This window comes from Pseudomonas sichuanensis (assembly GCF_003231305.1).
Taxonomy (GTDB): domain Bacteria; phylum Pseudomonadota; class Gammaproteobacteria; order Pseudomonadales; family Pseudomonadaceae; genus Aquipseudomonas; species Aquipseudomonas sichuanensis.
Window position 1 is genome coordinate 1 of the sequence record NZ_QKVM01000020.1, and the last position, 97,895, is coordinate 97,895.

A 97,895-nucleotide genomic window follows, 5' to 3' on the forward strand; every position below is an offset into this window, starting at 1 on the left:
GTACCTGATCTATAGGGGGCCGCGATGATCCCGCATACAGGCTGGCTACGGCGCCAGCTCGAATCGGCGCTGATCCTGCTCGCCGCCTGGATCATTGGCGGCCGCAACGTCACCAGGTCCGGGGTCGTCTCGCGCCGAGACAACAACGAGATGTTCGAGATGGACGGCGACCTACGCGCCATTGCCCGCCGAATCCGCAAGCAGTACAGCGAGTAACCCCTCCCCCTACAACTCAAGCCCGCCGCGCGCGGGCGAGGATGACCTATGTCCGATTTCCAGACGACATCCGAACCCGTGGCCAGGAAGCGCCACATCTGCTGCGAGTGCCGCGGGCACATCGAGCCAGGCCAGGCATACCAGCTCGTTGCTGGCTGCTGGGAAGGCGACATGAGCAGCTTCAAGACCTGCGCTGGATGCGTCCAGGCGCGCGACTGGGCGATCGTTCAGGCCGAGTGGGGAGGCGACGGCGAGCACCTCTACTACTTCGGGATGCTTGAAGAAGATCTATGCAACCTGGCGCCGGAGATGGACTTCGGTGACGGCCGCCGCTTCAAGACCTATCGATTCCAGGTGCAGATGCGCCGGCGCCGAGACCGGGCCCAACTGCAGAAAGCAGCCTGACCACAACCCTGCCGCCACCGGCGGCGTGGAGAACAACATGGCAAACGCCACCGCTGCAGTGCAGCCGAGCCTGCTGCCGAGAATCATCCGGGCCGGCGAAGCGCCCGGGTATCTCGGCATGTGCAAGGACGAATTCAAGAATACCGTCAGGCCGCATGTCCGTGAGTTCCCGATCGGGAAACAGGGCGTGGGCTTCGACCGACTCGAGCTTGATGCTTGGGTCGACGCCTACATCGAGGCCATGGCCGTTGAAAAGGCGAGCAATCAGGACAACAATCGACCCCGCAGCGTAAGCAAGGCCGGGGAATCCAAGGAGGCTCCATGGCCAAAAAGGCAATCACAGGGCTCCAGAAAATGCCCAGCGGCATCTGGAAAATCGACAAGGTCTACAGGGGAGAAAGAATTCAAGAAAGCACTGGAACTTGTGACCGGCAGGAGGCAGAGCAATACCTGATCCATCTGCTGGAGAAGATGCGGCAGCGCAAGGTGTACGGCGCTCGCGAAATCAAGACATTCGCCACAGCCGCGGCGAAGTACCTGGTCGAGAATAAGGAGCAGCCATCCATCAGGCTCACTGCGTTGTATTTGGAGCAAGTGGTCGAGTACATCGGCCACCTTCCATTGACGCACATTGATGACGAGGCGCTGGCCGCCTACGTGCGGGATCGGAAGGCTGATTCGGTGCTGCCGGATGGGAAGGTGAAGAAGGGAGTCAGCAATAGGACGGTCAACATCGCGATTGAGCGAGTGATTCGCGTCCTCCAGCTGGCTTGCCGGAAGTGGCGGGATGAAGAGCGCCGCCCCTGGCTCGACAGCGTGCCGCTGCTCACCAAGCTGGACGAGAAGAAGTCGAGTCGACAGCCCTACCCCATGTCCTGGGAAGAGCAGTCGATTCTGTTTGGGGAGTTGCCCGACCATCTGCAGCGAATGGCCCTGTTCAAGGTGAACACCGGCTGCCGCGAGCAAGAGGTCTGCAAGCTGAGGTGGGACTGGGAGATCTTTGTCCCGGAGCTGGATGCCAGCGTGTTTCTGATACCTGCCGAGTTTGGCGGCAGACACGAGAACTCCGGAGTCAAGAATCGGGAGGAGAGACTGGTCGTGCTGAACAGAGTGGCCAAGTCGATCATCGAGGGGCAGCGCGGCATCAGTCGTGAGTGGGTTTTCCCATACAACGGCACCGCGATGCATCGGATGAACGACTCGGCCTGGAAGAAAGCGCGAGTGCGTGCGGCAAAGCTCTGGCAGGAGCAACACTTGCGGCCGGCGCACCCAGGGTTCGCTTCCATCAGGGTTCACGACCTGAAGCATACATTCGGACGAAGACTGAAGGCGGCAGCTGTGAGCCTGGAAGACCGGAAGTCGCTACTTGGCCACAAGAGCGGAAGCGTGACCAGTCATTACTCCGGAGCGGAGATTGGTCAGATGATTGATGCGGCAAACAAGGTATCGGCCACAGACTCGCGCGGTCCGGTACTGACGATCTTGAAGAGGAGAATCGGATGAGGGAAAAGGCGAAGTCACTCGAAAAGTCACTATGCCTAGAAATGAAAAAGCCACCAGAAGGTGGCTAAGTCATTGGGATTATTGGTCGGGACGGAGTGATTCGAACACTCGACCCCTTGCACCCCATGCAAGTGCGCTACCGGGCTGCGCTACGCCCCGACATCATTCTCGATACCGCTGAGAACGTTGAAGAATTTAACCTAAGCTTTTGAATAATGGAAGCTTTTTTTCAAAAAACTTTCCGTTCGTCGCCAACCAGATCACTTCTTCAGCACCACCAACACATCCTCCAACTCGGCAATCATCTGCCGAATCAGCTGCTTGTACTGGCTGGATTCATCCTTGACCTCATCACTGGAGAGCCGCAACCGCGCCCCGCCAATGGTAAAGCCTTGGTCATACAGCAAAGCGCGGATCTGGCGGATCATCAGCACGTCTTGGCGCTGATAATACCGCCGGTTGCCACGGCGCTTCACCGGGTTGAGCTGCGGAAATTCCTGCTCCCAGTAGCGCAGCACGTGCGGTTTTACCGCACAGAGCTCGCTGACTTCACCAATGGTGAAGTAGCGTTTGCCCGGGATGGGGGGCAGCTCGTCGTTATGGCTTGGTTCCAGCATAGGCCTCTACCCGGGCTTTCAGCTTCTGCCCTGGACGAAAGGTGACGACGCGGCGCGCGGTGATCGGGATCTCTTCCCCGGTTTTGGGGTTGCGGCCCGGCCGCTGGCGTTTGTCGCGAAGGTCGAAGTTGCCGAAACCGGACAACTTGACCTGCTCGTTATCTTCAAGCGCATGCCGAATTTCTTCGAAAAACAGCTCGACCAGCTCCTTGGCCTCTCGCTTGTTGAGCCCCAGCTCCTCGTACAGCCTTTCGGCCATCTCAGCTTTCGTCAGAGCACCCATGCCGTTATTTCCTTAACGTGGTGTTCAACCTTTGTTCGAGCGAGGTGAGGATATTTTGCAGGGTTTCGTTCACCTCATCGTCGTTAAGAGTGCGCGATGGATGTTGCCAGGTCAAGCCGACGGCCAGGCTTTTTCTATCAGGATCAATGCCTTTACCCTGGTAGACGTCAAACAGCCTGAGGTCTGTGAGCCATTCGCCGGCATTGTCACGAATTACTTCAAGCACCGAACTGGAAGCCACGTCACGGCCTGCGATCAAGGCCAGGTCACGGCGGGTTTCCGGGAACTTGGACAGTTCGCTGAACTTCGGCAGGCGGCCTTCCACTACATCGCCGAGCACCAGCTCGAAAACGTAGACCGGACGGTCGAGGCCGAGGGTCTTGGCCAGCTCCGGGTGGATGGCGCCGAGGTAGCCGACTTCCTTGCCGTCGCGCTCGATGCGGGCGGTCTGGCCTGGGTGCAGGGCTGGATGCTTGCCGGCGACGAAGCTGAAGTCGCTCAGGGCGCCCGAGTAGCCCAGCAGGGCTTCCACGTCGGCTTTCACGTCGAAGAAGTCGATGCCGTCACGGCCGTTGGCCCAGCCTTCGGGCAGGCGGCTGCCGGTGACGACGCCGGCGATCATCGGCTGTTGCTTGAGGTCACCCAGCTGGCCGACGAAGCGCAGGCCGCTTTCGAACAGGCGCACGCGGTCTTGCTGGCGATTGAGGTTGTGCTGCATCGCCTTGACCAGGCCCGGCCACAACGAGGCGCGCATGGCGGCCATGTCGTTGGAGATCGGGTTGGCCAGCACCAGCGGCTCGACGCCTGGGGTGAACAGTTCGAACAGCTTCGGGTCGATGAAGCTGTAGGTGATGGCTTCCTGGTAGCCGCGGGCGACCAGCAGGCGACGCAGGTTCGGCAGCTCGCCGCGGGTCTCTGGCTTGCCCTGGGGCGCCAGGCGCGCCTGCGGGTAGCGGACCGGCAGGTTGTTGTAGCCGTACAGGCGGGCCAGTTCTTCGATCAGGTCGACTTCCAGGCTGATGTCGAAGCGGTGGCTTGGGACGGTGACGGTCCACTGCCCTGCCCCATTGGCGCTGGTTTTCAGCTCCAGGGCGTTGAGCAGTTGCTCGACCTGGGCGGCGTCCATCTGCAGGCCGAGCATCTGGGTGATGCGTTCGTCGCGCAGGGTGATCGGCGCGATGCTCGGCAGGTGCTGTTGGCTGACGGCTTCGACGATCGGGCCGGCTTCACCGCCGACGATCTCCAGCAGCAGCGCGGTGGCGCGCTCCATGGCTTCGCGGGCCAGTTGCGAATCCACGCCACGCTCGTAGCGGTGCGAGGCGTCGGTGTGCAGGCCGTAGGAACGGGCCTTGCCGGCGACGGAGATCGGCTCGAAGAAGGCGCTTTCCAGGAACAGGTCGCGGGTCTTCTCGGTGTTGACGCCGCTGTGCTCACCACCCATCACGCCGGCAATGGCCAGGGCGCGGGTGTGGTCGGCGATCACCAGGGTGTCGGCGCGCAGGGCAACTTCCTGGCCGTCCAGCAGGACCAGCTTCTCGCCCTCTTCGGCCATGCGCACGCGGATGCCGCCGTTGATTTCGGCGAGGTCGAAGGCGTGCATCGGCTGGCCGAGCTCGAGCATCACGTAGTTGGTGATGTCGACGGCGGCGTCGATGCTGCGCACGTCGCTGCGGCGCAGGCGCTCGACCATCCACAGCGGGGTCGGCTTGCTCAGGTCGACGTTACGGATGACACGGCCCAGGTAGCGTGGGCAGGCAGCCGGGGCGCTGACTTCCACCGAGCGCACTTCGTCGTGGGCAGCGGGCACAGCCGGTACTACCGGGCGGGTGACCGGGACGTCGTACAGGGCGCTGACGTCGCGGGCCAGGCCGGCCAGGGACAGGCAGTCGCCGCGGTTCGGGGTCAGGCCGATCTCGATGCTGGCGTCGTCGAGGTTCAGGTACTGGCGAATGTCCTGGCCTACCGGGGCGTCAGCGGCCAGTTCCAGCAGGCCGTCGTTCTCTTCGCTGATCTGCAGTTCGGCAGCCGAGCACAGCATGCCGAAGGACTCGACGCCGCGCAGCTTGGCTTTCTTGATCTTGAAGTCGCCCGGCAGCTCGGCACCGATCATGGCGAACGGGATCTTGATGCCTGGGCGGGCGTTGGGGGCGCCGCAGACCACCTGGAAGGTTTCTGCGCCGTTGCTTACCTGGCACACGCGCAGTTTGTCGGCGTCCGGGTGTTGTTCGGTGGCGAGGATCTCACCCACCACGATGCCGCTGAACTGGCCGGCAGCGGGGGTCACGCTGTCGACTTCGAGGCCGGCCATGGACAGGCGGGCGACCAGTTCGTCACGGGAGACTTGCGGGTTTACCCAACCGCGCAGCCACTGTTCACTGAATTTCATGCTGTTCTCCTAGAATTTGCGTCGATTGGGCCTAGCGGAATTGCGCCAGGAACCGCAGGTCGTTGTCGAAGAACAGACGCAAATCGTTGACGCCATAGCGCAGCATGGCCAGGCGCTCGGCGCCCATGCCGAAGGCGAAGCCCTGGAACTCTTCCGGGTCGATGCCGGACATGCGCAGCACGCTCGGGTGGACCATGCCGCAGCCCATCACTTCCAGCCAGCCGGTCTGCTTGCACACGCGGCAGCCTTTGCCGGAGCACATCACGCACTGGATATCCACTTCGGCGCTCGGCTCGGTGAAGGGGAAGAACGACGGGCGGAAGCGCACGGCCAGTTCTTTCTCGAAGAACACCCGCAGGAATTCTTCGATGGTGCCCTTGAGGTCGGCAAAGTTGATATCGCGGTCGATCAGCAGGCCTTCGACCTGGTGGAACATCGGCGAATGGGTGATATCCGAGTCGCAGCGGTAGACGCGGCCCGGGCAGACAATGCGGATCGGCGGCTGGCTCGATTCCATGGTACGCACCTGCACCGGCGAGGTGTGGGTACGCAGCAGCATGTTGGCATTGAAATAGAAGGTATCGTGCATCGCCCGGGCCGGGTGGTGGCCGGGGATGTTGAGCGCTTCGAAGTTGTGGTAGTCGTCTTCGACCTCGGGGCCTTCGGCGATGCCGTAGCCGATGTGGGTGAAGAACTGCTCGATGCGCTCGAGAGTACGGGTGATCGGGTGCAGCCCGCCGGTGGTCTGGCCACGGCCTGGCAGGGTGACGTCGATGCATTCGGCGGCCAGGCGAGCGTTGAGCTCGGCCTCTTCAAAGGCGGCCTTGCGTGCGTTGAGCACGTCGGTGACGCGTTCCTTGGCGTCGTTGATCAGCGCGCCAACCTTGGGGCGCTCTTCGGCTGGCAGGTTGCCCAGGGTCTTCATCACCTGGGTCAGCTCGCCTTTCTTGCCGAGGAATTGGACCCGGATCTGTTCCAGGGTTGTGATGTCTTCAGCGCGTTCCACGGCCTCAAGGGCTTGGGCAACCAGCGCGTCCAGGTTTTCCATGTACAGACTCCAGATACGAAAATAGGGGAAGAGCTTTTGAAGGCTCTTCCCCTATCGATGACGTTTTACACCCGACGGCGCAGGGCGCCGGCGGATGATTGTCGTGGGTACTTAGGCCAGAACGGCTTTAGCTTTCTCGACAATTGCAGCAAACGCCGCTTTTTCGTTCACTGCCAGGTCAGCCAGAACCTTGCGGTCGATTTCGATCGACGCTTTTTTCAGGCCAGCAATCAGACGGCTGTAAGACAGGCCGTTGGTGCGTGCACCGGCGTTGATACGAGCGATCCACAGAGCGCGGAACTGACGCTTCTTCTGGCGACGGTCGCGGTAGGCGTATTGGCCTGCCTTGATGACAGCCTGCTTGGCAACACGGAATACGCGCGAACGTGCACCGTAGTAGCCTTTAGCCAGTTTCAGAATTTTCTTGTGACGCTTACGAGCGATGACGCCACGCTTTACACGAGCCATGAGTAACTTCCTCTATCTTTGACCGAAATTAACGTACGCGCAGCATGCGCTCGACTTTTGCAACGTCAGACGGGTGCAGCAAGCTGGCACCGCGCAGTTGACGCTTACGCTTGGTCGACATTTTGGTCAGGATGTGGCTTTTGAAAGCGTGCTTGTGCTTGAAGCCGGAAGCGGTTTTCAGGAAACGCTTCGCAGCACCGCTCTTGGTTTTCATTTTTGGCATGTTGGAACTCCGCATTCGATAAAATTACACATAATCATCAGGCCTGCCGTGCCCGGGAGATTACTTCTTTTTCTTGGGGGCGATGACCATCATAAGCTGGCGTCCTTCCATCTTCGGATGCTGCTCAACGGTGCCGTATTCGGCGAGGTCAGCTTCAACCCGCTTCAACAGCTCCATGCCCAGCTCCTGGTGGGCCATCTCACGGCCACGGAATCTCAGAGAGATCTTGGCCTTGTCCCCATCGGTAAGGAAACGTACCAGGTTGCGTAGTTTTACCTGGTAATCCCCATCCTCCGTCCCTGGACGAAACTTGATTTCTTTAATCTGAATCTGCTTCTGGTTTTTCTTGGCTTCGTTGGCCTGCTTCTTCTTCTCGAAGAGGTGCTTGCCGTAGTCCATGACCTTGCAGACAGGCGGTACCGCGTCTGCAGAGATCTCTACCAGATCCAGCTTCGCTTCATCAGCAATACGAAGCGCTTCATCAATCGAGACGATGCCAACCTGCTCGCCATCAGCGCCAATTAACCGAACCTCGCGGGCCGAGATATTCTCGTTGATCGGGGCTTTCGGTACAGCACGCTTATCGTTTCTCATTTCACGCTTAATAGTCATTACTCCGATTCTTGGCGACCACGCCGGGAAACCGCCTGTTGCAGCAGCTCAGCGAACTGGGCGACGGGCATGGAGCCCAGGTCAGCGCCTTCGCGAGTACGCACTGCGACGGTTTGCGTTTCGACTTCACGATCCCCTATAACCAAAAGGTACGGGACCTTGAGCAAAGTATGCTCGCGGATTTTAAAGCCGATCTTCTCATTTCTCAAGTCCGACTTGGCACGGAAACCGCTACCGTTCAGAGATTTCTCGACCTCGAGGGCGAAATCGGCCTGTTTGTCGGTGATGTTCATGACCACGGCCTGGGTCGGCGCCAGCCATGCCGGGAACACGCCGGCGTAGTGCTCGATGAGCATGCCGATGAAGCGCTCGAACGAACCGAGGATGGCACGGTGCAGCATCACCGGGCGCACGCGGCTGTTGTCTTCGGCGATGTAGCTGGCGTCGAGGCGCTCAGGCAGGTTCGGGTCGTACTGCAGGGTGCCGCACTGCCAGTTACGGCCCAGGCAGTCGCGCAGGGTGAACTCGATCTTCGGGCCGTAGAACGCACCCTCGCCCGGCTGGTATTCCCACTCAAGGCCCGAGTCGTTCAGGGCTTCGGCCAGGGCGCCTTCGGCGCGGTCCCACAGCTCTTCGGAACCCACGCGCTTGGCCGGGCGAGTCGAGAGCTTCATGGCGACGTCGGTGAAACCGAAGTCCTTGTACACGTCGAGGGTCAGCTTGATGAAGTCGGCGGCTTCTTTCTTCACCTGTTCTTCGGTGCAGAAGATGTGCGCGTCGTCCTGCACGAAGCCACGCACGCGCATGATACCGTGCAGCGCGCCGGACGGCTCGTTGCGGTGGCAAGCGCCGAACTCGGCCAGGCGCAGCGGCAGGTCGCGGTACGACTTCAGGCCCTGGTTGAACACCTGCACGTGGCATGGGCAGTTCATCGGCTTGACCGCGTAGTCGCGGCTTTCAGAGGCCGTGGTGAACATGTTCTCGGCGTAGTTGGTCCAGTGGCCGGAACGCTCCCAGAGGATGCGGTCGACGACCTGCGGGGTCTTGATTTCCGAGTAGCCGTTTTCGCGCTGGACTTTACGCATGTACTGCTCGAGCACCTGGTAGATGGTCCAGCCGTTGGCGTGCCAGAACACCATGCCCGGCGCTTCTTCCTGCAGGTGGAACAGGTCGAGCTGCTTGCCGATCTTGCGGTGGTCGCGTTTTTCGGCTTCTTCGATGCGCTGGATGTAGGCCGCCAGCTGCTTCTTGTCGGCCCAGGCAGTGCCGTACACGCGCTGCAGCTGCTCGTTCTTGGCATCGCCGCGCCAGTAGGCGCCGCTCAGCTTGGTCAGCTTGAAGGCTTTGAGGAAGCGGGTATTCGGCACGTGCGGACCGCGGCACATGTCGACGTATTCTTCGTGGTAGTACAGGCCCATGGCCTGTTCATTCGGCATGTCTTCGACCAGGCGCAGCTTGTAGTCTTCGCCACGGCGGGTGAACACGTCGATGACTTCGGCACGCGGGGTCATCTTCTTGACCACGTCGTAATCGGTGTCGATCAGCTGCTGCATGCGCTTTTCGATCGCAGCGAGGTCGTCCGGGGTGAAAGGACGCTCGTAGGCGATGTCGTAATAGAAGCCTTCATCGATCACCGGGCCGATCACCATCTTGGCGGTCGGGTACAGCTGTTTCACTGCGTGGCCGATCAGGTGGGCGCACGAGTGACGGATGATCTCCAGTCCCTCTGCATCTTTGGGGGTGATGATCTGCAGGGTGGCGTCGTGGTCGATCTTGTCGCAGGCATCGACGAGCTTGCCGTCGACCTTGCCGGCCAGGGTGGCCTTGGCCAGGCCGGCGCCGATCGAGGCGGCGACTTCAGCTACGGATACCGGCTGGTCGAACGTGCGTTGACTGCCATCGGGAAGAGTAATAACGGGCATGGCGCCTCCTCTCCTAGTGGTGACCCCTACCAAAGGTCACGTGGGTTGGGATGAGCCAGTACAAGATCCGCCCTGCCTTTCCCGCGGGAAAGCCTGCCTCACAGTGGCAGAGACCTTTCGGCCGGTCAGGGGCGAACCAGAGTGACTGGAGGTATAAAAAGAAATGCGGCTGCCACAGGCATACCGCAAGGGAGGCATGCTAGCACGGGGCTAGAGGGGTCGGCAGAAATTTTTGGGATGAGTGCCTGCAAGGTGAACTTGTACGGAAAATTTCCTATCAGACCTTCTGAAGCAACCTACTCTTGATGAGACCTTAACCCAAGGAGTATCCGGTTATGCGACTTCCCTCCCTTCTGGCCGCCTGCGCCGTTAGCGCCCTGCTGCTGCCCTTGGCTGCCACTGCGGGTGACTTCCCGGCGGGCAAGGAGAAAAACTACATGGCCCAGTGCCAGGAAACCGCCAAGGCGCAAGGCGTCGACGCCACGACGGCGACCAGGCACTGCACCTGCGGCGCCCAGGCCATCAAAAAGAACTTTACCGACGAGGAGATCAAGGACCTCGACAGTTCGGACGGTGTCGACGCCAAGCTGATGCACCGTGCCCAGGCCGCCGTGCAGGCCGCCTGCAAGCCGAAATAGCCGCGTTTTATGCGACCTTGCCCCCTTAATTTGCGCTTTATCGACATAGTGCGAAGGTAATAGGCGCCTGATCCGCAGAATTAGACTATGATGTAGCCCGTGCCCCTGTAGCCTTGGCCGCATCGCACCTCGAAAAAAAATCATGTTTCTGGAGATTCATCCCATGTCCAATCGCCAAACCGGCACCGTCAAATGGTTCAATGATGAAAAAGGCTTCGGCTTCATCACCCCACAAGGCGGCGGCGACGACCTGTTCGTACACTTCAAGGCCATCGAAACCGACGGTTTCAAGAGCCTGAAAGAAGGTCAGACTGTTTCCTTCGTCGCCGAGCGCGGCCAGAAGGGCATGCAGGCTGCACAGGTTCGTCCGGAGTAATTCGGATAGCTGTAAAAAACCCGCCACTTGTGGCGGGTTTTTTATTGGGCACGAGAAAAGGCGTCATGGCCCTTGCAGGCCCTCATCGCGGGGCAAGCCCGCTCCCACGCTAACACGGGAGGGGGCTTGCCCCGCGATTGCCTTCAGCCGCAGTTGACGCGGGTGACCACACCTTTGTCATCGACATTCAGGTTCAGGCGCTCGGAGCGATACTCCAGGGTGATCATGTCGTGGGGCTTGAGGATGCGCGCCATCTGCGAGCCACTGGCCTTGCGCGCTTGCTCGAGCAGCTCCGCAGTAGCCGGCTTGCCGACGGTGAAATCGGCGCCACTGGCTTCGCAGCGGCCATCGTTGCTGGCCGGGGCGGCAGGGGCGGCGGAGCCACCCGAGGTGCCGCCGGTGCTGCAGCCTGCAAGAACGGTAGCCAGCAACAGGGTCGCCAGGGAAGCGCGGGTACGGAACATGAATCCTCCTAATCGATCGTGGGAACTGCCCAATACGACAGCCCCTAAAACTGATTGTTGCAAAACTGCAAGATTCTGCCTGAACCCGGCCGTAGACGCGAAGGGCAATCGTGACGGGATTTTGCACCGAACCGCTGGTTCACCCTGACGCCGCCTTTATGCCTAAGTCGCAGGGCCAAGGTGACAAAGGCATGATTTACTGCAAACAGTGGAGTGCGCAACGCCTCCCCCTCGAACGCCAGGACCCGGTATTCGACTCTTCAGCCCAGGCCCCAGCGAGAGCGCTTCATGAGCAACCACAGCATCGATGCCGACATCAAGGTCAAATGGGACGAAGGCCAGAGCGCCTATAGCCCGGGCTCGCCCGAAGAACTGGTACTGATCGCCATCGATCTGCTGGTGCGCGACCGCGGCGGTGAAGCGGCGCGCAGCTTCATCGAGCAGGTACTGGAACGCCACGCGCCCCAAGCTGCTATTTCAATCGAGCCAGGCGCGCGCTGAGCAGGTCGAAGAAGCCTTTTGCGTCGCCCTCCTCCACCCACGTGACATTGGCGGGCTGTTTGAGCACGCCGTACCAGTCGGCGATGGTCTGGCCAAAGGTCGGGCCCTCACGGCTGTCGACCACCATGTGGATGTCCCGCCCTTTGAACAGCTCGGGCTTGAGCAGGTAGGCGATCACGCTGGCATCGTGCACCGGGCCGCCAGGCATGCCGTAGGTGTCCATGTCGAACTTGATGTAGGCGTTGAGGATATCCACCACCAGCTTGCTGGCCTGGTTGTTCACCGCCGCCAGTTGCTTGAGGCGTGCTTCGCTGGTGAGCAGCTTGTGGGTGACGTCCAGCGGCAGGTAAGTGAGCTTGACGCCACTGGCCAGCACCACCTCGGCGGCGTGCGGGTCGGCATACAGGTTGAACTCGGCCGCCGGGGTGATATTGCCGCCATTGAAGTGAGCGCCGCCCATGACCACCACTTCCTTGATACCCCTGGCGATGTCCGGCTGCTGGATCAGCGCCAGGGCCAGGTTGGTCTGCGGGCCGAGCATGGCGACGGTGATGCTGTGGGGCTCGGCGGCGCCCAGGGTGTCTACCAGGTATTGCACGGCGTTGCCTTTGGCCAAGGGCTGTTTCGGTTCGTGCACCTGGATGCCGGTCAGCCCCTCTTCACCGTGCACATTGGCAGCATAGATCGGCGGGCGCACCAACGGCCGGCCTGCCCCGGCGTACACCGGAATATCTTCACGACCACCCCATTCACGGGCCAGGCGGGCGTTGCGCGAGGTCTTGTCCAGGCGCACGTTGCCGGCGACCGTGGTGATGGCGCGGATTTTCAGCTCATCAGGCGAAGCCATGGCCAGCAGCAGCGCGACCACGTCGTCGGCGCCGGGGTCGGTGTCGATGATCAGGTCGCGTGGGGCGGCCATGACGGTGGTGGTGGCTAGCGCGGACATGAGTACGGCTCCTTGCAACAGGCGTTTGAACATTGGGTTTCCTTTCTCCAATTGGTTGACCTTATCGCACCCTGTGGGAGCGGCGGTTCGCCGCTGCGATTTACCCGCGAATCAGGCGCCGCCGATGCATGGCACCGGCTTCGCCGGTGTTCGCGGGTAAATCCGCTCCCACAGAAATTGTGGATAGCTCGACAGCGGCATTACCACCAAGGATTTAGAAAGTAACGCCCGCCACCAAGGCAATATTGCTGTAAGGCTTGCACTCACCCGTGCGCACCACGGCCCGGGCCTGCTGGCATAAAACCTTGAATTCAGCGTGGGTCAGTAACTGGCGCGAGCCGATCACCCCTTCGCCACGCAAACGTTCAACCTCCACCAACGCCGGCGGCTCAGCCTGCAGGATTTCCTCGGCCAGCACATGCCGCTCCACCTGCATCTCGCTCAACACCACCCGCAGCACACTGGCGAAGTCGGGAATCCCCGGCGTCAGCGCCAGATCGATCAGCTCGACCCCAGGCGGCACCGGCAAGCCGGCATCACCGATCACCACGATGTCCCCATGGCCCAACCCGGCAACAACCCGTGACAGGGCGATGTTCAACAGCGGTGTCTTCTTCATGGCGCCAGCTCCTTCAAATAGGGAATCGAAGGCTGAGCCCCCACGCGGGTGACCGACAACGCCGCAGCACGCTGCCCGAAAACGATTGCGTCTTCGCGCGAAAGACCACGAGCCAGGCCGGCGGCGAAGCCACCGACAAAGGTGTCACCGGCCGCCGTGGTATCCACGGCGTTGACCGGTGCGACGGGGAAATGCCTGTCGCCCTGCCCGTCGACAAACAATGCACCCTGGGCACCCAGGGTGACGATCACCTTCCCTGCCCCCAGCTTTATCAACTGTTCGCCGGCACGGCGAGCACTGTCGAGGTCGGTCACCGCCACCCCGGTCAGCGCCTCGGCCTCGCTTTCGTTGGGGATCAGGTAGTCGATATGGGTGTACCACTCAGCCGGCAGCGGGCCGGTGGCCGGCGCCGGGTTGAGGATCACGGTCTTGCCGAGCTCGCGCCCGCGCGCCAGGGTCCAGGCCACAGTCGGGGCAGGCACTTCAAGCTGGCAAATGATCACCTCGGCCTGCTGCAGCAACGCGTCGAAGCGCTGCACCGACTCAGGGCTGAGCAAGCCATTGCCACCCGCAATGATGACGATGGCGTTCTGGCTGGCGGCATCCACCACGATCAGCGCCACGCCACTGGAAACCCCCGGGCAGATGCCGACGCCCTGGCAGTCGACACCTTCCACTTCCAGCGCCTTGCGCAGTTGCTGGCCGTAGGCATCGTCACCCACATTGCCGACCATCGCCACGCTGGCACCCAGCCGGGCCACGGCCACGGCCTGGTTGGCCCCCTTGCCGCCGGGCACGGTGAAAAAGCTGTCACCGGCCAGGGTTTCACCGCCCCGCGGCAAGCGCTGGGCGCGGGCCACCAAATCCATGTTGAGGCTGCCGACCACTACCACCTTGGCACTCATGGGCATTCCTTAACGGTAATCGTTGAACAGATCCGGGCGCGGCCCGGTGGATTCGCGCAGGACGATGCGCGGCGCGACGATGCGCTGCTCCACCGCCCCACAGCTCGGTGCGCCGATGCGCGACAGCAGCAGCGCCGCCGCGCTTTCGCCCAGTTCGCGGATCGACTGGCCGACGGTGGTCAGCGCCGGGTACACATAGCGGCTCAGCTCGATGTCGTCGAAACCGATCACCGACAGCTCGCCCGGCACGTTGATATTGCGTTCGGCGGCGGCGCGCAGCACGCCAAAGCCGATCATGTCGTTGCCGGCGAAGATCGCCGTCGGCCGCTGGCCATCGAGCAGGCGCGCCGCCGCGGCATGGCCCCCAGGGCTGGTGAAGTCGCTGTGCAACACATGGCCGGCGGCGACGCGCAACCCGGCCTCGGCCATGGCCCGACGGAAACCGGCCAGGCGCAGTTGACTGACGCCCGTGTCCACGGGGCCTGCGATGGTGGCGATGTCGCGATGGCCCAGCTCCAGCAAGTGGCGGGTAGCCAGGTAAGCGCCGTGCTCGTGATCGATCCGTACAAGGTCTGCCTCGACGCCGTCCAGCGCGCGGTCGACGATGACCATGGGCGTGCGCACGCAGGCCAGGCTGTCGAGCAGGTCGCGCTCCTCACCCACCGAGGCCACGATCAGGCCGTCGATGCGTTTTTCCAGCAGCACGCGCAGGTAGCTGCGCTGCTTCTGCGGATCGTCGTCGGAGTTGCACAGGATCACGCAGTAGCCGTTGCGCTCGCAGGCATCCTCGATGCCCCGGGCCAGCTCGGCGAAGTACGGGTTGACGCTGTTGGGCACCAGCAGGCCGATGGTGGCAGTGCTGCGGGCCTTCAGCGAGCGGGCCACGGCGCTGGGCACGTAGTCGAGCTGGGCGATCGCCGCCTCGACCTTAAGGCGCACGTGTTCGCTGACCGGACGGGTCTTGTTCAGTACATGGGACACGGTGGTGTAGGAAATACCCGCCAGTGCCGCGACATCTTTGATGGTGGCCATGTTTTATCGGTTCCGCCGGTTTGCACGCCGGCTACGGTAAGTGTCGAGCACCACGGCGATGACGATGACCGCCCCGGTGATGATGCGTTTGGTGGGCTCCGAAGCACCGATCTGCGCAAGCCCTGCGGCCAGCACCGAGATGATCAGCACCCCGAAGAACGTACTGATGACCGAGCCGCGCCCACCCATCAGGCTGGTGCCGCCGATCACCACGGCGGCGATCACCTGCAGCTCCAGGCCGGCCCCGGCGTTGGGGTCGGCGGCCTCCAGGCGGGAAATCTGGAACAGCGCGGCCAGGCCTGCGAGCACGCCCATCAGGGCGAACACCAGGATCTTGTAAGGGCGCGGGTCGATACCCGCCAGGCGCACGGCTTCTTCGTTGGTGCCTATGCCGATCAGGTAGCGGCCGAACACCGTGCGGGTCAGCACCAACTGGGCCAGCACGATCACCAGCAGGCCAATGATGAAGGCCGGCGAAATGCCGAAGGCGATGGGGTTGGAGAACCAGGCGAAGGCATCGCCGATGTAGGCGGTACGCGAGTCGGTGAACTGGTAGGCCAGGCCCCGGGCCATTTCCAGCACGCCCAGCGAGACGATGAACGACGGGATGCGCCAGGCCACGGTAATGCTGCCGGTGATGCTGCCGGCCAGCGCCGCCACGGCCGTGCCGAGCAAGGCGGCGGGCAGCACGCCCCAGCCCCAGCCGAGGATCGCCACGCTGACCGTGGAGGCGGCCAGCGCCAGCACCGAGCCCACCGACAGGTCGATGCCGCCGATGATCAGCACGAAGGTCATGCCCACCGCCAGCACCATCAGGTCGGGGATCTGGTTGGCCAGGGTGCTGAAAGTGGCATAGGAGAGAAAGTGGCTGCTGAGCGACGAGAACAGCACGATCATCGCCAGCAAGGCGCCGGCCAGGCCCAGGTAGGTGCCCAGGCCATAATAGTTGCCGCTGCGGCGGGCGGGCGCGGCGCCCGGGGTGTCGAGGGGAGTGGTTTTCATGCGTCCATCCTGGGAGCTGCGTCGTGCAGCAGGGCATCACGTTTCTGGTAGCCGGCAAAGGCGGCGGCGAGCAGCTGGTCCTGGCTCCAGCGGTCACGGTCGAAGGTGTCGATCAGACGCCCGGCAGACAGCACGGCAATGCGGTCGCAGATCAGCATCAGTTCGCGCAGGTCGCTGGACACCACCACCAGGGCCTTGCCCTGGCGAGCGAGCTCGGCGAGCAGGCCGTAGATGTCGAACTTGGCGCCCACGTCGATCCCACGGGTGGGCTCGTCGAACAGCAGCACCTGGCAGTCACGCTCGAGCCAACGGCCGATCACCACCTTCTGCTGGTTGCCACCGGACAACTCGCCCACCGCCTGCGCCGGGCCGGCGCTGCGAATGCGCATGGCGTTGATCTGCCGTTCGGCCAGGCTGTGCTCGGCGTCGCGATCGAGCACACCGGCACGGGACACGGCGCCCAGGTTGCCCAGGGCAATGTTGGCGCTGATCGACTGGGTCAGCAGCAAGCCTTCGCCCTTGCGGTCCTCGGTGATCAGGGCGATGCCGGCGGCCACGGCGGCCTTGGGCGAGTCGATGCTCACCGGCTGCGGCGGCAGGCCAAGGGCGATCTGCCCGCTGTCGGCGCGGTCGGCGCCGTAGATCAGGCGCAGCAGCTCGGTGCGCCCGGCACCGATCAGCCCGGAGATGCCGAAGATCTCCCCTGCCCTCACCTCGAACGACACCTCACGCACCTTGTCGCCACGGCTGAGCTTGTCGACCTTGAGCAACGGCGCGCCGATCTGGCGGCGGCCCAGGTCGATGTGCTCACCCAGCTCGCGGCCGACCATCAGGTTGACCAGCTCGTTGCTGCTGTAGCGCTGGATCGGCTCGGCGCATACCAGCTTGCCGTCGCGCAGCACGGCGATGCGCTGGGCTACGCGCTGCAGCTCTTCGAGGCGGTGCGAGATATAGACGATGGCCACACCACGCTGGCGCAGGCGCTCGATCTGGGTGAACAGCAGTTCCACCTCACGGTTGGTGAGCATGGCCGTGGGCTCGTCGAAGATCAGCACATGGCAATCGCCAATCAGGTTGCGGGCGATCTCGACCATCTGCTGATGGCCGATCCCCAGCTCGCCAACCGGGGTGTCCGGATCGATGGCCTCCAGACCTACCTGGGCCATGGCCGCCGTGGCCAACTGGCGCAGGCGCTTCTGGCTGATCCAGCCGAAGCGGCTGGGCAGGTTGTCGAGGAACAGGTTTTCGGCCACGGTCAGGGTCGGCAGCAGGTTGAGCTCCTGCATCACCATGCGCACCCCAAGGCGCTCGGCCTCGGCGCGGCTGCCGGGGTTGTAGGGCTGGCCGCGGTAGTGCATCTGCCCGGTGGTGGGGATCTCCAGGCCGCTGATCAGCTTGGACAAGGTCGACTTGCCCGCACCGTTTTCGCCGGTCAGCGCCAGCACCTCGCCGCCGCGCAGCTCGAGGGTGACGTCGCCGAGCACCGGCTGGGCGTAGGTCTTGCCCAGGCCGCTGACGGCCAGCATGGTTTCATTGGCCGGTACTGACATGGCCACCTCTCTTTATAGAACCAATCACAGCTTGTTGATTTTGCCTGCGTGGGAGCGGGCTTGCCCCGCGAACACCGGCGCCGCCGGTGCCATCCACTGCGGTGCGCCCATCGCGGGGCAAGCCCGCTCCCACGATCACTCAAGCATCAGGCCTCTCGCTCACGAACAGTCACTTCGTGATCAATTCCACCGGTGTCTGGATCACATTGTCGGCATCCACGGCAGGCTTCTCGCCCTTGAGCATCGTCAATGCCGCCTGGATGCCGAACACCGCCTGCTGGCTGGCGGCCTGGTCGAGGGTGGCGAGCACGCGGCCATCCTTGAGCATCGGCTTGATGGCCTTGATGTTGTCATAGCCGACCACCTGCACCTGGCCGGCCTTGCCCGCGGCGCGCACCGCCGAGACCGCGCCCAGCGCCATGCTGTCGTTGCCGGCCAGCAGCGCCTTGAGGTCGGGGTATTCGTTGAGCATCGAGGCGGCCACGGCGTTGCCTTTGTCGATCTCCCAATTGCCGGACTGCACCGAGACGATCTTCATCTGCGCGGCATCCATGGCGTCCTTGAAGCCGGCGGTGCGCTGCTGGGCGTTGGTGGTGGTCGGCACGCCTTCGATGATGCCGACCTGATCGCCGGCCTTGAGTTTCTCTTTCGCCAGGTAATCGCCGACCAGGCGCGCGCCCTTGCGGTTGTCGGGGCCGACGAAGGGCACGCTGATGCCCTTGGCCTTGAGCAGTTCGGGGTCGAGGCGGTTGTCGATGTTGATCACGACCACGCCTTTGTCCATGGCCTTCTTCACCGCCGCGACCAGCGCCTTGGAATCGGCCGGCGCGATCACCAGGGCCTTGGCGCCCGAGTTGACCATCTGCTCGACGATGCGGATCTGCTCGCCGGTATCGGTTTCATTCTTGATGCCGTTGGCGATCAGCTCGAAATCCTGGGGGTGGGCTTTCTGGTAGTCCTTGGCGCCGTCTTCCATGGTGCGGAAGAACTCGTTGGCCAAAGACTTCATCACCAGGGCGACCTTGGGCGCGTCCTCGGCATGGGCGGCAGACAGTGGCAGGGCGAACATCAACGAAGAGAGCACAGCGACGGCCAGCGGACGACCGGAGAACGGCAGCTTCATGGAAATGACTCCGAATTTTGTGTTTTTTATCGGATGCAAACGTTTGCGGTGACTCACTATGGAAACAGGTCCCGCGTTTGTCAAATCCAGTGCGTAGGCAAAGCGCCAGCACGCACGCCAGATTATCCGCAATTTATCCGAAAAACCGAACACTTTTCCTACGCTTGTTCGGGATGCCGAACGACGGCAACCCGCGCAGTCTCACGCATTCAGGTTACACATGATGAATATCAACGGCTTACAGATGAAAAGCGACGAACGGTAAGGCCTGGTACGGAATCTGCCTGGTTGTCGTGCGACACAGCGAACATCTCATTAGGAAGAGAGAAGCAGAACTATGATCAACATCGCACTCAAGGCCTTCACCCCGGCCACCCTGGCCCTGCTGCTGGCCCTGCCGACCACCGTTTCTGCCAAGGAAGCCGAGCAACAACAGAAGCTCGCCAACGTGGTGATCCTCGCCACCGGCGGCACCATCGCCGGTGCCGGTGCCAGCGCCGCCAACAGCGCCACCTACCAAGCCGCCAAGCTCGGCATCGACAAGCTGATCGCCGGCGTGCCGGAACTGGCCGACATCGCCAACGTGCGCGGCGAGCAGGTCATGCAGATCGCCTCCGAAAGCATCAGCAACGACGACCTGCTCAAGCTGGGCAAGCGTGTCGCCGAGCTGGCCGACAGCAAGGATGTCGACGGCATCGTCATCACTCACGGCACCGACACCCTGGAAGAGACCGCCTACTTCCTCAACCTGGTGGAGAAGACCGACAAGCCGATCGTGGTGGTCGGCTCCATGCGCCCGGGCACCGCCATGTCCGCCGACGGCATGCTCAACCTGTACAACGCCGTGGCCGTGGCCAGCGACAAGCAGAACCGTGGCAAGGGCGTGCTGGTGACCATGAACGACGAGATCCAGTCCGGCCGCGATGTGAGCAAGTCGGTCAACATCAAGACCGAAGCCTTCAAGAGCGCCTGGGGCCCGATGGGCATGGTAGTGGAAGGCAAGTCCTACTGGTTCCGCCTGCCGGCCAAGCGCCACACGGTCAACTCCGAGTTCGACATCAAGACCATCAGCAGCCTGCCTGCCGTGGACATCGCCTACGGCTACGGCAACGTCACCGACACCGCCTACAAGGCCCTGGCCCAGGGCGGCGCCAAGGCGATCATCCACGCCGGTACCGGCAACGGTTCGGTGTCGTCGCGCGTCGTCCCTGCCCTGCAGGAACTGCGCAAGAACGGCGTGCAGATCATTCGTTCGTCCCACGTCAACCAGGGTGGTTTCGTCCTGCGCAACGCCGAACAGCCTGACGACAAGAACGACTGGGTCGTGGCCCACGATCTGAACCCGCAGAAAGCCCGCATCCTGGCCATGGTCGCCATGACCAAGACCCAGGACAGCAAGGAACTGCAGCGTATCTTCTGGGAATACTGATCCCGGTCTGAACCCGCCGCGGCGCCCGGCCGCGACGGGTTCGCTCCATCAGGCGATGACGACCTGGCCGTCCGCCAGGCCCTGCCCGGCAATGCCCACCAGTGTCACGCTGTCCTTGCCGAAGGTCAGCACCAGGTCATCACCCACCTGGCTCAGGTGATCGCGAAAGTCCGGCGACGCCGTGCCACCGTCCACCCCCATGAACACCAGGCGGTCCTGGCTGCTGAAGTCCAGCACCCGGTCCTGGCCGAAATGGCCGTCGAACAGGAAGGTGTCGCGCCCTGCCCCGCCGCTGAGCAGATCGTTGCCGGCACCGCCCACCAGCACATCATTGCCCGCACCGCCCACCAGGCGGTCGTCGCCGTCCAGGCCGAACAACCACTGGCCCTGCTTGCCGGCCACCAGCGTGTCGCCCGCCTGGCTGCCGCTCTGCGAGGCGGCGTAGAGGTTGAGCTTGCCGCTGGAAAGCAGGCCATCGGCGCCAACCGTGTGGCTGACCTCCTTGCTGAAGAACACCAGGCTCGTCTCCTGGCTCACCAGGCTCTCCACGTTGCGCACCAGGCTGATGCCGCCCTCGGCGTCGCGCACGTACAGCGTCCCTTGCCCGTCACGGGCAATGCTCAGGTTGGCCAGCGCGTCGCCGAGCTTCAAGGTGTCGTGGCCGCTGCCACCGTCGATCAGGTTGAAGCCACCCTCGTCCCGGAAGGTGTCGTTGCCGCCGCGCCCTTCCAGGTAGTCGTTGCCACGCCCGCCCTGGATAAGGTCGGCCTGCTCACTGCCGATGATGAAGGTGCTGCCCTTGTGCGTTTCGGCGTTGCGGTTGAGGTCCTGTACCCAGGTCGAGCCCCGGGTGACGTCGGACAGGTTGCTGACCACGATGGTCGAGTCGCGGCTGGTCCACTGATAGAAGCCGGAGTCCAGCACCCGGCCCAGGCCGTCGGTGTAGGCCGCCGGCAGGTGCGACAGCCAGGTGGCGATATTGCCGATGGAGAACGGCAGCAGGTTCCAGGCGTCCGAGGCGTAGTGGTCGTTGAAGTTGACGATGTTGTCGGTGGCCGAAGCCTTGGCGCCGTCATGCACGCCCAGGGTGCCCCAGGTCAGCGACGTGCCGTCGAGCGCACGGAACACGGGGTCGTTTTCGTAGCCGATGTTGAGCACCTTGTCGGGGTTTGCTGCCTGGGTGGGCGAGGCGAAGGCAACGTAGCGCGCGTCCTCAAAGAAGCCCCCCCAGCGCGCACCGCTCAGGTCGGCCAGGCTGTTGACCGCCAGGCCGCCCAGGCTGTGGCCGCTGACGGTAATGTCGGCGCCGCTCAGGCCGTTGGCCTTGGCGAAGGCCGCGACGTCACCGAGCAGGCCATCGAAGGCATTGGCCGCGTAGTCGCGGGCATAGCCGGCCGGCCCCAACGCCGCCAACAGGTCGTTCACCGCATCGCCCAGCGTGTCCCCCAGCAGGTTCTCGCGGGGCCCGCTGGTGCCGCGGAAGGCGATGCCGATCCCGCTCAACTGGCCATTGGCGTCGTAGCGCCCGAGGATTTCCACCTGGGCACTGGTGTAGCCCGGCGTTTCCCCATGAAAAGTACCGCGGGCGTCGGTGTGGCCGTTGTAGCCCAACTGCGCGGCGCTGATCGGCGCCCAGCCGGCGGCCTTCACCTGGGCCAGCGCCTTGGCTTCGGAGTCGGGGTTCCACGGGATGCCGGGGATCACCCCCTGGCTGTCGCTGCCGCCGATCAACGCCTTGACCAGCGTGGCCGGCAGGCCCAGGCCGAAGCCATGTTGCTGGTAGCCGGCGGCAAAGCCGTCGTCGATGCCATGGTAGGCGTACATGGCCAGGGCCATGGCATCCTGGTAAAGCGCGCCGGAGGCGGCGCTGTCGAGCTGCTTGTAATCGAATACGGGCATTGTTTGACGTCCTTGTTGCAGGTAGGAAAAACGCCCCAGCGACATCGTCCACTGACACGACTGACGGGCGAACGGCCAAGTTCGCACGGGGCTCGCCCCCAGGTCCAACGCCATGCCTGGGGCTACCCTGCCAAAGGTGCGGGCATAAAACCTGTACATGCATACAGATAAAACTTGCCTGCCCGCCCTGCCTTGCGCATCCTAGTGCCCCATCTCCAACGATGAAGCGTTGCCGGCCATGCGCCTCTTTCTCTGCGAAAAACCCTCCCAGGCAAAAGACATCGCCAAGGTGCTCGGCGCCCAGCGCCGTGGCGATGGCTGCTGGCAAGGCACCGACCTGTGCGTCACCTGGTGCATCGGCCACCTGCTGGAAACCGCGCCACCCGACAGCTACGACGAACGCTACAAACGCTGGTCCCTGGACGACCTGCCGATCATCCCCGACAAGTGGAAGATGACGGTCAAGCCCAAGACCGCCAGCCAGTTCAAGGCGGTCAAGCGCCTGCTGGGCGAGGCCCGCGAGCTGGTGATCGCCACCGACGCCGACCGCGAGGGCGAGATGATCGCCCGCGAACTGGTCGAACACTGCCGCTACCGTGGCCCCATCCAGCGCCTGTGGTTGTCGGCACTGGACGACGCCTCGATCCGCAAGGCCCTGGGGCGTCTGCTGCCTGGCCAGGAAACCTTCAGCCTCTACCACTCGGCCCTGGGCCGCTCGCGTGCCGACTGGCTGATCGGCATGAACATGAGCCGCCTGTTCACCCTGCTCGGCCGCCAGTCCGGCTACCAGGGCGTGCTGCCGGTGGGCCGGGTGCAAACCCCGACGCTGCGCCTGGTGGTGGACCGCGACCGCAGCATCGCCGATTTCGTGCCTGTGCCGTTCTGGGCCATCGAGGTGCAGCTGGAAAGCGCAGGCCAGGTGTTCAATGCCCAGTGGCGCGCGCCGCAAGACGCCTGCGACGACCAGGGCCGCTGCCTGCAACAGGCGTTGGCGCAGCAGGCCGCCGCCGCCATGCAGGCCGCGGGCACGGCGCGGGTGCTCAAGGTTGCCACCGAGCGCGTGCGCGAAGCGGCGCCGCTGCCCTTCGACCTGGGCACGCTGCAGGAACTGTGCTCGAAAAAATTCGGCCTGGGCGCCCAGGAGACGCTGGACATCGCCCAGGCCCTGTACGAAACCCACAAGCTGATCACCTACCCGCGCAGCGACAGCGGCTACCTGCCGCTAAGCCAGCACGGCGAGGCACCGGCGATCCTCGCCGCCCTGCAGCGTGCCGACGCCAGCCTCGCACCGCTACAGGCGCATCTTGAGCCCCAGCGTCGCTCACGGGCGTGGAACGACCAGAAGGTCAGCGCCCACCACGGCATCATCCCCACCGCCGCCGCCAGTGACCCGGCGCGCCTGCCGCCCAAGTACAAGGCGGTCTACACGCTGATCCGCGCCCGCTACCTGGCGCAGTTCCTGCCCAACCACGAATACGACCGCACCCAGGCCGAGTTCGACTGCGCCGGGCAAGCGCTGCGCGCGGTGGGCAAGCAGATCGTCGAGCCGGGCTGGCGCCGCGCCTTGCCCGAGGCGCTCACCCCGGCCAAAGGCCGCGAAGCACCACCGGCTCAGGTGCTGCCCGCCCTACGCGAAGGGCAGGACTGCGCGCTGCATGATCTGCAACTCAAAGACCTGTGGACCCAGCCACCCAAGCCCTTCACCGAGGGCGACCTGATCAAGGCGATGAAGAACGTCGCCAAGCTGGTGGACGACCCGCTGCTCAAACAGAAGCTCAAGGAAACCACTGGCATCGGCACCGAGGCCACTCGCGCCAGCATCATCCAGGGCCTGCTCGACCGTGGTTATCTGGTCAAGCATGGCAAGGCGCTGTCGGCGACACCTGCGGCGTTCAGCCTGATCGATGCCGTGCCCCGCGCCATCGCCGACCCCGGCACCACGGCCATCTGGGAGCAAGCGCTGGACATGGTGCAAAGCGGTGAGATGAGCCTTGAGGAGTTCGTCGCCCGGCAGTCGGCCTGGATGGGCAAGCTGGTGCAGCGCTGCGCGGGGATGCGCCTGAACATCAGCGGCCCGCCCCTGGCGCCGGGGGGCAAGGGTGCGCCATGGAAGAAGAAGCGTGGGGGTGGTGGCAAGCGCAAGACGGAGCCAGGGGCGGCCAAGGCCACAACCCCGCGCCGGCGCAAGACTGCCGGCAAGTCATGAACCATCGCGGGGCAAGCCCGCTCCCACGCCATGAACTGCCTCAAGGGTTGGATGGGTATCCAACTTCTTGGAGCAGTTCGTAGCGTGGGAGCGGGCTTGCCCCGCGATAGGTTGGCGAAACTACCTCAACCCTCAGCAGCCTCGCGCTTCAACCGCGCCCGGCGGGCCATGATGTTGAGCATCTCGATCACCGTCGAGAAGGCCATGGCGGCATACACGTAGCCTTTCGGTACATGGGCGCCGAAGCCTTCGGCGATCAGGGTCATGCCGATCATGATCAGGAAGCCCAGGGCCAGCATCACCACGGTCGGGTTGTCGTTGATGAACTTGGCCAGCGGGTCGGCGGCCACCAGCATCACGATCACGGCGCTGATCACGGCGATGATCATGATCGGCAGGTGCTCGGTCATGCCCACGGCGGTGATGATGCTGTCGATCGAGAAGACGATGTCCAGCAACAGGATCTGGAAGATCGCCGCGGTGAAACCGATGGTCACGGTGCTGCCGAGCTTGGACTCTTCCTTGGCACCATGGGGGTCGACACTTTCGTGGATCTCCTTGGTCGCCTTCCACAGCAGGAACAGGCCACCGGCGATGAGGATCATGTCCTTCCACGAGAAGGCGTGGCCGAACACATCGATCACCGGCTCGGTCAGCTGGACGATCCAGGCCACGGTGCTGAGCAGCGCCAAACGCATGACCAACGCCATGCTGATGCCGATGCGTCGCGCCTTCGAGCGGAATTGCTCAGGCAGCTTGTTGGTGAGGATCGAGATGAAGATCAGGTTGTCGATGCCGAGCACGACTTCCATGGCCACCAGGGTTGCAAGGGCAACCCAGGCGGTGGGGCTAGCGGCGAGTTCCAGCAAATATTCCATTGGTCAGTCCTGCTTCGGGTCCGGTGGGTCAGATGTCTTGGGTGTCTTTCTTGTCGTCTTCGGCCTTGGCCTTCTCGCCATCGCTGCCGATGGCGTCGCTCAGCGCCTGCTGGGCGGCGTCGTTGGTCTTGTCGATGGCCTGCTTGGCTGTTTCGGCGGCCTGGTCGAGCATCTGCTGGGCGGACTTCTCGGCCTGGTCGCAGCCGCTCATGGCGAACAACGCCAGGGCCAGCACCAGGGGCGTACCGATGGATTTGAGTTGCAACATGGGGTCCTCGCTTGTCGATATCCGTGCGGCGCGCGATGCGCCTGATGGGGTCGCATTCTAGAGGGGCTGAAACATCCGGAAAATTCGTATTTTCAGCTGATATACTTCGGTTTTTACGAATCCGGAAACGCCATGCTCAACTACCGCCAGCTTCATTACTTCTGGGCTGTAGCAAAGACCGGGAGTATCGCCCGCGCCAGCGAGCAACTGAATCTTACGCCGCAGACGATCAGCGGGCAGATCAGCCTGTTCGAGCAGACCTGGAACCTGGAGCTGTTCCAGCGCGTCGGCCGTCAGCTGGAGCTGACGGAAACCGGCCGCCAGGCACTGACCTATGCCGAGCAGATGTTCCAGATCGGCGGCGAGCTGGAAGCCATGCTGCGTGCCGGCCCTCAGGAACAGATCCTGTTCCGTGTGGGGGTGGCCGACGTGGTGCCCAAGTCCATCGTCTACCGCCTGTTGGCACCCACCATGGAACTGGATGAGGTGCTGCGCATCAGTTGCCGCGAAGACAAGCTCGAGCGCCTGCTCGCAGACCTGGCGATCCAGCGCCTGGACCTGGTGATTTCCGACAGCCCCATGCCCAACCACCTGGACATCAAGGGTTACAGCCAGAAGCTGGGGGAATGCGGCCTGAGCTTCTTTGCCACGCACACGCTGGCCGCACAGCTCGACAAGCCCTTCCCCGCCTGCTTGGACGATGCACCGCTGTTGATCCCCGGCCAGGAAACGGTGGTGCGCAGCCGCCTGCTGCGCTGGTTGGCCGAGCAGCAGGTGCAGCCGCGCATTGTCGGTGAGTTCGACGACAGCGCGCTGATGCAGGCCTTCGGCCAGTCTGGCAGCGGCATCTTCGTCGCCCCCAGCGTGATCGCCGAAGAAGTGTGCCGCCAGTACGGGGTGCAGTTGATCGGCCAGACCGAGGCGGTGAACGAGTCGTTCTATGCCATCTCGGTGGAGCGCAAGGTCAAGCACCCGGGCATCGTGGCGATCACCGAGGGGGCCCGGCGGGAGTTGTTCCACTGGTGACAAGACGACCTGTAGGAGCGGCCTTGCGTCGCGAAAGGGCCGCGAAGCAGCCCCGGCTATCGTGCATGTGACATGAATCGTCGGAGCTGCGTGGGAGCGGGCTTGCCCCGCGATTAGTGCCAAACCTGGCTGTGGTAAAGTACGCGGTTCATTCACCCCCGAGATTGCGCTGCACATGACCCCCGTTCTTCGCCTCATCAACCGCACCGGCCTGGTGACGCAGATCTGCATCGGCCTGGTGGCCGGCATCGCCCTGGCCCTGCTCGCGCCCTCCGTGGCGCGCGACCTCGGCTTCCTTGGCAAGGTATTCGTCAGCGCCCTGAAAGCGGTTGCGCCGGTGCTGGTGTTCATCCTGGTGATGGCCTCGATCGCCAACCACCGCCACGGCCAGGAAACCCATATCCGCCCGATCCTCTGGCTGTACCTGCTGGGCACCTTTGCCGCCGCGGTGGTGGCCGTGGCCGCCAGCATGCTGTTCCCCTCGCAGCTGGTGCTGAACGCCAGCGAGGCTTCGCTCAGCGCCCCCGGCGGCATCACCGAAGTGATGCAGAACCTGCTGCTGAGCGCCGTCGACAACCCGATCAACGCCCTGCTCAATGCCAACTTCATCGGCGTACTGACCTGGGCCATCGGCCTGGGCATCGCCCTGCGCCATGCCAATGACACCACCCGCACCGTGGTCGAGGACTTGTCCAACGGCGTCACCTTGATCGTGCGCGTGGTCATTCGCTTTGCGCCGCTGGGGATCTTCGGCCTGGTCAGCTCGACGCTGGCGCAATCCGGCCTGAACGCGTTGCTGGGCTACCTGCACCTGCTGGCCGTGCTGATCGGTTGCATGCTGTTCGTGGCACTGGTGATGAACCCGCTGATCGTGTTCTGGAAAATCCGCCGCAACCCTTACCCGCTGGTGCTGCTGTGCCTGCGCGAAAGCGGCATCACCGCGTTCTTCACCCGCAGTTCGGCGGCCAACATTCCGGTCAACCTGGCCTTGTCGGAAAAGCTCGGCCTGCACGAGGACACCTACTCGGTGTCGATCCCCCTGGGCGCGACCATCAACATGGCCGGCGCGGCGATCACCATCACTGTGCTGACCCTGGCGGCCGTGCACACCCTGGGCATCCCGGTCGACCTGCCTACCGCCGTGCTGCTCAGCGTAGTGGCGGCGGTGTGCGCCTGCGGCGCCTCGGGCGTGGCCGGGGGTTCGCTGCTGCTGATCCCGCTGGCCTGCAGCCTGTTCGGTATTCCCAGCGAGATCGCCATGCAGGTGGTGGCGGTCGGTTTCATCATCGGCGTGCTGCAGGATTCGGCCGAGACGGCGCTGAACTCCTCCACCGATGTGCTGTTTACCGCCGCCGCGTGCCAGGCCATGGAGCAGCGCAACGCCTGACGGGGCCATCGCGGGGCAAGTCGCAGCGGTGCGCCGCTGCGACTTGCCCCGCGATGCGTTCGACGATTGCTTAAGCCAGGCACTTTACCTAGGCTAGTGGCCTTTTCCTCGCAATGAGACAAGGCCATGTCCGAACACGAAAGCACCGGCGAAGGCCGCTTCAACAGCACCGAGATCCGCGTCCTCGGTTCGTTGATCGAAAAGCAGGCCAGCAGCCCGGAAACCTACCCCCTGACCCTCAATGCCCTGGTCCTGGCCTGCAACCAGAAAACCAGCCGCGAACCTGTCATGAACCTCTCCCCCGGCCAGGTTGGCCAGGCCCTGCGCGCCCTCGAAGGGCAGAACATGGCCCGCCTGCAGATGGGCAGCCGTGCCGACCGCTGGGAACAGCGGGTGGACAAGGCGCTGGAGCTGGTACCGGCGCAACTGGTGCTGATGGGCCTGATGTTCCTGCGCGGCCCGCAAACCCTCAATGAACTGCTGACCCGCAGCAACCGCCTGCATGATTTCGAAGACGTCGACCAGGTCCAGCACCAGCTGGAGCGCCTGATCTCCCGTGGCCTGGCCCTGCACCTGCCGCGCCAGGCCGGCCAGCGCGAGGACCGCTACACCCACGCCTTGGGCGACCCGGCCCAAATCGAGGAGATCCTCGCCGCGCGTCAGCAGGAGGGTGGCGCACGCAGCGGTGCCGGCAGTGTCTCGCAGGAGCGCATCGAAGCGCTGGAAGCGCGGATTGCCGCGTTGGAGGAGCGCCTGGCCCAGCTGGAAGGCTGAGGTCAGGGCTTGAGTGCTTCGGGGAAGTTGCGACAGCTCTTGCGCTCGGCCATTTCGCGCTCGCTGGGGCGCTGGTCGACAAACACGGTACGGCCGTCTGCGTAGATTTCCAGGTAGCCCCAGTGCAGGTCCTGCTCTTTCTGCCCGGGCTGGGGTGGCACGAGCCACCAGGGTTCGCGGCTGATCAGGGTCATGGGTGCGATTCCTGAAGGGGACTGCCCTTCATGATAGCCACTACCACACCAACGCAATCGCGGGGCAAGTCGCAGCGGCGGTGCGCCGCTGCGACTTGCCCCGCGAAGAGGCCGGAACAGGCTTACGCCGGTGCCGAAGTCCGGATCAGGTGATCGAACGCTGCCAGCGAAGCCTTGGCGCCCTCGCCCACGGCGATGACGATCTGCTTGTACGGCACCGTGGTCACGTCACCAGCAGCGAACACGCCGGGGATGCTGGTCTGGCCCTTGGCATCGACGATGATCTCGCCACGCGGCGACAGCTCGACAGTGCCCTTGAGCCAATCGGTGTTCGGCAGCAAGCCGATCTGCACGAAGATGCCCTCCAGCGCCAGCTCATGCACTTCATCGGTGCTGCGGTCCTTGTAGCGCAGGCCGGTCACCTTCTCGCCATTGCCGATCACTTCGGTGGTCAGCGCGCGGGTGATCACCGTGACGTTCGGCAGGCTGTGCAACTTGCGCTGCAGCACCGCGTCGGCGCGCAGCTGGCTGTCGAACTCGATCAGGGTCACCTGGGCGACGATACCGGCCAGGTCGATGGCCGCTTCCACACCAGAGTTGCCACCGCCGATCACCGCCACACGCTTGCCCTTGAACAGCGGGCCGTCGCAGTGCGGGCAGTAGGCCACGCCACGGGCGCGGTATTCCTGCTCGCCCGGCACGTTCATTTCGCGCCAGCGGGCACCGGTGGCCAGGATCACGGTCTTGGCCTTGAGCGAGGCGCCGCCGGCCAGGCGTACTTCGTGCAGGCCACCGTCAGTGGCCGGGATCAGCGCTTCGCCGCGCTGCAGGTTCATGATGTCGACGTCGTACTGCTTGACGTGCTCTTCCAGCGCCATGGCCAGTTTCGGCCCTTCGGTTTCCTGCACCGAGATGAAGTTTTCGATGGCCAGGGTATCGAGTACCTGGCCGCCGAAACGCTCGGCGGCAACCCCGGTACGGATGCCTTTGCGCGCGGCATAGATGGCCGCCGCCGCACCGGCTGGGCCGCCACCGACCACCAGCACGTCGAAGGCGTCCTTGGCATTGATCTTTTCAGCCTGGCGAGCGCCGGCACTGGTGTCGATCTTGCCGAGGATCTCTTCCAGGCCCATACGGCCCTGGCCGAACACTTCGCCGTTCAGGTAGATGCTCGGAACCGCCATGACCTTGCGGCTTTCCACTTCATCCTGGAACAGCGCGCCGTCGATCGCGACATGGCGCACGTTGGGGTTGAGCACCGCCATCAGGTTCAGTGCCTGGACCACGTCCGGGCAGTTCTGGCACGACAGCGATAAGTAGGTTTCGAAGCTGAACTCACCCTGCAAGCCCTGGATCTGCTCGATCACTTCGGCGCTGGCTTTCGAGGGGTGGCCGCCGACCTGCAGCAGCGCCAGCACCAGGGAGGTGAATTCGTGGCCCATGGGGATGCCGGCAAAGCGCAGGCTAATGTCCGCCCCAGGGCGATTCAGCGAGAACGAAGGACGACGGGCGTCGCTGCCGTCCGCGCTGAAGGTAATGAGGTTCGACAGGCCGGCGATTTCCACCAGCAGGTCGTGCAATTCGCGGGACTTCGCGCCGTCGTCGAGGGAAGCGACGATCTCGATCGGCTGGGTGACCCGCTCCAGGTAGGTTTTCAGTTGCGATTTAAGCGTGGCGTCCAACATACGGGCGATTCCTTTTTCAAACTTCGGATACAAAAACGCCCAGGCAGGATCGCCCGGGCGTTTTTACGGGGCGGTAGGTACTTCAGCTTTGGCGGCTGTCTACCGCCCGCGAGGTGCACATCGACTTAGATCTTGCCGACCAGGTCGAGGGACGGTGCCAGGGTGGCTTCGCCTTCTTTCCACTTGGCCGGGCAGACTTCACCCGGGTGGGCGGCAACGTACTGGGCGGCTTTGACTTTGCGCAGCAGCTCGGCAGCATCACGGCCTACACCACCGTCGTTCAGTTCGACGATCTTGATCTGGCCTTGCGGGTTGATCACGAAGGTACCGCGATCTGCCAGGCCGGCTTCTTCGATCAGTACGTCGAAGTTGCGCGAGATGATGTGGGTCGGGTCACCGATCAGCGGGTACTGGATCTTGCCGATGGTGTCCGAGGTGTCGTGCCAGGCTTTGTGGGTGAAGTGGGTGTCGGTGGACACGCCGTAGATCTCGACGCCCAGCTTCTGGAACTCGGCGTAGTTGTCGGCCAGGTCGCCCAGCTCGGTCGGGCAGACGAAGGTGAAGTCGGCCGGGTAGAAGAACACGACGGACCACTTGCCTTTCAGGTCGGCTTCGCTGACCTGAACGAACTCGCCCTTGTGGTAAGCGGTGGCGGTGAACGGTTTGACCTGGCTGTTGATGATTGGCATGAGAGACGCTCCTTCATGGGGTTGGAATCAGTTGATGGAGTGAATCCTACCGACTGCTCCGGCTGAAGGCTCATTGGCAAAGCTCATGCTTGTGATTGGTTTTGGCTATAAGGTGGGTTTATTAATAGAAGGGATTGAGCTGAGCAAAGGATTGCGCGAGCCAGAAAGCATCGCGGGGCAAGCCCGCTCCCACGCCTGAACCGCATGGAAGCGACGGTTCCGGCGTGGGAGCGGGCTTGCCCCGCGATTAGGGGTGACGCGGATCAGCGGGTAACGGTACGCATGGTCACGAACTCTTCGGCCGCCGTCGGGTGCACGCCGATGGTCTCGTCGAACTGCTGCTTGGTCGCCCCGGCCTTCAGCGCGATGCCCAGGCCCTGGATGATCTCGCCGGCATCCGGCCCGACCATGTGGCAGCCCAGCACCTTGTCGGTGTCGGCATCCACCACCAGCTTCATCAGGGTCTTTTCCTGGATATCGGTGAGGGTCAGTTTCATCGCCCGGAAGCGGCTCTCGAAGACCTGCACCTTGTGCCCGGCCTGCAGCGCCTGCTCTTCGGTCAAGCCCACGGTACCGATCGGCGGCTGGCTGAACACCGCGGTGGGGATGTTCTGGTAATCCACCGGGCGGTACTGCTCGGGCTTGAACAGACGACGGGCCACGGCCATGCCTTCGGCCAGTGCCACCGGGGTGAGCTGTACGCGGCCGATCACATCGCCAATGGCCAGAATGGACGGCGCGGTGGTCTGGTACTGCTCATCGACACGGATGAAGCCGCGCTCGTCCAGTTCCACACCAGTGTTCTCCAGGCCCAGGTTGTCCAGCATCGGCCGGCGCCCGGTGGCGTAGAACACGCAGTCGGCGACCAGCTCGCGGCCATCCTTGAGGGTGGCCTTGAGGCTGCCGTCGTCGAGCTTGTCGATGCGCTGGATATCGGCATTGAACTGCAGATCCATGCCGCGTTTTTCCAGCTCTTCCTTGAGGTGCGTGCGCACCGAGCCATCAAAACCGCGCAGGAACAGGTCGCCACGGTACAGCAGCGTGGTAGCGGCGCCCAGGCCCTGGAAGATACCGGCGAACTCGACGGCGATGTAGCCACCACCGACCACCAGCACCCGGCGCGGCAGGTCCTTGAGGTAGAACGCCTCGTTGGAAGTGATCGCCAGTTCCTTGCCCGGAATGTCCGGCACCTGCGGCCAGCCGCCGGTGGCGATCAGGATGTTCGCAGCGCTGTAGCGCTGGCCTTCCACTTCCACTTCATTGGCCCCGGTGATACGCGCATGGCCGGTCAACAAGGTGACGCCGCTGTTGACCAGCAGGTTGCGGTAGATGCCGTTGAGGCGCTCGATCTCGCGGTTCTTGTTGGCGATCAGGGTGCCCCAGTCGAAGTGGCCTTCTTCCAGGGTCCAGCCGAAGCCGGCGGCCTGCTCCAGCTCATCGGCGACATGGGCACCGTACACCAGCAGTTTTTTCGGCACGCAACCGACGTTGACGCAGGTACCGCCCAGGTAGCGGCTCTCGGCAACGGCCACCTTGGCGCCGAAGCCCGCGGCGAAACGCGCCGCACGCACACCGCCGGAACCGGCGCCAATCACAAACAGATCAAAATCGTAGGCCATGTAGTCAGTCTCCTTGGCAGGCGCCCAGCATAGCGCCGTTGCCTGCCACAAACAAAAAAGCCACCCCGAAGGGTGGCTCCTGGACCTGCCGGGCGAACTCAGTACGCCTTGCCGGTCTTGTAGAAGTTTTCGAAGCAGAAGTTGGTCGCCTCGATGTAGCCTTCGGCGCCACCGCAGTCAAAACGCTTGCCCTTGAACTTGTAGGCGATCACGTTGCCTTCGGCGGCCTGCTTCATCAGTGCGTCGGTGATCTGGATCTCGCCGCCTTTGCCTGGCTCGGTCTGCTCGATCTTCTCGAAGATGTCCGGGGTCAGGATGTAACGGCCGATGATGGCCAGGTTCGACGGTGCGTCTTCCGGCTTCGGCTTCTCGACCATGGAATCCACGCGGAAGATGCCGTCCTTGATCTCTTCACCGGCGATGACGCCGTACTTGTTGGTTTCCTGCGGGTCGACTTCCTGGATGGCAACGATCGAGCAGCGATACTTCTTGTACAGCGCGACCATTTGCGCGAGCACGCCGTCGCCATCAAGGTTGACGCACAGGTCGTCGGCCAGTACCACGGCGAACGGCTCGTCACCGATCAGCGGGCGGCCGGTGAGGATGGCGTGGCCCAGGCCTTTCATTTCGGTCTGGCGGGTATAGGCGAACGAGCACTCGTCCAGCAGACGACGGATGCCGACCAGGTATTTTTCCTTGTCGGTGCCCTTGATCTGGTTTTCCAGCTCGTAGCTGATGTCGAAGTGGTCTTCCAGGGCGCGTTTGCCGCGGCCGGTGACGATGGAAATTTCATTCAGGCCGGCGTCCAGTGCTTCTTCAACGCCATACTGGATCAGTGGCTTGTTGACCACCGGCAGCATTTCCTTGGGCATGGCTTTGGTAGCGGGCAGGAAACGAGTGCCGTAACCGGCTGCCGGGAACAAGCATTTCTTGATCATATACGTCCTTAACGTAGGGCTTTGCGTACGAATTCGGCGCAGTCTAATCAGGCGGAGGTCACCTTACAATGCCCCCCCTGCTGTCTGCCGACGCCATCATAGAGACATCTCAGTGTAGTTAGTTCCGAGGCAACGTGAGAATTGCGACCAACTACCTCTGCAAAGACGGGAAACCACACCGTTTTTCAGGGTATTTCATCTTTGCCGGGCATGAAAAAACCACTCACTCATGACTCCAGATCAAAGGACCTTGGCGCCCCAACACCTTAATCAAAACCTGTGAGTGCCGCACACTGCCACCTATCCGAACGATGCCGCAGCACGCAGCCCCGGCATCCCACCACAGGAGCAACCCCATGAGCATTCCATCCTTCGGCGTTGGCACTTTCCGCCTGACTGGCCAAGCCGTCATCGACTCGGTCAAGTCGGCACTGCAGCTGGGTTACCGCGCCATCGACACCGCGCAGATCTACAAGAACGAAGCCGAGGTCGGCCAGGCCATCGCCGAAAGCGGCGTGCCCCGCAGCGAACTGTTCATCACCACCAAGATCTGGGTCGACAACTACGCAGCCGACAAGCTGCTGCCGAGCCTGCGCGAAAGCCTGGCCAAGCTGCGTACCGACCACGTCGACCTGCTGCTGATCCACTGGCCGGCCCCCGGCAACGGCGTCGAACTGCCCGAGTACATGCAGGCCCTGGCTGAGGCCAAGAAACTGGGCCTGGCCCGCCAGATCGGCGTTTCCAACTTCAACATCGAGCTGACCCGTCAGGCCATCGAAGCCGTCGGCAAAGGCGAGATCGCCACCAACCAGATCGAGCTCAGCCCCTACCTGCAGAACAACAAACTGACTGCCTTCCTCAAGGAGCAGGGCATCACCACCACCTCCTACATGACCCTGGCCTACGGCAAGGTGCTGAAGGACCCGGTACTCGCCCAGATCGCGGCCAAGCACAAAGCCACCGTCGCCCAGGTAGCCCTGGCCTGGGCCCTGCAGCTGGGTTACGCGGTGATCCCGTCGTCGACCAAGCGCGAAAACCTGGCCAGCAACCTGCTTGCCCGCAGCCTGCAGCTGGATGCCGACGACATGGCGCTTATCGCCACCCTGGAGCGCAATGGTCGCGAAGTCAGCCCCGACGGCTTGGCGCCGGCTTGGGACTGATCATCTGAAAAAGCCGCGCGGACGGTGGCCGCGCGGCTGATGCTGCAATTGTTCCGCCGCCTGCAATTATGAAGTGAGCCGGGCACGGATTTCCCTGCACAACCTGCAGGGCTAGCCTTCAAGCCGTGCACAGCATCCCGCTGACCACTTCAAGCAGAGGAATTGCCCAATGTCCCGCCCTCCACTTCCGCCCTTCACCCGCGAAAGCGCCATCGAGAAAGTCCGCCTGGCCGAGGACGGCTGGAACAGCCGCGACCCCGCCAAGGTCGCACTCGCCTACACCCTCGATACCCACTGGCGCAACCGTGTCGAGTTCTGCCGCAGCCGCGAAGAGGCCCAGGCCTTCCTCACCCGCAAGTGGAACCGCGAACTGGAGTACCGCCTGATCAAGGAGCTGTGGGCCTTCACCGGCAACCGCATCGCCGTGCGCTACGCCTACGAATATCACGACGACAGCGGCCAGTGGTTCCGCGCCTACGGCAACGAGAACTGGGAGTTCGCCGAAGATGGCCTGATGCGCAACCGCCACGCCAGCATCAACGAACAACCCATCGCCGAAGCCGAGCGCAAGTTCCGCTGGCCGCTGGGGCGCAGGCCCGATGATCACCCGGGGTTGAGCGACTTCGGCTTCTGAAGCCCGCGCGGCGCAGGCTTGCGCCTGCGCCGCGCGTTGTGCCGTTCACAACGGATTGCGGGCGAAGATTTCTTGGGTCAGGGTTTCGATCAGCGTCTGCATCGCCGCCTCACGGGCCTCGGCCACCGCGCCGATGGCCGACAGGTATTCACCCTCGGGCAGATCGGCCTCCTGCAAACGCTCCAACTGCTCATGGAAGGGCTGGTCGGTGTGCTCGAAGCGTTGTGCATAGGTCTCGCGCAGGTGCGTCTGCCAGAACTCGCGCTGGGCCACCGATGCCACCAGGCGCGGCGTGCGCTCGGCGATCAGCACCTGGCTGCGCACCGCCACCAGGCTGCGATGCGATACCTCGGCGCTGGTCGGGAAACGCATGTTGCTCGGCTGCCCGGGCAGGTCCAGGGCCTGCGCCAGGCCTACGCGGTACATCAGGCGGACCTCCACCTCGTCGTACTCGATGCCTTGGGCCGCGCGCCTGGCAATTTCCTCGGACGCCGCGCGATCGACCTCGTCGAGCCGGAACAGCGAGCGGCCCAGGCGCTGCAGGCTGCGCTCGGCCGCCAGGCCTGTCTGGCCAGCACTGTGCAGGTACACCCAGGATTGCACCTCAAGCAAGCTGAAGTTCAGCGCCACACTGTCGCTGCAGGTGCGCGGATGACCAGCCAGCTCGAACAAGCGTTCGCGCAGCCCGGTATTGGCGGCGCAGTTCTCGATCACACTCCAGGCCCGTACGGCCAGGTCACCGCGATGAAAGATGAAATCCTCTGTCCCTCGCAGATCGGCGAGCAGTTGGTAAAAATCTACAGCCCCGGGCTCGTGCATCAAGCTGTCCCACTGCATACCCCGCAACAAGCGGTCGTCGGGCTCCAACAGTTGCAACCAGGCGTCACGGTTCTGGACTGCGCTGTCGGTGTGCCGAACCAGGCGCTGCAGGCGGCGGGGCTCGGCCTGCAGAAACGCGCTCAGCCGTTCACTGCGGCTGCGGCGATCTTCATCGTCCGTCGGTACCGCCAGCACCCGCGCATCGCCCAGGATCTTCCCCACCTGCGCCTCACTCTCCGAGAAGTTGTGCAACGCGGCGGCCAGCAGGCTCTGGGTCTGCTGGTGGGTACTGATCGGCAAGGGAAGGCTGGCGGGCACCACGGGTTGCACTTCGGTCCAGACCCGCAGCAATTGGCAGGCCCGTACATCCAGGGAAAGGCCGCTGGCCTCTTGCAAGGCTTCGACCAGTAGCGGCTCGGCGAATGCATCGATCGCCAGCAACACACCCAGTTGCTGGTCAAGCGCATGCTGCGCACGCTGTTGGGCCAGCAGGCTCTGGCACAGCGCCCGCCGATGGGCCGTGGAGGCGCGGGTCAACCACGCCGGCAATGTTTGCGCGAGCAGCGCATCGTTCGAAACCGGTGACGGAAATGAGTGGGGCATGATGTCCTCTGCGTGAATGCAACCAGGCAGCAGAACATCACCCCACCCTCGATCCCGTGCGCTACATACTGCTGGCAAGCGCCGCGTCGAAACACTCGGCGTCCTGGTTCCTGGGCAGCCCAGGGTCAGCAGTTACTCAGGGGGAAGGATGTGCCAGGAGCTTTCGCCTGGCAAAGAGGGGATGACAGATTATCGGGCACAAAAAAAAGAGGCCTTAAAGGCCTCTTTTTCGTGATTTACAGAGATTGTTGCAACCTCTGAAATCGATATTTGGAGCGGGAAACGAGACTCGAACTCGCGACCCCGACCTTGGCAAGGTCGTGCTCTACCAACTGAGCTATTCCCGCGTCGTGATGGGGGCCATTCTAGCGATTTGTAGAACGGCGTCAACCCCTTGATTCAAAAAAGTTTTATTTCTGCTCAGAACCTTCGCGCAGGTGCGGCCAGGCGGCCACCAGGTAGTGCACCATCGACCACAGGGTCAGGCCGGCGGCCACCAGCAGCAGGCCGTAGCCCAGCGCCACCCAGAAACTCATGGCCGGCGGGTTGGCCAGCAGGATCACCAGCGCCAGCATCTGCGCGGCGGTTTTCCATTTGCCCAGGCTGGACACCGCTACATGCGCCCTCGCCCCCAACTCGGCCATCCACTCGCGCAGCGCCGAAACCACGATCTCGCGGCCGATGATCACCGCCGCCGGCAGCGTGAGCCAGAAGTTGGCGTGCACCTGCACCAGCAGCACCAGCGCCACGGCGACCATCAGCTTGTCCGCCACCGGGTCGAGGAAGGCGCCGAACGGTGTGCTCTGCTGCAGCCGACGGGCCAGGTAGCCGTCCAGCCAGTCGGTGGCGGCGGCGATGGCGAACACCGTGCTGGCGGCCATGTAGCTCCAGTGGTAGGGCACATAGAACAGCAGGATGAAGATCGGAATGAGCAGGACGCGTAGAACGGTGAGCAGGTTTGGAATATTCATCGGTACGACTGGCTGCGAGTTGAGCCCGGCATTCTACTCGCTATGCAGGCTGGCATAAATCGACTCGGCAAGCTTTTTACTGATGCCAGGGGCCTTGGCGATCTCGTCGATACTGGCGCGGTTGAGCTCCTGCAGGCCGCCGAAATGTTTCAGCAGCTCGCGCCGGCGCTTGGGCCCCACCCCGGCCACGTCTTCCAGGCTGGAGGTGCGCCGCGCCTTGCCGCGCCTGGCGCGGTGGCCGGTGATGGCGAAACGGTGGGCCTCGTCGCGGATCTGCTGGATCAGGTGCAGCGCCGGGTTGTCGCCCCTGAGGGTGAACTCGTGGGCCACGTCGTTCAGGTACAGGGTTTCGAAACCGGCCTTGCGGGTCACGCCCTTGGCCACGCCGAGCAGGGTGAGGTCGGCGAAGCCCAGTTCCTGCATCACGTCGCGGGCCATGTTCAACTGGCCCTTGCCGCCGTCCACCAGCAGCACGTCGGGCAGCTTGCCCTCTCCGTCCTTGATGCGCCCGTAACGGCGCAACAGGGCCTGGTGCATGGCGGCGTAGTCGTCGCCGGCGGTGACGCCTTCGATGTTGAAGCGGCGGTAATCGGACTTGAGCGGGCCTTCGGGGCCGAACACCACGCACGAGGCCACGGTGGCCTCGCCGCTGGAATGGCTGATGTCGTAGCACTCCAGGCGCTGCGGGACTTCATCCAGGTCCAGCACCTGGGCCAATGCCTCGAAGCGCGCGGCCATGTGCTGGCGGTTGGCCAGGCGGGCGTTGAGCGCTTGTTCGGCGTTGGTCACCGCCAGCTGCTGCCAGCGCGCGCGGGTGCCGCGCACCCGGTGGCTGATGCAGAGCTCGCGCCCGCGCAGGGTCTGTACGGCTTCACTGATTGCCGCGAAATCCTCGTGCACCACATTGACGATCAGCTCGCCCGGCAGTTCGCGTTCGGCATTGCCCAGGTAGTACTGGGACAGGAACGCGGCCATGACCTCGGCCACCTCTTCCTCGATGCCCACCTGGGGGAAGAAGTTCTTGCTGCCCAGCACCCGCCCGCCGCGCACGCTGATCAGGTGCACGCAGGCGCCGCCGGGGTTGACGAAGGCCGCCACCACATCCACGTCGCCGGAGCCGCCTTCCATGTACTGCTGGTCCTGGACCCGGCGCAGCAACGCGATCTGGTCACGCAGCTCGGCCGCCTTTTCGAAGTTCAGGACCATGGCGGCCTTTTCCATCTCGGCATTGAGCTCGTTACCCAGTTGCTGGCTGCGCCCTTCGAGGAACATCACCGAGTGGCGCACGTCTTCGGCATACTCGGCCGGCTCGACCAAGCCCACGCAAGGCGCCTTGCAGCGTTTGATCTGGTACTGCAGGCAGGGCCGGGTGCGGTTGGCGTAATAGCTGTCCTCGCACTGGCGCACCGAGAAGGCCTTCTGCAACAGGCTCAGGCTTTCGCGAATGGCACCGGCGCTGGGGTAAGGGCCGAAGTAGCGGCCCTTGGCTTTCTTGGCGCCACGGTGGATGCCCAGGCGCGGGAATTCACCGTCGGAAAGGAACACATAGGGGTAGGATTTATCGTCGCGCAGCAGGATGTTGTAAGGCGGCCGCCACTGCTTGATCAGCGTCTGCTCAAGCAGCAGCGCTTCGGTCTCATTGGCGGTGATGGTGGTCTCGACCTGGGCGATGCGCCCCACCAGTGCGGCAGTCTTGGGCGCCAGGCCGGTCTTGCGGAAATAGCTGGCCAAACGCTTCTTGAGGTTCTTGGCCTTGCCCACGTAGAGCAGCCGCGCCTCGCTGTCGAACATCTGGTACACGCCCGGGCGACCACTGCAGGTCGCCAGGAACGCGCTGGCATCAAAAGGTTGTGACATGGGTGTGCTTAAAGACTTGCGTCGACCATACCGTGGCGGACGGCCAGCAAGGTCAGTTCGACGTCGCTGGTGACCGAGAGTTTTTCGAAGATTCGATAACGGTAAGTATTGACGGTCTTGGGGGACAGACACAACTTGTCGGAGATGATCTGCACTTTCTGGCAACCGACGATCATCAGGGCGATCTGGATTTCCCGCTCCGAGAGCGTATCGAACGGCGAGCCCTGGGGCTGGAACGACTTGAGCGCCAGTTGCTGGGCAATCTGCGGGCTGATGTAGCGCTGGCCGGCGAACGCCAGGCGGATGGCCTGGACCATTTCGTCGAGCCCGGCGCCCTTGGTCAGGTAGCCGGCGGCACCCGCCTGCATCAGGCGGGTGGGGAACGGGTCTTCCTCGCACACGGTTACCGCCACCACTTTGGTGTCCGGCTGGCTGCGCAACAATTTGCGGGTTGCTTCAAGGCCGCCGATCCCTGGCATTTTCACGTCCATCAGAACCACGTCCGGCTTGAGCTCGCGGGCAAGCTTGAGGGCAGACTCACCCGAGTCCGCCTCCCCCACCACTTGCAGGCCATCGATGTCGGCCAGCATGCGCGTAATGCCGGTACGCACCAGATCGTGATCGTCGACCACCAGGACCCTAATCAAGCAGACACCTCATTAGTGGGGCGATTGGATCCCGCCACCTTAACAAAATTTTTCACAGGCAACCTAGCGTAAAGCGTCATGAAAATAGGCGTTACGCTCAGGTGGGCGCATCCGCACTACCTCAGCGCTTGTAGCTTCTCCAGCCAGACGGTGCAACAGGTGCCAGACGGCCGCCTGATCGGCTTGCGGCAAGCGGCGGAAGGCACCGAGCAGACGGTCTTCGTCGGCAGTGAGGCAATCCAGTGGCGCCGGGGTCGGCACACCGGTCAACACATACAGTGCATCGACCCCCTTGGCCGCGACGGCGGCGAGGTAGTCCATACGTGGCGTACGCTCGCCGCTCTCGTATTTGCCCTGAGCATTGGGCTCGACACCCCCAACGTCACCGAATACGCGCTGGGTCAGCCCCAAGCGTTCGCGCTCCTCTCTCAGGCGCGGGCCGAATCCACTCATTTGCTTGCCTCCTCTGCATCAGTTCGGCTCGGGCGCGTCCAGCACCCGAGTGAATGCGCTTGCATTCGTCCGGCACTATGCCAATTGGATCCAATCCTGGCAAGCAAAGGGCGCCAGATTGACCCTGAAAATGGTTGAGCCAATCATTTTCAGCATGCTCAAACACGCTCCAGAGCACATACCCAGAATAAACACACCGTCAACTATTAAATTTGCCAGTTGCCACCCTTCCGCATCCGCAGCACATTAAAGCGGCAACTATAACCGGGAGTTTTCGCATGAGCATGCACAAACATCCGAACAGCGAAGCTGTTCTTGAACATATCAAAAAAAGTAGCAAGCAATATTTCAATGGAACCTTTGAAGCGCGGTTAAGCCATACGACCAGACCACCTCAGACGGTAGTTTTCACAGAAGGCCACATGTTGCGCTGGGCTCTCATTGGTGACTTCGGTGCCCAACTTGATCGGCGCATGGTCATGCTTTGGCACGCCAACGGTGAGGACATGGCCCCAGGCACCTATGAACTGGGCCCAACAAAAACATATAAAGGCGCGCTGCAAGTTGGCGTAGGTAATTCATTTCACGCCAGTGAGGGGACATTGACCATCGATGCCGCCTCAGCAACATATCGCAAAGGAAGTTTCAACTTCAAAGCGGGAGAGTACGAAGTCGTCGGCACCTTCGATGTCACCGTATAATTACTCGTTGCATTCTGACAAAGCACTCATCCTCCCCCGCTTCGAGGAATCCCCGGCGTCGATACAGTTGTTGCGCCGGGTTGCCCTTGAACACCATCAAACGCAACATTGGCAAATGCCGCTGCTGCGCGCAGGCTGCCAACGCCTCCAGCACCCACCCCCCTACTCCACGCCCGCGATGCTCGGGCAACAGATGCAGTTCGCGAATGTACAACGCCTGGCGATCCTGACTGAGGCTGCAAAAGCCCAGCACCTGTTCGCCCTCCACCACCAGCCACTGCTCGCGCCAGCCCCAGGCCTGGTCGAACGCCTCTTCGATCCACAGCAGGTCGAATTCACGGTAGTAAGGCAGCATCGCCCGGCGGGTCAGGTCGCGGGCAAAGGTGAGGTGTTCGTCAGTGGCGGGAATCAGTGCAAGAGGCATGGTGGGATTCGATCGAGTGCCAAGGTTCGCATTGTTGCCATTGGCCCCATCGCCGGCAAGCCCGCCCCTAAGGGGCATAGCACACCGGCGAACTGCCCGGCCCGCGCCGCTGCTGTTCATCCTCCAGCCAGTCGGCGAGTACCCGGGCATTGTTGTGCTCGGTGTCCTTGCCGGCGTATAGCAGGGTCAGGTCGCCGCTGTCCGCCAGGTCCAGCAACGGGTACCAATGCTCGGGATGAGCGGCCAGTTCATGCTGGTAGCGCCGGGTGAACGCGGCGAAATCCAGTTCGCCGGCATGGAACGCCTTGCGCAGTTCGTCGGATGGCGACACCTCCTTCAGCCACTGCCCGCGCAAGTCTTCCTTGCGTTTGTTGCGCGGCCACAGACGGTCTACCAGTACACGTTGGCCATCGCTGGCCTCGACCGGATCGTACACACGCTTGCAACGGATCATCCTGGGCTCGCTTGGCAATGGGGCGATGCCTTCTAGACTAGGAGTTCCATTGACCGAGGTCACGCCTCGGTAACAGATTGTTTCTAGGATAGGAAACCTGTTCCCACCGTCGATGCATCCCCGGAGCCTCCATGACAACGCCCTCGATGGTCAGCCAGGATGCGCTGCCCAAGCTCGACGCCCGCCCGCAACTGTCCCACCGCCCCGGCCGGGCCACCCTGGCATTGTTCTTCGGCCTGCTGCTGGCCGGCCTTGCCTATACCTTCTGGAGCCTCAAACAGGACGTCAGCGCCAGCGGCACGGTAGTCACCACGGTGACCCCTTTCCTGCTCCTGGGCCTGGCGCTGCTGATCGCCCTGGGCTTCGAGTTCGTCAACGGTTTCCACGACACCGCCAACGCCGTGGCAACGGTGATCTACACCCACTCGCTACCGGCACCGGTGGCGGTGGTCTGGTCGGGACTGTGCAACTTCCTCGGCGTGCTGCTCTCCAGCGGCGCCGTGGCGTTCGGCATCATCGCCCTGCTGCCGGTGGAGCTGATCCTGCAGGTGGGCTCCACCGCGGGCTTTGCCATGGTCTTCTCGCTGCTGCTGGCGGCGATCATCTGGAACCTGGGCACCTGGTGGCTGGGGCTTCCGGCCTCCTCGTCGCACACGTTGATCGGCTCGATCATCGGCGTGGGCGTGGCCAACGCCTTGATGCACGGGCGCGACGGCACCAGCGGTGTGGATTGGGGCCAGGCCAGCAAGGTCGGCTATGCCCTGCTGTTCTCGCCGCTGATCGGCTTCGCCTGCGCCGCCCTGCTGCTGCTCGCCCTGCGCGCGCTGGTCAAACGGCGTGAGTTGTACCAGGCGCCGCAGGGCCAGACGCCACCGCCGTGGTGGATACGCGGGGTACTGATCCTCACCTGCACCGGCGTTTCGTTCGCCCACGGCTCCAACGACGGGCAGAAAGGCATGGGCCTGATCATGTTGATCCTGGTCGGCACCCTGCCGATGGCCTACGCCCTGAACAAGACCATGCCCAGCGAGCAGGCCCTGCAGTTCTCGGCCGTGGCCGAGGTGACCCGCCAGGCTCTGGTACGCGGCGCGCCGCAACCGCCCCCGGCCGATCCGCGGCAAGTCCTGACCAGCTTTATCAGCGAGCCCAAGGCCAGCCCGGAGCTGGTGCCCGCCCTGGCAGCGCTGACCGGCATGATCGGTGAAGAGGTCAAGGGTTATGGCTCGCTCAACCGGGTGCCAGCCGAGGCCATGGCCAACGTGCGCAACGACATGTACCTGACCAGCGAAGCCATTCGCCTGATCGACAAGAACGCGCTGGTGGCGTTCGACGCCGACACCGCCCGCCATGTGCAACTGTTCAAGCGCCAGCTGGACGATGCCACTCGCTACATCCCGCTGTGGGTCAAGGTGGCGGTGGCCATCGCCCTGGGCCTGGGCACCATGGTCGGCTGGCGGCGCATCGTGGTGACGGTGGGTGAAAAGATCGGCAAGACCCACCTGAGCTATGCCCAGGGGGCGTCGGCGGAGGTGGTGGCGATGTGCACCATTGGCGCGGCGGACATGTTCGGGCTGCCAGTCTCGACCACCCATGTGCTGAGCTCGGGCGTAGCCGGGACCATGGTTGCCAACGGCTCGGGGGTTCAGAAGCGGACGCTGATCAACCTGCTGATGGCCTGGGTGCTGACCTTGCCGGCGGCGATGGTGTTGGCGGGCAGCCTGTACTGGCTTCTGAATCAGATTTTCTAGCCTGAAACAGAGAACCTGTGGGAGCGGGTTTACCTGCGAATGCGATGGCGAATGCCCACCGTCTTCGCGGGCAAACCCGCTCCCACAGGTTCAGCAATGCCCGTTCAACCGGGGATTTTCAGGCCACGCTGAACGGCAGGCCGTTCGAGGAAGCTGGCCAGCACCCGCTGCACCTCCTTGAACTCATCGAAGCCCACCAGGTCACGGGCGTTGTAGCGCTCCACCAGGTTGCGCACCCAGGGGAAGATGGCGATGTCAGCGATGCTGTATGCGTCGACCATCCATTCGCGGCCTTGCAGGTGCCGGTCCAGCACGCCCAGCAAACGCTTCGACTCGTTGACGTAACGGTCGCGCGGGCGCTTGTCTTCGTAATCCTTGCCGGCGAAGAAATGGAAGAAGCCCACCTGGCCGAACATCGGCCCGATGCCGCCCATCTGGAACATCAACCACTGGATCGTCTGGTAGCGCTGGGCCGGGTCCTGGCTGAGCAACTGGCCGCTCTTTTCGGCCAGGTACTGCAGGATCGCGCCGGACTCGAACAACGCCAGCGGTTTGCCGCCTGGACCATCGGGGTCGAGAATCGCCGGGATCTTGTTGTTGGCGCTCAGCGAAATGAATTCGGGGCTCAGTTGGTCATCGCTGTCGAAGCTGACCTTGTGCGGCTCGTAGGCCAGGCCGATTTCCTCCAGCATGATCGACACCTTGACGCCATTTGGCGTGGGCAGCGAATACAGCTGCAGGCGCTCGGGGTGTTGCGCCGGCCACTTGCGGGTGATGGGGAATGCGCTCAGATCGGTCATGCTCGGTCCCTGCAATCGTGGAAACGATCACTGTAGGGACAGCGCTGCGGTTTGACCATCGCAGCGTGCCGGATGGCGCAGCCGGGGGGCTGCGCCGGCGCTTCATCAGAAGCGTGGCGCGACGGCCTCGGCGCCCCTGGAGATCACCACCTCGACGCGTCGATTGAGCTGGCGTGACTGCGCCGTGGCGTTGCTGGCCACCGGATACTCCTTGCCGTAACCGGCGCTTTTGATGCGCTGCGCAGCCACACCCTGACGGCGCAGCGCATTGGCCACCGCGTCAGCCCGGTGCTCGGACAGTCGCTGGTTGAGGGCATCGCTGCCGGTGGCGTCGGTGAAACCCTCTACCAGCACCTTGCGCTCAGGGTTCGCCTGCAGGTACGCAGCCAGTTCCTGGATGTTGTAGTGGCTGCGGCCGTTCAGCTCGGCCTTGCCGGTCTGGAACAGCACGTCACCGAAGGTCACCACATCGCCGCGTGCACTCGGCTTGGCCTTGAGCGCGTTGAGCTGTGCGGTGCGTGCATCCAGGCGGGCCTGGGTTCGCTCAAGTTCGACACGCTTGAGCGCGGCATCGGTGTTGCGCAGGTCGATGGTCTGTTCAGCAAACTCGATCTGCCGACCAGCCAGCGTGGCCAGGCGCTCGACCTCGGCGGATTTGCGGTCCTTGAGCGAGGCCGACTCGGCTTTGCCCAGGGCGGTATAGGCGTCCTGGGTTTCCAGCGCGGCGAGACGGCTTGCCTCGGGTTTGCCTTGCAACACCGAGTAGGCTTCGCGCGCTTCAAGCAACGTGGGGTTTTCCGGCGTGGTGCCGCAGCCGGCCAGCATCAGGCCAAGAAGCGACACAGCGGGCAGCAGGTAGACTTTGGACATGGTCACTTCCTTCAATGAACGGATTCGGCAGTCGGGCTGTCAGGAGCATCAAGGATCTCCTGCTTGAGCACTTCGATCCCCTTGCGGGCGACCTCCAGCTGCTCTCTGGCCTTGAGCGCCTGCGCCTTGCGCTCGGCTACGCGCGCGTCTGCCCTCGCCCCTTCGGCCAGGGTGCGGGCCTGTTCGAACTTCTTCTCACCCAGGGCCCGGTCCAGGGCACTCATCTTGTCCTGGGCGGCGCGCATCTCCACCGGGGCATATTGGGTGGCTTCGGCGGCGACGGCGCGGTTGACCGCACTGCGGGCCAGTTCGATCTGCTCATTGGGAACGGTCACGCTGGCGCAGCCGCTCATGATCATGAGCAGGCCGACAAGCGACAAGGTCTTGCAGTTGAAACGCATGGAATAGGCTCCTTTGATGCGCTCGCGAATCTGCGGCCACCGGCGTCGGTGACCACAGGCAGTTGATGAACAGACAGCCTGATCTGGAAACGACGCAAGACTATTGCCGCGAAGCTGACGGCCAAATAGGACTTTTCCCAGCCACCCTGTCGGCTTTTTCAACAACTGCTTCGGCACAGGCCCTATGCCGGACGGCAAAACGCCTGAACGGCGCACGCCCACGTTTGGGGCGAGCACCGTTCAGGCGTCTACTGGCAAAAATGCTAGGTGAACGGCCTGTTGTCAGGCCTGGCCGTGTGCCTTGAGCTTGAGTTTTTCGGTGTCCACCCGCACGAACACCGAGTCGGCGGTGACGGTCAGGACATCACCCGCCCAGACCTCGCAGATGACCCGCGTCTTGCGCCCGACTTCGCCCTCCACGCGGGCCTTGAGCAACAGCTCCACGCCCATCGGGGTCGGTTTCAGGTAGTTGAGCCCGAGGCTCCCGGTGACGCAATCGATACGCGGCAGGCTGCCCGCCTCGCGACCCTCGGCACGGTAGTGGTAGGCCATGGCGGTCCAGTTGGAGTGGCAGTCGACCAGCATGGCCAGCAAGCCGCCGTAAACCAGGCCGGGCCAGCCGATGAAGGTTTCATCCGGTGCATGCCGGCACAACAGGTGGATGCCGTCGGCATCCCAGTGGCTTTGCAGGTGCAAGCCGGAGGGGTGGGCGCTACCGCAGCCGTAGCAAGTGCCGTCGGGTGCGGCGAGGGCCTGGAGGGAGAGCATCTGATGGTTCATACGCAGCCTGTGCTTGTTGGAATGGGGGCGCGAAACGCCCCCATTAAAGCAGAAACATCAAGCCGTCTGCGCCACCGCCCTGCCGCGCTTCTGGGTCAGCGAAACCAGCAGGATGAACAAGGTCACCCCGGCGGTCATCAGCGTTTCATAGCGGTAGGCATCGCTGAACAGCATGTAGCCCAGCACCATCACGATGGTGCCGATCACCAGCCAGGTCAGCCACGGGAACAGCCACATCTTCAGCTCCAGCGGCCGCCCTTCACGCTCGGCACGGGCACGCATGCGCAACTGCGAAACGGCGATCACCAGGTACACCAGCAACGCGATGGCGCCAGTAGTCGAGAGCAGGAAGCCGAACACCTTGCCGGGGAACACATAGTTGACCAGGCAGCCAGCGAAGCCTGCCAGGGTCGAGAGGATCACCGCCACGGTCGGCACGCCAGCACCCGAGATGCGCTTGGTCATGCTCAGCGCCTGGCCACGGGCCCCCAGGGAGTACAGCATCCGCGAAGCGGTATAGAGGCCGGAGTTCATGCAACTGGTCACTGCCACCAACACCACCAGGTCAACCAGCAGCTTGGCCCCGGGCACATTGAGCACCTCGAGCACGCGCTGGAACGAACCCACGGCTTTCAAGGCAGGGTCGTTCCAGGCCACCAGCGACACCACCAGGAAGATCGATGCCAGGTAGAAGATCGCAATACGGTACACCACCAGGTTGGTAGCGCGGCGGATCTTGTCTTTCGGATTGGCGGTCTCGTCGGCGGCGATGGTGACGATCTCGGCGCCGAAGAACGAGAAGATGGTGATCAGCACGCCACCCAGCACGGTGCCGAAGCCGTTGGGCATGAAGCCACCGTGGTCCCACAGGCGGCTCACCCCGGAAACCTCGGCCAGCGGCCAGAAGCCGAACACCGCCAGGCTGCAGACCACGATGAAGGCAATGATCGCAACCACTTTCACCAGCGCAAACCAGTACTCGAAGGCACCGAAGTTCTTCACGCTGACCAGGTTGGTACCCGACAGCACGACCATGATCAGGAAGGCGAACAGCCAGGACGGCACGCCCGGGAAGTAGGCGTGCAGGATGTCGGCGCCGGCAATCGCCTCGACCGGAATGATCAGCACCCAGAACCACCAGTACAGCCAACCGATGGTGAAGCCTGCCCAAGGGCCGATGGCCTCGGAGGCGTAGGTGGAGAACGAACCGCTGTTGGGGTTGGCGATAGCCATTTCGCCGAGCATGCGCATCACCAGCAGCACCAGCAAGCCGGTCATGGCATAGGAGATGAGAATGGCCGGGCCGGCGGTGGCGATGGCGTTGGAGGAGCCGATGAACAGCCCGGCGCCGATGATGCCGGCGATGGAAATCATCGAGACCTGACGGGAGGTCAGGCCGTGTTGCAGGGAACGCTGTTTCTTATTTTCTGGCGATGCCATGGGGAACCCTCGAATGGGTCGGCCGTTGCAAGGACGGCTGAAAGTTGGAGCAGAATTCAGTAAGTCGCAGGTGCTCGTTGTTGTTCTTGTAAACGCCGGTCGTGGTTTTGCCCTCCTCTTCGCACTACCGGTTGTCATCGTTGATCCAGGTCAGTATTAATCTATAGGGACGGGTCAACAAACGACCTTTTCGAAGCACATCATTCTATTTGGGAATGAATTCCTTCCTTTTTTGCCGGGTAGCGCCTTCGCCATGTCCAAACGCCTGATGCCGTCCACCACCGCCCTGCAGTGCTTCGAGGCCGCCGCCCGCCACCTGAGTTTCACCCGCGCGGCGCAGGAACTGCACCTGACCCAGAGCGCGGTCAGCAAGCAGGTGGCGCAGCTCGAGGACATGCTTGCCCACCCGCTGTTCCAGCGCATTCGCCGACGCCTGCACCTCACTCCGGCAGGGGCGCTGTACCTCACCGAGGTGAACAAGATCCTCACCCAGATCGACATCTCCAGCCGCTACATCCTCAGCTACGGCGACGAGACCGAGGTGCTGCGCATCGCCACCCAGCCGACCTTCGGTGCACGCTGGCTGGTGCCCCGGCTCAAGGGTTTTGGTGAGCGGCACCCGCGCATCCACCTGGACATCCGCAACGAGCTGGAACCGTTCGACCTGGTGCAGGCCAAGGCCGACGTGGCGTTTTTCTTTGGCCAGGGCACCTGGCCGGGGGCGACCTGCATCGAGCTGTTCAGCGAGGAGGTGGTGCCGGTGTGCGCCCCTGGCCTGGTGGCCCGACAGCGTTTCAGTAGCGCCCAGATGCTCACCGAGCACCGTCTGCTGCAATGCGCCTCGCGCCCGGAGGCCTGGCACGAGTGGTTCCTGGGGCTGGGGCTGCACAGCCAGAACAGCTACCACGGGCCGCGTTTCGACACGTTCTACCTGTGCATTCGCGCCGCCATCGCCGGCTGCGGCATTGCCCTGATCCCACGCTATCTGGTGGCCGAGGAACTGAGCGAGGGCAAGCTGGTGGTGGCCTGGGACCACCCGGTGGCCAGCAATGGGCGGCACTTCATGGCGCATGCCGAGCATGCGGCCGAGGTGCCTAAGGTACGGGCCTTTGTGCAATGGATTCGCGAGCGGGTGGCTGAAGAGGGTTAGGTTCTGTACGAAAAGTTTTGTGGGAGCGGGCTTGCCCCGCGATGGAATGCGAGGCGCTCCTGTACCCGCTATCAAATTGTGTCAAAGACGCCGCGAATTCAGGCTTGACTGCCGCGTTGCGGCAGATCGCGGGGCAAGCCCGCTCCCACGCCCCAGAACCCTTACTTCAAGAATTGGAGGAATGATCGCAATCCGATAATTCGTTTGCGGAATATATCCCCGGCACGCTTCGATAGTCAGTAATTCGAACAACAGGCCGCGTGCACATGAATCAGGAAAGTATCAGCCAGTCCATCGCCATCGTTCACCCGATTACACTTTCCCATGGCCGTAACGCCGAAGTCTGGGATACCGCCGGCAAACGTTATATCGACTTTGTCGGTGGCATTGGCGTGCTCAATCTGGGCCACTGCAACCCGGCGGTGGTCGAGGCGATCCAGTTGCAGGCCACGCGCCTGACCCACTATGCGTTCAACGCCGCCCCCCATGGCCCGTACCTGGAGCTGATGGAGCGCTTGCGCCAGTTCGTGCCGGTCAGCTACCCCTTGGCGGGCATGCTCACCAACAGTGGCGCGGAGGCGGCGGAAAATGCCCTGAAGGTGGCCCGTGGCGCCACCGGCAAGCGCGCCATCATCGCCTTCGACGGCGGCTTCCATGGCCGCACCCTGGCCACCCTCAACCTCAACGGCAAGGTCGCGCCCTACAAGCAACGCGTGGGCGAGCTGCCCGGCCCGGTCTACCACCTGCCCTACCCCAGTGCCGACACCGGGGTCACCTGCGAGCAGGCGCTCAAGGCCATGGAGCGGCTGTTCAGCGTTGAACTGGCGGTGGAGGACGTGGCGGCCTTCATCTTCGAGCCGGTGCAGGGGGAAGGCGGCTTCCTCGCCCTGGACCCGATATTTGCCCAGGCGCTGCGGCGCTTCTGCGACGAGCACGGGATCCTGGTCATCATCGACGAGATCCAGTCGGGCTTCGGCCGTACCGGGCAACGTTTTGCATTCCCCCGCCTGGGCATCGAGCCCGACTTGCTGCTGCTGGCCAAGAGCATCGCCGGCGGCATGCCGCTGGGTGCGGTGGTCGGCCGCAGGGAAATCATCGATGCGCTGCCCAAGGGCGGACTGGGCGGGACCTACTCGGGCAACCCGATCGCCTGTGCAGCGGCACTGGCGAGCCTGGCGCAGATGACCGACGCCAACCTGGCCACCTGGGGCGAACGCCAGGAACAGGCCATCGTCGCGCGCCATGCACGCTGGAAAACCTCAGGGGTGTGCGCTGCGCTCGGGCGCCTGACCGGCACCGGCGCCATGCGCGGCATCGAACTGCTCAATGCCGACGGCAGCCCGGCGCCAGCGGTGCTGGCCAAGGTGCTGGAAGCGGCGCGTAACAAGGGGCTGCTGCTGATGCCGAGTGGCAAGGCGCGGCACATCATCCGCCTGCTGGCACCGCTGACCATCGAGCCACAGGTGCTCGAGGAAGGGCTGGATATCCTCGAGCAGTGCCTGGCGGAACTGGGCTGAGGCTTACAGCCCGAGTTCTTCGGGGGTAAGCATGTCGTTTTCGAAGGCGATCCAGCCGCCTTCGAGTTCGGCGTGGCCGTTGACGATCGGGCCGTAGTAGCTCAAGCCGTTCTCCAGGGTGACGCAGATGTGCGTGGCATCTTTTTCGGGGGCCGCGAGCGTGCCGACGAAATGCACTTTCTTCAGCACCTCGGTCACCGCCTCAAGGCCCGCGCGCATGTTGGTGTTCTCCGAGGCCTCGGTGTCGCCCCCACGGTCTTCGGCGCTGACGGTCACGGTGGCGATGTAGGGGTACTTGGTGCTCAAGCGAGGTTACCTCACAGGTGTATTAGGCGTATGGGCGCGTAGAGTACGGCAGGCGCTTCCGGTTGTCTCTACCGGCCTCATCGCGGGGCAAGCCCGCTCCCACGGTTGGACACCGGTTCGTGGGAGCGGGCTTGCCCCGCGATGAGTCTGATGATCCACATGGCCTCCCCTGCCCCGATCTGTTAGGGTGCCCGCCGATGCACGCCACACCACGCGAGGATACCGAGTGAGCGCAGAACTTCCCCTGATCGCCGACCTGTTCGAGGTCGACAAACGCCTGACCCTCAAGCCCGTCGTGGACTTCAACAGCTACCTGCGCAATGCCTTCGCCGATGGCGCCTGCCGCTGCCATCGCTGTGTAGAGGGCAACGGCGACGAAAGCAGCTACAGCCACCGCCACACCTTCGAACTGGAAGGCCGCACGGTCAATCGCCGCTTCGCCAACACGGCCGGCAGTGACGTACTGCTGGTGCTGAAGAAGGCCTGGCTGTCCTACACCAAGAACGACCTGGTCACCGTCGGCGCACTGGACATGACCACCCTCAAGTCCTTCACCGAGGCCAACCTGCACGCCCGCCTGCTGGCCCTGCTGCCGGCCAGCGGCCTGGCCCGCGAAGTCGACGGCCAGTGGCAGTTGCAAGTGCTCGCCGACTGACGGCGGCCACGGCAGGATTCTCCCGCTCTGCTAAGTTGGGAGAACCCTCACCCGCAGGTGACCCGCCATGGCCCGCACGACCCCCATCGAGCTGTACCGCAATATCGGCATCGTCGCCCACGTCGATGCCGGCAAGACCACCACCACCGAGCGGATCCTGTTCTACACCGGGGTCAACCACAAGATGGGTGAGGTGCACGACGGCGCCGCGACCATGGACTGGATGGCCCAGGAGCAGGAGCGCGGCATCACCATCACCTCGGCGGCCACCACCGCGTTCTGGCAAGGCTCGACCAAGCAGTTCGAGCACAAGTACCGCTTCAACATCATCGACACCCCCGGCCACGTCGACTTCACCATCGAGGTGGAGCGCTCGTTGCGCGTACTCGATGGCGCGGTGGTGGTGTTCAGCGGCGCCGATGGCGTGGAACCGCAGTCCGAGACCGTCTGGCGCCAGGCCAACAAGTACCACGTGCCGCGCCTGGCCTATATCAACAAGATGGACCGCCAGGGCGCCGACTTCCTGCGCGTGGTGAAGCAGATCGACCAGCGCCTGGGCCACCACCCTGTGCCGATCCAGCTGGCCATCGGCAGCGAGGAGAACTTCATCGGCCAGATCGACCTGGTGAAGATGAAGGCCATCTACTGGAACGACGCCGACAACGGCACCAGTTACCGCGAAGAAGCGATCCCCGCCGAGCTGCAGGCCCTGGCCGATGAATGGCGGGCGCATATGATCGAGGCAGCGGCGGATGCCAGCGAAGCGCTGACCCTGAAGTTCCTCGACGGCGAGGAATTCACCACCGAGGAAATCAAGGCAGCCCTGCGCCAGCGCACCATCGCCAATGAAATCGTCCCGACCATCCTCGGCTCGTCGTTCAAGAACAAGGGCGTGCCGTTGATGCTCGACGCGGTGATCGACTACCTGCCCGCCCCATCCGAAATCCCCGCGATCAAGGGCACCGACCCGGACGATGAAGAGAAGCACCTGGAACGCCACGCCGACGACAAGGAGCCGTTCTCGGCCCTGGCCTTCAAGATCGCCACCGACCCGTTCGTCGGCACCCTGACCTTCGCTCGGGTGTATTCGGGCGTGCTCAGCTCCGGCAATGCGGTGCTCAATTCGGTCAAGGGCAAGAAGGAACGCATCGGCCGCATGGTGCAGATGCACGCCAACCAGCGCGCCGAGATCAAGGACGTGTGCGCCGGCGACATTGCCGCGTTGATCGGCATGAAGGACGTGACCACCGGCGACACCCTGTGCGACATGGACAAGCCGATCATCCTCGAACGCATGGACTTCCCGGACCCGGTGATCTCCCAGGCGGTCGAACCCAAGACCAAAGGCGACCAGGAAAAAATGGGCATCGCCCTGAGCAAGCTGGCCCAGGAAGACCCGTCGTTCCGGGTCAAGACCGATGAGGAAACCGGGCAGACCATCATCTCCGGCATGGGTGAACTGCACCTGGACATCATCATCGACAGGATGCGCCGCGAGTTCAACGTGGAGGCCAATATCGGCAAGCCGCAGGTGGCCTACCGCGAGAAGATCCGCAACACCTGCGAGATCGAAGGCCGCTTCGTGCGCCAGTCGGGCGGGCGTGGCCAGTATGGCCACTGCTGGATTCGCTTCGCCCCGGGCGACGAGGGCAAGGAAGGGCTGGAGTTCGTCAACGAGATCGTCGGCGGCGTGGTGCCACGTGAGTACATCCCGGCGATCCAGAAAGGCATCGAGGAGCAGATGAAGAACGGCGTGCTGGCCGGCTACCCGCTGATCAGCCTCAAGGCGGCGGTGTTCGACGGCTCGTACCACGACGTCGACTCCAACGAGATGGCCTACAAGATCGCCGCCTCGATGGCCACCAAGCAGTTGTCGCAGAAAGGCGGCGCCGTGTTGCTGGAGCCGGTGATGAAGGTCGAGGTGGTGACGCCCGAGGAGTATCAGGGCGACATCATGGGCGACCTGAGCCGGCGCCGTGGGATGATCCAGGACGGCGACGAGACCCCGGCCGGCAAGGTCATACGGGCCGAGGTGCCGCTGGGCGAGATGTTCGGCTACGCCACCTCGATGCGCTCGATGACCCAGGGCCGGGCCAGCTACACCATGGAATTCACCCGCTATGCCGAGGCACCGGCGAGCATTGCCGATAGCATCGTCAAGAAGAACCGCGGGGAGTCATGAGACGAGCGCTGCGCACTCGATTCGCGGGTAAATCGGGGCGCCGAACCGCCGCTCCCACAGGGATCGCGAAACCCTGTGGGAGCGGCGGTTCGGCGCCCCGATTTACCCGCGAATGCGCCAGGCCAGACAACGCCGCCTGTCAGTGCTGCTCACCCGCCCGCTTCAGCAGCTTCTTGCAACGCTCCGACAGATGCACCACCCGCAACTGCTTTCCGGCCTTGGCATACCGCTCGCGCAAGGTCTTGAGCGCCGCGATCGCCGAATAATCGACGAAGCTCAAATGCTGACAATCCAAGGTCACCTGGGCCGGATCACCGGCCGGGTCGAACTGGTTGAGAAACGGCGTGGTCGAGGCGAAGAACAGCGTCCCATGCACCTGGTAATGCTTGTCGCCGGCCGCATCCACATGGCTGTCGGCGTACAGCTCACGCGCATGCTGCCAGGCGAAGTTGATCGCGGCGATGACGATACCGAACATCACCGCCGTTGCCAGGTCGGTGAACACCGTCACCACCGTCACCGCAACGATTGCCAGCACATCGCTCAACGGCACCTTGCGCAGCACCCGCAACGAGGCCCAGGCGAAGGTCTGCTGGGCCACCACGAACATCACGCCGACCAACGCCGCCAGCGGAATACGCTCGATCAACGGCGACAGGAACAACACGAACAGCAGGATCATCACCCCGGCCACCACCCCCGACAGCCGCCCACGGCCGTTGGAGCTGAGGTTGATCACGGTCTGGCCGATCATCGCGCAGCCGCCCATGCCGCCGCACAGGCCCGAGACCATGTTGGCCGCACCCAACGCCACGCACTCGCGGTCCGGGTAGCCGCGGCTCTCGGTGATTTCGTCGGTGAGGTTGAGGGTGAGCAGGGTTTCCAGCAGGCCGACCATGGCCATCAGCAGCGCATAGGGCGCGATGATCTTCAGCGTCTCGAGGTTCCACGGCACGTCCGGCAGGGCCAGTTGCGGCAAGCCGCCGGCGATGTGCGCCATGTCGCCGAGGGTGCGGGTGGGCAAGCCGAACAGGTACACCATCAGGCCGACGCCGAGGATCGCCACCAACGCCGGTGGCACCGCGCGGGTCAGCCTGGGCAGTACGTAGACCACCAGCATGGTCAGGGCCACCAGGCCGATCATCAGGTACAGCGGCGTGCCACTGAGCCAGCGCTCACCCTCCTTGAAGTGCTCCAGCTGGGCCAGGGCGATGACGATGGCCAGGCCATTGACGAAACCGAGCATGACCGGGTACGGCACCAGGCGCACCAGCTTGCCCAGGCGCAGCACGCCGAACAGGATCATCACCACCCCGCCCAGCAGCACCGTGGCCAGCAGGTATTGGGCGCCGTGCTGCACCACCAGGGCGACGATCACCACCGCCATCGAACCGGCGGCGCCGGAGATCATCCCCGGACGGCCGCCGAACAGCGCGGTCAGGGTGCAGATGATGAACGCGCCGTACAGGCCCATCAACGGGTTGAGGTGGGCCACCAGGGCAAAAGCGATGCACTCGGGCACCAGGGCGAACGAGGTGGTGAGGCCGGCGAGCAGGTCGGCGCGTAGGCGAGCAGGTTTCATGGGGGTCCTGTACAGGAAGCAAAGGCAGCACGCCCCGCTCCCACAGGACAGGCGTTGCCTTGAGGGGCGAGACTGAAATTCGAGGGGCGATGTTACGTAAATTGACTGACAGCGACCAGCAACAGCCCCAACCTTTCACGCCCCTGTGATCCAGGCCCGGCAAGATGCCGACAAATTTGCCATCATGTTCACTCCACCCGCGGAGATCATGGACATGCCGCTACGCCCCCTCCTCGCCTCACTGCTGCTGGCCGCCAGCCTCACCGCCCAGGCCGCCACCGAGGTCATCCCCCTGCAACACCGCAGCAGCGCCGAACTGCTGCCCGCCGCCCAGTCGTTCCTGGGCAAGGACGGCAGCGTCAGCACCTTCGAGGACAAGCTGATCGTCAATGCCAGCCAGGAGCGCATCGACGACCTGCGCACCCTGCTGCAGCAACTGGACACCGCGCCCAAGCGCCTGCTGATCAGCGTCGACAACAACGACAGCAACTTCCAGGACAATCGCGGCAATGCACGGGTCATCCATTACGGCACCGCCAACCGCGAAGGCGGCCTGCAGCAGATCCAGGCCAGTGAAGGGCAACCGGCGCTGATCCAGGTGGGCCAGAGCATCCCCATCACCAGCACCTCCACCGACGGCTACGGGCGCATCCAGAGCGACACGCAATACCGCAATGTCACCCAGGGTTTCTACGTCACCCCACGCCTGACCGGTGACACCGTACGCCTGCAAATCAGCACCAATAATGACCGAATGAGCCAGGAACGTGCCGATGTAGTGAAAGTGCAAAGCACCGACACAACGGTCACCGGCAGGCTGGGTGAATGGATCACCCTGGCAGGCTACAACCAGGACAGTCAGGCCGAGCGCAGTGCGTCAAGCCTCAGCTACAGCACCCAACGTGGGGAAAATATGACTTTGCGTGTCAAAGTCGACCTTCTTGACTGATCCCAGGCAATTCAAGGCCTCGACCAAAGGCCTTGAAACTGACCGGCAAGTCGCATTAGACCAAAGATGTAGTAACCAGAAAAAAGCACTACAAAATCGTTGACAGGCTCTTTTTGGCAAAGGCATGATGGCCTCGCTCCCGCTAATCAGAGGCCCTGGCAAGGGTCTTCGGAGCGCCCTGCACACCACCAGCGCAGGCGCTTCGTGTCCATACGGCCCACAAGGCGGTTCGACGGGATTGCGACTGCAACGAAGAAGTTGTCCCGAGGGACGGAAGCGCATCACCGCAGTCATCAGCAATCGCGTAGCACCGCAGCACGGCATCCACGAGCCAATCTGCAGCGCACGCCTTCGCCCGGCCTGCACACCCTTCCCCCCCTTCGAGCCTTCTGCGTTCGCCGCCGCACTCCCCCGGACAGGACAGCCGCCCGGCCCTCTGACCCGCGTTTGTCGAGCATCAGCACAATTACACTCAAGATCGATGCGACGAGGTTTATTTCCATGGCACTGACACGCGAACAGCAAATTGCAGCCCTCGAGAAAGACTGGGCCGAAAACCCGCGCTGGAAAGGCGTGACCCGTACCTACACCGCCGCTGATGTCGTTCGCCTGCGTGGCTCGCTGCAACCGGAGCACACCCTGGCTCGCCAGGGCGCAGAGAAACTGTGGAAGCTGGTCACCCAAGGTGCCCACCCGTCCTTCCGCCCAGAAAAAGATTTCGTCAACTGCATGGGCGCCCTGACCGGCGGCCAGGCAGTGCAGCAGGTCAAGGCCGGCATCCAGGCCATCTACCTGTCCGGCTGGCAGGTTGCCGCCGACAACAACTCGGCCGAATCGATGTACCCCGACCAGTCGCTGTACCCGGTCGACTCGGTACCGACCGTGGTCAAGCGCATCAACAACTCGTTCCGCCGCGCCGACCAGATCCAGTGGAAAGCCGGCAAGAACCCGGGCGACGAAGGCTACATCGACTACTTCGCGCCGATCGTGGCTGACGCCGAAGCCGGTTTCGGCGGCGTGCTGAACGCCTACGAGCTGATGAAGAACATGATCGAAGCGGGCGCCGCCGGCGTGCACTTCGAAGACCAGCTGGCCTCGGTGAAAAAATGCGGCCACATGGGCGGCAAGGTACTGGTACCGACCCAGGAAGCCGTACAGAAGCTGGTGGCTGCCCGCTTGGCCGCCGACGTTGCCGGTGTACCGACCATCATCCTGGCCCGTACCGACGCCAACGCCGCCGACCTGCTGACCAGCGACTGCGACCCGTACGACCAGCCGTTCGTGATCGGCGACCGTACCCGTGAAGGCTTCTACAAAGTCCGCGCCGGCCTCGACCAGGCCATCTCCCGCGGCCTGGCCTACGCGCCGTATGCCGACCTGATCTGGTGCGAAACCGCCAAGCCGGACCTGGACGAGGCCCGTCGCTTCGCCGAAGCGATCAAGAAGGAATACCCGGACCAGCTGCTGTCGTACAACTGCTCGCCTTCCTTCAACTGGAAGAAGAACCTGGACGACGCCACCATCGCCAAGTTCCAGCGCGAACTGTCGGCCATGGGCTACAAGCATCAGTTCATCACCCTGGCCGGCATCCACAACATGTGGCACGGCATGTTCAACCTGGCGCACGACTACGCCCGCAACGACATGACCGCCTACGTGAAGCTGCAGGAGCAGGAATTCGCCGACGCCAGCAAAGGCTACACCTTCGTGGCGCACCAGCAGGAAGTGGGCACCGGCTACTTCGACGACATGACCACCGTGATCCAGGGTGGCGCTTCGTCGGTGACCGCACTGACCGGTTCGACCGAGGAAGAGCAGTTCCACTGAGTTTGGTGAACTGTTGAAAAATAAGGCCCGGGGCTTGTGAAAGCCCGGGCCTTTCTTGTTGCCTGTGTCGACCTCATCGCGGGGCAAGCCCGCTCCCACATGGAGCCCGCGATAGGGCCGGCACAGGCAATACTGCAGATCAGGTCTATCCTTGTGGCAGCCCAGCCAGCAAGGACCGCCCATGCCCCGTCCAAGCCACCTGATCCTGATCGCCGTCGCAGCCGCTGCCCTCTATCTATATGCACTGGCCAGCGACAACGCCCTGCTCGGCCTGCTGGTCAAACCCATTCCGGTACTGGCCCTGATCGCCTGGCTGAGCACCACACCCGCCACCCCTTACCGTCGCTGGATCATGATCGGCCTGGCCTTCTCGGTACTCGGCGACATCCTCCTGGCCATCCCCCGCGACCTGTTCGTGTTCGGCCTGGCCGCGTTCCTGTGCGCCCACCTCGCCTACCTGCGCGGTTACTGCAGCCTGACCCTGCGCCCGGCCTACCCCTCGCTGGCACTCGCACTGCTGGTGGGCGGCTCGCTGTTCGGCCTGCTCGCCAGCCACGGCCTGGGCCCACTGCTGATCCCGGTGGCGCTGTATGCCCTGGCGATCGGCTGCATGCTCTGGCGCGCCCTGGCCTGTGGTGGCGTCGCAGCACTGGGCGCCTGCGCCTTCGTATTCTCCGACAGCCTGATCGGCATCGACCGCTTCGTCAGCCCGTTTGCCGCCGCCCAGTACCTGATCATCCTGCTCTACTGGCTCGGCCAGTGGCTGATCGCCGCCTCGGTCATTCGCGCCCCAACCTGCGAAGCATTGACCCAGAGCGGTACGCGCGAGCTTGGAAGCTGCTAGAACGAGCGTTTTTCGCATTTGCAAGTGGCGAGGCCGCCCAATGAACTTTGCAAGGCTCAGAACTGCTAAATCAATACAGCTCAATCCAAATGATATTAATTATCATTACACAACTAAGCCGTCATTACGTCGAGTAAGAAACATAATTAACAAAACCGCACGCAATGCCCGAAACTCAAGGGTTTCAGCCAGTTACGAACGGTTTTTGTTCTTAAACCTACGAATAAATTTGCAACGGAAATTTTACTTGCACCGGGTTTACCCATAAAATCAGCGCGATTGATTCAGCTGCGACATTTGGTCACTGCGCCTGCGACACCGCGTCGCCGCTTTACTTATTTCAGACTTCAGAGCTGGGTCTCTGTATAAGGATTTCTAGCATGTCCGATTCGGCAGGACTCATGGCCCACAACTGGGGCTTTGCCATCTTCCTCCTGGGTGTCGTCGGCCTGTGCGCCTTCATGCTCGGCCTGTCCAGCCTGCTCGGTAGCAAGGCCTGGGGTCGCGCCAAGAACGAACCCTTCGAATCCGGCATGCTGCCCGTCGGCAGCGCCCGTCTGCGCCTGTCCGCCAAATTCTATCTGGTCGCGATGCTGTTCGTGATCTTCGATATCGAAGCCCTCTTCCTGTATGCATGGTCTGTGTCCGTCCGCGAAAGCGGCTGGACCGGATTCGTCGAAGCACTCGTTTTCATAGCAATTCTGTTGGCAGGTCTTGTCTACCTATGGCGCGTCGGGGCGCTCGATTGGGCTCCCGAAGGTCGCCGCAAGCGGCAAGCGAAGCTGAAACAATGAGGCTTTGGCATGCAATACAATCTCACCAGAATCGATCCGGATGCGCCCAACGAGCAGTACCCGGTCGGTGAACGGGAAACCGTCACCGATCAACTGCTAGAGGACCAGGTCCACAAGAACATCTACATGGGGAAACTCGAAGATGTGCTGCGTGGCGCGGTCAACTGGGGTCGCAAGAACTCCCTCTGGCCGTACAACTTCGGCCTGTCCTGCTGCTACGTGGAAATGACCACGGCCTTCACGGCGCCCCACGACATCGCCCGCTTCGGCGCCGAAGTCATCCGGGCCTCGCCGCGCCAGGCCGACTTCATGGTCATCGCCGGTACCTGCTTCGTGAAGATGGCGCCGATCATCCAGCGCCTGTACGAGCAGATGCTCGAGCCCAAGTGGGTCATCTCCATGGGTTCGTGCGCCAACTCCGGCGGCATGTACGACATCTACTCGGTCGTTCAAGGGGTCGACAAGTTCCTCCCCGTGGACGTGTACGTGCCTGGCTGCCCGCCACGCCCCGAGGCGTTCCTGCAAGGCTTGATGCTGCTGCAGGAGTCGATCGGCCAGGAGCGACGCCCGCTTTCCTGGGTTGTCGGCGATCAAGGCATTTACCGTGCCGAGATGCCTGCCCAGAAAGACCTGCGTCGCGAACAGCGTATCGCGGTAACCAACCTGCGCAGCCCCGACGAAGTCTGATCCAGCGACCTGCCGCCCGCTCCCCCTGGAGCCGGCGGCCTGGCTTCATTCTTAACGTTGACCCAAAGCGACCGAGACCATGACAGCGGACAACGCTATTTATATTCCGCCTTACAAGGCTGACGACCAGGATGTGGTCGTCGAACTGCACAACCGATTCGGCGCCGACGCTTTCGTCGCCCAGGAAACCCGCACCGGCATGCCGGTACTGTGGGTCAAGCGTGCCCAGCTCAAAGAAATCCTGACCTTCCTGCGCAACGTCGCCAAGCCGTACAGCATGCTGTACGACCTGCACGGCGTGGACGAGCGCCTGCGCACCCAGCGCCGCGGCCTGCCGGCTGCCGACTTCAGCGTGTTCTACCACCTGCTGTCGATCGAACGTAACAGCGACGTGATGATCAAGGTGTCGCTGAGCGAAGGCGACCTCAACCTGCCCACCGTCACCGGCATCTGGCCCAACGCCAACTGGTACGAGCGTGAAGTGTGGGACATGTTCGGCATCGACTTTGCCGGCCACCCGCACCTGACCCGCATCATGATGCCGCCGACCTGGGAAGGTCACCCGCTGCGCAAGGACTTCCCGGCCCGTGCCACCGAGTTCGACCCCTACAGCCTCACGCTCGCCAAGCAGCAGCTTGAAGAAGAGTCGGCGCGCTTCAACCCCGAAGCCTGGGGCATGAAGCGTTCGGGCGCCAACGAGGACTACATGTTCCTCAACCTTGGCCCGAACCACCCGTCCGCCCACGGTGCCTTCCGTATCGTCCTGCAGCTGGACGGCGAAGAGATCGTCGACTGCGTCCCGGACATCGGCTACCACCACCGTGGCGCCGAGAAGATGGCCGAGCGCCAGTCCTGGCACAGCTTCATCCCCTACACCGACCGTATCGACTACCTCGGCGGGGTGATGAACAACCTGCCGTACGTGATGGCGGTAGAGAAGCTGGCCGGCATCCAGGTGCCGCAGAAAGTCGACGTGATTCGCGTCATGCTCGCCGAATTCTTCCGCATCACCAGCCACCTGCTGTTCCTGGGTACCTATATCCAGGACGTCGGCGCCATGACTCCGGTGTTCTTCACCTTCACCGACCGCCAGCGCGCCTACACCGTGATCGAGGCGATCACCGGTTTCCGCCTGCACCCGGCCTGGTACCGCATCGGTGGCGTGGCCCACGACCTGCCGCGCGGCTGGGACAAGCTGGTCAAGGACTTCGTCGAATGGCTGCCCAAGCGCCTGGACGAATACACCAAGGCTGCCCTGCAGAACAGCATCCTCAAAGGCCGTACCATCGGCGTCGCCGCCTACAACACCAAAGAGGCCCTGGAATGGGGCACCACCGGTGCCGGCCTGCGTTCGACCGGTTGCGACTTCGACCTGCGTAAAGCCCGCCCCTACTCCGGCTACGAGAACTTCGAGTTCGAAGTACCGCTGGCCCACAACGGCGATGCCTACGATCGCTGCATGGTCCGCGTCGAGGAGATGCGCCAGAGTATCCGCATCATCGACCAGTGCATGCGCAACATGCCGGAAGGCCCGTACAAGGCGGATCACCCGCTGACCACGCCGCCGCCGAAAGAGCGCACCCTGCAGCACATCGAGACCCTGATCACCCACTTCCTGCAAGTCTCGTGGGGCCCGGTCATGCCGGCCAACGAGTCGTTCCAGATGATCGAGGCGACCAAGGGCATCAACAGTTACTACCTGACGAGCGATGGCGGCACCATGAGCTACCGCACCCGGATCCGTACCCCGAGCTACCCGCACCTGCAGCAGATCCCTTCGGTGATCAAAGGCAGCATGGTCGCGGACCTGATCGCGTACCTGGGCAGTATCGACTTCGTTATGGCTGACGTGGACCGCTAAGCATGAACAGCACGCTTATCCAAACCGACCGTTTCGCCCTGAGCGAAACCGAGCGCTCGGCCATCGAGCACGAGATGCACCACTACGAGGACCCGCGCGCGGCGTCCATCGAAGCCCTCAAGATCGTGCAGAAAGAGCGCGGCTGGGTGCCGGACGGCGCCATCTACGCCATCGGCGAAGTACTGGGCATCCCCGCCAGCGACGTCGAGGGTGTGGCCACCTTCTACAGCCAGATCTTCCGCCAGCCGGTTGGCCGCCACATCATCCGCGTGTGCGACAGCATGGTCTGCTACATCGGCGGCCACGAGTCCGTGGTCAGCCAGATCCAGAGCGAGCTGGGCATCGGCCTCGGCCAGACCACCGCCGACGGGCGTTTCACCCTGCTGCCGGTGTGCTGCCTGGGTAACTGCGACAAGGCCCCGGCGCTGATGATCGACGACGACACCTTTGGCGACGTGCAACCTGCCGGCGTCTCCAAGCTGCTGGAGGGTTACGTATGACCATCACTTCCTTCGGCCCGGCCAACCGCATTGCGCGCAGCGCCGAAACCCACCCGCTGACCTGGCGCCTGCGTGACGACGGCGAGCCGGTCTGGCTGGCCGAGTACGAGTCCAAGAACGGCTATGCCGCCGCGCGCAAGGCGCTGGCCGACATGTCCGCCGACGACATCGTGCAGAGCGTCAAGGACTCCGGCCTCAAGGGCCGTGGCGGCGCAGGCTTCCCCACTGGCGTGAAGTGGGGCCTGATGCCCAAAGACGAATCCATGAACATCCGCTACCTGCTGTGCAACGCGGATGAAATGGAGCCCAACACCTGGAAAGACCGCATGCTGATGGAGCAACAGCCCCATCTGCTGGTCGAAGGCATGCTGATCAGTGCCCGCGCGCTGAAGGCCTACCGCGGCTACATCTTCCTGCGTGGCGAATACACCACCGCGGCGAAGAACCTCAATCGCGCCATCGACGAAGCCAAGGCCGCAGGCCTTCTGGGCAAGAACATCCTCGGTTCGGGCTTTGACTTCGAGCTGTTCGTGCATACCGGTGCCGGGCGCTACATCTGCGGTGAAGAAACCGCACTGATCAACTCCCTCGAAGGCCGCCGCGCCAACCCGCGCTCCAAGCCGCCCTTCCCTGCCGCCGTCGGCGTGTGGGGCAAGCCGACTTGCGTGAACAACGTCGAGACCCTGTGCAACGTGCCGGCCATCGTCGCCAACGGCAACGACTGGTACAAGTCGCTGGCCCGTGAAGGCAGCGAAGACCACGGCACCAAGCTGATGGGCTTCTCCGGCAAGGTGAAGAACCCGGGCCTGTGGGAGCTGCCGTTCGGCGTCACCGCCCGCGAGCTGTTCGAAGACTACGCCGGTGGCATGCGCGACGGCTTCAAGCTCAAGTGCTGGCAGCCAGGCGGCGCCGGTACCGGCTTCCTGCTGCCCGAGCACCTCGATGCACAGATGTACGCCGGTGGCATCGCCAAGGTCGGCACCCGTATGGGTACGGGCCTGGCCATGGCGGTGGACGACAGCGTCAACATGGTTTCGCTGCTGCGCAACATGGAAGAGTTCTTCGCCCGCGAATCGTGCGGCTGGTGCACCCCATGCCGTGACGGCCTGCCGTGGAGCGTGAAGATGCTGCGCGCCCTGGAGAACGGCCAGGGCCGCGCCGAAGACATCGAGACCCTGCTGGGTCTGGTCAACTTCCTCGGCCCAGGCCGCACCTTCTGTGCTCACGCACCGGGTGCCGTCGAGCCATTGGGCAGTGCCATCAAATACTTCCGCTCGGAGTTCGAGGCCGGTGTCGCTCCCGCTAACGCGGGAGACACCCTGCGCCCGAACCTTTCCGTTAACAAGAGCGGGCCGATCGTGGTCGGCGCATAACAAGATGAAACAGCGGATGGTCCGTGCCATCCGCCAGCCCGCTGGCCGGCCCGAACGATTCGTGGCTGGCCGCAGGCTCACCGATTTCCATTAGCCACGCCCGCTCACGCGGGCCAACGAAGAACTTTGAACAATGGCCACTATCCACGTAGACGGCAAAGCGCTCGAAGTCAACGGTGCGGACAACCTGTTACAGGCGTGTCTGTCACTCGGCCTCGACATCCCCTATTTCTGCTGGCACCCGGCGCTCGGTAGCGTCGGCGCCTGCCGGCAGTGCGCGGTCAAGCAGTACACCGACGAGAACGACACCCGTGGTCGTATCGTCATGTCCTGCATGACCCCGGCCTCCGACGGCACCTGGATCTCCATCGACGACGAAGAGTCCAAGGCGTTCCGCGCCAGCGTCGTCGAATGGCTGATGACCAACCACCCGCACGACTGCCCGGTGTGCGAGGAAGGCGGTCACTGCCACCTGCAGGACATGACGGTAATGACCGGCCACAACGAGCGCCGCTACCGTTTCACCAAGCGTACCCACCAGAACCAGGACCTCGGCCCGTTCATCGCCCACGAGATGAACCGCTGCATCGCCTGCTATCGCTGCGTGCGCTACTACAAGGACTACGCCGGCGGCACCGACCTGGGTGTGTACGGCGCCCACGACAACGTGTACTTCGGTCGCGTTGAAGACGGCGTGCTGGAAAGCGAGTTCTCCGGCAACCTCACCGAGGTCTGCCCGACCGGTGTGTTCACCGACAAGACCCACTCCGAGCGCTACAACCGCAAGTGGGACATGCAGTTTGCTCCAAGCATCTGCCATGGCTGCTCCAGCGGTTGCAACATCAGCCCGGGTGAGCGCTACGGCGAACTGCGCCGCATCGAGAACCGTTTCAACGGCTCGGTGAACCAGTACTTCCTGTGCGACCGTGGCCGCTTCGGCTATGGCTACGTCAACCGCAGCGACCGCCCACGCCAGCCGCTGCTGGCCGACGGTTCCAAGCTGTCGCTGGACGCCGCCCTGGACAAAGCCGCCGACCTGCTGCGCGGCCGCACCATCGTCGGTATCGGCTCGCCACGCGCCAGCCTCGAAAGCAACTACGGCCTGCGTGAGCTGGTCGGCGCCGAGTACTTCTACTCGGGCATGGAAGCCGGTGAACTGGCTCGCGTGCGCCTGGCGCTGAACGTGCTGAACAACAGCCCGCTGCCAGTGCCGACCCTGCGCGACATCGAAGACCACGACGCGGTGTTCGTGCTCGGCGAAGACCTCACCCAGACCGCCGCCCGTGTCGCCCTGGCCGTACGCCAGGCCACCAAGGGCAAGGCCGAAGCCATGGCCGACGCCATGCGCGTACAGCCTTGGCTGGACGCTGCGGTGAAGAACATCGGCCAGCACGCGCTGTACCCGCTGTTCATCGCATCCTTGGCTGAAACCAAGCTGGACGACGTGGCCGAAGAGTGTGTACACGCCGCTCCCGCCGACCTGGCCCGCATCGGTTTCGCCGTGGCCCACGCCATCGACCCGAGCGCCCCGGCCGTCGAAGGCCTGGACAGCGACGCCAAGGCCCTGGCCCAGCGCATCGCCGACGCCCTGGTCGCTGCCCAGCGCCCACTGGTCGTTGCCGGTACCTCGCTGGCCGACCCGGCACTGATCGAAGCCGCCGCCAACATCGCCAAGGCCCTCAAGCTGCGCGAGAAGAACGGCTCGCTGAGCCTGGTGGTGCCTGAAGCCAACAGCATCGGCCTGGCCATGCTCGGTGGCGAGTCCGTCGATGCCGCCCTGGATGCGGTCATCAGCGGCAAGGCCGACGCCATCGTCGTCCTGGAAAACGACCTGTACGCCCGCGTACCGGCCGCCAAGGTCGACGCAGCCCTGGCTGCCGCCAAGGTGGTGATCGTTGCCGACCACTCCAAAACCGCCACTGTCGACCGTGCCCACCTGGTACTGCCAGCCGCCTCGTTCGCCGAAGGCGACGGCACCCTGGTCAGCCAGGAAGGCCGTGCCCAGCGCTTCTTCCAGGTGTTCGACCCGCAGTACCTGGACAGCAGCATCCAGATCCACGAAGGCTGGCGCTGGATGCACGCCCTGCGTGCCACCCTGCTCAACAAGCCGGTGGACTGGACCCAGCTGGACCACGTCACCAGCGCCTGCGCCGAAGCCGCCCCGCAACTGGCCGGCATCGTCAACGCAGCGCCGTCCGCCGCGTTCCGCATCAAGGGCATGAAGCTGGCCCGTGAGCCGCTGCGCTACTCGGGCCGTACCGCCATGCGCGCCAACATCAGCGTGCACGAGCCGCGTACCCCGCAGGACAAGGACACCGCGTTCGCCTTCTCCATGGAAGGCTACTCGGGTTCGGCCGAGCCGCGTCAGCAGGTGCCGTTCGCCTGGTCGCCGGGTTGGAACTCGCCGCAAGCCTGGAACAAGTTCCAGGACGAGGTCGGCGGCCACCTGCGTGCCGGTGACCCGGGCGTACGCCTGATCGAATCCCAGGGCGACCGCCTGAGCTGGTTCACCGCCATCCCTGGCGCGTTCAACCCAGCCCGTGGCACCTGGACCGCGGTGCCGTTCTTCCACCTGTTCGGCAGCGAAGAGAGCTCCTCGCGCGCCGCCCCGGTGCAGGAGCGCATCCCGGCCGCCTACGTCGGCCTGGCCAAGTCCGAAGCCGACCGCCTGGGCGTCAACGACGGCGCGATGCTGAGCCTGAACGTGGCCGGTGTGTCGCTGCGCCTGCCGCTGCGTATCAATGAAGAGCTGGGCGCTGGCCTGGTTGCGTTGCCCAAAGGCCTGGCCGGCATTCCGCCCGCCATCTTCGGTGCATCCGTCGAAGGCCTGCAGGAGGCAGCACAATGAGCTGGTTCACCCCCGAAGTGATCGATGTGATCATTCAGGTCGTCAAGGCCATCGTGGTGCTGCTGGCCGTGGTGGTCTGCGGCGCGCTGCTCAGCTTCGTCGAGCGTCGCCTGCTGGGCTGGTGGCAGGACCGCTACGGTCCGAACCGCGTCGGCCCGTTCGGCATGTTCCAGATCGCAGCCGACATGCTGAAGATGTTCTTCAAGGAAGACTGGAACCCGCCCTTCGTCGACAAGATGATCTTCACCCTGGCGCCGGTCGTGGCCATGAGCGCCCTGCTGATCGGCTTCTCGATCATCCCGATCACCCCGGGCTGGGGCGTGGCCGACCTGAACATCGGCCTGCTGTTCTTCTTCGCCATGGCCGGCCTGTCGGTCTACGCCGTGCTGTTCGCCGGCTGGTCGTCGAACAACAAGTACGCCCTGCTGGGCAGCTTGCGTGCTTCGGCGCAGACCGTGTCGTACGAGGTGTTCCTGGGCCTGGCGCTGATGGGCGTGGTGGTGCAGGTGGGCTCGTTCAACATGCGCGACATCGTTGAATACCAGGCCCAGAACCTGTGGTTCATCATTCCGCAGTTCTTCGGCTTCTGCACCTTCTTCATCGCTGGCGTCGCCGTGACTCACCGTCACCCGTTCGACCAGCCGGAAGCGGAACAGGAACTGGCCGACGGCTACCACATCGAATACGCCGGCATGAAATGGGGCATGTTCTTCGTCGGTGAATACATCGGCATCATCCTGATCTCGGCGCTGCTGGTCACCCTGTTCTTCGGTGGCTGGCACGGTCCGTTCGACCTGCTGCCGCAGCTGCCGTTCTTCTGGTTCGCCCTGAAGACCGCGTTCTTCATCATGCTGTTCATCCTGCTGCGCGCCTCGATCCCGCGCCCACGCTATGACCAGGTGATGGACTTCAGCTGGAAGTTCTGCCTGCCGCTGACCCTGATCAATTTGCTGGTGACCGCTGCGATCGTGCTCTACAACACGCCAGCCGTCGCGGCCCAGTGAGGATTTGACCCATGTTCAAGTATATCGGCGACATCGTTAAGGGCACCGGCACTCAGCTGCGCAGCCTGGTGATGGTGTTCTCCCACGGGTTCCGCAAGCGCGACACCCTGCAGTACCCCGAAGAACCCGTGTACCTGCCGCCGCGCTACCGCGGCCGCATCGTCCTCACCCGCGACCCCGACGGCGAGGAGCGCTGCGTGGCGTGCAACCTCTGCGCGGTGGCCTGCCCGGTCGGCTGCATTTCGCTGCAGAAGGCCGAGACCGAGGACGGTCGTTGGTACCCCGAGTTCTTCCGCATCAACTTCTCGCGTTGCATCTTCTGCGGCCTGTGTGAAGAAGCGTGCCCGACCACCGCGATCCAGCTCACCCCGGATTTCGAAATGGCCGAGTTCAAGCGTCAGGACCTGGTGTACGAGAAAGAAGATCTGCTGATCTCCGGCCCCGGCAAGAACCCTGACTACAACTTCTACCGTGTTGCCGGTATGGCCATCGCTGGCAAGCCGAAAGGCTCTGCGCAGAACGAAGCCGAGCCGATCAACGTGAAGAGCTTGCTCCCATAAGGACAGAAAGATGGAATTCGCTTTCTACTTCGCATCCGGTGTCGCCGTTGTCTCCACGCTTCGCGTGGTGACCGGCACCAACCCGGTGCACGCCCTGCTCTACCTGATCATCTCGCTGATTTCCGTGGCGATGATCTTCTTCTCCCTCGGTGCGCCGTTCGCCGGCGCCCTGGAAGTGATCGCCTACGCCGGCGCCATCATGGTGCTGTTCGTGTTCGTGGTGATGATGCTCAACCTCGGGCCGGCCTCGGTCGCCCAGGAACGCGGCTGGCTCAAGCCCGGCATCTGGGCGGGGCCGGTGATCCTCGCCGCCCTGCTGCTGCTGGAGCTGCTGTACGTGCTGTTCGTCAGCCCGTCGGGCGCCGCCATCAGCGGTACCACCGTCAGCGCCAAAGAAGTCGGCATCAGCCTGTTCGGGCCGTACCTGCTGGTGGTCGAACTGGCCTCGATGCTGCTGCTCGCGGCAGCCGTCACCGCCTTCCACCTGGGCCGCAACGAGGCGAAGGAGTAAATCATGGGTGCTATCCCTCTCGAGCATGGTCTGGCGGTCGCCGGCATCCTGTTCTGCTTAGGTCTGGTTGGCCTGATGGTCCGCCGCAACATCCTCTTCGTGCTCATGAGCCTGGAAGTCATGATGAACGCCTCTGCCCTGGCGTTCATCGTCGCCGGTGCCCGTTGGGTCCAGCCCGACGGCCAGGTGATGTTCATTCTGGTGATCAGCCTGGCAGCCGCCGAGGCCAGCATTGGCCTGGCGATCCTGCTGCAGCTGTATCGCCGCTTCCACACTCTCGACATCGATGCTGCCAGTGAGATGCGCGGATGAACCTTATCTTCCTGACGTTCGTATTCCCCCTGATCGGCTTCCTGCTGCTGTCGTTCTCCCGTGGTCGGTTCTCGGAGAACCTGTCCGCGCTGATCGGCGTCGGCTCGGTCGGTCTGTCGGCGGCCACCGCCGCCTACGTGATCTGGCAGTTCAACGTCGCCCCGCCTGAGGGCGGTGCGTACAGCCAGCTGCTGTGGCAGTGGATGTCGGTGGACGGCTTCGCGCCGAACTTCACCCTGTACGTGGATGGCCTGTCGGTCACCATGCTGGGCGTGGTCACCGGTGTGGGCTTCCTGATCCACCTGTTCGCCTCCTGGTACATGCGTGGCGAAGCCGGTTACTCGCGCTTCTTCTCGTACACCAACCTGTTCATCGCCAGCATGCTGTTCCTGGTGCTGGGCGACAACCTGCTGTTCATCTACTTCGGCTGGGAAGGCGTGGGCCTGTGCTCGTACCTGTTGATCGGTTTCTACTACAGCAACCGCAACAACGGTAACGCAGCACTCAAGGCGTTCATCGTCACCCGCATCGGCGACGTGTTCATGGCCATCGGCCTGTTCATCCTGTTCGCCCAGCTGGGCACGCTGAACGTGCAGGAACTGCTGGTGCTGGCACCGCAGAAGTTCCAGGCCGGCGACACCTGGATGGTCCTGGCCACCCTGATGCTGCTGGGTGGCGCGGTCGGTAAATCGGCCCAGCTGCCGCTGCAGACCTGGCTGGCCGACGCGATGGCGGGCCCGACCCCGGTTTCGGCACTGATCCACGCCGCAACCATGGTGACCGCGGGCGTGTACCTGATCGCCCGTACCAACGGCCTGTTCCTGCTGGCGCCGGACGTCCTGCATCTTGTGGGCGTCGTCGGCGGTGTCACGCTTGTGCTTGCCGGCTTCGCCGCGCTGGTGCAGACCGACATCAAGCGTATCCTCGCCTACTCGACCATGAGCCAGATCGGCTACATGTTCCTGGCCCTGGGCGTAGGTGCCTGGGACGCGGCGATCTTCCACCTGATGACCCACGCCTTCTTCAAGGCCCTGCTGTTCCTTGCCTCGGGTGCGGTGATCGTTGCCTGCCACCACGAGCAGGACATCTTCAAGATGGGCGGCCTGTGGAAGAAGCTGCCGCTGGCCTACGCCAGCTTCGTGGTCGGTGGTGCCGCACTGGCCGCCCTGCCGATCCTGACCGTGGGCTTCTACTCCAAGGACGAGATCCTCTGGGAAGCCTTCGCCAGCGGCAACACCGGCCTGCTGTACGCCGGCCTGGTCGGCGCGTTCATGACCTCGCTGTACACCTTCCGCCTGATCTTCATCGCCTTCCACGGCGAAGCCAAGACCGAAGCCCATGCCGGCCACGGCATCAGCCACTGGCTGCCGCTGGGCGTGCTGATCGTGCTGTCGACCTTCATCGGCGCCTGGATCCACCCGCCGCTGGCAGGCGTGCTGCCTGAGAGCGCCGGCCACGCCGGTGGCGAAGCCAAGCACTCGCTGGAGATCGCCTCGGGCGCCATCGCCATCGCCGGTATCCTGCTGTCGGCCCTGCTGTTCCTGGGCAAGCGTCGCTTCGTCAGCAGCATCGCCAACAGTGGTATCGGTCGCGTCCTGTCGGCCTGGTGGTTCGCCGCCTGGGGCTTCGACTGGATCTACGACAAGCTGTTCGTCAAACCTTACCTGCTGATCTGCCACATCCTGCGCAAGGATCCGGTGGACCGCAGCATCGGCCTGATCCCACGGATGGCTCGCGGCGGCAACGTCGCCATGAGCAAGACCGAGACCGGCCAGCTGCGTTGGTACACCGCCTCGATCGCCGTCGGCGCCGTGCTGGTGCTGGGCGCCGTGGTAGTGGCTGCGGTATGACTATGAAGAACCTTGCGACTTTGCCAAAGGAAACCAACCCGTCATGATTTTGCCTTGGCTGATCCTGATCCCCTTCATCGGCGGCCTCCTGTGCTGGCTGGGTGAGCGCTTCGGCGCCACCCTGCCCCGCTGGATCGCGCTGCTGACCATGTCCCTGCTGCTCGGCATCGGCCTGTGGCTGTGGGCTAACGGCGACTACACCCTGGCCCCGGCGCCGGGCGCCGAACCGCACTGGGCCCTCGAATACAAGTTCGAGTGGATCAAGCGCTTCGGCATCAGCGTGCACCTGGCCCTGGACGGCCTGTCGCTGCTGATGATCCTGCTGACCGGCCTGCTCGGCGTGCTGTCGGTACTGTGCTCGTGGAAAGAGATCCAGCGCCACGTCGGCTTCTTCCACCTCAACCTGATGTGGATCCTCGGCGGCGTGGTCGGTGTGTTCCTGGCCCTGGACCTGTTCCTGTTCTTCTTCTTCTGGGAAATGATGCTGGTGCCGATGTACTTCCTCATCGCGCTCTGGGGTCACAGTTCGTCGGACGGCAAGAAGACCCGGATCTACGCGGCGACCAAGTTCTTCATCTTCACCCAGGCCAGCGGCCTGATCATGCTGGTGGCGATCCTTGGCCTGGTGCTGGTCAACTACAACACCACCGGCGTGCTGACCTTCAACTACAGCGACCTGCTCAAGGCCGAACTGCCGGCTGGCGTGGAATACGTGCTGATGCTGGGCTTCTTCATCGCCTTCGCGGTGAAGCTGCCGGTGGTGCCGTTCCACTCCTGGCTGCCTGACGCTCACGCCCAGGCACCGACCGCAGGTTCCGTGGACCTGGCGGGCATCCTGCTGAAGACGGCGGCCTACGGCCTGCTGCGCTTCGCCCTGCCGCTGTTCCCGAACGCCTCGGCCGAGTTTGCGCCGATCGCCATGACCCTGGGCCTGATCGGTATCTTCTACGGTGCCTTCCTGGCCTTCGCGCAAACCGACATCAAGCGCCTGATCGCCTTCTCCAGCGTCTCGCACATGGGCTTCGTGCTGATCGGCATCTACTCCGGCAGCCAGCAGGCCCTGCAAGGCGCGGTGATCCAGATGCTGGCCCACGGCCTGTCGGCCGCCGCGCTGTTCATCCTGTCCGGCCAGCTGTACGAGCGCCTGCATACCCGTGACATGCGCCAGATGGGTGGCCTGTGGCACCGCATCGCCTACCTGCCGGCCATCAGCCTGTTCTTCGCCGCCGCGTCGCTGGGCCTGCCAGGCACCGGCAACTTCGTCGGTGAGTTCCTGATCCTGATCGGCAGCTTCGCCCACGTACCGTGGATCACCGTGATCGCCACCACCGGCCTGGTATTCGGTTCGGTCTACTCGCTGATCATGATCCACCGCGCCTACTTCGGCCCGGCCAAGGCCGACACCGTGCTGGCCGGCATGGACACCCGCGAGATGGTCATGGTGCTGGGCCTGGCTGGCCTGCTGATCCTGCTGGGCGTGTATCCGCAGCCGTTCCTCGACACCTCTGCCGCCACCATGAGCGGTGTGCAGCAGTGGCTCGGTTCCGCTTTCACTCAACTCGCTTCGGCCCGGTAAGAGCGCTATGGAATTCACCACTCAACACTTCATCGCATTGGCGCCGATGCTGATCACCACCATCACCACGGTGGTGGTGATGCTGGCGATCGCCTGGAAGCGCAACCACTCGCAGACGTTCCTGCTGTCCACCGTGGGCCTGAACCTGGCCCTGCTGTCGATCCTGCCGGCACTGAAGGTTGCACCGCTGGCGGTGACTTCGCTGGTCACCATCGACAAGTTCGCCTGCCTGTACATGGCCATCGTGCTGGTGGCGACGCTGGCCTGCGTGACCCTCGCCCACGCTTATCTGGGCGAAGGCTCCAAGGGCTTCCCGGGCAACCGTGAAGAGCTTTACCTGCTGCTGCTGATGTCGGCACTGGGCGGCCTGGTGCTGGTCAGCGCCAACCACCTGGCCGGCCTGTTCATCGGCCTGGAGCTGCTGTCGGTGCCGGTCTACGGCCTGGTGGCGTATGCGTTCTTCAACAAGCGCTCGCTGGAAGCCGGCATCAAGTACATGGTGCTGTCGGCCGCCGGTTCTGCCTTCCTGCTGTTCGGCATGGCGCTGCTGTACGCCGACGCCGGCAGCTTGACCTTCGATCAGCTGGGCAAAGCCCTGGCCGCCACCAGCATGCCAAGCCTGCTGGCCCAGCTGGGCCTGGGCATGATGCTGGTCGGCCTGGCGTTCAAGCTGTCGCTGGTGCCGTTCCACCTGTGGACCCCGGATGTGTACGAAGGCGCCCCGGCGCCGGTGGCCGCATTCCTGGCCACCGCCAGCAAGGTCGCGGTGTTCGCCGTGGTCGTGCGCCTGTTCATGCTCTCCCCTGCCGCCAGCAGCGGCGTGCTGAGCACCGTACTGGCGGTCATCGCCGTGGCCTCGATCCTGATCGGCAACCTGCTGGCGCTGACCCAGAGCAACCTCAAGCGCCTGCTCGGTTACTCGTCCATCGCCCACTTCGGCTACCTGGTCATCGCCCTGGTCGCCAGCAAGGGCCTGGCCATGGAAGCCATGGGTGTGTACCTGGTCACCTACGTGATCACCAGCCTCGGCGCCTTCGGCGTGATCACCCTGATGTCCTCGCCCTACGCCGGCCGTGACGCCGACGCCCTATACGAGTACCGCGGCCTGTTCTGGCGCCGTCCGTACCTGACCGCGGTGCTGACCGTGATGATGCTGTCGCTGGCGGGTATCCCGCTGACGGCGGGCTTCATCGGCAAGTTCTACATCATCGCCACCGGTGTCGAGTCGCAGCTGTGGTGGCTGGTCGGCGCCCTGGTGCTGGGCAGTGCCATCGGCGTGTACTACTACCTGCGCGTCATGGTCACCCTGTACCTGGTCGAGCCGAACCTGCGTCGCCACGACGCCCCGCTGAAGTGGGAACAGCGCACCGGCGGCGTGATGCTGCTGGCCATCGCCATTCTTGCCTTCGTGCTGGGTGTGTACCCGCAGCCACTGCTGGAAATGGTGCAACAGGCTGGCCTGCAACTGATCGGTTGATCGGCTGCTAGCGTCACCAGAAACCCCGCCTCGGCGGGGTTTCTTTTTTGGGGCCCTATTGCGACCGAGCCGTGGGAGCGGGCTTGCCCCGCGATTGCCATTACAGATCGACCACTGTGCTTCGTCTGCCTTTTGCAGCGTCAGACTCCCGCACTCGATCTGGAACCTCGCCCCCATGCGCCCCACCCTGCCCTACTCCCTGCTGGCGCTGTTCGTCGCCGGCGCCACCCAGGCCGCCAACCGCGTCGAACTCGACCAGGTGCTGATCCAGGACCAGCAGCAATCCGAACTGGAAGCCGCCGCCGAGCGTCTGCACGAAATCCCCGGCGCCAGCAACCTGGTGGACATGGACAAGGTGGGCCAGGGCCGGGTGGCCAGCAACCAGGACGTGCTCGCCTACCAGCCCGGAGTCTTCGCCCAGTCGGCCGGCAACGACGGCATCAAGCTGTCGATCCGCGGCTCGGGCATCAACCGGGCGCCGGGCGCCCACGGCTCCGGCGTATACACAATGTTCGACGGCCTGCCGCTGACCGGCCCAGGCGGCACCCCCTATGAACTGTTCGAGCCACTGTGGCTGAGCCGCGCCGAAGTGCTGCGCGGCGCCAACGGTTTCGACCAGGGTTCGCTGGCCCTGGGAGGGGCGATCAACTACGTCACCCATACCGGCTACGATGCCGCGCCCTTGCAGGTGCGCTACGAGGTCGGCAGCCGCGGCTACCAGCACCGGCATGTCAGCAGCGGCCAGGTGCTGGGCAACCTCGACTACTACGTGGCCCTGACCGACTCGGAATACGACGGTTACCAGGCCCACAGCAGCGGCAGCGCCAAGGGCATCGCCGCCAACCTTGGCTACCGCTTCAACCCGAACCTGGAAACGCGCTTCTACCTGCGCTACCGTGAAACCGAGAACGACCTGGCCGGGCGCCTGACCAAGGACCAGATCAAGCACGACCCGCGCGCGGCCAACGCCGCCTACCTGGCCCGTGACGACAGCCGCCCGCAGCCGGGCAGCACCTGGGTGGGCAACAAGACCACCTTCTTCCTCGACGACGATTCGCGCCTGGAGGCCGGGCTGGTCTATCACGACTTCCCCATGGACCTGCGCGAAGGCCCGATGCGCCTGAAGGTCGCCTACACCGATGTCAGCGGCACCCTGAACTACGTGCGTCGCGACACCCTGTTCGGCCACGAGAGCAAGACCACGCTCGGCTGGCGCACCACCAAGCACCTGCCCAACAGCGGTGCCTCGCAGTTCGCCCGCAGCGGCGGCGACAACTTCGGCGCGCGCAGCCGCGACTTCAGCTACCAGGGTTCGGACACCGTGCTGCACGTGGGCAACGACCTCGAGCTGATCCCCGACCTGTGGCTGACCACCGGGCTGGCAGCGATCTACACCCGCCGCGAGAGCGACGTGAGCTACCCCGCCACGGGCGGCAAGGTCAGCCAGCACGACTGGGACTACGCGCCGCGCGTGGGCCTGCGCTACGACATCCGCCCGGACCTGCAGGTGTACGGCAACCTCAGCCGTTCGGTGGAGCCGCCGCACCCGTGGTCGCTGATCTGGAGTTCGACATCGGCGACCCAGCCGATCGAGATGCAGAACCAGACCGCCACCACCCTGGAGCTGGGCGCACGCGGCGATTCGGCGCTGGGCCGTTGGGACCTGGCCTGGTACTACTCGCAGGTTCGCCATGAACTGCTGGCCGTGGAGATCGTGCAAGGGGCGCTGCCCAAGGAGTTCAACGCCAGCCCCACGGTGCACCAGGGCGTCGAAGCCGGCCTGGACAGCACGCTCTGGGAGCAGCCCGGCACTGGCAAGCTGAGCCTGCGCCAGGCCTACACCTTCAGCGACTTCCACTACCGCGACGACGACAAGTTCGGCGACAACCGCCTGCCCGGCATCCCCATGCACTACTACCAGGCCGAACTGCGCTACGACTGGCCGAGCGGTTTCTACGCCGGGGTGAATACGCAGATGGCCTCCAAGGTGCAGGTGGACTATGCCAACAGCTACCCCGCCGACGCCTATGCCCTGCTCGGCGCGCGGTTGGGCTGGGATTCGCCGAAACGTGACTGGCAGACCTGGCTGGACCTGCGCAACCTGACCGACAAGCGCTATGCGGCGACGGTGACGCCGGGGTATGACGATGGCGGCAAGGATGTCGCCCGTTCGACGCCGGGGGAAGGGTTCGCCGCATATCTGGGCGTTTCTTACAGCTTCCGATAAACAGTTTGTGGCTTCGATGCAGCCCATTCGCGGGTAAACCCGCTCCCACAGGTTTCGTGCAGTTCCCTGTGGGAGCGGGTTTACCCGCGAATGGCCCTTTCAGGACGGCAACTGCACCTGCGGCTTGGTCGAGGCAAAGATCGCCCAGCTGGACACGAACAACGCCGCGATCAACGGCCCGATCACAAAGCCATTGAGCCCGAATACCGCCAGCCCGCCCAAGGTGGACACCAGCACCAGGTAGTCCGGCATGCGCGTGTCCTTGCCCACCAGGATCGGCCGCAACAGGTTGTCCACCAGCCCGATCACCAGTACCCCAAAAGCCGTCAGCACGATGCCCTGCCAGGTCGCCCCGGTCAGGATGAAATAGGCCGCCACCGGCGCCCAGACGATCCCTGCGCCCACCGCCGGCAGCAGCGACAGAAACGCCATCAGCACCGCCCAGATCAGCGCACTGGGGATATCCAGCACCCAGAAGATGAACCCGCCCAATGCGCCCTGGGTAATCGCCACCAGCAGGTTGCCCTTGACCGTGGCGCGTACCACACGATTGAACTTCAGCTGCAGGCGGCGCTTCTGCTGCTCGGGCAGCGGCACGGCCTGGCGTACCTTGCGCGCCACCTCGGCGCCCTCGCGCAGGAAGAAGTACAGCAGGTAGAGCATGATGCCGAAGCTCACCAGGAACTCGAAGGTACCCTGCCCGAAGCTGAACGCCTGGCCTGCAAGGAACTGGCTACCCTGGGTGGCCCACTTGGTGATCTTGTCGCGCAGGCCGTCGAGGTTGCCCATGCCCATGCGGTCCAGGGCATGCTGGGCAAAGTTCGGGAGCATGTCCTTGCCGCGCTCGATGTAGCCGGCAATGTCCAGTTGGCCGCTCTCCACGCGCTGGTACAGCGCCGCGCCCTCCTGCACCAGCAGCGTGCTGATGATGATCACCGGCAGCACCGCGATCAGCAGGCAGACCACCAGTGCCAGTGACGTCGCCAGGTTGCGCCGCCCACCCAGGCGCAACAGCAGACGACGCTGCAACGGCGCGAAGAGGATGCCCAGCACCACCGCCCAGAAGATCGCGCCGAAGTACGGCAAGAGAATCCAGATGAAGGCAATGGTCACCAGCGCCAGCAGCGCAGTCAGGGCCTTGTTCTGCAACACGGTCTCGTTCATGGGCATTCCTCAGGGGCTCAACACTTTAGTGCGCGCCATAACCGCAAAAGTGCCGTTGACCCAGATCAATACCGCCGCGACGCCGCCGCCGTAGCATCCGCGCCTTTTGCCCCTGGTGCGCACCCATGACCCCACCCGCCAAGCCCGAACTGCTCGCCCCCGCCGGCACCCTGAAGACCATGCGCTACGCCTTCGCCTACGGCGCCGACGCGGTGTACGCCGGCCAGCCGCGCTACAGCCTGCGGGTGCGCAACAACGAATTCGACCACGCCAACCTGGCACGCGGTATCCAGGAGGCCCAGGCTCAGGGCAAACGCTTCTATGTAGTGGTCAACATCGCCCCGCACAATGCCAAGCTCAAGACCTTCCTCAAGGACCTGGCGCCGGTGATCGCAATGGGCCCGGACGCGCTGATCATGTCCGACCCGGGGCTGATCATGCTGGTGCGCCAGCACTTCCCGCAGATGGCCATCCACCTCTCGGTGCAGGCCAATACGGTGAACTGGGCCAGCGTGCAGTTCTGGCAGCAGATGGGGCTGACGCGGGTGATCCTGTCGCGGGAGCTGTCGCTGGAAGAGATCGAAGAGATCCGCCAGCAGGTGCCGCAGATGGAACTGGAAGTGTTCGTCCACGGCGCGTTGTGCATGGCGTACTCCGGGCGCTGCCTGCTGTCGGGCTACCTGAACAAGCGCGACGCCAACCAGGGCTCGTGCACCAACGCCTGCCGCTGGAAGTACCAGGCCACCCCGGCCACCGAGAACGCCACCGGCGAAATCGTGCGTGAGTTCGAACCGACCCTGGGGCTGGGTACGCCCACCGACCAGGTGTTCCTGCTGCAGGAGAGCAACCGCCCGGGCGAAGAGATGCCGGCCTTCGAGGACGAGCACGGCACCTACATCATGAACGCCAAGGACCTGCGCGCCATCCAGCATGTCGAGCGGTTGGCGCAGATGGGCGTGCACTCGCTGAAGATCGAGGGCCGCACCAAGTCGCACTTCTACTGTGCCCGGGCAGTGCAGTCGTACCGCCAGGCCATCGACGACGCGGTGGCCGGAAGGCCGTTCGACCGAGGCCTGATGGGCAACCTCGAATCCCTCGCCCAGCGCGGCTACACCGAGGGTTTCCTGCGCCGCCACGTGCACGACGAGTACCAGAACTACCAGCGCGGCAATTCGGTGTCCGAGCGCCAGCAGTTCGTGGGCGAGCTGACCGGCGTGCGGGTTGACGGCCTGGCCGAAGTGAAAGTGAAGAACCGCTTCGCCGTGGGCGACCACCTGGAGCTGATGACCCCACGCGGCAACTATCACTTCGACCTGCACCGCCTGCACGACCGCCAGCAGCAGGCGATCGAAGTGGCGCCCGGCGATGGCCACGTGGTGTACCTGCCGATCCCCGAACAGGTGTCGCTGGAATTCGGCCTGCTGATGCGTGACCTGGGCAACGCCGAGGTGCCTGCCTGACAAATCTGTAATGCACGCCTCAGGTGAATGACAGGCGCTGGCGGCGAGGATCGTGGCTCACCTCCGGGCTGTCCGCAGGCCATCGCGGGGCAAGCCCGCTCCCACGTGGGAGCGGGCTTGCCCCGCGATGGGGGCGACGGCCACCACCGAGACCACGCCATGCCACCTACCCCCACCCGCCGCACCTTCGTCAAGGGCCTGGGCGCCGCCACCGCCCTGGCCGGCCTCGGCCTGTGGCGCCCGCTGGCCCAGGCCGCCGAGGGCCGCCTGCCGCTGCACGACCTCAGCGGCCAGCAGTTCGAGCTGTTCATCGGCCAGACCCCGGTCAACATCACCGGCAAGCCACGCACCGCGCTGACCATCAATGGCAGCCTGCCCGGCCCGCAATTGCGCTGGCGCGAAGGCGACACCGTGACCCTGCGGGTGCGCAACCGCCTGGACCAGGACACCTCGATCCACTGGCACGGCATCATCCTGCCGGCCAACATGGACGGCGTGCCGGGCCTGAGCTTCGCCGGCATCGAACCGGGCGGCGATTACCTGTACCAGTTCACCCTGAAGCAGAGTGGCACCTACTGGTACCACAGCCATTCCGGGCTGCAGGAACAGGCCGGGGTGTACGGCGCCATCGTCATCGAACCGCGCGAACCCGAGCCGCATCAGTACCAGCGCGACCATGTGCTGCTGCTCAGCGACTGGTCGGACCAGGCGCCGCAAGACCTGATGGCGACGCTGAAGAAGCAGTCCGATGCCTTCAACTACAACAAGCGCACGGTCGGCGACTTCATCGACGATGTGGCAGACAAGGGTTTCGCCAACGCGACGGACAATCGCTGGGCCTGGGCCAAAATGCGCATGAGCCCGACCGATCTGGCCGACATCAGCGCTGCCAGCTACACCTACCTGCTCAACGGCCAGCCGCCGGACGGCAACTTCACCTGCCTGTTCCAGCCCGGCGAAACCGTTCGCCTGCGCCTGATCAACGCCTCGGCGATGACCTACTTCGACTTTCGCATCCCTGGTTTGCAACTGACGGTGATTGCCGCCGACGGCCTGCCGGTCACCCCGGTGACCGTGGACGAGCTGCGCATCGCCGTGGCCGAGACCTATGACGTGCTGGTGACCGTAGGCGACTTGCCGGCCTACACCCTGTACGCCCAGAGCATGGACCGCACCGGCTACGCCCGCGGCACCCTGGCCCGCGCCGCCGGGCTGCAGGCACCGGTGCCCGCGCCCGAGCCGCGCCCAGTGTTGACCATGGATGACATGGGCCATGGCGGGATGGGCGGAATGGATCATTCGAACATGGCCGGGATGGACCACGGCGGCATGGCCGGCATGGATCATTCGAACATGGCCACCATGGACCACGGCAATATGGCAGGCATGGACCATTCAGCCATGTCGGGCATGTCGGGCATGTCGGGCATGTCGGGCATGCAGCAGCACCCCGCCAGCGAAACCGACAACCCGCTGGTGGACATGCAGACCATGGCTCCACGGCCCAACCTTTCCGACCCGGGCCTGGGCCTGCGCGACAACGGCCGCCGGGTGCTGACCTACGCCGACCTGCGCAGCCCCTACCCCGACCCGGACGGCCGCGAACCGTCACGGGACATCGAGCTGCACCTGACCGGGCACATGGAGCGCTTCGCCTGGTCGTTCGACGGCATCAAGTTCAGCGACGCCGAACCCTTGCGTCTGAAGTACGGCGAGCGGGTGCGCATCACCCTGGTCAACGACACCATGATGACCCACCCCATCCACCTGCACGGCATGTGGAGCGACCTCGAGGATGAACAGGGGCGCTTCCTGGTGCGCAAGCACACCCTCGACATGCCGCCGGGCAGCCGGCGCAGCTATCGCGTCACAGCCGATGCCCTGGGCCGCTGGGCCTACCACTGCCACCTGCTCTATCACATGGAAACCGGCATGTTCCGCGAGGTACGCGTCGATGAATGAGATGACCAACCGCCGCATTGCCACCGGTATCGCCCTGTTCGCCCTGCTGGCCAGCGAGCGGGCATTGGCCGCCGGGATGGAGCCCATGAGCCATGGCGCCATGCCCATGGACCACGGGCAGATGAACCACGCTGCCATGCCCATGGACCACGGCAAGATGGACCATGGCCAGATGAATCACGGCGCGCCCGCCAGCACCCAACCCCGTACCCCCTTGCCCGTGATCACCGACGCCGACCGCCGCGCGGCCTTCCCGCCGCTGCCCGGTCACCAGGTACACGACCGCGCCATCAACTGGGCAGTGATCGTCGACCAACTGGAGTACCAGAACTTCGAGAGCAGCAGCGCGCTGAACTGGAACGCCATGGCCTGGGTGGGTGGCGACATCGACCGCCTATGGCTGCGCACCGAGGGCGAGCGTGAACAAGGCAAGACCCACAAAGCCGAACTGCAGGCCCTTTGGGGGCATGCCATCAGCCCCTGGTGGGAACTGGTCGGCGGCGTGCGCCAGGACTTCAAGCCCGCCAGCGGGCAGAGCTGGGCGGCCTTCGGCATACAGGGCACGCCGCTGTACGGCCTGGAACTGGAGGCCACTGCCTACACCGGCGAGCGACAGCAGACCGCGCTGCGCCTGGAGGCCGGTTACGCTATGCTGCTGACCAATCGCTGGGTCCTCGAGCCGACCGTCGAAGCCAACTTCTTCGGGCGCAACGACGCTGGCCGCGAACAGGGTTCGGGCCTGGCCGAAAGCGAAGTGGGCCTGCGCCTGCGCTACGAAATCACCCGCGGCTTTGCGCCCTACGTCGGCGTCAGCTTCAACCGCCTGCACGGCAACCGCGCCGATCAGGCCCGCGAAGATGGCGAAGATATTGGCCAGACCCGTTTGGTCGCCGGGGTCCGCTTACGGTTCTGAGGCTGAACGCCGGCCCTGTGGGAGCGGGTTTACCCGCGAAAGCGGCAATGGGTTCACTGACGCTTTCGCGGGTAAACCCGCTCCCACAGGGCCAGTAGTGCGCACTGATCAACAAGATGCATTTTGTTCCACAGGAGTTTCACCATGCTGCGCAAACACCTGCTCACTCTCGGCCTGCTGGCCATCACCGGCCTGGCCCAGGCCGGCGAAACCATCGACGTGTACCGCGATCCCAACTGCGGCTGCTGCAAGGAATGGATCAAGCACCTGAGCGATAACGGCTTCACCGTCAATGACCACGTCGAACCGAACATGAGCGCGGTCAAGCAGCGCCTGGGCGTGGCGCCGCGCCTGGCGTCGTGCCACACCGGCGTGATCAACGGCAAGTTCGTCGAAGGCCATGTACCGGCCGAGCAGGTGCGCCTGCTGGCCAAGCGCGACGACCTCAAGGGCCTCGCCGTCCCCGGCATGCCCATGGGCTCGCCGGGCATGGAAATGGGTGACCACAAGGATGCCTACCAGGTCATCGGCGTCACCCGCGACGGCCAGGACACCGTGGTCGCCAACTACTGATGCTCAGCCTCTGGGCGCTGTTCTTCAGCGCCTTCGGCGCCGCCACGCTGCTGCCGCTGCAATCGGAAGCCGTGCTGGTCGGCCTGCTGCTGCGCCAGCCCGAGGCCTGGGCCACCCTGCTGCTGATCGCCACCCTGGGCAATGTGCTGGGCTCTGTCGTCAACTGGCTGCTGGGCCGGGCCATCGAGCACCTGCGCGACAAGCGCTGGTTCCCGTTCAGCGCCAGCCAGCTCGAGCGCGCACAGCAGCGCTACCAGCGCTGGGGGCAGTGGTCGCTGCTGCTGAGCTGGATGCCGGTGATCGGCGACCCGCTCACGCTGATCGCCGGGATCATGCGCGAACCCTTCTGGCGCTTCCTGCTGCTGGTCACCCTGGCCAAGGGCGGGCGCTACATCGTGGTGGCGATGATTACCCTGGGCTGGTTTCACAGCGGGTAACGCCTTTCACCGCCCCCTAATCAGCACAGAGCGGCCCCGTTCATCTGGGCCAGACCAGCTCTTCGCTCCAACCCAGCTCGGCGAAATCATCCGCCCGCAGGCCCGCCTCCTCCTCGCAGAAGAATTCATCCAGCTGCGGTGGCTTCACCATCGTATCGCTGAGCATGGCATGCACCTGCCCGCGGTGATGGATCTGGTGCTCGAACAGGTGCGCCAACACGCGCAGACGCTGCTCGCGCTGCACCCGCTCAGGGCGCACGATGCTCACATAGCGCACCAACTGGTCATCGCTCAACTGCCGGCAATAGCTGATCAGCCGCTGGTCGGCCTGGGCCTGTTGCGCCTGCAGGTCGCTGCAGGTGACGAAGGGTTGCTCGGGCTGGAAGAAGCGCTCGCCATCCGGGTCGGGCGCCTCGCCGCGCTGCTCGCACTCCAGCGCATCGAGGTAGAACCAGTCCACCGTCAGCAAGTGGTTGAGGGTGGCCTTGATCGAAGGGAAGAAGCTGCACCGCGGGGCGACGAACTCGTCGTGGCTCAGTTGCAGGCAGGCCTTGTACAAACGGTGGTTGGCCCAGCCATTGTTGTAGGCCTGGGTCAGCAAGTATTGCGACAGTGGCTGCATGGTCGGCTCCTTCAGGCGAAGCGTTGCAGTTGCATCTCCCGTAGCCGGCTCAGGGTCCGTTGGTACGGGAACGCCAGATACCCTTGAGTGTAGAGCGCATCCAGTGGAACCTCAGCTTCCAGGTACAGCGCCACCCGCCGGTCATAGCATTCGTCGACCAGGGCGATGAAGCGGCGCACGCTGTCATCCTTGGGCGCCAGCGTCGGCAACAGGCGATCACCGGCCTCGACGCGCACGGCGCCATCTTCGGTGCCGCGGGCAATGCGCCCGGCCTGCTGTACGCCACCCAGGGCCGGGATGCCACTGACCAGGATCGCCGGGAAGCGGTCGCACAGGGCCATGAAATCCATCGCCGCCAGCGGCTGCTCGCACAGATCGCTGAAGTGGCACCAGAGCGCGTGCTGGCTATGGCGCAGCGCACGGATCTGCCGGGCGCCGACCTGCAACGGCTGATCGCTGCCAGGCGCCTCTGGGCTCAACTGGCGAAACACGGCTTCGAGTGCGCTTGGCTGCCCGGGTTCGACAACCCAGTAACGCTGGCGCTGGGCGCCCGGATGCAGGCGGTGGTCCTGCTCGCCCGCTACCGCCAATACCTGCATATGCCGTTCGATGGCGGCGATGGCCGGGAGGAAGCGTTCGCGGTTGAAGCCATCACGGTAGAGCTGCGCAGGCGGCTGGTTGGAGGTGGCGACGATGACCACGCCGTGGTCGAACAGCACCTGGAACAGGCGACCGAGAATGATCGCATCGCCAATATCGCTGACGAACAGTTCGTCGAAGCACAGCACCCGGATTTCTTCGGCAAGGCCGCTGGCCAGGGCCCTGAGTGGGTCGGCCGTGCCATTGAGCTGGAACAGCCGCTGGTGGACCCAGGCCATGAAATGGTGGAAGTGCTGGCGCCTGGCCGGAACCTTCAGGCAACGGTGGAACAGGTCCATCAGCCAGGTCTTGCCACGGCCGACCGGGCCCCAGAGGTACAGGCCCTGGGTGGGTTGACGCTGGTGCAGGGCGTCGAAACAGCCCTGCAGGGCGGCTACGGCGGCGGCCTGGGCGGGGTCGGGGACGAAGCCTCGGTCGTCGAGGGCCTGATGGTAGAGGGATTCGGGGGTCATGCCGGGCGATCTGATGGGAAAGGGCCATGGTACGACAGATTCAGCCCCATCGCGGGGCAAGCCCGCTCCCACGTGGGAGCGGGCTTGCCCCGCGATGGGCTGGATCAGCCTTCCTCCAACCCCACCTTCAACAAGGCGCCATCCTTGTCATCGGTCAGCACATACAGGTAGCCATCCGGTCCCACCCGCACATCGCGGATACGCGCCTTCAGCTCACCCAGCAAGCGCTCTTCATGCACCACCTTGTCACCCTTGAGCTGCAAGCGGATCAGCTCCTGGGTGGCCAACGCGCCGATGAACAGGTTGTGGTCCCAGGCCTTGAACCGCGGGCTGTCGTAGAAGGCCATGCCGCTGATGCCGGGCGATTTCTCCCACACATGGTGCGGGTCGACCATGCCATCGACATGCTTGCCCTTGGCCTCGGGGATCGGCAACAACGAGTAGTTGATGCCATGGGTGGCGAGCGGCCAGCCGTAGTTCTTGCCGGGCTCCGGGATGTTGATCTCGTCGCCGCCGCGCGGGCCATGCTCGTGGGTCCACAGCTTGCCGGTCCAGGGGTTGAGCGCGGCGCCTTGCTGGTTGCGGTGGCCCAGCGACCAGATTTCCGGGCGCACCTGGTCGCGGCCGACGAAGGGGTTGTCCTTGGGCACTTTGCCGTCGGGGAGGATGCGCACGATCTTGCCTTGCAGCTTGTCCAGGTCCTGCGCGGTGGGGCGCTGGTTGTTCTCGCCCAGGGCAATGAACAGATAGCCGTCGCGATCGAACACCAGGCGCGAGCCGAAGTGGTTGCCCACCGACAGCTTGGGCTGCTGGCGGAAGATCACCGTGAAGTTCTCCAGCCGCGCCCTGTCCGACGACAGCTGGCCACGGCCCACCGCCGTGCCGGCCTTGCCGTCGGCCCCTGCCTCGGCGAACGACAGGTAAATCGTATGGTCCTTGGCGAACTCCGGTGACAACACCACATCGAGCAGCCCGCCCTGCCCTTCGGCCCAGACCTTGGGTACACCGGACAGCGGCGGGCCGACCTTGCCTTCGGCGCTGACGATACGCAAGTTGCCGGGGCGCTCGGTCACCAGCATGTCCGTGCCACCCGGCAGGAAGGCCAGGGCCCAGGGGTTGCGCAGGCCGTCGGCGACGGTGCTGACGGTCAGCGGGCCCTGTTCGCTGGGAAACTGTTGCTGCGCGGCGGCGTGTGCCAGCAGGGGAAACAGGCTGGCGGCGGCCAGGGTGGTCAACCAGGTGCGTGGCGTCATGCGCGTATCCTTCGAAGGGGCTCAGGGCACGCGTAGCGAATCGCGCGCTGGCCGGGTGGGTTCCAGGTTCGGCGCCCGCTGCTCGCGGCGCAGGTTGTCGCCGTTGCCGATACCCCGGTTGTCGAGGGTCGGCGGGCGCGGGTTGGGTTGGGTGGAGGGGCCGCGCACCGGGGGGGTGGCGGGCACGCTGCCCTGACGGCTGTTGGGGTTGGCGCGCTGGATCGGGCTGTTGTAGGGGTTGTTGCTGTCGCTGGCGGCCAATTGCACGGGCGCGACGGGAGCGGCCTGCAGCGGCAGGCTCAGCAACAGGCCGATGGCCAGGGCTGGCAGTGTGGGATTCATGCTTCACCTCCGTACGAAAAGGCGCGCTCCAGGGTTGGATAGCCTAAGACGCGCAGGGTTCGACACAAAAGCGAGAATGCGGATTGAGATGATTCGTGATGTTTCAGTATGGGTCTTTCCACGCATCGCGGGGCAAGTCGCAGCGGCGCACCGCCGCTCCCACGCTATGGACTGCCCTCAGGAAGTTGGACATCAATCCAACCCTTGGGACAGTCATACCGTGGGAGTGGCGGTGCGCCGCTGCGACTTGCCCCGCGATCGTCTGCGTGAATTCAGCCCACTTTGTGCCGCGCCGCATACAAGCACAGCATCTCCATCGCCAGCGTCGCCCCGGCCAAGGCGGTGATGTCGGCATGGTCGTAGGCCGGGGCCACTTCCACCAGGTCCATCCCCACCAGGTTGATGCCGCGCAGGCCGCCGAGGATCTCCAGCGCCTGCACCGTGCTCAGGCCGCCGCACACCGGGGTGCCGGTACCGGGCGCATAGGCCGGGTCGAGGCAATCGATGTCGAAGGTCAGGTACACGGGCATGTCCCCCACCCGCTGGCGAATCGCCGCGATGATCGCCTCGGTGCCCTGGCGATGCACCTGGCGGGCATCGAGGATGGCGAAGCCCTGGCTGTCGTCGTTGGTGGTGCGCAGGCCGATCTGCACCGAGCGCGCCGGGTCTACCAGCCCCTCGCGGGCGGCGTGCCAGAACATGGTGCCGTGGTCGATGCGCTTGCCTTCCTCGTCGGGCCAGGTGTCGCTGTGGGCATCGAAGTGGATCAGCGCCAGCGGGCCATGGCGGCGGGCGTGGGCCTTGAGCAGCGGGTAGCTGATGAAGTGGTCGCCGCCCAGGGTGAGCATGGCGCAGCCGGCTTCGAGGATGCGTTCGGCATGGGCCTCGATGCTGTCGGGTACCGACGCCGGCGTGCCGCTGTCGAACGCACAGTCGCCGTAATCGATCACTGCCAGATGGTCGAACGGGTCGAACGCCCACGGCCAGTGCCGGGCCCAGGCCTGCTGCACCGAGGCGGCGCGGATCGCCCGTGGGCCGAAGCGCGCGCCCGGGCGGTTGCTGGTGGCGGTGTCGAACGGCACGCCGCTGACCACCACGTCGACCCCGCGCAGATCGCGGCTGTAGCGGCGCCGGGAAAAACTGGTGATGCCGGCGTAGGTACTCTCGGCGGCGGTGCCGTAGAGGCTGTCACGGGTGATGGCCTGGTCGTTGTCCTGGGCGAGATCCACGGTCTGTCTCCTGGTGTTGTCGTTGTTATTGGCGGCTGCGGAAGGCGGTCCACAGGCGATTGCGCTGGCGCAGGTCGGACAGCGCCATGCTGCGGTCGGCGAATAGGCGCTGACGCACTTCGGCCGGGGGGTAGATGTCCGGGTCGGTGCGGATCGCCTCATCCACCAGCGGCGTGGCAGCCTGGTTGGCGTTGGCGAAGAACAGCGAGTTGGTCAGGGCGGCGACCGAGTCGGGACGCAGCATGAAGGCGATGAAGGCCCGGGCGGCTTCGGGGTGCGGGGCGTCCTTGGGGATCACCAGGTTGTCCTGCCACACCAGGGTGCCCTCACGGGGGATGCGGTAGATCAGCTCGAACGGCTTGCCGGCACGCCGGGCCTGATCGGCGGCGGTGGCGGCGTCGCCGTTGTAGGTGAGTGCCAGGCACACGCTGCCGTTGGCCAGGTCGTTGATCTGGCGGCCGTTGGCCACGTAGCTGATCGAGGGCTGCAACTGCTGCAGCAGGGCTTGGGCGGCGTCCAGGTCTTTCTTGTCCTGGCTGTACGGGTCCTTGCCCAGGTAGTTGAGGGTGAGGCCGATCACCTCCTGCGGTGAGTCGAGCATGGCGATCCCGCAGTCCTTGAGGCGGCTGGCGTACTCGGGCTTGAACAGCAGGTCGAGGCTGTCGAGGGGGACATCGCCCAGGCGCTGGCGTACCGCCTCGACGTTCACCCCCAGGCCCAGCGTGCCCCAGGTGTAGGGCACGGCATGGCGGTTGCCCGGGTCGGCTTCGGCCAGCTTGGCCAAAAGATCCGGGTCGAGACTGGCGTAGCCTGGCATCGACTGCGCATCCAGCGGTTGCAGCGCGCCGGCCTTGAGCGCCCGGGCCAGCACGGTGGCCGACGGCACCACCACGTCGTAACCGCTGCGGCCGGTGAGCAGCTTGGTTTCCAGCACTTCGGTGGTGTCGAAGGTGTCGTAGCGGACTTTGTAACCGGTCTCCTGCTCGAAGCGTTGCAGGGTTTGCGGGGCGACATAGTCGGCCCAGCTGTAGAGGTTGACGACCTTCTCTTCGGCCTGCAGTGGCAAGGCGATCAGCAGGGACAGCAAGCACAGCGTTCGACGCATGGCGGACACCTCGGCAAATGGGTGGATGCCGCCAGCATGCCTGCCGGGTTACATTGCAAAAATGGCAACTGTGTAAAGCTGACATTCACCTGGAGCAATGTAATGCTTGGACAACTCCATGACCTGGACCTGCACCTGCTGCGGCTGTTCGTGACTGTAGCCGAGGCTGGCGGCTTCAGTGCCGCACAGGGGGTGCTCGGGCTCAGCCAACCGAGCATCAGCCAGCAGATGGCCAAGCTGGAGACGCGCCTGGGCTATCGCCTGTGCAGCCGCGGCAAAGGGGGGTTTCGCCTGACCGAGAAAGGCGAACTGCTGTTGCAGGCGAGCCGTGGCCTGCTGCTGCAGATCGAGCAGTTTCGCCAACAGGCCAACGGCGTGGCCGGGCGCCTGCTGGGCAGCGTGCGCATCGGCCTTGCCGAGAACCAGGACAGCAGCGTCACCCTGCGCATCGCCCAGGCCATCGCGCGTTTTCGCCAGCGTGACGAGGCCGTGCAACTGGAACTGATCAGCGCCCCGCCTGCTGAACTCGAACGGCTGTTGCTGGAGCAGCGGCTGGATTGTGCGATCAGCTATTTTTCCGGCAACCAGGCGGCGTTCGACTATCAACCGCTGTTCGATGAACGCCAGCGCTTGTACTGCGGTGCGGGGCATGCGTTGTTCGGGGCTGCCGATGTCAGCCGGGAGCAGCTGCTGGAGGTTGACCAGGTGCGCCACCCCTATCGCTTTCTCAAGCAGGGCGAGCCGTTCCAGAGCCGCCACAGCATGGCGGTGGCGGAGCAGATCGACAGCGTGCTGACGCTGGTGCTGTCGGGCCGGCATATCGGTTACCTGCCCTGCCATTGCGCCGCGCCGTGGGAGGCGCAAGGGCTGTTGCGGGCGCTGGATAACGGGCTGGATTTCATCGTGCCGTTTACCTTGGCGCGGCATCGCGGCCAGGTGCCGGGGGAAGCGCAACGGGCCTTTGCCGAGGATCTGCTCGCGGTGTTCGGCTGAGGGGTGGTTCGCCGGCAGGCCGGCGAACGGGCGGTCAGTAGGCCAGATTCCAGGTCAGGGTGTAGGTCCGCCCTCGCCCTTGATAGTCATACAGATACGCCGGCCCGTAGGTCGGTGAGTAGAACAGCGTCGCTCGCTGGCCCCACACCGTGCTGTACTGCTTGTCGAACAGGTTCTGGATACCGGCGCTGAACGTCCCGAACCCGGTGGCCTGGCTGCCCAGCAGGTCGAAGGTGGTGTAGCCGTCGATCTGGTGGTGGGCATCATCCTTGAGGGTGATGGCATGGTTGGCCTGCAACCGGGCACTGCGCCCGTCACCCTTCCAGCCGACGAACGCGGTGGCCTTGGACAGCGACGCATAGCGGGCATCGCGCTTGATCCAGTCGCCGTCGGCGCTCTCCTCTTGCGAACGCACCAGGTGCAAGGTGCCACCGGTTTCCCAACCGTTCTGGAAGTAACGGGTCAGGGCGCTTTCAAAGCCATAATCACGGCGTTTCTGGTCATCGACATTGATGGTGAGGGTCTTGCTGTCGACATTGATGATCTTGTCCGACCAGGTGTAATAGAGCGCCGCCTGGGCATTCCAGTCGAGGTCGGCATAGCGCCAGCCCATCTCCACCTGGCGGCTCTTGATCCCGGCCAGCGGGTTGTCGGCCACCGACAGGCCCGGCTTGCCGTAGTACTTGGCCGGGTCTGGCAGCTCGAAGCCTTCACCGTAGTTGGTCCACAGCTGGTGGCCGTTCTTGAAGTCGTAGATGGCGCCGAGGTTGTACAGGCTGACCTGGTAGTCGTTGCTGCCACCGGGCACGTTCTTGAAGTCGCTGACATCCACGTCCATCTGCTGGCGCCGGGCACCGCCGGAGAGGGTCAGGCTATCGGTGAGGTGCCAGTCCAGCTGAGTGAACAGCGACACGCCATCGACCCGGTAGCTGGGGTAGCGCGCCGCCTTGCTCGCCTCGTCCAGCGCCAGGCCGCCGCTGGCGGACGAGGTGCGGGCATCGAAGGTGGTCTGTTCGGCGTTGAAGCGCTCGCGGTCGAGGTCGACGCCATAAGTGAGCTTGAAGGTGTCCCACTGCTTGGCGAACAGCGCCTTGAGGCTGGTGACTTCGAAGTTCTGCTGCGAGCCGGCAAAGTACACACCCCGCGAGCCGGTGGGCTTGCCGGTGTTGTAGTAGGGGAAGGGGTAGAAGTTGTCGTCTTCCTTGCGGTACGAGGCCTGCAGGTAGAAGTCCTGGCCCAGCACGTCGCTGTGGTGGTAGTTGGCGTTGAGCAGCAGGCGCCGGGTGCGCGGCGCAAGGTCAGAGGAATAGCCACCGCGCAGCTCCGCGTCCTCCAGGTCGGAGGGCGCGTTGTAGTTCAGGTTGGGGAAGTAGATGCCGGTGCTGCCGTGGTTGCCGGAGTCGTAGTACTGGGCCAGCAGGTCCAGGCTCTGCTCGTCGCTGAGGGCCAGGCCGAGGGTGCCGAGGATGTCCAGGCTGCGGTTGTACTGCAGGTCGGTCTGGGTGTTGTCGATGAAGATCTGCTCACCGGCGCCGTCATAGAAGGCTTCGTTCTGCTCGCCCGAGACGCCCAGCCGGGCATTGACCCGCTCGTTGCCGCCGCTGATCGACTGGGCGATGCGGGTGGACAGGTCGTCGCTGTTATTGAAACCGCTGCTGGCCCCCAACTGCGTTTCGAAACGCAGAGGCCCCGGCTCGCCTTTCTTGGTGACGATATTGATGATGCCGCCGGTGGCACCGCCACCGTAGATGGCACTGGCACCGGACAACACTTCAACGCGCTCGACGTTGAACGGCGAGATGCTGTCGAACTGGCGCGACAGCCCCCGGGAACTGTTCTGGCTGACGCCGTCGATCATCACCAGCACATCACGGCCGCGCATGTTCTGGCCGTAGTTGGTGCGGCCTTCCGGAGCCAGGTCGAGGCCTGGAACCAGCTTGCCGATCGCTTCCTTGAGGCTGACGCCGCTGTCGATCTGCTCGCGCAGCTGCTGCTGGTCGACGACCCACACGGTACCGGGGATCTCGCTGATGGCGGTGCTGGTGCGCGAGGCCACGCTGACTTCGATGGGCTTGAGGCTGACGCTCTGCGGCGGGGCCTTGCGCAGGGTGACGGTGCGCGCGTCGTTGAACCGATAACTGACGCCGCTGCCGGCGAGCAATTGCTGCAGGGCCTGCTCGATGCCGAAGCTGCCTTGCAGCGCCGGGCTCTGCAGGCCGGCCACATCGTCGGTGGTGTACAGCAGGTGCAGGCCGGCCTGGTCGGCAAATGCGGTCAGCGCCTGGTCCAATGGCTGAGCGGGCAGGTCGAGCTGCACCTGGCGGGCCTGGGCGTCGCTGGCCGGCGTGGCGCTGGCGGCCTCGACCAGCAGTGGCCCGGCCAGTGCGGCCAGGGCGGTGCAGGACAGCAAGGCGTGTTTGAAGCGGTACGGGAGCGTGGGCGTAGCCTTCACGAATGAGCTTCCAGACAGTCGTAGTTGGGTAGGGTTGGCTGATCAGTGCCACTACGACGATCTGGCTTCGATGAACTTGCAGTGCGAAATGAAAAAAATTTCGATTTCGCTAGCTGGGTCAGTAGACCACGGCCAGGAACGGCAGGTAGGTGACCTTCAGGCCGTACCGTTGCTCAAGCGTGCGCAACAGCGCATGAGGGTCGTCGAGGTCGAACACACCACTGACCTGGAGGGCAGCAAGCTGTTGGTCGGGGATGAAGATACGCCCATGCTGGTAGCGCTCCAGTTCGGCCAGTACCTGGCCCAGGGGTTTGCCATTGAAGATCAGCTTGCCGCGCTGCCAGGCGGTCTGGGCGCCGGCATCCGGCGTCGGCTGAAGCACTTGGCCGCCGACTCGGGCCTCGCCCTGGGCCAGGACCACGCGGTTGCCCTCAGGTTGGCGGCGCACGCTGAACACCGCCGCACTGCCGCTGACCGGCTCGCCGCCGGCCTCCACCACGAACGGACGGGGATCATCGACCGTCTCGAACAGGGCTTCACCGGCCTGCAGCACCACCTTGCGCTGGTCGGCACTGTACGCCACCGACACGGCACTGGCGCTGTTGAGGGTGACCCGCGAGCCATCGGCCAGGGTCAGGCTCTGCCGCTGGCCAACGCTGGTGTGGTAGTCCGCCTCCCATACCGGCACCTGCTGCCAGGCGCCGTAGCCGACCATCAGCATCGCCAGCGAGGCGGCGATGGCAGACACCCGGCGCCATCTGCGCGGTGCAGGTGGCTGCTGGAGCGCTTGTGCGGTGGGGGTGTGACCAAGGTCCTGCCACAGCGCCTGGGCTTCGCGAGCGGCCTCGGCATGGGCCGCGCTCAGTTGGCACCAGCGCTGGTAGCGCGCCCGGTCGGCCGCCGTGGCCGTGCCCGAATGCAGCAGGACCTGCCAGTCGAGGGCATCGTCGCTAAGGTCGCTGAGCGGGTGAGGTGCAGGCATGGCGGCGGTGTCATTCATGGTTGTGCTTGAGCCAGTCGCGGCAATGGCGCAGGGCCTGGCCGATGTATTTTGCCACCATGCTCTCGGAAACGCCCAGCCGTTGTGCGATCTGCGCCTGGGTCAGGCCCTCGATGCGATTGAGCAGCAGCGCCTGGCGCGCATTGGCGGACAACTGCAACAACGCTTCGTCGAGTATCTGCAAGCGCTCGCGTGCGAGCAACGCGGCTTCCGGCGCGGGTGCAGGGCATGCGACCTCCCCTGCCCCAGCGCTGTCATCGTGGCTGGCTGCCAGCCGCTGTTCACGCCGCTGAGCGTCGATCGCCAGGTTGCCGGCAACGCGAAAGATGAAGCTGCGGGCATGCAGCACCTGAACGGCCTGCGCGTCGATTTTGACCAGCTTCAGGTAGGTTTCCTGGGCCACGTCGGCGGCGCGCTGGCGGTCGCGCATGCGCCGGGTCAGGAACTGCAGCAGGTCGTCGTAATGCTCCTGGAAACTTGCCAGCAGCCCGGACACGGGAGACGTCAGCATCGGTAGGTGAAAGGCCGTCGGGAAAGATTATCGGGCGTTAATGAGAAACAGTATCTTTCATAACGCGCCGTACTTTCAACGCCGCCGTGCATTTGCCACACTGCAGGCTCGCCCGTAAGTCGAGGCTGTGAACGCCATGCTTGTCCGCTGCTGCCTGATCCTGCTGTTGGCCCTTGGCCTCAATGCCTGCGCGCTGTTGCAGAACCGCGACCCCCTGAACATCAGTGTGATCGGCATAGACCCCCTGCCCGGCCAGGACCTGGAGATCCGCATGGCGGTGAAGATCCGCGTGCAGAACCCCAACGAAACACCGGTCGACTTCAATGGCATCGCGCTCAATCTCGAGGTCAACGACCAGCCCCTGGCGGCTGGCGTGAGTGACCAGCGTGGGCACATCGGCCGCTATGACGAAGCCGTGATCGTGGTGCCGGTGAGCGTCACCGCCTTCGCCTTTCTGCGCCAGGCCTACGGCCTGAGCCGGGCGGATTCACTGCAAGGGCTGCCTTATGTGCTGCGCGGCAAACTGGCCGGCGGCCCGCTGGGTACTGTGCGTTTCACCGACAAAGGCAAACTGGATTTGCCTGCTGCCACAGCAGCCGGCTGGTAAACATCCTGAATTGGTAAAGGAGCTACCAATGTCTTCTACGCCTGAACTGAAAACCGCCCGGCTGCTGCTGCGCCCCTTGCAACTGAGCGACGCAGAGGCCATCCAGCAACTGTTCCCCCACTGGGAAGTGGTGCGCTACCTGAATGCCCTGGTGCCGTGGCCCTACCCGCAGGATGGTGCCTTGCGCTACCTGCGCGATATCTGCCTGCCGGCGATCGCTGCGGGGTGTGAGTGGCACTGGTCGATCCGCCTGCTCGAACGCCCGCAGCAACTGATCGGCAGCATCAGCCTGATGGACCTGCCCGACAACAACCGCGGTTTCTGGCTGGCACCCGCCCAACAGGGCCGGGGCTATATGACAGAGGCCTGCGCGGTGGTCGATGGGTTCTGGTTCAACACCTTGCAGCGCGAGGTGATGCGCGTGCCCAAGGCGGCGCCCAATGAAGCGTCCAGACGGGTTTCCCAGCGCGGCGGCATGCGCCTGCTGCGCACTGGGCAAGGCAACTTCGTGAGCGGTTGCCTGGCGCAGGAAGTGTGGGAGATCACTCGGCAGGAGTGGCTCGACCTGGGTGGTGCCGGGGCCGGTTGAGCGTGCCCTGGCTCAGCGGCCGGCGTTGGCGGCGGCCATCAGCTTGTTGACCTCGCTGCGCACCAGTTGGGTGAACTCGGGCGGCGACATGCCGTCCAGTTCGGCACGCACCCACTCCGCCCACTTGCCCTTGCGTCGTGGCTTTTCTGCAATCAGCCGCCCTGCTTCACCCTTGGCCTTGGCCAGATTGCCTTGCCAGTATTGGAACAACCGCGCTTTCTCTGCCTCGATCTGCGCCCGTTCCGCGAAGCTCATGTTGGCCAGATTGAAACTCATGGGTAATACCTGCCACTGGAAAATGGGCGCTATCTTACACCGTAGCGGCCGAGGGTCGGTAAGTCGCTGCAACTTTCCCGACGCCACGGCATCCACTGTTCAACCCCACTCTGCACGAGGACGTGTACATGGCCAGGCATACCGCCGCGCGAAACAATGGTGAACAGATCAAGGACCAAGTGTTCAGCGAACTCCAGGCGTTGATCGAGGAGTCCGAAAAACTGCTCAGTGACAGTGCATCGCTGGTCGGCGAAGATGCCGACGGCCTGCGCGCCCAACTGGGGCTCAAGCTGCGCCAGGCCCGTGACGCCACCAGCCGCCTGGGCCAGAAGGCGCAACCTGTGGTCGATGCCACGGAGCAATACCTCGGCGGTCATCCGTGGCAGACGGTGGCGATTTCCGCAGGCTTCGGGCTGGTGGTGGGCCTGCTGCTGGGGCGCCGCCAATAACGGCCGGTCAGGCCGCGCGGGCCATGGGGATGCCGCTGTGGAAGCGCATCTCCTGGTCGGGCGAGCTGATCAGTTCGGCTTCCGCCTCGCGCACTTGTTCGACGACTCGGGCGATCTCGGCTTCATCGCCGTACACATGGGCCAGCTTGAGGTAACCCTGATAGTGCCGGGCTTCGCTCTTGAGCAGCCCGTGGTAGAAGGTGCCTAGCTCTTCGTCCAGGTGCGGTACGAGGGCAGCAAAACGTTCGCAGCTGCGCGCCTCGATAAAAGCCCCCACTACCAGCGTGTCCACCAGCTTCACCGGCTCGTGGGCACGCACCAGGCGACGCAGACCCGAGGCGTAACGCCCGGCCGACACCGGCCGCAACGGTACACCGCGTCGCTTCATCAGCCGTAGCACCTGCTCGTGGTGCACCAGCTCTTCACGGGCCAGGCGCGACATCATGTTGATCAAGTCAAGGTGGGTGTTGTACTTGGCGATCAGGCTCAATGCCGTGCTGGCCGCCTTGAATTCACAGTTCTTGTGATCGATCAGCAGGGTTTCCTGGTCGGCCAGCGCCGCCTCGATCCAGGCGTCTGGGGTGCGGCAGCCGAGGAAGGCGTCGATTTCAGGAATCTGGGACATAACACTCACAATCACGAAAGATATCTGCAGGACCGGCGATTATACCGGCGCCAGCTTCGAGTGCCAGTGGCTATTCTTGACGCATATCAAGCGGCGGCAGGAGGTACGCCGACTATAGTCAGGCATTGGTCGCCATCCAGAAGGGAGTTCACGCCATGCAAGCCGTTCGCAGCATCCTTGTCGTTCTCGACCCCGAGCACGCCCACAGCCGCGCCCTGACCCGGGCCAAGCTGATCGCCGGCGTGACCGGCGCTCGCCTGCACCTGCTGATGTGCGACAAGAAGCATGACCACAGTGCGCTGCTGAGCCTGCTCAGCAGCCAGTTGCATGATGACGGGTATGACAATGTCACCCACGAGCAGGCCTGGCACGACACGCTGCACGAATCCATCATCAGCGTGCAGCAGGCCGAAGGTTGCGAGCTGGTCATCAAGGAGCATCGGCCGGATAACCCGCTGCGCAAGGCACTGCTCACGCCCAGCGACTGGAAGCTGCTGCGTCAGTGCCCTTGCGCGGTGCTGATGGTCAAGAGTGAGCGGCCGTGGACGGGTGGTGTGATCCTGGCAGCGGTGGATGTGGGCAACCAGGATGAAGACCACCGCAGGCTGCATACGAGCATCATCGACCATGGCTATGCCATTGCCAGCCTGGCCAAAGGTGAGCTTCATGTGATCAGCGCACACCCCTCGCCCATGCTGTCCGCGTCCGACCCGGTTTACCAGCTTACCGAGACCATCGAGCAGCGCTATCGCGATGCCTGCAAGGCCTTCCAGGCAGAGTTCGACATCAGCGAGGAGCGCCTGCACGTAGCCGAGGGGCCGGCTGATGTACTGATTCCCTTTACCGAGAAGAAGTACGACGCTGTGGTGACCATCATCGGTACCGTGGCGCGGACAGGCATTTCAGGAGCCTTGATCGGTAACACCGCTGAAGTGGTGCTGGACGCGCTCGAAGGTGATGTACTGGTGCTCAAGAGCGAGGAAGTGACCGCGCACCTTGCCGAACTGGCTCGCGGCTGACGCGCTATAGCGCCCTG

General features: G+C 64.0%; 96 protein-coding genes, 2 tRNA genes and 1 pseudogene. 47 read left to right on the forward strand and 52 right to left on the reverse strand.

Annotation, left to right across the window (positions count from 1 at the left end; genetic code table 11):
• Positions 1 to 24: 24 nt before the first annotated feature.
• From DM373_RS12480 to DM373_RS12490, 4 genes are read left to right on the forward strand one after another with little or no spacing between them, the layout of a single operon-like run.
• Positions 25 to 216 carry a hypothetical protein gene (locus tag DM373_RS12480; RefSeq protein WP_110993883.1) on the forward strand — a complete coding sequence of 64 codons (192 nt, stop codon included), beginning with the start codon at positions 25 to 27 and terminating at the stop codon, positions 214 to 216.
• A 48-nt stretch (positions 217 to 264) separates the two neighbouring features.
• Positions 265 to 621: a hypothetical protein gene (locus DM373_RS12485; RefSeq protein ID WP_110993884.1), complete on the forward strand. Its 357-nt coding sequence runs from the start codon at positions 265 to 267 to the stop codon at positions 619 to 621.
• Between the two features lie 37 nt (positions 622 to 658).
• Positions 659 to 1,075, forward strand: a complete 417-nt coding sequence (locus DM373_RS29210; RefSeq protein WP_244215071.1) for a hypothetical protein — start codon at positions 659 to 661, stop codon at positions 1,073 to 1,075.
• On the forward strand, positions 976 to 2,124 hold the full coding sequence (locus tag DM373_RS12490) for a tyrosine-type recombinase/integrase (protein WP_244215074.1): 1,149 nt from the start codon (positions 976 to 978) through the stop codon (positions 2,122 to 2,124). Before DM373_RS29210 ends, DM373_RS12490 begins: the two co-directional genes overlap by 100 nt.
• Positions 2,125 to 2,206: 82 nt before the next feature.
• Here the strand turns inward: DM373_RS12490 and DM373_RS12495 are convergent.
• The 9 genes from DM373_RS12495 to thrS all read right to left on the reverse strand — a co-directional run bounded on the left by DM373_RS12495 (position 2,207) and on the right by thrS (position 9,683).
• Positions 2,207 to 2,283, reverse strand: a tRNA-Pro gene (locus DM373_RS12495).
• 101 nt (positions 2,284 to 2,384) lie between these two features.
• Complete coding sequence (locus DM373_RS12500; protein ID WP_011533210.1) at positions 2,385 to 2,741, reverse strand: MerR family transcriptional regulator; 357 nt, start codon at positions 2,739 to 2,741, stop codon at positions 2,385 to 2,387.
• Entirely contained in the window at positions 2,722 to 3,024 is a 303-nt protein-coding gene (gene ihfA / locus DM373_RS12505) for an integration host factor subunit alpha (protein ID WP_009394049.1), read from the reverse strand. Before ihfA ends, DM373_RS12500 begins: the two co-directional genes overlap by 20 nt.
• Before the next feature lie 4 nt (positions 3,025 to 3,028).
• Positions 3,029 to 5,410 (reverse strand): phenylalanine--tRNA ligase subunit beta, encoded by a 2,382-nt coding sequence (gene pheT, locus DM373_RS12510; protein WP_110993886.1) that lies wholly within the window; start codon positions 5,408 to 5,410, stop codon positions 3,029 to 3,031.
• 31 nt (positions 5,411 to 5,441) lie between these two features.
• Complete coding sequence (gene pheS, locus DM373_RS12515; RefSeq protein ID WP_110993887.1) at positions 5,442 to 6,458, reverse strand: phenylalanine--tRNA ligase subunit alpha; 1,017 nt, start codon at positions 6,456 to 6,458, stop codon at positions 5,442 to 5,444.
• 111 nt (positions 6,459 to 6,569) lie between these two features.
• Positions 6,570 to 6,926, reverse strand: a complete 357-nt coding sequence (gene rplT / locus DM373_RS12520) for a 50S ribosomal protein L20 (protein ID WP_003250671.1) — start codon at positions 6,924 to 6,926, stop codon at positions 6,570 to 6,572.
• Positions 6,927 to 6,954: 28 nt separating this feature from the next.
• Positions 6,955 to 7,149 (reverse strand): 50S ribosomal protein L35, encoded by a 195-nt coding sequence (rpmI, locus tag DM373_RS12525; protein ID WP_003250667.1) that lies wholly within the window; start codon positions 7,147 to 7,149, stop codon positions 6,955 to 6,957.
• Between the two features lie 60 nt (positions 7,150 to 7,209).
• A complete protein-coding gene (gene infC, locus DM373_RS12530) occupies positions 7,210 to 7,761 on the reverse strand; it encodes a translation initiation factor IF-3 (RefSeq protein WP_012052879.1) in 552 nt (183 codons plus the stop codon).
• Positions 7,761 to 9,683, reverse strand: coding sequence for a threonine--tRNA ligase (gene thrS, locus DM373_RS12535; protein ID WP_110993888.1), 1,923 nt, complete (start codon positions 9,681 to 9,683; stop codon positions 7,761 to 7,763). The genes infC and thrS overlap by 1 nt, the downstream gene beginning before the upstream one ends.
• A gap of 335 nt (positions 9,684 to 10,018) precedes the next feature.
• Between thrS and DM373_RS12540 the strand changes: the two genes are divergently transcribed.
• Complete coding sequence (locus DM373_RS12540) at positions 10,019 to 10,321, forward strand: hypothetical protein (protein WP_110993889.1); 303 nt, start codon at positions 10,019 to 10,021, stop codon at positions 10,319 to 10,321.
• A gap of 163 nt (positions 10,322 to 10,484) precedes the next feature.
• On the forward strand, positions 10,485 to 10,697 hold the full coding sequence (locus DM373_RS12545) for a cold-shock protein (RefSeq protein ID WP_110993890.1): 213 nt from the start codon (positions 10,485 to 10,487) through the stop codon (positions 10,695 to 10,697).
• A 143-nt stretch (positions 10,698 to 10,840) separates the two neighbouring features.
• Here the strand turns inward: DM373_RS12545 and DM373_RS12550 are convergent, their stop codons facing one another.
• Entirely contained in the window at positions 10,841 to 11,161 is a 321-nt protein-coding gene (locus DM373_RS12550; protein WP_110993891.1) for an I78 family peptidase inhibitor, read from the reverse strand.
• A gap of 288 nt (positions 11,162 to 11,449) precedes the next feature.
• Between DM373_RS12550 and DM373_RS12555 the strand changes: the two genes are divergently transcribed.
• Positions 11,450 to 11,662, forward strand: coding sequence for a hypothetical protein (locus DM373_RS12555; RefSeq protein WP_110993892.1), 213 nt, complete (start codon positions 11,450 to 11,452; stop codon positions 11,660 to 11,662).
• On the opposite strand, the gene DM373_RS12560 is transcribed toward DM373_RS12555, so the two are convergent.
• The 7 genes from DM373_RS12560 to DM373_RS12590 form a co-directional block, all read right to left on the reverse strand.
• Positions 11,634 to 12,641, reverse strand: a complete 1,008-nt coding sequence (locus DM373_RS12560; RefSeq protein ID WP_110993893.1) for a nucleoside hydrolase — start codon at positions 12,639 to 12,641, stop codon at positions 11,634 to 11,636. The genes DM373_RS12555 and DM373_RS12560 overlap by 29 nt on opposite strands.
• Before the next feature lie 181 nt (positions 12,642 to 12,822).
• On the reverse strand, positions 12,823 to 13,227 hold the full coding sequence (rbsD, locus tag DM373_RS12565; RefSeq protein WP_110993894.1) for a D-ribose pyranase: 405 nt from the start codon (positions 13,225 to 13,227) through the stop codon (positions 12,823 to 12,825).
• The gene (rbsK, locus tag DM373_RS12570) at positions 13,224 to 14,132 is read right to left on the reverse strand and encodes a ribokinase (protein WP_110993895.1); all 909 of its coding nucleotides are present in this window, start codon (positions 14,130 to 14,132) and stop codon (positions 13,224 to 13,226) included. The genes rbsD and rbsK overlap by 4 nt, the downstream gene beginning before the upstream one ends.
• Positions 14,133 to 14,141: 9 nt before the next feature.
• Positions 14,142 to 15,164, reverse strand: a complete 1,023-nt coding sequence (locus DM373_RS12575; protein WP_110993896.1) for a LacI family DNA-binding transcriptional regulator — start codon at positions 15,162 to 15,164, stop codon at positions 14,142 to 14,144.
• A gap of 3 nt (positions 15,165 to 15,167) precedes the next feature.
• Positions 15,168 to 16,166 (reverse strand): ABC transporter permease, encoded by a 999-nt coding sequence (locus DM373_RS12580; protein WP_110993897.1) that lies wholly within the window; start codon positions 16,164 to 16,166, stop codon positions 15,168 to 15,170.
• On the reverse strand, positions 16,163 to 17,716 hold the full coding sequence (locus DM373_RS12585) for a sugar ABC transporter ATP-binding protein (protein WP_110993898.1): 1,554 nt from the start codon (positions 17,714 to 17,716) through the stop codon (positions 16,163 to 16,165). Before DM373_RS12585 ends, DM373_RS12580 begins: the two co-directional genes overlap by 4 nt.
• A gap of 169 nt (positions 17,717 to 17,885) precedes the next feature.
• The gene (locus DM373_RS12590; protein WP_110993899.1) at positions 17,886 to 18,839 is read right to left on the reverse strand and encodes a sugar ABC transporter substrate-binding protein; all 954 of its coding nucleotides are present in this window, start codon (positions 18,837 to 18,839) and stop codon (positions 17,886 to 17,888) included.
• A gap of 337 nt (positions 18,840 to 19,176) precedes the next feature.
• Here DM373_RS12590 and DM373_RS12595 point away from each other — a divergent pair, with 337 nt between their 5' ends.
• Complete coding sequence (locus DM373_RS12595; RefSeq protein ID WP_110993900.1) at positions 19,177 to 20,268, forward strand: asparaginase; 1,092 nt, start codon at positions 19,177 to 19,179, stop codon at positions 20,266 to 20,268.
• A 48-nt stretch (positions 20,269 to 20,316) separates the two neighbouring features.
• Here the strand turns inward: DM373_RS12595 and DM373_RS12600 are convergent, their stop codons facing one another.
• Positions 20,317 to 22,167, reverse strand: coding sequence for a polyurethane esterase (locus DM373_RS12600; protein ID WP_110993901.1), 1,851 nt, complete (start codon positions 22,165 to 22,167; stop codon positions 20,317 to 20,319).
• A gap of 238 nt (positions 22,168 to 22,405) precedes the next feature.
• On the opposite strand from DM373_RS12600, the gene DM373_RS12605 reads away from it, so the two are divergent.
• Complete coding sequence (locus tag DM373_RS12605) at positions 22,406 to 24,373, forward strand: DNA topoisomerase III (protein WP_110993964.1); 1,968 nt, start codon at positions 22,406 to 22,408, stop codon at positions 24,371 to 24,373.
• A 125-nt stretch (positions 24,374 to 24,498) separates the two neighbouring features.
• On the opposite strand, the gene DM373_RS12610 is transcribed toward DM373_RS12605, so the two are convergent.
• Both DM373_RS12610 and DM373_RS12615 read right to left on the reverse strand, forming a co-directional pair.
• Entirely contained in the window at positions 24,499 to 25,251 is a 753-nt protein-coding gene (locus tag DM373_RS12610) for a TerC family protein (RefSeq protein ID WP_110993902.1), read from the reverse strand.
• Positions 25,252 to 25,279: 28 nt separating this feature from the next.
• The gene (locus DM373_RS12615) at positions 25,280 to 25,519 is read right to left on the reverse strand and encodes a hypothetical protein (protein WP_046856230.1); all 240 of its coding nucleotides are present in this window, start codon (positions 25,517 to 25,519) and stop codon (positions 25,280 to 25,282) included.
• Between the two features lie 132 nt (positions 25,520 to 25,651).
• Between DM373_RS12615 and nhaR the strand changes: the two genes are divergently transcribed.
• The 3 genes from nhaR (at position 25,652) to DM373_RS12630 (ending at position 28,706) form a co-directional block, all read left to right on the forward strand.
• Complete coding sequence (nhaR, locus tag DM373_RS12620) at positions 25,652 to 26,545, forward strand: transcriptional activator NhaR (RefSeq protein ID WP_110993903.1); 894 nt, start codon at positions 25,652 to 25,654, stop codon at positions 26,543 to 26,545.
• A gap of 175 nt (positions 26,546 to 26,720) precedes the next feature.
• Positions 26,721 to 27,932, forward strand: a complete 1,212-nt coding sequence (gene sstT / locus DM373_RS12625; RefSeq protein ID WP_110993904.1) for a serine/threonine transporter SstT — start codon at positions 26,721 to 26,723, stop codon at positions 27,930 to 27,932.
• 126 nt (positions 27,933 to 28,058) lie between these two features.
• Complete coding sequence (locus DM373_RS12630; protein WP_110993905.1) at positions 28,059 to 28,706, forward strand: YceH family protein; 648 nt, start codon at positions 28,059 to 28,061, stop codon at positions 28,704 to 28,706.
• A gap of 2 nt (positions 28,707 to 28,708) precedes the next feature.
• On the opposite strand, the gene DM373_RS12635 is transcribed toward DM373_RS12630, so the two are convergent.
• The 5 genes from DM373_RS12635 to galU all read right to left on the reverse strand — a co-directional run bounded on the left by DM373_RS12635 (position 28,709) and on the right by galU (position 33,831).
• On the reverse strand, positions 28,709 to 28,900 hold the full coding sequence (locus tag DM373_RS12635; protein ID WP_110993906.1) for a hypothetical protein: 192 nt from the start codon (positions 28,898 to 28,900) through the stop codon (positions 28,709 to 28,711).
• 122 nt (positions 28,901 to 29,022) lie between these two features.
• A complete protein-coding gene (gene ahpF, locus DM373_RS12640; RefSeq protein ID WP_110993907.1) occupies positions 29,023 to 30,585 on the reverse strand; it encodes an alkyl hydroperoxide reductase subunit F in 1,563 nt (520 codons plus the stop codon).
• Positions 30,586 to 30,710: 125 nt separating this feature from the next.
• Complete coding sequence (gene ahpC, locus DM373_RS12645; protein WP_110993908.1) at positions 30,711 to 31,274, reverse strand: alkyl hydroperoxide reductase subunit C; 564 nt, start codon at positions 31,272 to 31,274, stop codon at positions 30,711 to 30,713.
• 263 nt (positions 31,275 to 31,537) lie between these two features.
• On the reverse strand, positions 31,538 to 32,893 hold the full coding sequence (gorA, locus tag DM373_RS12650) for a glutathione-disulfide reductase (protein ID WP_110993909.1): 1,356 nt from the start codon (positions 32,891 to 32,893) through the stop codon (positions 31,538 to 31,540).
• A 98-nt stretch (positions 32,894 to 32,991) separates the two neighbouring features.
• Entirely contained in the window at positions 32,992 to 33,831 is an 840-nt protein-coding gene (galU, locus tag DM373_RS12655) for a UTP--glucose-1-phosphate uridylyltransferase GalU (RefSeq protein WP_110993910.1), read from the reverse strand.
• A gap of 356 nt (positions 33,832 to 34,187) precedes the next feature.
• Here galU and dkgB point away from each other — a divergent pair, with 356 nt between their 5' ends.
• Positions 34,188 to 34,991 carry a 2,5-didehydrogluconate reductase DkgB gene (dkgB, locus tag DM373_RS12660; protein ID WP_110993911.1) on the forward strand — a complete coding sequence of 268 codons (804 nt, stop codon included), beginning with the start codon at positions 34,188 to 34,190 and terminating at the stop codon, positions 34,989 to 34,991.
• Positions 34,992 to 35,160: 169 nt separating this feature from the next.
• Positions 35,161 to 35,625: a nuclear transport factor 2 family protein gene (locus DM373_RS12665; RefSeq protein ID WP_110993912.1), complete on the forward strand. Its 465-nt coding sequence runs from the start codon at positions 35,161 to 35,163 to the stop codon at positions 35,623 to 35,625.
• Positions 35,626 to 35,670: 45 nt separating this feature from the next.
• On the opposite strand, the gene DM373_RS12670 is transcribed toward DM373_RS12665, so the two are convergent.
• The 6 genes from DM373_RS12670 to DM373_RS12695 all read right to left on the reverse strand — a co-directional run bounded on the left by DM373_RS12670 (position 35,671) and on the right by DM373_RS12695 (position 40,975).
• The gene (locus DM373_RS12670; protein WP_110993913.1) at positions 35,671 to 37,047 is read right to left on the reverse strand and encodes an NEL-type E3 ubiquitin ligase domain-containing protein; all 1,377 of its coding nucleotides are present in this window, start codon (positions 37,045 to 37,047) and stop codon (positions 35,671 to 35,673) included.
• Positions 37,048 to 37,318: 271 nt separating this feature from the next.
• Positions 37,319 to 37,394 (reverse strand) — tRNA-Gly (locus DM373_RS12675).
• A gap of 63 nt (positions 37,395 to 37,457) precedes the next feature.
• Positions 37,458 to 38,018, reverse strand: coding sequence for a CDP-diacylglycerol--glycerol-3-phosphate 3-phosphatidyltransferase (gene pgsA / locus DM373_RS12680; protein ID WP_110993914.1), 561 nt, complete (start codon positions 38,016 to 38,018; stop codon positions 37,458 to 37,460).
• A 33-nt stretch (positions 38,019 to 38,051) separates the two neighbouring features.
• Positions 38,052 to 39,875: an excinuclease ABC subunit UvrC gene (gene uvrC / locus DM373_RS12685; protein ID WP_110993915.1), complete on the reverse strand. Its 1,824-nt coding sequence runs from the start codon at positions 39,873 to 39,875 to the stop codon at positions 38,052 to 38,054.
• Between the two features lie 8 nt (positions 39,876 to 39,883).
• Entirely contained in the window at positions 39,884 to 40,522 is a 639-nt protein-coding gene (gacA, locus tag DM373_RS12690; protein WP_110993916.1) for a response regulator transcription factor GacA, read from the reverse strand.
• A 63-nt stretch (positions 40,523 to 40,585) separates the two neighbouring features.
• Positions 40,586 to 40,975, reverse strand: coding sequence for a helix-turn-helix domain-containing protein (locus tag DM373_RS12695; RefSeq protein WP_110993917.1), 390 nt, complete (start codon positions 40,973 to 40,975; stop codon positions 40,586 to 40,588).
• 278 nt (positions 40,976 to 41,253) lie between these two features.
• Here DM373_RS12695 and DM373_RS12700 point away from each other — a divergent pair, with 278 nt between their 5' ends.
• Positions 41,254 to 41,676, forward strand: a complete 423-nt coding sequence (locus tag DM373_RS12700) for a hypothetical protein (protein WP_157966838.1) — start codon at positions 41,254 to 41,256, stop codon at positions 41,674 to 41,676.
• Here DM373_RS12700 and DM373_RS12705 read toward each other — a convergent pair.
• Positions 41,666 to 42,100 carry a GNAT family N-acetyltransferase gene (locus DM373_RS12705; protein ID WP_110993919.1) on the reverse strand — a complete coding sequence of 145 codons (435 nt, stop codon included), beginning with the start codon at positions 42,098 to 42,100 and terminating at the stop codon, positions 41,666 to 41,668. The two genes, DM373_RS12700 and DM373_RS12705, sit on opposite strands and share 11 nt — an antisense overlap.
• Before the next feature lie 67 nt (positions 42,101 to 42,167).
• A complete protein-coding gene (locus DM373_RS12710; RefSeq protein WP_110993920.1) occupies positions 42,168 to 42,554 on the reverse strand; it encodes a DUF488 domain-containing protein in 387 nt (128 codons plus the stop codon).
• A 131-nt stretch (positions 42,555 to 42,685) separates the two neighbouring features.
• On the opposite strand from DM373_RS12710, the gene DM373_RS12715 reads away from it, so the two are divergent.
• Positions 42,686 to 44,302 carry an inorganic phosphate transporter gene (locus DM373_RS12715; RefSeq protein WP_110993921.1) on the forward strand — a complete coding sequence of 539 codons (1,617 nt, stop codon included), beginning with the start codon at positions 42,686 to 42,688 and terminating at the stop codon, positions 44,300 to 44,302.
• Between the two features lie 104 nt (positions 44,303 to 44,406).
• On the opposite strand, the gene DM373_RS12720 is transcribed toward DM373_RS12715, so the two are convergent.
• The 5 genes from DM373_RS12720 to DM373_RS12740 form a co-directional block, all read right to left on the reverse strand.
• A complete protein-coding gene (locus DM373_RS12720) occupies positions 44,407 to 45,102 on the reverse strand; it encodes a glutathione S-transferase N-terminal domain-containing protein (RefSeq protein WP_110993922.1) in 696 nt (231 codons plus the stop codon).
• 105 nt (positions 45,103 to 45,207) lie between these two features.
• On the reverse strand, positions 45,208 to 45,972 hold the full coding sequence (locus DM373_RS12725) for an OmpA family protein (RefSeq protein WP_110993923.1): 765 nt from the start codon (positions 45,970 to 45,972) through the stop codon (positions 45,208 to 45,210).
• Between the two features lie 11 nt (positions 45,973 to 45,983).
• Complete coding sequence (locus DM373_RS12730; RefSeq protein ID WP_110993924.1) at positions 45,984 to 46,373, reverse strand: DUF4398 domain-containing protein; 390 nt, start codon at positions 46,371 to 46,373, stop codon at positions 45,984 to 45,986.
• A gap of 282 nt (positions 46,374 to 46,655) precedes the next feature.
• Positions 46,656 to 47,153 (reverse strand): PaaI family thioesterase, encoded by a 498-nt coding sequence (locus tag DM373_RS12735; protein WP_110993925.1) that lies wholly within the window; start codon positions 47,151 to 47,153, stop codon positions 46,656 to 46,658.
• Between the two features lie 57 nt (positions 47,154 to 47,210).
• The gene (locus DM373_RS12740; protein ID WP_110993926.1) at positions 47,211 to 48,593 is read right to left on the reverse strand and encodes an amino acid permease; all 1,383 of its coding nucleotides are present in this window, start codon (positions 48,591 to 48,593) and stop codon (positions 47,211 to 47,213) included.
• A 253-nt stretch (positions 48,594 to 48,846) separates the two neighbouring features.
• Here DM373_RS12740 and gcvA point away from each other — a divergent pair, with 253 nt between their 5' ends.
• Positions 48,847 to 49,743 carry a transcriptional regulator GcvA gene (gene gcvA / locus DM373_RS12745; protein WP_110993927.1) on the forward strand — a complete coding sequence of 299 codons (897 nt, stop codon included), beginning with the start codon at positions 48,847 to 48,849 and terminating at the stop codon, positions 49,741 to 49,743.
• A gap of 266 nt (positions 49,744 to 50,009) precedes the next feature.
• Positions 50,010 to 51,260 carry a 2-aminoadipate transaminase gene (locus tag DM373_RS12750; protein ID WP_110993928.1) on the forward strand — a complete coding sequence of 417 codons (1,251 nt, stop codon included), beginning with the start codon at positions 50,010 to 50,012 and terminating at the stop codon, positions 51,258 to 51,260.
• Positions 51,261 to 51,263: 3 nt separating this feature from the next.
• Here DM373_RS12750 and DM373_RS12755 read toward each other — a convergent pair whose 3' ends face one another.
• Positions 51,264 to 51,566 carry a hypothetical protein gene (locus DM373_RS12755; protein ID WP_110993929.1) on the reverse strand — a complete coding sequence of 101 codons (303 nt, stop codon included), beginning with the start codon at positions 51,564 to 51,566 and terminating at the stop codon, positions 51,264 to 51,266.
• Positions 51,567 to 51,792: 226 nt separating this feature from the next.
• Here DM373_RS12755 and DM373_RS12760 point away from each other — a divergent pair, with 226 nt between their 5' ends.
• Both DM373_RS12760 and fusA read left to right on the forward strand, forming a co-directional pair.
• Positions 51,793 to 52,221, forward strand: coding sequence for a hypothetical protein (locus tag DM373_RS12760; protein WP_110993930.1), 429 nt, complete (start codon positions 51,793 to 51,795; stop codon positions 52,219 to 52,221).
• A gap of 67 nt (positions 52,222 to 52,288) precedes the next feature.
• Positions 52,289 to 54,403: an elongation factor G gene (gene fusA, locus DM373_RS12765; protein ID WP_110993931.1), complete on the forward strand. Its 2,115-nt coding sequence runs from the start codon at positions 52,289 to 52,291 to the stop codon at positions 54,401 to 54,403.
• Positions 54,404 to 54,542: 139 nt separating this feature from the next.
• Here fusA and DM373_RS12770 read toward each other — a convergent pair whose 3' ends face one another.
• Entirely contained in the window at positions 54,543 to 55,985 is a 1,443-nt protein-coding gene (locus DM373_RS12770) for a SulP family inorganic anion transporter (protein ID WP_110993932.1), read from the reverse strand.
• Between the two features lie 184 nt (positions 55,986 to 56,169).
• On the opposite strand from DM373_RS12770, the gene DM373_RS12775 reads away from it, so the two are divergent.
• The 17 genes from DM373_RS12775 (at position 56,170) to DM373_RS12860 (ending at position 77,185) form a co-directional block, all read left to right on the forward strand.
• Complete coding sequence (locus DM373_RS12775; RefSeq protein ID WP_208642797.1) at positions 56,170 to 56,934, forward strand: secretin N-terminal domain-containing protein; 765 nt, start codon at positions 56,170 to 56,172, stop codon at positions 56,932 to 56,934.
• Between the two features lie 501 nt (positions 56,935 to 57,435).
• The gene (aceA, locus tag DM373_RS12785) at positions 57,436 to 58,761 is read left to right on the forward strand and encodes an isocitrate lyase (RefSeq protein ID WP_023630475.1); all 1,326 of its coding nucleotides are present in this window, start codon (positions 57,436 to 57,438) and stop codon (positions 58,759 to 58,761) included.
• A 181-nt stretch (positions 58,762 to 58,942) separates the two neighbouring features.
• Complete coding sequence (locus tag DM373_RS12790) at positions 58,943 to 59,605, forward strand: lysoplasmalogenase (protein ID WP_110993933.1); 663 nt, start codon at positions 58,943 to 58,945, stop codon at positions 59,603 to 59,605.
• Between the two features lie 380 nt (positions 59,606 to 59,985).
• Positions 59,986 to 60,399: an NADH-quinone oxidoreductase subunit A gene (locus tag DM373_RS12795; RefSeq protein WP_110993934.1), complete on the forward strand. Its 414-nt coding sequence runs from the start codon at positions 59,986 to 59,988 to the stop codon at positions 60,397 to 60,399.
• Between the two features lie 9 nt (positions 60,400 to 60,408).
• The gene (locus DM373_RS12800) at positions 60,409 to 61,086 is read left to right on the forward strand and encodes a NuoB/complex I 20 kDa subunit family protein (RefSeq protein WP_008096180.1); all 678 of its coding nucleotides are present in this window, start codon (positions 60,409 to 60,411) and stop codon (positions 61,084 to 61,086) included.
• Between the two features lie 79 nt (positions 61,087 to 61,165).
• Positions 61,166 to 62,947: an NADH-quinone oxidoreductase subunit C/D gene (nuoC, locus tag DM373_RS12805; RefSeq protein ID WP_110993935.1), complete on the forward strand. Its 1,782-nt coding sequence runs from the start codon at positions 61,166 to 61,168 to the stop codon at positions 62,945 to 62,947.
• 2 nt (positions 62,948 to 62,949) lie between these two features.
• Positions 62,950 to 63,447 (forward strand): NADH-quinone oxidoreductase subunit NuoE, encoded by a 498-nt coding sequence (nuoE, locus tag DM373_RS12810; protein ID WP_012313767.1) that lies wholly within the window; start codon positions 62,950 to 62,952, stop codon positions 63,445 to 63,447.
• Positions 63,444 to 64,820 (forward strand): NADH-quinone oxidoreductase subunit NuoF, encoded by a 1,377-nt coding sequence (gene nuoF, locus DM373_RS12815; protein ID WP_110993936.1) that lies wholly within the window; start codon positions 63,444 to 63,446, stop codon positions 64,818 to 64,820. The genes nuoE and nuoF overlap by 4 nt, the downstream gene beginning before the upstream one ends.
• A 133-nt stretch (positions 64,821 to 64,953) precedes the next feature.
• A complete protein-coding gene (gene nuoG / locus DM373_RS12820; RefSeq protein ID WP_110993937.1) occupies positions 64,954 to 67,668 on the forward strand; it encodes an NADH-quinone oxidoreductase subunit NuoG in 2,715 nt (904 codons plus the stop codon).
• The gene (gene nuoH, locus DM373_RS12825; RefSeq protein ID WP_110993938.1) at positions 67,665 to 68,672 is read left to right on the forward strand and encodes an NADH-quinone oxidoreductase subunit NuoH; all 1,008 of its coding nucleotides are present in this window, start codon (positions 67,665 to 67,667) and stop codon (positions 68,670 to 68,672) included. The genes nuoG and nuoH overlap by 4 nt, the downstream gene beginning before the upstream one ends.
• Before the next feature lie 11 nt (positions 68,673 to 68,683).
• Positions 68,684 to 69,232 (forward strand): NADH-quinone oxidoreductase subunit NuoI, encoded by a 549-nt coding sequence (gene nuoI, locus DM373_RS12830; protein ID WP_011534620.1) that lies wholly within the window; start codon positions 68,684 to 68,686, stop codon positions 69,230 to 69,232.
• A 10-nt stretch (positions 69,233 to 69,242) separates the two neighbouring features.
• A complete protein-coding gene (gene nuoJ / locus DM373_RS12835; protein WP_110993939.1) occupies positions 69,243 to 69,743 on the forward strand; it encodes an NADH-quinone oxidoreductase subunit J in 501 nt (166 codons plus the stop codon).
• Between the two features lie 3 nt (positions 69,744 to 69,746).
• Positions 69,747 to 70,055 carry an NADH-quinone oxidoreductase subunit NuoK gene (gene nuoK / locus DM373_RS12840; protein ID WP_008096201.1) on the forward strand — a complete coding sequence of 103 codons (309 nt, stop codon included), beginning with the start codon at positions 69,747 to 69,749 and terminating at the stop codon, positions 70,053 to 70,055.
• Complete coding sequence (gene nuoL / locus DM373_RS12845; protein ID WP_110993940.1) at positions 70,052 to 71,905, forward strand: NADH-quinone oxidoreductase subunit L; 1,854 nt, start codon at positions 70,052 to 70,054, stop codon at positions 71,903 to 71,905. Before nuoK ends, nuoL begins: the two co-directional genes overlap by 4 nt.
• Before the next feature lie 43 nt (positions 71,906 to 71,948).
• Positions 71,949 to 73,481 (forward strand): NADH-quinone oxidoreductase subunit M, encoded by a 1,533-nt coding sequence (gene nuoM / locus DM373_RS12850; RefSeq protein ID WP_110993941.1) that lies wholly within the window; start codon positions 71,949 to 71,951, stop codon positions 73,479 to 73,481.
• A 7-nt stretch (positions 73,482 to 73,488) separates the two neighbouring features.
• The gene (gene nuoN, locus DM373_RS12855) at positions 73,489 to 74,958 is read left to right on the forward strand and encodes an NADH-quinone oxidoreductase subunit NuoN (protein WP_110993942.1); all 1,470 of its coding nucleotides are present in this window, start codon (positions 73,489 to 73,491) and stop codon (positions 74,956 to 74,958) included.
• A 175-nt stretch (positions 74,959 to 75,133) separates the two neighbouring features.
• A complete protein-coding gene (locus DM373_RS12860; protein WP_110993943.1) occupies positions 75,134 to 77,185 on the forward strand; it encodes a TonB-dependent receptor family protein in 2,052 nt (683 codons plus the stop codon).
• Positions 77,186 to 77,284: 99 nt separating this feature from the next.
• Here DM373_RS12860 and DM373_RS12865 read toward each other — a convergent pair whose 3' ends face one another.
• Complete coding sequence (locus DM373_RS12865) at positions 77,285 to 78,349, reverse strand: AI-2E family transporter (RefSeq protein ID WP_110993944.1); 1,065 nt, start codon at positions 78,347 to 78,349, stop codon at positions 77,285 to 77,287.
• A 125-nt stretch (positions 78,350 to 78,474) separates the two neighbouring features.
• Between DM373_RS12865 and trhP the strand changes: the two genes are divergently transcribed.
• From trhP to DM373_RS12890, 5 genes are all read left to right on the forward strand, one after another.
• Positions 78,475 to 79,809 carry a prephenate-dependent tRNA uridine(34) hydroxylase TrhP gene (gene trhP, locus DM373_RS12870; protein WP_110993945.1) on the forward strand — a complete coding sequence of 445 codons (1,335 nt, stop codon included), beginning with the start codon at positions 78,475 to 78,477 and terminating at the stop codon, positions 79,807 to 79,809.
• Between the two features lie 159 nt (positions 79,810 to 79,968).
• Positions 79,969 to 81,771 (forward strand): copper resistance system multicopper oxidase, encoded by a 1,803-nt coding sequence (locus DM373_RS12875; RefSeq protein WP_110993946.1) that lies wholly within the window; start codon positions 79,969 to 79,971, stop codon positions 81,769 to 81,771.
• Positions 81,764 to 82,684, forward strand: coding sequence for a copper resistance protein B (locus DM373_RS12880; protein ID WP_110993947.1), 921 nt, complete (start codon positions 81,764 to 81,766; stop codon positions 82,682 to 82,684). Before DM373_RS12875 ends, DM373_RS12880 begins: the two co-directional genes overlap by 8 nt.
• 144 nt (positions 82,685 to 82,828) lie before the next feature.
• Positions 82,829 to 83,257: a DUF411 domain-containing protein gene (locus DM373_RS12885; RefSeq protein ID WP_110993948.1), complete on the forward strand. Its 429-nt coding sequence runs from the start codon at positions 82,829 to 82,831 to the stop codon at positions 83,255 to 83,257.
• The gene (locus DM373_RS12890) at positions 83,257 to 83,694 is read left to right on the forward strand and encodes a YqaA family protein (protein ID WP_110993949.1); all 438 of its coding nucleotides are present in this window, start codon (positions 83,257 to 83,259) and stop codon (positions 83,692 to 83,694) included. The genes DM373_RS12885 and DM373_RS12890 overlap by 1 nt, the downstream gene beginning before the upstream one ends.
• 40 nt (positions 83,695 to 83,734) lie before the next feature.
• On the opposite strand, the gene DM373_RS12895 is transcribed toward DM373_RS12890, so the two are convergent.
• From DM373_RS12895 to DM373_RS12920, 6 genes are all read right to left on the reverse strand, one after another.
• Positions 83,735 to 84,316, reverse strand: a complete 582-nt coding sequence (locus DM373_RS12895) for a DinB family protein (protein ID WP_110993950.1) — start codon at positions 84,314 to 84,316, stop codon at positions 83,735 to 83,737.
• Positions 84,317 to 84,327: 11 nt separating this feature from the next.
• Complete coding sequence (gene zapE / locus DM373_RS12900; protein WP_110993951.1) at positions 84,328 to 85,428, reverse strand: cell division protein ZapE; 1,101 nt, start codon at positions 85,426 to 85,428, stop codon at positions 84,328 to 84,330.
• A gap of 104 nt (positions 85,429 to 85,532) precedes the next feature.
• Positions 85,533 to 86,681: a PQQ-dependent sugar dehydrogenase gene (locus DM373_RS12905; protein WP_110993952.1), complete on the reverse strand. Its 1,149-nt coding sequence runs from the start codon at positions 86,679 to 86,681 to the stop codon at positions 85,533 to 85,535.
• Between the two features lie 21 nt (positions 86,682 to 86,702).
• On the reverse strand, positions 86,703 to 87,023 hold the full coding sequence (locus DM373_RS12910; RefSeq protein ID WP_110993953.1) for a hypothetical protein: 321 nt from the start codon (positions 87,021 to 87,023) through the stop codon (positions 86,703 to 86,705).
• Positions 87,024 to 87,295: 272 nt separating this feature from the next.
• Positions 87,296 to 88,252 carry an agmatinase gene (gene speB / locus DM373_RS12915; protein WP_110993954.1) on the reverse strand — a complete coding sequence of 319 codons (957 nt, stop codon included), beginning with the start codon at positions 88,250 to 88,252 and terminating at the stop codon, positions 87,296 to 87,298.
• A 25-nt stretch (positions 88,253 to 88,277) separates the two neighbouring features.
• Positions 88,278 to 89,357: an extracellular solute-binding protein gene (locus DM373_RS12920; RefSeq protein ID WP_110993955.1), complete on the reverse strand. Its 1,080-nt coding sequence runs from the start codon at positions 89,355 to 89,357 to the stop codon at positions 88,278 to 88,280.
• 102 nt (positions 89,358 to 89,459) lie between these two features.
• Here DM373_RS12920 and DM373_RS12925 point away from each other — a divergent pair, with 102 nt between their 5' ends.
• A complete protein-coding gene (locus tag DM373_RS12925) occupies positions 89,460 to 90,350 on the forward strand; it encodes a LysR family transcriptional regulator (protein ID WP_110993956.1) in 891 nt (296 codons plus the stop codon).
• Positions 90,351 to 90,384: 34 nt separating this feature from the next.
• Here DM373_RS12925 and DM373_RS12930 read toward each other — a convergent pair whose 3' ends face one another.
• The 3 genes and pseudogenes from DM373_RS12930 to DM373_RS12940 form a co-directional block, all read right to left on the reverse strand.
• Positions 90,385 to 92,802, reverse strand: a complete 2,418-nt coding sequence (locus DM373_RS12930; RefSeq protein WP_110993957.1) for a TonB-dependent receptor — start codon at positions 92,800 to 92,802, stop codon at positions 90,385 to 90,387.
• Between the two features lie 118 nt (positions 92,803 to 92,920).
• Positions 92,921 to 93,802: a FecR family protein gene (locus tag DM373_RS12935; protein WP_244215072.1), complete on the reverse strand. Its 882-nt coding sequence runs from the start codon at positions 93,800 to 93,802 to the stop codon at positions 92,921 to 92,923.
• A gap of 4 nt (positions 93,803 to 93,806) precedes the next feature.
• Positions 93,807 to 94,313 (reverse strand): annotated as a pseudogene (locus DM373_RS12940) (RNA polymerase sigma factor); the annotation flags it as partial.
• Positions 94,314 to 94,449: 136 nt separating this feature from the next.
• On the opposite strand from DM373_RS12940, the gene DM373_RS12945 reads away from it, so the two are divergent.
• Both DM373_RS12945 and DM373_RS12950 read left to right on the forward strand, forming a co-directional pair.
• Complete coding sequence (locus tag DM373_RS12945; RefSeq protein WP_110993958.1) at positions 94,450 to 94,920, forward strand: LEA/WHy family protein; 471 nt, start codon at positions 94,450 to 94,452, stop codon at positions 94,918 to 94,920.
• A gap of 28 nt (positions 94,921 to 94,948) precedes the next feature.
• Positions 94,949 to 95,509 carry a GNAT family N-acetyltransferase gene (locus tag DM373_RS12950; protein WP_110993959.1) on the forward strand — a complete coding sequence of 187 codons (561 nt, stop codon included), beginning with the start codon at positions 94,949 to 94,951 and terminating at the stop codon, positions 95,507 to 95,509.
• 12 nt (positions 95,510 to 95,521) lie between these two features.
• On the opposite strand, the gene DM373_RS12955 is transcribed toward DM373_RS12950, so the two are convergent.
• Positions 95,522 to 95,785, reverse strand: a complete 264-nt coding sequence (locus DM373_RS12955; RefSeq protein WP_110993960.1) for a hypothetical protein — start codon at positions 95,783 to 95,785, stop codon at positions 95,522 to 95,524.
• A gap of 128 nt (positions 95,786 to 95,913) precedes the next feature.
• Between DM373_RS12955 and DM373_RS12960 the strand changes: the two genes are divergently transcribed.
• Positions 95,914 to 96,234, forward strand: coding sequence for an ElaB/YgaM/YqjD family protein (locus DM373_RS12960; protein WP_110993961.1), 321 nt, complete (start codon positions 95,914 to 95,916; stop codon positions 96,232 to 96,234).
• Between the two features lie 7 nt (positions 96,235 to 96,241).
• On the opposite strand, the gene DM373_RS12965 is transcribed toward DM373_RS12960, so the two are convergent.
• Positions 96,242 to 96,859 carry a MiaE family protein gene (locus tag DM373_RS12965; RefSeq protein WP_110993962.1) on the reverse strand — a complete coding sequence of 206 codons (618 nt, stop codon included), beginning with the start codon at positions 96,857 to 96,859 and terminating at the stop codon, positions 96,242 to 96,244.
• Between the two features lie 155 nt (positions 96,860 to 97,014).
• Between DM373_RS12965 and DM373_RS12970 the strand changes: the two genes are divergently transcribed.
• On the forward strand, positions 97,015 to 97,878 hold the full coding sequence (locus tag DM373_RS12970) for a universal stress protein (protein WP_110993963.1): 864 nt from the start codon (positions 97,015 to 97,017) through the stop codon (positions 97,876 to 97,878).
• Positions 97,879 to 97,895 lie beyond the last annotated feature (17 nt).

Bases quoted from the DNA above. Each gene is read 5' to 3' on its own strand.
- DM373_RS12480 (WP_110993883.1), top strand. From the start codon at position 25: ATGATCCCGCATACAGGCTGGCTACGGCGCCAGCTCGAATCGGCGCTG.
- DM373_RS12485 (WP_110993884.1), top strand. From the start codon at position 265: ATGTCCGATTTCCAGACGACATCCGAACCCGTGGCCAGGAAGCGCCAC.
- DM373_RS29210 (WP_244215071.1), top strand. From the start codon at position 659: ATGGCAAACGCCACCGCTGCAGTGCAGCCGAGCCTGCTGCCGAGAATC.
- DM373_RS12490 (WP_244215074.1), top strand. From the start codon at position 976: ATGCCCAGCGGCATCTGGAAAATCGACAAGGTCTACAGGGGAGAAAGA.
- DM373_RS12500 (WP_011533210.1), bottom strand. From the start codon at position 2,741: ATGCTGGAACCAAGCCATAACGACGAGCTGCCCCCCATCCCGGGCAAA.
- ihfA (WP_009394049.1), bottom strand. From the start codon at position 3,024: ATGGGTGCTCTGACGAAAGCTGAGATGGCCGAAAGGCTGTACGAGGAG.
- pheT (WP_110993886.1), bottom strand. From the start codon at position 5,410: ATGAAATTCAGTGAACAGTGGCTGCGCGGTTGGGTAAACCCGCAAGTC.
- pheS (WP_110993887.1), bottom strand. From the start codon at position 6,458: ATGGAAAACCTGGACGCGCTGGTTGCCCAAGCCCTTGAGGCCGTGGAA.
- rplT (WP_003250671.1), bottom strand. From the start codon at position 6,926: ATGGCTCGTGTAAAGCGTGGCGTCATCGCTCGTAAGCGTCACAAGAAA.
- rpmI (WP_003250667.1), bottom strand. From the start codon at position 7,149: ATGCCAAAAATGAAAACCAAGAGCGGTGCTGCGAAGCGTTTCCTGAAA.
- infC (WP_012052879.1), bottom strand. From the start codon at position 7,761: ATGACTATTAAGCGTGAAATGAGAAACGATAAGCGTGCTGTACCGAAA.
- thrS (WP_110993888.1), bottom strand. From the start codon at position 9,683: ATGCCCGTTATTACTCTTCCCGATGGCAGTCAACGCACGTTCGACCAG.
- DM373_RS12540 (WP_110993889.1), top strand. From the start codon at position 10,019: ATGCGACTTCCCTCCCTTCTGGCCGCCTGCGCCGTTAGCGCCCTGCTG.
- DM373_RS12545 (WP_110993890.1), top strand. From the start codon at position 10,485: ATGTCCAATCGCCAAACCGGCACCGTCAAATGGTTCAATGATGAAAAA.
- DM373_RS12550 (WP_110993891.1), bottom strand. From the start codon at position 11,161: ATGTTCCGTACCCGCGCTTCCCTGGCGACCCTGTTGCTGGCTACCGTT.
- DM373_RS12555 (WP_110993892.1), top strand. From the start codon at position 11,450: ATGAGCAACCACAGCATCGATGCCGACATCAAGGTCAAATGGGACGAA.
- DM373_RS12560 (WP_110993893.1), bottom strand. From the start codon at position 12,641: ATGTTCAAACGCCTGTTGCAAGGAGCCGTACTCATGTCCGCGCTAGCC.
- rbsD (WP_110993894.1), bottom strand. From the start codon at position 13,227: ATGAAGAAGACACCGCTGTTGAACATCGCCCTGTCACGGGTTGTTGCC.
- rbsK (WP_110993895.1), bottom strand. From the start codon at position 14,132: ATGAGTGCCAAGGTGGTAGTGGTCGGCAGCCTCAACATGGATTTGGTG.
- DM373_RS12575 (WP_110993896.1), bottom strand. From the start codon at position 15,164: ATGGCCACCATCAAAGATGTCGCGGCACTGGCGGGTATTTCCTACACC.
- DM373_RS12580 (WP_110993897.1), bottom strand. From the start codon at position 16,166: ATGAAAACCACTCCCCTCGACACCCCGGGCGCCGCGCCCGCCCGCCGC.
- DM373_RS12585 (WP_110993898.1), bottom strand. From the start codon at position 17,716: ATGTCAGTACCGGCCAATGAAACCATGCTGGCCGTCAGCGGCCTGGGC.
- DM373_RS12590 (WP_110993899.1), bottom strand. From the start codon at position 18,839: ATGAAGCTGCCGTTCTCCGGTCGTCCGCTGGCCGTCGCTGTGCTCTCT.
- DM373_RS12595 (WP_110993900.1), top strand. From the start codon at position 19,177: ATGATCAACATCGCACTCAAGGCCTTCACCCCGGCCACCCTGGCCCTG.
- DM373_RS12600 (WP_110993901.1), bottom strand. From the start codon at position 22,167: ATGCCCGTATTCGATTACAAGCAGCTCGACAGCGCCGCCTCCGGCGCG.
- DM373_RS12605 (WP_110993964.1), top strand. From the start codon at position 22,406: ATGCGCCTCTTTCTCTGCGAAAAACCCTCCCAGGCAAAAGACATCGCC.
- DM373_RS12610 (WP_110993902.1), bottom strand. From the start codon at position 25,251: ATGGAATATTTGCTGGAACTCGCCGCTAGCCCCACCGCCTGGGTTGCC.
- DM373_RS12615 (WP_046856230.1), bottom strand. From the start codon at position 25,519: ATGTTGCAACTCAAATCCATCGGTACGCCCCTGGTGCTGGCCCTGGCG.
- nhaR (WP_110993903.1), top strand. From the start codon at position 25,652: ATGCTCAACTACCGCCAGCTTCATTACTTCTGGGCTGTAGCAAAGACC.
- sstT (WP_110993904.1), top strand. From the start codon at position 26,721: ATGACCCCCGTTCTTCGCCTCATCAACCGCACCGGCCTGGTGACGCAG.
- DM373_RS12630 (WP_110993905.1), top strand. From the start codon at position 28,059: ATGTCCGAACACGAAAGCACCGGCGAAGGCCGCTTCAACAGCACCGAG.
- DM373_RS12635 (WP_110993906.1), bottom strand. From the start codon at position 28,900: ATGACCCTGATCAGCCGCGAACCCTGGTGGCTCGTGCCACCCCAGCCC.
- ahpF (WP_110993907.1), bottom strand. From the start codon at position 30,585: ATGTTGGACGCCACGCTTAAATCGCAACTGAAAACCTACCTGGAGCGG.
- ahpC (WP_110993908.1), bottom strand. From the start codon at position 31,274: ATGCCAATCATCAACAGCCAGGTCAAACCGTTCACCGCCACCGCTTAC.
- gorA (WP_110993909.1), bottom strand. From the start codon at position 32,893: ATGGCCTACGATTTTGATCTGTTTGTGATTGGCGCCGGTTCCGGCGGT.
- galU (WP_110993910.1), bottom strand. From the start codon at position 33,831: ATGATCAAGAAATGCTTGTTCCCGGCAGCCGGTTACGGCACTCGTTTC.
- dkgB (WP_110993911.1), top strand. From the start codon at position 34,188: ATGAGCATTCCATCCTTCGGCGTTGGCACTTTCCGCCTGACTGGCCAA.
- DM373_RS12665 (WP_110993912.1), top strand. From the start codon at position 35,161: ATGTCCCGCCCTCCACTTCCGCCCTTCACCCGCGAAAGCGCCATCGAG.
- DM373_RS12670 (WP_110993913.1), bottom strand. From the start codon at position 37,047: ATGCCCCACTCATTTCCGTCACCGGTTTCGAACGATGCGCTGCTCGCG.
- pgsA (WP_110993914.1), bottom strand. From the start codon at position 38,018: ATGAATATTCCAAACCTGCTCACCGTTCTACGCGTCCTGCTCATTCCG.
- uvrC (WP_110993915.1), bottom strand. From the start codon at position 39,875: ATGTCACAACCTTTTGATGCCAGCGCGTTCCTGGCGACCTGCAGTGGT.
- DM373_RS12695 (WP_110993917.1), bottom strand. From the start codon at position 40,975: ATGAGTGGATTCGGCCCGCGCCTGAGAGAGGAGCGCGAACGCTTGGGG.
- DM373_RS12700 (WP_157966838.1), top strand. From the start codon at position 41,254: ATGAGCATGCACAAACATCCGAACAGCGAAGCTGTTCTTGAACATATC.
- DM373_RS12705 (WP_110993919.1), bottom strand. From the start codon at position 42,100: ATGCCTCTTGCACTGATTCCCGCCACTGACGAACACCTCACCTTTGCC.
- DM373_RS12710 (WP_110993920.1), bottom strand. From the start codon at position 42,554: ATGATCCGTTGCAAGCGTGTGTACGATCCGGTCGAGGCCAGCGATGGC.
- DM373_RS12715 (WP_110993921.1), top strand. From the start codon at position 42,686: ATGACAACGCCCTCGATGGTCAGCCAGGATGCGCTGCCCAAGCTCGAC.
- DM373_RS12720 (WP_110993922.1), bottom strand. From the start codon at position 45,102: ATGACCGATCTGAGCGCATTCCCCATCACCCGCAAGTGGCCGGCGCAA.
- DM373_RS12725 (WP_110993923.1), bottom strand. From the start codon at position 45,972: ATGTCCAAAGTCTACCTGCTGCCCGCTGTGTCGCTTCTTGGCCTGATG.
- DM373_RS12730 (WP_110993924.1), bottom strand. From the start codon at position 46,373: ATGCGTTTCAACTGCAAGACCTTGTCGCTTGTCGGCCTGCTCATGATC.
- DM373_RS12735 (WP_110993925.1), bottom strand. From the start codon at position 47,153: ATGAACCATCAGATGCTCTCCCTCCAGGCCCTCGCCGCACCCGACGGC.
- DM373_RS12740 (WP_110993926.1), bottom strand. From the start codon at position 48,593: ATGGCATCGCCAGAAAATAAGAAACAGCGTTCCCTGCAACACGGCCTG.
- gcvA (WP_110993927.1), top strand. From the start codon at position 48,847: ATGTCCAAACGCCTGATGCCGTCCACCACCGCCCTGCAGTGCTTCGAG.
- DM373_RS12750 (WP_110993928.1), top strand. From the start codon at position 50,010: ATGAATCAGGAAAGTATCAGCCAGTCCATCGCCATCGTTCACCCGATT.
- fusA (WP_110993931.1), top strand. From the start codon at position 52,289: ATGGCCCGCACGACCCCCATCGAGCTGTACCGCAATATCGGCATCGTC.
- DM373_RS12770 (WP_110993932.1), bottom strand. From the start codon at position 55,985: ATGAAACCTGCTCGCCTACGCGCCGACCTGCTCGCCGGCCTCACCACC.
- DM373_RS12775 (WP_208642797.1), top strand. From the start codon at position 56,170: ATGTTCACTCCACCCGCGGAGATCATGGACATGCCGCTACGCCCCCTC.
- aceA (WP_023630475.1), top strand. From the start codon at position 57,436: ATGGCACTGACACGCGAACAGCAAATTGCAGCCCTCGAGAAAGACTGG.
- DM373_RS12790 (WP_110993933.1), top strand. From the start codon at position 58,943: ATGCCCCGTCCAAGCCACCTGATCCTGATCGCCGTCGCAGCCGCTGCC.
- DM373_RS12795 (WP_110993934.1), top strand. From the start codon at position 59,986: ATGTCCGATTCGGCAGGACTCATGGCCCACAACTGGGGCTTTGCCATC.
- DM373_RS12800 (WP_008096180.1), top strand. From the start codon at position 60,409: ATGCAATACAATCTCACCAGAATCGATCCGGATGCGCCCAACGAGCAG.
- nuoC (WP_110993935.1), top strand. From the start codon at position 61,166: ATGACAGCGGACAACGCTATTTATATTCCGCCTTACAAGGCTGACGAC.
- nuoE (WP_012313767.1), top strand. From the start codon at position 62,950: ATGAACAGCACGCTTATCCAAACCGACCGTTTCGCCCTGAGCGAAACC.
- nuoF (WP_110993936.1), top strand. From the start codon at position 63,444: ATGACCATCACTTCCTTCGGCCCGGCCAACCGCATTGCGCGCAGCGCC.
- nuoG (WP_110993937.1), top strand. From the start codon at position 64,954: ATGGCCACTATCCACGTAGACGGCAAAGCGCTCGAAGTCAACGGTGCG.
- nuoH (WP_110993938.1), top strand. From the start codon at position 67,665: ATGAGCTGGTTCACCCCCGAAGTGATCGATGTGATCATTCAGGTCGTC.
- nuoI (WP_011534620.1), top strand. From the start codon at position 68,684: ATGTTCAAGTATATCGGCGACATCGTTAAGGGCACCGGCACTCAGCTG.
- nuoJ (WP_110993939.1), top strand. From the start codon at position 69,243: ATGGAATTCGCTTTCTACTTCGCATCCGGTGTCGCCGTTGTCTCCACG.
- nuoK (WP_008096201.1), top strand. From the start codon at position 69,747: ATGGGTGCTATCCCTCTCGAGCATGGTCTGGCGGTCGCCGGCATCCTG.
- nuoL (WP_110993940.1), top strand. From the start codon at position 70,052: ATGAACCTTATCTTCCTGACGTTCGTATTCCCCCTGATCGGCTTCCTG.
- nuoM (WP_110993941.1), top strand. From the start codon at position 71,949: ATGATTTTGCCTTGGCTGATCCTGATCCCCTTCATCGGCGGCCTCCTG.
- nuoN (WP_110993942.1), top strand. From the start codon at position 73,489: ATGGAATTCACCACTCAACACTTCATCGCATTGGCGCCGATGCTGATC.
- DM373_RS12860 (WP_110993943.1), top strand. From the start codon at position 75,134: ATGCGCCCCACCCTGCCCTACTCCCTGCTGGCGCTGTTCGTCGCCGGC.
- DM373_RS12865 (WP_110993944.1), bottom strand. From the start codon at position 78,349: ATGAACGAGACCGTGTTGCAGAACAAGGCCCTGACTGCGCTGCTGGCG.
- trhP (WP_110993945.1), top strand. From the start codon at position 78,475: ATGACCCCACCCGCCAAGCCCGAACTGCTCGCCCCCGCCGGCACCCTG.
- DM373_RS12875 (WP_110993946.1), top strand. From the start codon at position 79,969: ATGCCACCTACCCCCACCCGCCGCACCTTCGTCAAGGGCCTGGGCGCC.
- DM373_RS12880 (WP_110993947.1), top strand. From the start codon at position 81,764: ATGAATGAGATGACCAACCGCCGCATTGCCACCGGTATCGCCCTGTTC.
- DM373_RS12885 (WP_110993948.1), top strand. From the start codon at position 82,829: ATGCTGCGCAAACACCTGCTCACTCTCGGCCTGCTGGCCATCACCGGC.
- DM373_RS12890 (WP_110993949.1), top strand. From the start codon at position 83,257: ATGCTCAGCCTCTGGGCGCTGTTCTTCAGCGCCTTCGGCGCCGCCACG.
- DM373_RS12895 (WP_110993950.1), bottom strand. From the start codon at position 84,316: ATGCAGCCACTGTCGCAATACTTGCTGACCCAGGCCTACAACAATGGC.
- zapE (WP_110993951.1), bottom strand. From the start codon at position 85,428: ATGACCCCCGAATCCCTCTACCATCAGGCCCTCGACGACCGAGGCTTC.
- DM373_RS12905 (WP_110993952.1), bottom strand. From the start codon at position 86,681: ATGACGCCACGCACCTGGTTGACCACCCTGGCCGCCGCCAGCCTGTTT.
- DM373_RS12910 (WP_110993953.1), bottom strand. From the start codon at position 87,023: ATGAATCCCACACTGCCAGCCCTGGCCATCGGCCTGTTGCTGAGCCTG.
- DM373_RS12920 (WP_110993955.1), bottom strand. From the start codon at position 89,357: ATGCGTCGAACGCTGTGCTTGCTGTCCCTGCTGATCGCCTTGCCACTG.
- DM373_RS12925 (WP_110993956.1), top strand. From the start codon at position 89,460: ATGCTTGGACAACTCCATGACCTGGACCTGCACCTGCTGCGGCTGTTC.
- DM373_RS12935 (WP_244215072.1), bottom strand. From the start codon at position 93,802: ATGAATGACACCGCCGCCATGCCTGCACCTCACCCGCTCAGCGACCTT.
- DM373_RS12945 (WP_110993958.1), top strand. From the start codon at position 94,450: ATGCTTGTCCGCTGCTGCCTGATCCTGCTGTTGGCCCTTGGCCTCAAT.
- DM373_RS12950 (WP_110993959.1), top strand. From the start codon at position 94,949: ATGTCTTCTACGCCTGAACTGAAAACCGCCCGGCTGCTGCTGCGCCCC.
- DM373_RS12955 (WP_110993960.1), bottom strand. From the start codon at position 95,785: ATGAGTTTCAATCTGGCCAACATGAGCTTCGCGGAACGGGCGCAGATC.
- DM373_RS12960 (WP_110993961.1), top strand. From the start codon at position 95,914: ATGGCCAGGCATACCGCCGCGCGAAACAATGGTGAACAGATCAAGGAC.
- DM373_RS12965 (WP_110993962.1), bottom strand. From the start codon at position 96,859: ATGTCCCAGATTCCTGAAATCGACGCCTTCCTCGGCTGCCGCACCCCA.
- DM373_RS12970 (WP_110993963.1), top strand. From the start codon at position 97,015: ATGCAAGCCGTTCGCAGCATCCTTGTCGTTCTCGACCCCGAGCACGCC.